Here is a 114,916-nt window from a genome sequence, read left to right on the forward strand (position 1 = left end):
CGGTGTCTTCGCCTATGGCAAGCGCAATCAGACCGATGATGCGGATTTCGCCAATCCGGGCTTTCTCGCCGCCGGCGATCCGCGCATCATCGATCAGGCCACGCCTCACATCGGCGCCGATCTCTGACCACTGAAGCTGAATGACAGAGATTTTTTAATCTCCGGCATTTGTCCGCAATCCTGTTCCTCGCACATCCCCCGCCTTGCGCCTTAAGTCAGGAGAGAAGGGACGGCGCTGAGCCGTCCCGACAAGGTTCCTGTCGGGGCCGGGCGTTGCCGCATGTCGCGGATGGCCCGCACGGCGAAGGCCACACGCGAAAAAGCGCGCGTGGAGAGCGAGGGTCAGATCGTGTCGAACAGACGAAGCCATCTTCAGCGTCTGGAAGCTGAATCCATCCGTATCCTGCGCGAGGTCGTGGCCGAGATGAAAAATCCGGTCATGCTCTATTCGATCGGCAAGGATTCCAGCGTCATGCTGCATCTGGCGCGCAAGGCCTTTTATCCGGCGCCGCCGCCGTTCCCGCTGCTGCATGTGGACACCACCTGGAAGTTCCGGGAGATGATCAGCTTTCGCGACCAGATGGCCGCCGAGGCCGGGATGCGGCTCTTGACCCACACCAATGCGCAAGGTGTGGCGGAAGGGGTCAATCCGTTCGATCACGGTTCGTCCTACTACACCCAGGTCATGAAGACCGATGCGCTGAAACAGGCGCTCGACCGGTTCGGTTTCGACGCGGCCTTTGGCGGTGCCCGGCGCGATGAGGAAAAGTCCCGGTCAAAGGAGCGGGTCTTCTCGTTCCGCTCCGCCGCCCATGGCTGGGATCCGAAGAACCAGCGTCCGGAGCTCTGGTCGATCTTCAACACCCGGGTGAAGCCGGGCGAGTCCATGCGCGTCTTCCCCTTGTCCAACTGGACCGAGCTGGACATCTGGCAATACATCCGCACCGAGAACATCCCGATCGTGCCGCTGTATTTCGCCAAGGAACGGCCGGTGGTCCAGCGTGACGGCGCGCTGGTGATGGTCGACGACGACCGCCTGCCGCTGCACCCCGGCGAGATGCCGCAGATGCGCCGGATCCGGTTCCGTACCCTTGGCTGCTATCCGCTGACGGCTGCGGTGGAATCCGATGCCGATACGCTCGATGACATCGTCACCGAAATGCTGATCGCCCGCACCTCCGAACGCTCGGGCCGGCTGATCGACCACGACGAAGCCGCTTCGATGGAAAAGAAGAAGCGCGAAGGCTATTTCTGAGGACCATGACATGAACCAGCTGCCTTCGATTTCCGCGCCGGTCGTCGATTACCTGGAAAGCCACGAGCAGAAGGGTCTGCTGCGGTTCCTGACCTGCGGCAGCGTCGATGATGGAAAATCCACGCTGATCGGTCGCCTGCTGCATGACAGCAAGCGGGTGTTCGAGGACCAACTCGCTGCCCTTCGTTCCGACTCGCGCAAGCACGGCACGCAAGGGGAGGAGATCGACTTCGCTCTTCTGGTCGATGGGTTGGAGGCGGAGCGCGAGCAGGGCATCACCATCGACGTTGCCTACCGGTTTTTCGCTACCGATCACCGCAAGTTCATCGTTGCCGATACGCCGGGCCATGAGCAATACACCCGCAACATGGCGACCGGCGCTTCGACCTCCGACCTCGCCGTGATCCTTGTGGATGCGCGCAAGGGCATCTTGCAGCAGACCCGGCGCCATTCCTTCATCGTCTCGCTGCTTGGCATTCGCCACGTGGTGGTCGCGGTCAACAAGATGGATCTGATCGACTTCGACGCGGATCGGTTCGCGGAGATCGAGACCGGGTATCGCGCTTTTGCCGAAAGCTTCGGCTTCGACACGCTGCAGGTGATCCCGATTTCGGCGCTTCAGGGCGACAACATCGTTGAGCGTTCGCCGCAGATGCCTTGGTACGCAGGGCCGACGCTGCTCGGCCATCTCAACGAGATCGATGTGTCGAGCGACGATGCGGGCCAGCCGTTCCGCATGCCGGTGCAGTGGATCAACCGGCCGGACCTGGATTTCCGCGGCTATTGCGGCACCATCGTCAGCGGCCGCATCTGCCCCGGTGATCCGGTTGCGGTGGCCGCCTCCGGCCAGCACACCCGTATTGCCCGGATCGTCACCATGGATGGCGACGTGGAGGAAGCCCAGAGCGGTGATGCGGTGACCCTCACGCTGGCCGATGAGGTCGATGCCTCGCGCGGCGATGTGATCTGCGATCCGAAGGCGCGGCCGGAAATCGCCGACCGGTTTTCCGCCCATCTCATCTGGATGGGGGACCAGAAGCTGGTGCCGGGGCGCACCTATGCGGTCAAGGCAGGCAAGCAGTCGGCCACCGGTGTCGTCTCGCGGATCGGCCACCGGATCGACGTCAACACCTTTGCCCAGGACGAGGTCGACAGCCTGTCGCTCAACGAGATCGGATTTTGCAATCTGGCCCTGTCGGCGCCGATTGCCTTCGATCCGTATGAGGTCAACCGGGAGATGGGATCCTTCATCCTGATCGACCGGATGACCAATCAGACCGTGGCGGCCGGGGTGATCTGGCGCAGCCTGCGTTCGGCGGACAACATTCACCGCCAGGCGGTCGATGTGGACAAGCAGTCACGGGCGATCCTGACCGGGCAGAAGCCGGTGGCGCTGTGGTTCACCGGCCTGTCGGGGGCGGGCAAGTCGACCATCGCCAATCTGGTGGAGCGCAAGCTGCACGCCAGGGGGCGGCTGACCTATCTGCTTGATGGGGACAACCTGCGCCACGGCCTTAACCAGGATCTCGGTTTCTCCGACGCCGACCGGGTTGAGAACATTCGCCGGGTTGGCGAGATGGCGAAGCTGTTCGTCGATGCCGGACTGATTTCGCTGGTCTCCTTCATCTCGCCCTTCCGTTCCGACCGCCAGCTTGCGCGCAAGCTGTTCGAGGAGGGGGAGTTCGTAGAGATCCATGTTGCGGCCCCGCTTGAGGTTGCCGAGGCGCGGGATCCGAAGGGGCTTTATCAGAAGGCCCGCGAAGGGAAGATCCGCAACTTTACCGGCATCGACAGCCCGTATGAGCCGCCCGAGGCAGCGGAACTGGTGCTCGATACCGTGGCCCGGGATGCCGAGGCGTTGGCTGATGAGGTGATCCGCTATCTCGGTCTGGACTGATCGGTCTTGCCCCCTTCCTGTGTTCGAACACCGGAAGGGGGCACTGCCGCAGGGATCTGAAAGGAGGCGCGCCGCTCGCACGGAGCGAGATGCGGGGTGGGAAGCGTCCCGCCTGTCTAGGCAAGGCCGGACGAATTGAATAAGGAGAGGGTGCGACTTTTTGAAAATTGTTGGCCATCATCTGACCGCCCGGCCCTGACGGAGTTCTCATGTCAGCTCTTTACGAAATGAAGCGGCGCTTCCAGAGGAAGCTGCCGAAAGCCTGGCAGCACCGGTTTCAGGAGGCAATCTACGTTCTGCTTTATCGGGTCTCTCCGGCCCGGAAACAAAATTTCTTCAACAGCGGCTATGCGCCGGCCCTGGCTGAGCTTGAAGCCATGCCGCCGTTTGACCGCGAGCCGCTTCAGGCAACGCTCTACGATGTGGTGCTGCGGCAGCTCGTCGACGATATTCCCGGCGCGCGCGGCACGATTCTCGACATCGGCTGCGGTCTCGGAGGCGGGATCCGGCTTGCCTCCGTGCGCTATCCAGAAAGCAAGGTGACCGGGGTCGACATCAATGCGACCGCCGTCAAGGTCTGCCGCAAGCGGATGAAGGACTTGTCGAACGTCACGGTCACCCTTGGCAATGGCCGGGCCCTGCCGCTGCCCGATGCGGCCTTCGATTTCATCTTCAGTGTCGGCGCGGCAAGCTACATCTCCCTGCCGGAGTTTTTGCAGGAAGCTTCCCGGGTGCTGAAGCCCGGTGGAACGCTGTCCTTTTCGGTCGGCTATACGGATGCGCAGTTCGAGCAGCATCGGCAGATGGTCGAGAACCAGGCCCGCAAGGCCGGGCTCACCCTGCGCCGGGCTGTTGACATCACCGAAAACGTGTTCGCGGCAATCGCCGAGGATACGCCCCGTCGTCAGGCCCTGATCGACCGGGTGCCCTGGCCGTTCCGTGGCTACGCCCTGAACTGGGCCGATATGCCAGGGACGCCGCGCTACCAGGAATATGCCGATGGGCGCCGGCTCGATTACGCTGTGGTCTGCACCAAGGATGCCTGAGTGGCGCCATACTGATCTCGCATGAGGTCGGCCGCGCGTCGCCCTTGTGGGATAGGCCTTCAAGGAAAAACGCGTTAACGTCCTTGCAGGACCGTGGGGTTATATCCATGGTCAAGCACATCCTGTGGCTGCGGCGCCGCCCGCCGCGCGGATTGTGCAGCGAGACAACTCGGCATGAGGGTGCCCGTGATCATTCCCTGTATTCTGTCCGGCGGCGCCGGATCCCGCCTTTGGCCCCTGTCGCGGTCTTTGCGTCCGAAACAGTTCCTGCCGATTTTCGATGGCGAAAGCCTGTTCCAGAAGACCTTGCGGCGGTTTCCCGCCGGAGAGTTCGCCGCGCCGATCGTCATAGCCAATGCCAATCATCGGTTCCTCGTCGGCGAGCAGATGGGCGAGGTGTCCGCCGCTAACGGGGAAGGAGCCATCGTGCTTGAACCCGTCGGGCGCAACACGGCTGCCCCGGTGGCCATTGCCGCCTTGCGTGCGGCCGAAGCGGATCCGGATGCGCTGGTGCTGATCGCCCCGTCCGATCACCTGGTGCGCGATGGGGACCGGTTCCGCGAGGCGGTCCGCGCGGCCAAGCCTGCGGCGCAGGCTGGAAAGATCGTCACCTTCGGCATTCAGCCGTCGGAACCGCACACCGGCTATGGCTATATCCGGCTGGCTGGGGCAGCGGGCGGAGTGCGGCCGGTCGAGGCCTTTGTCGAGAAGCCGGATCTTGCCCGTGCGGAAGCCTTCCTCAAGGACGGCAACTATGTCTGGAATGCCGGGATCTTCCTGTTCAGTGCCCGCACCATGATCGCCGAATTCGAGCAGCACAGCCCGGAGATCCTTGCCAGCGTGCGCCGTGCCCTTGACGCGGCAACCAACGATCTCGATTTCCTGCGGCTCGATGCCGATCTCTTCCGCGCCGTGCCGGATATTTCCATCGACTACGCCATCATGGAAAAGACCGATCGGGTTGCTTGCGTGCCGATGGATCCGGGCTGGAACGACCTGGGGTCCTGGTCCGCGGTCTGGGAGACTTTTGACAAGAGCGCGGAAGGAAACGGTTCCCTTGGTGAGGCGATCTACATCGAAAGCCGTGACAATCTGGTGGTCAGCGATGCCGCGTTGGTGTCGGTGGTCGGCCTGGATAACGTAATGGTGGTGGCCACCAAGGATGCGGTGCTGGTCGCCGCCAAGGACCGGGCGCAGGACGTCAAGGAAGTGGTGGAGCGCCTGAAGGTGAACGACCGGCGCGAGGTGCGCGAGCACCGGCGGGTCTACCGGCCCTGGGGTTGGCGCGAGGAGATCGCCACCGGCGACCGGTTCCACGTGCAGGAGATCGAGATCCAGCCCGGCGGCGCCATGTCGGAACAAAGTCATGTCAACCGCGCCGAGCATTGGGTCGTGGTGTCCGGCACGCTGGAGATCACCCTTGACGGTGAGGCGCGCCTGATGACGGAAAATCAGTCGGCCTATGCGCCGGTCGGAACCCGGCACCGGCTGGCAAATCCGGGGCGCGTGCCCGCCCGCGTCATTGAAATACAATCCGGCGCCTATATCGGAGACGATGATATCGTTCGCTACAGCGATGCGGACGTGCTTGGCGCCGAGGGCGACTGCGGGTGGGACTGACGCCGCCGCCCGGCTCCGGGTCGACGTACACAAGAGATATCCGTTTCCGCCAGTCGGGAGCGAACCAGAACCATTGCGCAAGCAGCCGTGGCTGCACACAGAACACTTGAGGGGTTTTCATGTTTCCGCTGCCCGTCGCCCAGCTTCTCCCCAACACGCCCGAATTTGAATCGCACCCGATGGTCAAGCCGACCGGCTTCCGCGAATATGACGCCAGATGGTTGTTCGAGAAGGAAATCAACCTGATGGGCATTCAGGCCCTCGGGATGGGTGTCGCCACCTTGATGCACGAGCGCGGAACCCGGCCGGATATCGTCGTCGGTCATGATTTCCGCAGCTATTCCGCCTCGATCAAGATGGCGCTGATCACCGGGCTGATGGCTGGTGGCGTGCGCGTGCATGACATTGGCCTGGCCCTGTCGCCGATGGCCTATTTCGCCCAGTTCGCGCTCGATGTTCCGGCGGTTGCCATGGTCACCGCCTCGCATAACGACAACGGCTGGACCGGCGTCAAGATGGGCATCGATCGGCCGCTGACCTTCGGGCCGGATGAAATGACGCGGCTGAAGGAGTTGGTGCTGACCGCCACCTTCAAGCCTGCCGAAGGAGGGGCCTACCGGTTCGTGGAGAATTTCGCGGATGTCTATATCAGGGACCTGACCGATCGGGCGAAGCTGTCGCGGCCGATCAAAGTGGTCGCGGCCTGCGGCAATGGCACGGCAGGTGCCTTCGCGCCGAAGGTGCTGGAGGCGCTGGGCGCGGAGGTGGTGCCGCTCGACTGTGAGCTGGACCACAGCTTCCCGCGCTACAATCCGAACCCTGAAGACATGAAGATGCTGCACGCCCTGCGTGACAAGGTGCTGGAGGTGGGCGCGGAAGTCGGCCTCGGCTTCGATGGCGATGGTGACCGCTGCGGCGTGGTCGACAACGAGGGCGAGGAGATCTTCGCTGACAAGGTTGGGGTGATGCTGGCGCGCGATCTGTCGGCGCTGCACCCCGAAAGCCGCTTTGTGGTCGATGTGAAATCCACCGGCCTGTTCGCCACCGATCCGGTGTTGCAGGCCAATGGCGCGGTGACCGAGTACTGGAAGACCGGCCATTCCTACATGAAGCGCCGGGTGAATGAGCTGGGCGCGCTGGTCGGGTTCGAGAAGTCCGGCCACTACTTCTTCAACGGGCCGATCGGCCGGGGCTACGACGACGGGCTGGTGTCGGCGATTGCCGTCCTCGACATGCTCGACCGCAACCCGGATCGCAGCATGGCGGACCTCCGCCGTGCCCTGCCGAAGACCTGGGGCTCGCCGACCATGTCGCCCCATTGCGACGACGAGATCAAATACCAGGTGGTGGACCGGGTGATTGCCCGCTTCCAGGAGATGCAGGCCAGGGGCGAGCGGCTTGCCGGTCAGGCGATCAGCGATCTGGTGACCGTCAATGGCGTACGGGTCGTCAGCGAGGATGGTACGTGGGGCCTCGTGCGGGCCTCCTCCAACAAGCCGGAGCTGGTGGTCGTGGTGGAAAGCCCGGCCTCCGAAGCGCGGCTGAAGGAGATGTTTCACGCGGTCGACGCGGTGCTTCGGGAGAACCCGGAAGTCGGTGCCTACAACCAGACCATCTGACGGTTTGGTTCCCGGATTTTTCCGGGAAGAGGGGGAGACAGACCATGAGCGCACAGAATGCGATGGCACTCGCAACATCCCGGGACCGGCTGCTGACCTGGCTGCGGGAGGCGGCCCTGCCGGTCTGGGCGGTGGCGGGGTTCGACCCGCAAACCGGGCGCTTCGCTGAAAAGCTAGACCTGGCCACCGCGACCGATACCGGCGCCGTGTCCCGTCCGCGTGTGCCGCCGCGCCAGATCTTTGCCTTCCTGGTCGGTCGCGATCTGGGGTGGAGCGGCCCGGCGGGCGAGATCGCCTGCAAGGGGCTTATCGGCTTCCTGCGCGATTTCGAAGCGCCGGATGGGACGATCCGCCTTCGAACTGCATCCGGGGGCGACGGAGAGGGGAGCTTCGATCTCTACGACCAGAGCTTCGCCCTTCTGGCCTATGCCCACCTCGCGGCAGCCCTGCCCGAATTGCGGGACGAGATGGAACAGCGCGCCGGCTGGCTGGCGGCTAGGCTCTGCGAGCACTATGCCCATGCGGAGGCCGGTTTCGAGGAGGATGTACCGCGCCGTCTGCCGTTGCGGGCCAACCCGCATATGCATCTGTTCGAGGCGGCCCGCGCCTGGGAAGCGGTCAGCGACAATCCGGCCTGGGAGGAGATGGCCGATGAAATCGCGGAGCTGGCGCTTTCTCGGTTCATCTCCCCGGTGACCGGGGCCTTGCGCGAATTCTTCGATGGCGACTGGCAACCGATGCCCGGCGCCGAGGGACGGGTGGTGGAGCCCGGCCACCAGTTCGAATGGGCGTGGCTCCTGACCGGCTGGGCGCGGGCGCGCGGGCGGACGGACGCGCTCGCGGCGGCGCGGGCGCTTTATGTGATTGGCCGCGATCATGGCATCTGCCCGCAGCGGCAGGTCGCGTTTTTCTCATTGACCAACGATCTTCAGCCGCTGGAAACCCATGCCCGCCTGTGGTCGCAGACCGAGTGGTTGAAGGCGGCGCTGATCCAGGCCGAGGAAGCCGCTTCAGGGCCGGAGCGGTCGGCCTGTCTCACCGACGCGCAGCGCGCCATCGCCGCGTTGGAACGGTTTCTCGCCGTTAAGACGGAGGGGCTCTGGTTCGACCGTATCTCGCCCGACGGCAAGATCGTCGCCGAACCGGCACCGGCGTCCTCGCTCTATCACATCGTCGGTGCCATCGCTGAGCTGGACAGGGTGGTACAGGTACTCGACCAGGCGAACGGCTGACCGACGTGTCGGCAAGCGCTGGCGCGAACCGGTGAAAAATACCGCCAGGAGCGGATCGAACCCGTGCGCTCCCTTGCCCCGGCCGTGCCGGCGTGCCAAACGAGTGGCCTCAGCACGTTGACGGTGCCGCCGGTGATGCGCAGGTCGATCCCCTCCCTGCACCGGGGCCTGGGAATTTTGACGGAACACGACATGAATGCGGACATGACAGGAAACGCCGCGCTTGCCGGTCTGACGGCGCGCATGGCAGACCGGACCGCGCGGATCGGCATCATCGGCCTTGGCTATGTCGGTCTGCCACTGGCGCTGCGCTTCAGCGAGATCGGCTATTCGGTCGTCGGCTTCGACGTCGATCCGGGCAAGGTGACCGATCTCAACGCCCGGCAGGGCTACACCCGCTATGTCGGAAATCGCACCGAGGAGGTGCGCTTCGCCAGCCCCTTCGTCGCCACCGACGATTTCGCGCTTTCCGCCGAGTGCGATGCGCTGGTCCTCTGTGTGCCGACGCCGCTCGGCAAATACCACGACCCGGACATCGGCTATATTCTCGACGCAGCCCGCAGCATTCGGCCGCATCTGCGTTCCGGGCAGGTGGTGGCGCTGGAAAGCACCACTTATCCCGGCACCACCGAGGAAGACATGCTGCCGGAGCTGATGCGCCCGGATCTGGAAGTGGGCCGGGATGTGTTCGTCGTCTACTCGCCGGAGCGCGAGGACCCGGGCAACGCTCAGTTCGACATTCGCCGCATCCCGAAGGTGGTGAGCGGCGTCACGCCCGCCTGTCTGGCGGCGGCTCAGGCGCTCTACGGGCCGGCGGTCGATACGCTGGTGCCGGTGGCCTCCACCCGGGTGGCGGAGATGACCAAGCTCTTGGAGAACATCCACCGGGCGGTCAACATCGGCCTTGTCAACGAGATGAAGACCCTGGCCGACCGCATGGGCATCGACATTTTCGATGTCATCCGCGCGGCGGCGACCAAGCCCTTCGGCTTTACCGCCTTCTACCCCGGGCCAGGGGTTGGCGGGCACTGCATTCCGGTCGATCCGTTCTACCTGACCTGGAAGGCGCGCGAGTACGGGCTGCACACCCGCTTCATCGAACTGGCGGGAGAGATCAACCGCTACATGCCCGATTTCATCGTCGAGAAGCTGATGGATGCGCTGAACGGCGCACGCAAGCCCCTGAACGGGGCGCGGGTGCTGGTGCTCGGTGCCTCCTTCAAGAAGAACATCGACGATGTGCGGGAATCGCCCAGCCTGCTGGTGATCGAGCGCATCCTGGCCAAGGGGGGCGAGGTGATCCTCGCCGACCCTTATGTTTCCGAACTGACGCTGGAGGATGGCCGGGTGCTGACGCCGGTCGCCGCCGATGCGGCCACCGTTGCCGGCTGCGATGCGGTGGTGATCGCCACCGACCACGATGCCTTCGACTACGAGATGATCGGCCGCGAAGCGGCGCTGATCGTCGATACGCGCGGCCGGTTCCCGGCCAGCGATCCGAAGGTGACACGCGCCTGATGCCTGCCGGCTATTCCAGCGGCGGTTTTGACAGGTGACGATTGTTTTTTTGCCGCCGGTCGGCTAACCCACCGGTTCGGCCGTTTGCGGTCGAAATCGGCGCCCCGGCGGGGGGCGAACAACAAGACGGGACGTTCCTGATGTACGAGGCCATCGATCCAACCCCCAATTTTCCGAAGCTGGAGGAAGACATCCTCAAGTTCTGGGAAGAAAACCGGATTTTCGAGGCTTCGGTGGAGCAGCGGCGCAAAGAGGGCGCCGGCGAGTACATCTTCTACGATGGACCTCCCTTCGCCAACGGCCTGCCGCACTACGGGCATCTGGCCACCGGCTTCGTCAAGGATCTGGTCCCGCGCTATCGGACCATGCGCGGCGATTGCGTCGAGCGCCGCTTCGGCTGGGACTGCCACGGCCTGCCGGCGGAGCTGACCTCGGAAAAGGAACTGGGCATCTCGGGCCGCAACGAGATCCTTGAATACGGCATCGGCAAATTCAACGCCCATTGCTCCGTCTCGGTGATGCGCTTCACCAACGAGTGGGAATATTACGTCAACCGGCAGGGGCGCTGGGTCGACTTCGAGAACGATTACAAGACGATGAACCTTTCCTTCATGGAAAGCGTCATCTGGGGCTTCAAGCAGCTCTGGGACAAGGGGCTCGTTTATCGCGGCTATCGCGTGGTGCCCTATTCCTGGGCGGTGCAGACGCCGCTGTCGAATTTCGAGACCCGGCTCGACAATGCCTATCGCGAGCGCCAGGATCCGGCGCTGACTGTCGGTTTCCTCTTGACCGATGAGCGTTTCGCCGAGGTCCCGACCCGGATCCTCGCCTGGACGACGACACCGTGGACCCTGCCGTCGAACCTGGCGCTGGCGGTGTCGCCCGACCTTGCCTATGCGGTGATGGAATCGGATGGCGAGCGGGTGATCCTTGCCGAGGCCGCGCTGGAGCGTTACGAGCGCGAGTTCGCCGAGTGGACCCGCGTTGGCACCTTTACCGGTGCCGAACTGGCCGGTGCGCCCTACGAGCCGCTGTTCCCGTATTTCGCCGGCACGGAAAACGCCTTCCAGGTTTTGGCCGCCGAGTTTGTCGAGGCGGGCGACGGCACGGGCTGCGTGCATATCGCGCCGGGCTTCGGTGAGGATGACTTCGAACTGGCCCGGGACCGGAACATTCCGCTGGTGGTGCCGGTGGACGAGGCCGGCAAGTTCACCGCCGAGGTGAAGGATTACGTCGGTCAGAACGTGATCGAGGCCAACAAGGACATCATTCGCGACCTGAAGGCGCGTAAGGTGGTCTACCGGCACGAGACCTACCTGCACGATTATCCGCATTGCTGGCGGACCGATACGCCGCTGATCTACAAGGCGATCGATGCCTGGTATGTGGCGGTCTCCACCTTCAAAGACCGTATGGTCGAGCTCAACCGCGAGATCGACTGGGTGCCGGAGCATGTGCGCGACGGCCAGTTCGGCAAGTGGCTGGAGAACGCCCGCGACTGGAACATCTCCCGCAATCGCTTCTGGGGCTGCCCGATCCCTGTCTGGGTCAGCGACAATCCCGATTTCCCGCGCATGGATGTCTACGGCTCACTGGATGAGATCGAGGCGGACTTCGGCGTGCGTCCCGACGACCTGCACCGGCCGATGATCGATGAACTGGTGCGGCCGAACCCGGATGACCCGAGCGGCAAGACGATGATGCGCCGGGTGCCGGAAGTGCTCGATGTGTGGTTCGATTCCGGCTCCATGCCCTTCGCCCAGGTGCATTACCCGTTCGAGAACAAGGAGCGGTTCGAGCAGAACTTCCCGGCCGACTTCATCGTCGAATACGTCGCCCAGACCCGTGGCTGGTTCTACACGCTGATGGTGCTGTCCACGGCGATCTTCGATCAGGCGCCGTTCCGCAATGCGGTCTGCCATGGCGTTGTTCTGGACGAGGACAAGCAGAAGCTTTCCAAGCGGCTGCAGAACTATCCGGACCCGGTCGGGGTGTTCAACACCTACGGCGCCGACGCGCTGCGCTGGTACATGCTGTCCTCGCCGCTGCTGGTCGGCGGTGACCTTGCCGTTGCCAAGGACGGGCGCGGCATTGCCCAGTCCCTGCGCCAGGCGATCATCCCGATCTGGAGCGCCTATTACTTCTTCACGCTCTACGCCAATGCCGATGGCTACAAGGCCGAGATTCGCTTCGACCAGAAGGGGCTGCTCGACCGCTACATTCTCGCCAAGACGCGGGAGCTGATCGAGAAGATCGAGGGCGCACTCGACGCCTATGACATTCCGGCCGCCTATGCGGTGGTGCCGGGCTACATCGACGCGCTCAACAACTGGTACATCCGGCGCAGTCGTTCCCGGTTCTGGACCGAGACGACGGATGAGGACAAGCGCGACGCGCTCGACACGCTCTACACGGTCTTGACCCATCTGACGCGCACCCTGGCGCCGATGATGCCCTTCGTCAGCGAGCGGATCTACAAGGGGCTGACCGGCGAGCTTTCCGTGCATCTGGCCGACTGGCCGGAGGCCGAAGCGCTGCCGCATGATCCGGTGCTCGTGCGCCGCATGGACCTGATCCGCGAGATCTGCGCCAGCGTCATGTCTCTGCGCGAGGCCAAGCGTCTGCGCGCCCGGTTGCCGCTGAAGACCCTGACCATCGCCCATGCGGAGATCGAGGAGCTGCGGCCCTACGCCTCGCTGATCGCCGATGAGGTCAACGTCAAGGAAGTGGTGCTGAAAAGCGATCCGCTTTCGGTCGGCGAACATAGCCTTGTGGTCAAGCCGCAGATCGGCAAGCGCCTCGGCAAGAAGATGAAGGAGGTGATGATCGCCTCCAAGTCCGGCAACTGGACCCTGCGGCCCGACGGCATCGTCGAGCTTGCCGGCATCGAGCTGCCGCCGGAGGACTACACCATGCGGGTAATGGCGACCGAAGGGGCGGATACCGGCCTGTTCGACGCCAGCCGCGGTGTGGTGGTGATGGACACACGCCTTTATCCGGAGCTGGAGCGTGAGGGGCTTGCCCGCGATCTGGTGCGCCTGATCCAGCAGACCCGCAAGGATGGCGACTTCAACGTCACCGACCGCATTCGGCTCAATCTCACCGTGCCGGACAGCCTGGTGCAGGCGGTCGAGGAGCATCGGGAGCGGATCGCCGGCGACACGCTGGCGCTGGAGCTGACCGTTGGCGAGCCCTTCGAGGGCGGCTACCGGGCGAACCACGCTCTGTCTGGCGCTGATGTGGTCATCGAAATGGCGCGGATTGACGGCGCGAACTGACGAAAACGCCCCGGTCCGATAGGGTCGGGGCGCTTGACCTTCCTGTAGCTGGATGGTTCACCTTGACCTCGAAGCAACGCGACGAGGCGGACCATGAACATCGGTGCTGCGGCGGAACGGTCGAACCTTCCCGCAAAAACCATTCGCTACTACGAAGAGATCGCGCTGGTCACCCCGACCCGCGCGGCCAATGGCTATCGCGACTACAGCGATAAGGACGTGCACCGGCTGCGGTTCCTGCAGCGGTCCCGCAGCCTTGGCTTCACCATCGACGAATGCCGGGCGCTGTTGTCGCTCTACGACAACGAGCAGCGCGCGAGCGCCGATGTGAAGGCGGTGGCGATGGAAAAGATCGGCGAAGTCGAACGCAAGATCGCCGAATTGCAAGCCATGAAGAAGGTGCTGACGCGGCTCGCCGAAAGCTGCCACGGCGATGCGCGGCCCGATTGCCCGATCCTCGACGATCTGGCCGGCGCGGATCCGCTGGCATGACGGGGGCGAGATGACCGGAAAAGGCAAGGTCCTGGCGCTGCTCGCGGTGCTTGCCGTTGGCATTGCCGGTGTTCTGCTCTTTCGCGGCGGCGAGGCTCCGCCGTCCGCGCCCGGCGCTGGTGGTGCGGCGCTTGCGAGTGTGAAGGTGCCAACCCGTCTGTCCGACGTGGAGCGGGCCGGGGAGGGGCTGTTTGCGGCCAATTGCGCCACCTGCCACGGGGTGAACGCTGCCGGGCGAGACGGGCAGGGGCCGCCGTTGGTGCACAAGATCTACGAGCCGAGCCACCATGCCGATGGCGCGTTCTTCCTCGCCGCCACGCGCGGCGTGCGCCAGCATCACTGGACCTTTGGCGACATGGCCCCGGTGCCGGGCGTAAGCCAGACCGATGTGGCGGCGATTGTCGCCTATGTCCGCGCCTTGCAGCGGGAAAACGGCATCTTCTGAAGGCTTTGAGGATGACCACAAGGCGGGCAAATGAAAACGCCGGCGCGAGGGGCGCCGGCGTTTTCGTGTCGGTATTGGCCCAAAAGGCCGATCCAGGCCGTCAGCCGGTATGCGCCGAATCGAACCGGCGCTGCCGGCCGCGATAGCCGCCTTCGGACCCGGAGGGGCGATCCTCGCGCTTCGGGCGCTTGGGGCCCTGCGGCTTGCCGCGGTAACCGCGCGGCTTGCCATTGGCGCCGGCATCACCCTCGGCCCGGGGCTTGAACGGCCGCCGGGAGGGCTTGCGCCCCTTGGAGGGCATCGGGCCATCGTCTTCGCGCTCGACCAGCGTCTTGCCGATCAGCTTTTCGATGTCGCGCAGGAACGGCCGCTCGCTGCGGTCGCAGAAGGAGACGGCAAAGCCGCTCTTGCCCGCGCGCGCCGTCCGGCCAATGCGGTGGACGTAGGATTCCGGCACATTCGGCAGTTCGAAATTCACCACATGCGACACGCCGTCCACGTCGATGCCGCGCGCGGCGATATCGGTGGCGACGAGCACCGGGGTGCGGCCGGAGCGGAAGGCATCGAGCGCGCGCTGGCGCTGACCCTGGCTCTTGTTGCCGTGGATTGCGGCGGAGGAGAAGCCGGCCCGCTCAAGATGCTGGGCCACCTTGTCGGCGCCATGCTTGGTGCGGGTGAAGACGATCGCCCGTTCCATGTCTTCGGTCTTGAGCACGTCGACCAGCGCCTGGCGCTTGGCGTCACGCTCGATCAGCAGAACCTTCTGCTCGATCCGATCGATCGGCTTGGAGGCCGGGGCGACGGCAATTTCCTGCGGATTGCGCAGGAAGTCGTCGGCCAGCGCGCGGATCGGCCTGGGCATGGTCGCGGACAGCAGCACGGTCTGGCGCTCTGCCGGCAGGGCGGCGAGGATCTTGCGGATCGCCGGCAGGAAGCCGAGATCCAGCATGTGGTCGGCCTCGTCGAGGACGATGGTCGTGGTCTGGTCGAGCCGCACCGCGCCGGTCGACATGTGGTCGAGCAGGCGGCCCGGGGTGGCGACGACGATGTCGATGCCACGGGCAAGATTGCGGATCTGCGGCATCGGCCGGGCGCCGCCAACGACGACGGTCGACGAATGGCGCACCTTCTGGCCATAGGCGCGGATGCTGTCGGCGATCTGCGCTGCCAGTTCGCGGGTCGGCGCGAGAATCAGCGAGCTGCAGGTCTTGGGCTGCGGACGGCCCTTCTGCTGGCACACGCGATGAAGCAGCGGCAGCACGAAAGAAGCGGTCTTGCCGGTGCCGGTCTGGGCAAGGCCCAGAACGTCGCTGCCGGACAGGATCGCGGGAATGCCCTGTGCCTGGATCGGCGTCGGCGAAGTATAGCCTTCGGCCGCAACGGCTTTCAGGATCGGCTCGGCGAGGCCGAGATCAGAAAAAGTGGTCAAGTCGAATCCTTGCTATGTCGCCGCGCGCCAGGCGAATGCCGGCGCAGGGCGAGTGCGAGCGTTGTCGATAAAGGGAGCTTGCGCAGATCAGCTGCCTTGGTCATGCGCTTCCCGGAGGAGGCGGCTTTCTCGGGCAACGATCGGATCAGGAAAGTTGCTGGGCCTGAAGGCGCCGTGAACGGTCGGACCGTCTCTCCACGCAGCGCTGGCACAAGCCGTAGACCACATAAAGGTGTGCGGTGCAACGAAAATCGTGTGCGCCGCATATCAGCCCCGCCCTGGCCGGGGGACTGCCGGAGATTGGCGGATGGCGTAGATACGGGGAGCGTCTACGTTATGAATGGAATGAATATTCCAAAACGTGGCGGCGATGACAGGTCCGGAGCCTGGGCGCTGGCGGGGCGGGCGGTGTGGCGGTTTGCGAGGCTGCCTGTCGCCGACCGGCGCTCTCTGCTATGTCTTCGTTTTGCAAAGAAAAAATCACATATTTGAGCTTTGTTCAGTCTATTCCAGCGGGAGCACGGCCGTGCTCTTACCTGACCTTCGTGGGCAAATGGAAGGGGGTGCCGAGCAGTCTCCGAGGCGGAGACTTGCGGCGGAATCCCATTGGTGGGCCGGAAGAAAGGCGAAAATCCGGTTGCGAGCAGTTGAAATGGAATTTATGTTCCGTTTTGAGCGTGCCTGATGGCCGTGGCGGATTGGCGGGTGCTGTCAGGCGGTGCGGGTCGGTCTCGTGAATGGATGTGACAGGGAGTCGGAATGTCATGGTGGGAAACTCGTGAAGACGCTGGATGTGATCACCATCGGCCGCGCCTCCGTTGATCTTTACGGGGCGCAGGTGGGCGGCCGGCTGGAGGACATGCGCTCCTTCGGCAAGTATATCGGCGGCTCGCCGACCAACATGGCGGCCGGTACCGCGCGGCTCGGCCTGAAATCGGCGCTGATCACCCGGGTTGGTGATGAGCACATGGGCCGGTTCATCCGCGAGCAGTTGCAGCGCGAAGGGGTCGATGTCACCGGCGTCGTCACCGATCCGGAGCGGCTGACCGCGCTGGTGCTGCTCGGCATTCGCGACCAGGAGCAGTTTCCGCTGATCTTCTATCGCGACAATTGCGCCGACATGGCCCTGTGCGAAGATGACATCGACGCGGCCTTCATCGCTTCGGCCCGCGCGGTGGTCGCCACCGGCACCCATCTGTCCCATCCCCGGACGGAAGCGGCGGTGCTGAAGGCGCTGCGTCTGGCCCGCGACAGCGGCGCGCGCACGGCACTAGACATCGATTACCGACCGAATCTCTGGGGGCTTGCCGGCCATGATGCCGGGGAAAGCCGGTTCATCGCTTCGCCCGAGGTCACCGCCAAACTGCAATCGACCCTGCCGCTGTTCGACCTGATCGTCGGCACGGAGGAGGAATTCCACATTGCCGGCGGCAGCACCGACACGCTGGCGGCGCTGCGCGCGGTGCGCGCCGTGACGGCGGCGACACTGGTGTGCAAGCGCGGGCCCATGGGGGCGGTGGCCTTCACCGGTGCGATTCCCGACGATCTCGATGCGGGCACAACCGGTCCGGGCTTTCCCATTGAGGTGTTCAACGTGCTCGGCGCCGGCGATGGCTTCATGTCCGGCCTGCTCAAGGGCTGGCTCGGCGACGAGGATTGGGAGACCGCGCTCACCTATGCCAATGCCTGCGGCGCGCTGGCCGTGTCGCGCCATGGCTGCGCGCCGTCCTATCCGAGCTGGGAGGAGTTGCGGTTCTTCCTGGAGCGCGGGGGGCGCGTGCCCGCGCTGCGTCACGACGCGGCGCTGGAGCAGGTGCACTGGTCGACCAACCGGCGTGGCGATTGGCCCGAGATGCGGGTGTTTGCCTTCGATCACCGCAAGCAGCTTGAGGATCTGGCCGAGGAAGTCGGCGCGGATCCCAAGCGGATTGCTGCCTTCAAGCGGCTGTGTCTGGCCGCAGCGCTGGCGGTGAAGGGCGACCGGGACGGGTACGGCATTCTTTGCGATGGCCGGCTCGGGCCGCAGGCGCTTTATGATGCCGCCGGCACCGGTCTGTGGATCGGCCGGCCGGTGGAGCGGCCCGGCTCGCGCCCGCTGGAGTTGGAAATCGGCCCGGACTATGGCTCGGATCTTGCCGAATGGCCGGCGGAGCATGTGGTCAAGGTGCTGTGCTTCTATCATCCGGACGATACGCTGGAGATGAAGCACCAGCAGGAAGAGCGTGTCGTCCGGCTCGCCCGGGCCGCACGCGCCAATGGGCTGGAGCTGTTGCTTGAGGTGATTCCCTCCAAGGTCGGGCCGGTCGGAGACGACACCACCGCAACCGTCATCCAGCGGTTCTATGATCTCGGCGTTTATCCGGACTGGTGGAAGCTTGAGCCGATGACGAGCGCCGCCGGCTGGGAAAAAACCTGCGCCGCGATCTCGCGCAACGATCCGCATGTGCGCGGCATTGTCGTTCTGGGGCTCGATGCGCCGGCAGATCGCCTGCGGGCCGGCTTCGAGGTTGCAGCCGGGTTCGATCTGGTGAAGGGCTTTGCCGTCGGTCGTACGATCTTCGGGCCGAGCGCGCGCAAGTGGCTCGCTGGCGAGATTGACGACGCAGCCGCGGTGCGGGACATGAGCGAAGCCTTCGCCGGGTTGTGCGCGGCCTGGGATGGCGCACGCGCGGCCGCCACGGAGACAGAGACGATGGGAGCCAAGGCATGACGACGATCCGGCTGACCGCCGCGCAGGCGATGGTGCGCTATCTCATCGCCCAGAAGAACGAGGAGGGCGAGCCGCTGATCCCCGGCTGCTGGGCGATCTTCGGTCATGGTAATGTGGCCGGCCTCGGCGAGGCGTTGCAGGCGGCGGGCGAGGCGTTTCCCACCTGGCGTGGCCACAACGAGCAGGGCATGGCCCATGCGGCGATTGCCTATGCCAAGGCGCGCAACCGGCGTCAGGCCATGGCGGTGACCACCTCCATCGGCCCCGGCGCGGCCAACATGGTGACGGCGGCTGCCCTTGCCCATGTCAACCGCCTGCCGGTGCTGCTGGTGCCGGGGGATGTGTTCGCCAACCGCGCGCCGGACCCGGTGTTGCAGCAGGTGGAGGACTTCGAGGACGGCACCGTTTCGGTCAATGACTGTTTTCGCCCGGTCAGCCGTTATTTCGACCGGATCACCCGGCCCGAACAGCTCCTGACGGCGCTGCCCCGCGCCATGGCGACCCTGACCGATCCGGTTGCCTGCGGGCCGGTGACCCTGGCCTTCTGCCAGGATGTGCAGGCCGAGGCCTTCGACTGGCCGGAGAGCTTCTTCGCCCAAAAAACCTGGCGCCGCCGCCGTCCGCGTGCGGATTGGGCGGAGGTGCAGGCGGCCGCCGAGGCGATCCTGGCGGCGAAAGCCCCGCTGATCATCGCCGGGGGCGGGGTGCATTACTCCGGCGCCTGTGCCAGCCTCGCTGCCTTCGCCGAGACCCACGGCATTCCGGTGGCCGAGACCCAGGCGGGCAAATCGGCGCTGCCGGCGGACCATCCCTTGAACCTTGGCGCCATCGGCGTCACCGGGTCGTCCGCCGCCAATGCGGTCGCAGCGGAAGCAGATCTGGTGATCGGCGTCGGCACCCGCTTTCAGGACTTCACCACCGGCTCCTGGGCGCTGTTCCGCAATCCGGACCGGCGCATCCTGTCGATCAATGTCGCCGCCTATGACGCGATGAAGCACGACGCCCTGTCGTTGGTCGCCGATGCTGATGGCGCGCTGAATGAGCTGTCCGCGCTTCTCGGCGATCATGCGGCAACCCCGCCGGCGCCCGCCTTGCGCGCCGAGTGGCTCGACGCCGTGGCGAAGGTGACCGCGCCGCCCGCCGGCAATGCCCTGCCGAGCGATGCCCAGGTGATCGGCGCGGTGCAGCGCGCCAGTGACGAGAACGCCATCGTTCTGGGGGCTGCCGGCGGCCTGCCGGGCGAGCTGCACAAGCTGTGGCAGGCGGGGCGGCCGAACGGCTACCACATGGAATACGGCTTTTCCTGCATGGGCTACGAGATCGCCGGCGGTGTCGGCGCGAAGATGGCCCATCCGGATCGGGACGTGATCGTCATGGTCGGCGACGGCTCCTACATGATGATGAATTCGGAGCTGGCCACCTCGGTGATGCTCGGGGTCAAGCTGATCGTCGTCCTGCTCGACAATCGCGGGTTTGGCTGCATCGACCGTCTGCAGCGGGCGACCGGCGGGGAGAGCTTCAACAACCTGCTCGACACGGCCCGCCATGTGCAGCCGAGCGCCATCGACTTCGCGGCCCATGCCGCGTCGATGAACGCGATCGCGGAAAAGGTCGATGACATCGCCGGGCTGGAGGCGGCGCTGCAACGGGCGCGCGCCTCCGACCGCAGTCATGTGATCGTCATCGACACCGACCCGCGCATCTCCACCGATGCGGGTGGTCACTGGTGGGACGTGGCCGTGCCGGAAGTCTCCGGCCGGACCGAGGTGCGCGCGGCGCGCCAGTCCTACGAACAGGCTCTCACACATCAACGGCCGGCCAACTGACGGCGGCGAGCGGAAAGCGACTGCGATGATCCTTTATGGCACCAACCCGATTGCCTGGTCGAACGATGACGATCAGACCCTCGGCGCCCATATCCCGCTGGAAACCTGCCTGCGTCAGGCGGGCGAGATCGGCTTCGACGGCATCGAGAACGGCCACAAGTTCCCGGCCGACCCGGACGAGCTGCGCGCCGTGCTGGCACCTCATGGCCTGCGGTTCGTCTCCGCCTGGTATTCGCTCAACCTTCTGACCCGCTCGGTCGCGGAGGAGATCCGTGCGATCGAGCCGCATCTTGACCGGATGAAGGCGATGGGCTCGCCGGTCTGCATCGCCTGCGAAACCTCCAACGCGGTGCATGGCGCCGATGACACGCCGGTCAACGACCGGCCCCGGCTCGATCCGCAGCAATTCGCCGCCTTCTGCAAGGATGTGGAGGCGGTCGCCGCCCATTGCGCGGCCGAGGGCGTGCCGCTGGTCTATCATCACCACATGGGCACGGTGGTGGAGAGCGAGGAGGAGATCGACCGGTTCATGGCCGAGACCGGCCCGGCGACCCGTCTTCTGCTCGACACCGGACATGCTTATTTCGGCGGCGGCGACCCGGAGGCGCTGGCCCGCCGGCACATGGGGCGGGTGAGCCACCTGCATGCCAAGAACGTACGGCCCGACATCATGGCCGAGGTGCGCGAACAGGGCCTGAGCTTCCTGGAAGGGGTGCGGCGCGGCGTCTTCACCGTGCCGGGCGATCCGGAAGGGGGCGTGGCCTTCGAACCGGTGCTGCGCATCGCCGCCGAGCATGGCTATTCCGGCTGGCTGGTGATCGAGGCGGAGCAGGACCCGGATCAGCGCGATCCGGTCCACTATCAGTCGATGGGACTTCAGGCCCTGCGGCGCATGGCGCGGGACTGCGGGCTCGACAAGGCCCCGGCAAAGGAGATGAACTGATGGCGGATCTTCTGGTCAGGCCGAACGGCAAGAGCGGCAAGGTGCATGACATCACACCGGAAAGCGCCGGCTGGGGCTATGTAGGCTTCGGGCTCTACCACTTGGCACCGGGCGAGAGCGCGGCCGAGGCGACCGGCGACCGGGAGGCGATCCTGGTGCTGGTCGAGGGGCGGGCGAAGATCGACGCCGGCGGCCAGTCCTTCGGTGAGCTGGGCACCCGCATGAGCGTGTTCGAGCGCAAGGTGCCCGATTGCGTCTATGTGCCGAACGGCAGCAACTGGAGTGCCCGGGCGACCACCGCCTGCACCCTGGCGGTCTGCACCGCTCCGGGCAAGGGCAACCATCCGGTGCGCCGGATCGAGAATATCGGCTTTGAGGAGCGCGGGCGCGGCGCCAACACCCGCTACATCCATCCCATCGCCATGGAAGACAAGGACATCGCCGACAGCCTGTTGGTGACCGAGGTGTTCACCCCCCAGGGCAACTGGTCGTCCTATCCGCCGCACCGGCATGATGAGGATGCCTTTCCGGACATGACCTATCTGGAGGAAACCTACTACCACCGGCTCAATCCGGCGCAGGGTTTCGGCTTCCAGCGGGTCTTTACCGAAGATGGCGCGCTGGACGAGACCATGGCGGTCTCCGATGGCGATGTGGTGCTGGTGCCCAAAGGGCATCACCCCTGCGGCGCGCCCTATGGTTATGAGATGTATTATCTCAACGTGATGGCCGGTCCCTTGCGCAAGTGGCGCTTCCAGAACCATCCGGATCACGACTGGATCACCCGGGCAGAACTTTAGTCCGGGCAAGGAAAGGCCACCGCGTCGGACAGGACGCGGCGGCGTATTTCTCGCCTCAGATTTCCATCACGATCCGTCCATCGATCGTGCCGGCGCGCATCCGGTCGAAGATGGCGTTGATGTTGTCGAGACGGTCGGTGGTGTAATGGGCGGCGACCTTGCCTTCGGCGGCGAATTGCATCGCCTCGGCCAGGTCGTTGCGCGTGCCGACGATGGAGCCGCGAATGGTCTTGCGGTTCAGCACCGTGTCGAAGATCGGCAGCGGGAAGTCGCCTGGCGGCAGGCCGACAAGGCTCATGGTGCCGCCGCGTGCCAGCATGTGAAAGCCCTGGCTGAATGACTTCGGCGAAACGGCGGTGACAAGCACGCCTTCCGCCCCGCCGCCCTTCTGCACCTCTGCCGCGGGATCGGCTTCGAGCGCATTGATCGTCAGGTCGGCGCCGAGATCGCGCGCCAGCGCCAGCTTGTCCTCGGCGATATCGACGGCGATGACGTGAAAGCCCATCGCCTTGGCGTATTGCACCGCCATATGGCCAAGCCCGCCGATGCCGGTGATGACCACGGTCTGGCCGGGCCGGGCCTCGGTTTCCTTCAGGCCCTTGTAGACGGTGACCCCGGCGCACAACACCGGCGCAGCCGGGTTGAACTCCAGCCCGTCGGGCAGATGCCCCACGTAGTCCGGGTCGGCGAGAACGTAATCGGCAAAGCCGCCATTGACGCTGTAGCCGGTGTTCTGCTGGTCGCCGCACAGGGTTTCCCAGCCACCGACGCAGTGCTTGCAGTGGCCGCAGGCCGTGTGCAGCCACGGCACGCCGACCCGGTCGCCTTCCTTGACGGAAGTAACTCCGGCGCCGACGGCGGCCACATGGCCGACGCCCTCATGCCCGGGAATGAACGGCGGCTGCGGCTTGACCGGCCAGTCGCCCTCGGCGGCATGAAGGTCGGTGTGGCACACGCCGCTGGCGGCGATCTTGACAATGATCTTGCCGGGCGCGACCTCCGGCTTGGCGACTTCGGAAATCTGGAGCGGGGCTCCGAATTCCCGGACAACGGCCGCTTTCATGGTGCTTGACATGCTGCCTCCTTCCCACGGTCAGCGATGGACGAGAGAGACCGGGCAGGCCGCATCGGCCCGTCCGGCTGGAAACAGCATAGTCCAGGATCGGTTACCGCGCGTTGCGGAAGATCAACCGCAGGTGCCGAAAGGCGCGGTTCAGGCCCAGATCAGAGCGGCGCCGGCCAGCGCGGTCAGGCCGCCAAGTACCCGGGTGACGGCAAGGCCGGACAGGCCGGACCGTCCGAACAGCACGCCGGCGCCATAGCCGATGGCAAGGCCAGCGCCATGCAGCAGTGCGGTTGCCAGGGCAAAGCCCGCCCCATAGGCAATCTGCGTTGCCGCGCCGATTTCCCCGCCATGGGCATGGCCATGGAACAGGGCGAAGGCGGCCACGATCACCGCGCAAGGTCCGACCGGCAGACGGACGGCGAGGGCGGCGAGCAGGCCGATGGCGACCACCGAAGCGAGAATCGCCGGCTCAACGAACGGGAGCGGCACGCCGGCGATGGCGAGCACGAAGCCAGCGAGCATTGCGCCGACAAAGGCGGCCGGAACGCCGAGCAGCGCCTTGCCGCCGATCTGCCAGGCCCAGAGGCCGACAGCGACCATGGCCAGGATGTGATCGGCACCGAACATCGGATGGGAGAAGCCGGCGGCGAAGGAGCCGTGCTCGCCGGGGTTGAGATGGGCGAGCGCCGGGGTGGCGCCGGTGGCAAGCGCCGCGCTCGCGGCGGTCAGGGCAAGCGCGGGGCGCAGATATCTGGTCATTCGGTGATCCTTGTCTATCAGTCGATCGAGCGCCCCGGAGTGGGTCGCGCCTTGAATTGCCGGCTCCCTCCGCTGGGGCGAAGGGCACGGGTCCGGCGGCCGCGATGCTATGATTGGCGACCGCGTGCCGACAAGCTCAAATATTGATCTTTACCGATCTTTCGGTGCGCTTTCGCCGTGCTGCACGCCGGGCTTGTGATCTTGCCGGTGATCCCTTGCACTGGGGAGATCGTCATGCGCTTGATATTTTTTGCGTTGCACAATGAAAGGGCGGCGGCAATACTCGGCACACGTGCTGCGGTCATCGCCCGGGGGCGCATACCCTGGGGTCGGCAACGAGAACGAGGGATAAATCATGCTGGTGTCCCATACACGCATTGTCGATATCGTTGGCGACATCATCCGAATTCGCGCTGGCGCCGGCGCTGGAAAGGGCGAGGGGCAACCCTGTCTCGGCGATCTTGCCCGGGTGACCAGCGACAATGGCTTTGCCTCGCTGGCGCAGGTCATCGGCATCGATGGCGAAATGGTTTCCCTTCAGGTCAATTCGGGCACCAAGGGACTGCCCAACAACGCCGAGGTGCGTTTCCTCGGCGAAGCGATGCAGGTTACCTTCTCCGGCAGCATTCTCGGTCGGGTGTTCGACGGCGCGGGCGTGCCGATCGACCGGGGGCCGGATCTGTCGCATGACCCGGCCATTCCCATCGGCGGTCCCTCGGCCAATCCGATGAAGCGGGTGCTGGCCTCGCGCATGATCCGCACCGACGTGCCGATGATCGACGTGTTCAACTGCCTCGTGGAAAGCCAGAAGATCCCGATCTTTTCCGTCTCCGGCGAGCCGTACAACCCGTTTCTGGCGCGCATCGGCATCCAGGCGGATGCGGATGTTGTGGTGTTCGGCGGGCTTGGGCTGATCTTCGACGATTACGCCTTCTTCCGGAAACAGTTCGAGGATGCCGGCGTCTTCCCGCGCACGGTGATGTTCGTCAATCAGGCCTCCGATCCGGTGGTGGAGCGGCTGCTGGTGCCGGACATGGCGCTGGCGGTGGCGGAGAAATTCGCCGTCGAGGAAGGCAAGCGCGTTCTGGTGCTCCTGACCGACATGACCGCCTTCGCCGATGCGCTGAAGGAAGTGTCGATTGCCATGGAGCGGGTGCCGGCAAACCGGGGCTATCCGGGCGATCTTTATTCGCAACTGGCGCGGCGCTACGAAAAAGCCTGTGATTTCCGCGGCTCCGGCTCGGTGACCATCCTGTCGGTGACGACGATGCCCGGCAATGACGTCACCCATCCGGTGCCGGACAACACCGGCTACATCACCGAGGGCCAGTTCTATCTGCACAGCGGTGTGCTCGACCCGTTCGGCTCCCTGTCGCGGCTGAAGCAGCATGTGATCGGCAAGGTCACGCGCGAGGATCACGGCCAGATCATGAACACCATGATCCGGTTCTATTCCGGTGCGCGCGAGGCGGAGCAGAAACAGTCGATGGCCTTTGAGCTCTCCGACTATGACCTGCAGCTCCTGCGCTTCGGCACGCTGTTCCGCGAGCGGTTCATGAACATCGAGGTGTCCATGCCGCTGGAGACCGCACTGGATCTGTGCTGGCAGACCTTGGCGGAATGCTTCCAGCCCGAGCAGCTCTTGATGAAGCAGGATCTTATCGACCGGTACTTCCCGCATCAGAACGGCGAGGCCAATCAGGCGAAGGTCGAGGCGGTGGGATGAGCCGGGTCGCGCTCAACAAGTCCTCGCTGGCCCGCGAAATAGGGCATCTTGCCGAATACCGGCGCTTTTTGCCCTCGCTGGAGTTGAAGCGGCTGCAGATCGTCTCCGAGCGGGCGCGGGCGAAGACCGAGGCGGCCCGTCTCGACGAGGACGTGAAGACGCTGGTGGCGAAGACCGGCGCCGCCTTGCCGATGCTGGCCAATGAAGACGTTCCGCTCGATGGGCTTGTGACCCTGGAGCATGTGGAGGTGAGCGCGCGCAACCTCTCCGGAACCTTGCTGCCTGTGTTGGGCGAAGTCAGGATTTCGGTGCGCGACTATCCGCGTCTCGGGCGACCGCATTGGGTCGACGCGGTTGTCACCGCCTTGCGCGAGCTGATCCGCCTGCAGCTGGAACGGGATATCGCTCATGCGCGGCTGGAAACGCTGATCGAGGCGGAGCGGGTGATTTCCCGCCGGGTCAATCTGTTCGAGAAGGTGCTGATCCCCCGTGCCGAAGACAACATCCGCCGGATCTGCATGGCGCTTGCCGATGCGGATCGGGAAGCGGTGATCCGCGCCAAGCTGGCAAAGCGCAAGACCGCCGCGCGGGCGGCGGGCGCGAGGATGGCCGAGCTATGACCATCGTCCCCCTGCGCAAGGTCAGCCTGCTGGGCATGCTGGAAGACAAGGAGGCGGTGCTTGACGCGGCGCAGGCCTTCGGCGGCTTGCATCTGATCCCCATGCGCAATGCGCAAAAGGAGCTGGAAGCGGTGCCCAGCGGCACCGGGCGCGAGGCGATGAACGCCCTGCGCTGGCTGATGGACTGCCCGGCGCCGCGCCGGGTGATCACCCGCGACGAGGGTTTCGACGTGCAGGCGGTGATCACCGCCGCAGGCGAGAACCGGCGCGCCCTGCGCCAGGCGGAGGACGAGAAGGCGGCGCTGCTCAAGCGCATTGCCGATGTCGGCCGCTGGGGCGAGTTCGCTTTTCCCGATGTGGCGGAGCTCGGCGGCTATCGCCTCTGGTTTTATGAGGTGCCGCTTGGTCAGGAAAAGCGGCTGAAGCCGGCCGGCCTGACCGTCGAGACGGTCTATCGCGACCGTCGGACAGCCTTCATGGTCGTGCTGTCGCCGGACGAACCACCGGCCTCGGCCATGCCGGTGCCGCGTGTGCATATCGGCGCCCATGCGCTGTCGGCGCTGGAGACCCAGCTTGAGGCGGTGGAGGTCCGGCTCGACGATCTGTGGATGCAGCGCCGCGACCTGAGCAAGTGGCGGATGCTGCTTGCCGGCAATCTCGCCCGTGCCCGGGACAGCGCGGCGCGGCGGCGGGCGGCGCTGGAGACAGCCGAGGTCGGACGTATCTTCGTCATGCAGGCCTGGGCGCGGGCCGATCAGGTCGAGGAAATCGAGCGGTTGGCCGCCCGCCTCGGCATCGCCGCCCACGTGGAAAAGCCGGGCGGAGATGACGCGCCGCCGACCCTTCTGGAAAACGCGCCCGGGCTGGCCGCTGGCGAGAATCTGGTCGAGTTCTACCAGACCCCGGGGTATCGCGGCTGGGATCCGTCGGCCATCGTCTACGTGTCCTTCATCGTCTTCTTCGGCATGATCATGACCGATGCGGGCTACGGCCTGTTGCTGCTGGCGCTGCTGTTCGCCTTCCGTGGCCGGTTTTCCGGCTCGGCGACCAGCCGGCGGATGCTGGTGATGGGATACTGGCTGGCGCTGTCCACAACGGTATTTGGCGTGCTGACCGGCAGTTATTTCGGCGTCGAGCCAAAGGCGGGCACCGTCTTCGCCCGCCTCAATCTGGTGGATCTTGCCAATGTGGACGCGATGATGAAGGTCACCGTCGGCATCGGCGTTCTGCATCTCGTCATCGCCAATCTGGTCAGCGCCTGGCACGGGCGGGGGACCGTCGGCCGGCTTCCGCCGCTTGGCTGGTGTCTGGTGGCGCTGGGTGGGCTCACCGCCTATCTCGCCGGTGGAACTGGCGTGATCGCGGATCTCGGCATCGCCGGCATCGCTCTTGGGCTTTGCGTTGTGGCCGTCTTCGCCAGCGACCGTCCGGTTTCCTCCCTGCGCGGCCTTGGCGCGCGGGTGGCCGCCGGGCTCATGGGGCTGGCCCGGGTGGTGAATATCTTCAGCGATGTGCTCAGCTACATGCGCCTGTTCGCCCTCGGTCTCGCGGCCGCGTCGCTGGCGGCAACCATCAACGCCCAGGCCGGGCAACTGGTGCATGCGGTGCCTGGCGTCGGCGTGCTGCTGGCGCTGGTGGTGCTGGTGGCCGGGCATGCCATCAACATGGGGTTGGGGCTGATCGCCGGCACCGTTCACGGGCTGCGGCTCAACGTCATCGAATTCTTCAATTGGGGCATGTCGGAAGAGGGGCGTCCATTCCGCCCGTTCCGCAAAGAGGAGACACGCTTGTGACTGAACTCCTTCTCGTTCTTGGGTGGGTCGGTCTCTTCGCGCCGGTGGCGCTTGGGGCCATCGGCAGCAGCATTGGCTGTGCCCGCGCGGGCAGCGCGGCGATTGGCGCGATGCTCGACACCGAGTCCGGCTATGGCCGGTTCATCGGCGTGTCGCTGATGCCGTCCTCCCAGGTGATCTACGGCATCGTCATCATGTTTTCGCTGCAGCGCGATCCCATGACCGCCGAGGCCGCGACCGCGATCTTCGGCATCGGCCTGCTGGCGGGCATTGCCCTGCTTTACATTGGCCTGCGCCAGGGGGACGTCCTTGCCTCGGCCATCAGTGCCTCCAAGGCCAAGCCGGAAATCTTCGGCATCTCGCTGGCACCGGCGGCGGTGCTGGAAGGCTTCGCGGTGTTCGCGCTGGTGTTCGCGCTGGTGCTGAGCGGTACCATTCCGGGGTAACCACGCCGCAACGAACGGGAACAGGATCATGGCAAAGACGGGCGACAACAATACCGTTCCAAGCGCGGCGGGCGAGGGCGTTCAGGCGCTGATCGACCGGCTGCGCGGCGAGGGGATCGCCGCCGGACAAGAGCAGGCCGAGGCCCTGCTGGCCTCCGCCCGTGCCAAGGCGGAGGCGATCATCGCCGAGGCGGAGGCCCAGGCGGCGCATCTGCGCGAGGCGGCACACAAGGATGCGGAAGCGGAAAAGGCGGCAACGGCGGATGCCCTGAAGATCGCCGCCCGCGATGTGGTGCTCAGCCTGCGCAACGAGATTGCCGCCCGCATTGGCGAGGAAACCTCGCGTCTTTTGCGCGAATCCTTCGCCGACGAAGCTTTCCTGCAAAAGCTGATCCTGGCGATGGCCGGGCGGGCGCGGCAGGATGCGGACATGGATGGCGCCGATCAGGTGGAGATCGAGTTGCCGGAGCGGGTCGTCACCTTCGAGGAATTGCGCCGCTCGCCCGAAGAGGCGCGCGAGGGCACCCTCAGCCATTTCGTCGTGTCGCTGGCCGCCAATGTGCTGCGCGAGGGGGTGACCTTCAGCGCCGGGCCGGGGTTCGAGGGCATTCGCATCCGCATTGTCGACAAGGACCTGACGGTCAACGTCACCGAGGAGGCGATTGCGCCGCTGCTCATGAAGCACCTTCAGCCGCGCTTTCATGCGGTGATGGATGGCGTGGTGCGTTGATCTCATGCCCGGCCGCTACGAGTATGTCACCCTTGCCGCCAGTCTTCCCTATCTGGGCCGGCTTTTCACCGAGGCGCATCTGCCGATCTCCCGGTTTCGGCTGGAAGCCCGGCTGGACCAGCTTAGCGCGGAGCATCGGACACTGCTTGACGAGATCGTCGCGGCGATTGCCTGGGACCGGGTGGCGCAACTGGACAGCGATGCGCAAATCATCGACCGCTGCCGGCAGGTGATGGAGCGGCTTGAGGCCTATCCCGCGTTGCAGGAGATCCTGCGGGCCCGGCTGGAAATGCGCACCATCGTCGCGGCCTTGCGGCGGCGGCACGATGGCGCGGTGGATGCGGGCGAAATTGCCGACTGGGGCTATGGCCGCTGGCTTGGCACCATGCGCGCCAACTGGTCCGATCCGGCCTTCGGTCTCGGTCATTTCATGCCCTGGGTCGGCGAGGCGCAGGCGAAGCTGATGCAGGATGACCGGATCGGCCTGGAGCGGGTGATCCTGTCGGAGGGCTTCCGGCAGATGGACCGGCTGGCCGAGGGCCACGAGTTCGATTTCGAGGCGGTGGTGATCTACGTGCTGCGCTGGCGGCTGGTGGAGCGCTGGCGCCAGTATGACGCGGAGCGGGCTACGGCGCGGCTCGGCGGTTTGCTTGACGCGGCCATGGATGCCGCGCCCTCCGACGGCATTGCCGCCGGTGTGTTCACCCATCGGGAGATCGCTTCATGACCCGGGATGCTGCCCTGCCCGAACCGACCGCCGAGGTCATCGCCGTTCAGGACGACCTGGTGTCCATTGCTCCGTTGGGCGATGCGCCGCTGGTCAAGAACGAGGTGATCTACATCATTCCGCACGGCCCGGAGCGGCTGGGCCGCCCCCGCGAATATCTGAAGGCGGAGGTCCTGCGCGTGCGCGGCACATCCGCCGAGGCGCAGGTGTTCGAAAGCACCCAAGGGGTACGGATCGGCGACAAGGTGATCCAGAGCGGCGAGATGCTGTCGGCGATGCTCGGGCCGGGCCTGCTCAGCGGTGTGTTCGACGGGATGCAGACGCCGCTTGCCGATGTCGCGGCCAGCCATGGCTTCTTCCTGCCGCGCGGCGTGCTGGTGCCGGCCCTCGACACCCGGCGCAAATGGGCCTTCACCCCGACGGTGGCCTCCGGCGATGTGGTCCGCGCCGGCGACACCCTGGGCACGGTGCCCGAGGGGCGTTTCGCCCACCGGATCATGGTGCCCTTCGGCTTTCGCGGCAGCTTCACCGTGGAGCGGGTGCGGGAAGGGGCCTTCACCATCGAAGAGGTGGTGGCGACCTTGCGCGATGCGCGCGGCGAGCGTCACGATCTGACCTTGATGCAGCGCTGGCCGGTGCGCCGTTCGATCCCCGAGGCGCTGACCCGCGCCGGCCAGAGCGAGCGGCTTTATCCGTCCGAACCGCTGATCACCACCATTCGCCTGATCGACACCTTCTTCCCCATCGCCCGTGGCGGGACGGGCTGCATTCCCGGGCCGTTCGGCGCTGGCAAGACGGTGCTGCAATCGCTGATCTCGCGGTTTTCCGCCGTCGATATCGTCATCGTCGTGGCCTGCGGCGAGCGCGCCGGCGAGGTGGTGGAGACGATCACCGAGTTTCCCAGCCAGCCGGACCCGTCCGGCGATGGCACGCTGATGGACCGCACCGTTCTGGTCTGTAACACCTCCTCCATGCCGGTGGCGGCGCGCGAGGCCTCGATCTACACCGGCATCACGCTCGGCGAGTATTACCGGCAGATGGGCTTCGATGTGTTGCTGATCGCCGATTCCACCTCCCGCTGGGCCCAGGCCATGCGTGAGACCTCCGGGCGGCTGGAGGAAATCCCCGGCGAGGAGGCGTTTCCCGCCTATCTGGACTCGGCCATCAAGGGCATCTACGAGCGCGCCGGCGTGTTCCGCACCGCCCATGGCGATACCGGCAGCCTGACGGTGATGGGCACGGTGTCGCCGGCCGGCGGCAATTTCGAGGAGCCGGTGACCCAGTCGACCCTCGGCACGGTCAAGACCTTCCTTGGTCTGTCCTATGACCGCGCCTACAAGCGGTTTTATCCGGCCGTCGATCCGCTGCTGTCCTGGTCGCGCTACCGCCCGCAACTCGCCGATTGGTACACCCGCGAGGCCGGAGCGGATTGGGGCGAGCGGGTCGATGAGATGGTGGAGCTGCTCCGGCGCGGCGACGAGATTGCCCGCATGATGCAGGTGACCGGCGAGGACGGGGTGACCACCGAGGATTTCGTCACGCAGCAGAAGGCGCTGTTCCTCGATATGGTCTATCTGCAGCAGGACGCCTTTGACGATGTGGACGCCTCCGCGCCGTTGCCGCGCCAGAAGGAGACCTTCGATCTGGTCTATCAGGTGGCGGCGCAGGAGTTCGAATTTGCGGACAAAGCTGCCGTGCGGGCGTTCTTCACCCGGCTGACCGGCCAGTTCCGCAATCTCAACTACGCGGCCGATGGCAGCACGGGACGGGCGGAGCAGATCGCCAGTATCCGGCAGACGCTTGCCAGCGCGCCGACGGCCTACAGGGACGCGGCACAATGACCGGGACGAACCAACCGATGAGCGCGGAAGCCCAGCCTCGGGCGATCCTGTTCGATCTCGATGGGACGCTGATTGATTCCGTGCCGGATCTGACCACATCGGTGAATATCTTGCTGGAAATGCGCGGCGAGCCGCCGCTGTCCACCGGAGAGGTGCGGGCGATGGTCGGCAACGGCATCGCCAAGCTGGTGGAGCGGGCGTTTGCCGCGCGGGGACAGGCACTTGCCGGCGAAAGGCTTGAGGTGGAAGTCGCCGCGATGATGGAGATCTACGGTCGCCATCTCGTCGACAAGACGACACTGCTGCCCGGCGCGGCGGACATCCTTGCGTTTTGCGCGGAACACGGCATCGCGGCGGCGGTGGTGACCAACAAGCCCGAGGCCCTGTCCCGCAGGATCGTCAGCCAATTCGGTCTGGATGCGTACGTTACGCTGATCCTTGGCGGCGACAGCGGACCGGCGCGCAAGCCGGCACCGGACATGCTGCTTCATACGGCCTCGGCGCTCGGCCTTCCGGTCTCCGGCTGCGTGATGGTCGGCGACAGCCCCGCCGATATCGACGCGGCGAAGGCGGCAGTCATGGCTTCCGTTGTCGTGCGCGGCGGCTACACCACCATCCCGGTGGAGGAGCTTGGCGCCGATTTGGTGATTGACGCTCTTCCGGACCTGCCCCAGGCACTCACCCGCCTGGGCGTCCCGGCCTGACGTGGGTGTGAGGCGGGCACGGCCCGAGTGATGCGCTCCGGCGCCGGTGGACGATCCGCCGGCGCCGGAGTTTATCGGATCAGGCTGCGTCGAAACCGCTGATCGCGATCTTGCCCTTGGCGGTTCCGCGCTCGATACGCCGGTGCGCCTCGCGCAGGTTCGCCGCGTTGATCGGCGACAACTCCGTATCGAGGGTGGTGCGCAGAAAACCCCGGTCGATCTGATCGGCAATAAAGCACAAGAGCCGGTGCTGCTCGATCATGTCCGGCGTCTGGAACATGGCGCGGGTGAACATCAGTTCCCAATGCAGGCTGGCGGCCTTGGTCTTCATCAGCTCCATGGGCATCGGCAGGTCGGTGTCGTCGATGGAGACGATACCGCCCTGCGGCCGGATCAGTTCGACCGCCTCCGCCCAATGACGCATGTCGTTGAAGATGGCGATGTGATCCACGTGCTCAATGCCAAGCGCCCGGACCTGTTCGACCATCGGTTCGCGGTGGTTGATCACATGATCCGCCCCAAGCTCCTTCACCCAGGCGATGGTTTCCGGCCGTGAGGCGGTGGCAAGCACCGTCAGCCCGGCGCGCTTGGCGAGCTGGATGCCGATGGACCCAACGCCGCCGGCACCGCCAATGATCAGGAGTGTCTGGCCAGCATCGGCGCCATCCCGGTCGATGCCGAGCCGATGGAAGAAGGCTTCATAGGCGGTGATCGAGGTCAGCGGCAGGGCGGCCGCCTCCGCGTGGCTGAGGCTCTTCGGCTTGTGCCCGACAATCCGTTCATCCACGAGCTGGAATTGCTGGTTGCTGCCGGGGCGGGTCAGGTCTCCTGCGTAGAAGACCGCATCGCCTGGCTGGAACAGGGTGACATCCGGGCCGACCGCCTCGACGACGCCGCTGGCGTCCCAGCCCAGAACACGCGGGGCCTCCTCGACCGCATCCTTGGGCGCGCGAATCTTCGTGTCGACCGGATTGACTGCGACCGCCTTGACCGCGACGAGAAGGTCGCGGCCTTGCGGCTGCGGTCGGGGCAGGTCGACGTCCAGGAGCGCTTCCGGATCATCGATCGGCAGATAGCGGGTGAGGGCAATGGCTTTCATGGCAGGCTCCGTGCGAGAGAAAGGCGCGCGCCGGACCGCCCGGAAAGAGCTCCGGTCCGATTGGAGCCTTGTCGGTTTTGGGCCCGCGCCATTTGTGTGACCGGAGCCTAGCCTCGTTGGTGAAGTACGGAGAATTGCCGGAATCACGGAAACCGTATTCGGAACAGCCGAATGCTGGAGCCGCGAAGCGTGATGCCACTGTGTCTGAGCGGCGAGCTGTCCCGTAGACCGTGGAGCAGGCGAAGGGGGCATGTCGGAAGCCGTCCGGCCTCTTTCGGGCCGGACGCTGGATCAACGGTCTCTGCGGAAGAGACTGAACTGGAAAGACTGTGGCTTTCCCCATGGGGTCTGGTGCAGATGATGCCGGTGCGCGACGAGCGCGAAGCGCTCTCCAAGAACCTCGGCAAGGCCTTCCGGGCTGTACCGGGCAACCGGGAGGCCACTGCAGGTCTCGGGTCCGTCTGGTGCGAAGGTCGCGATCATCGCATGCCCACCAACGACCAATCCTTTTGCGAGACTGTTCAGATAGGCCGCGCGGTCCTTGGCATCGACCAGGAAATGGAAGACGGCCCTGTCATGCCAAAAATCGTAGTGGCGGTCGGGGCTCCAGGCTGTGATGTCGGCGGCAATCCAGCTCACGGCGTCGCCGGCTTGTCCCAGTCGCTGCCGCGCCGCATCGAGAGCGACTTGGGAAAGGTCGAGGACCGTGACGTCCCGGAGCCCCAGATCCAGCAGCGTTCCAGCAAATCGGGATGTGCCGCCTCCGATGTCGATGGCGGAGGAGGTTGCTGAAATGCCTGCCAGTTTGGCCAGTTCCAGCGAGAGCTGCGCCTCCTCCTGATGCCAGCTCAGTTGCGTCTCGGACTTCTGGTCATAAACCGTGTCCCAGTGCTCTCTTTTCTTGTCGGTCATGGTGTCTCCGTCACCGCTTGTGCCGCACAGGCGAGGCCCAAGCGGATAGCACCCCGACCAGGGCGACTCCAGAGCTTTGCAATGCGCGGATGTCATCGCGGCGCGCGAGGATCACGATAAGCTGGAAGGAACCGGTGTGCTGCGGAAGGTGCGATCAGGCCGACCTGTCCGGCGCGATCTGACGTGCGGGATAAGGGTCGATCTGGGTTCGCGGCCTCTGGTGGAATGGTGGCTACTTCGAGAATTGCACGTAAAAAGAGTATTAAAAAAATAAAGCAACCAATTATATCGATATGACTATTTTTCTGGTCCAATTCCGAGTCGGAGCCCCCTTGGAGGAAGAGTAACATATTGAAATAAAAGCGACTCCAAAAATCGATAGCAAGTTCGGTTGCGCCTGCGCGTTTTGGTTGTATTATGCATACGTACTACCGGAATTGAGGTTCCAGCTTTTCGAGAGAGGAATATGTTTACCGGCCGAATAGGTCTGGCAGCGACTGACGGGGTGGGGTCGATCCCGTCGGTTTGTCGTTCCGGTCGAAGCCCTGAGGTGTGGCAGGCGCGCGCGGTCGCCTGCTTGCGTTGACGAAGACGTATCTCGACCCGCTCCCCAAAACCGAACATGAGAAGGCATTCGATGAATCTCAGGAGGTTACGGTTTTTCGTCACCGTCGCGGAAGAGTTGCATTTCGGACGCGCTGCCGAGCGGTTGTGCATGACACAGCCCCCTTTGAGCCAGGCCATTCTTGCCCTGGAACAGGAACTGTCGGTCACCTTGTTCGAGCGGACGAAGCGCCATGTGGCGCTGACGCCCGTCGGCAAAAAATTGTTGCCTCATGTCACCAGGCTGCTGGAGGAGGTGGAGGAGTTGCCCGGTCTTGCTCGCGAGTTGGCGCGCGGAGAGGTGGGAGCTCTGAATCTGGGGTTCGTGACCACTGCGGATTACAGCTTGCTGCCCACGCTGATCGGCCGCTATCGGCAGAACTATCCCAAGGTGAAGATTTCCTTACGGGAGATGAGCAGCGATCTTCAGGTCGAGGCTCTGCTGCAGGGAGAGATCGATGCCGGATTGATGACCCCGCTGCATACGACCTTGCACGCCTCGTTGTCCTATCTGCCGCTGTATCATGAGCAGTTGGTGGCAGCCGTGCCGGAAGCATGGGTCGCGAGCGGGCGTCTCACGCCGGTCGAGGGGCGGCTGCCACTGGCTGAGGTGGCGCGCGAGCCTCTGGTGCTCTTCCCCCGGCGCAGCGCTCCGGTCTTTCACGATATCATCACCAACTATTTCGAAGTCAACGGCACCCGACCGGTCATCGGCCAGGAGGCGATCCAGATGCAGACGATCATCAGTCTGGTTTCCGCCGGGATCGGGGTGGCACTGGTGCCTGGCTCGCTATGTCAGCTTGCCCGCCCCGGCGTGCGCTACCTGTCGCTTGCCGAGAAGCCTCCAACCATCGAGACCGGCCTCGCCTGGCGCCGGGACGATCCCTCGCCAACGGTGAACCGGCTCGTTGAGGCCGCCGAGGCGCAAGGGGACGTGGGGGAGATGCCCACGCTGGCGCCCGCCTTGATGGTCGCAACGAGAGAGCGGCACCGTCAGAACGGGGCGATCTAGGTTTTCGGGACTTCAATTGGCTGCGATCTGCGCATGTTCCCCCGGTTCAATGGGGCGGAAACTCGCATCCTGCCTCTTTCCGGGCCGCCCCTTCCGCTGCGTCCTGATCTGGCACAAGGCTCACCCCTTCGCAGGACATAAAAGGGCTGTCAGCTTCTCTTTGTCTGCGTGCGATGGCAAACCAGTCAATAAAAACAAATGCGCGATAGATCTGAAGACGCTACCATCTGGGCGGGATTGGGAGAAAAGGGAAGGCAGAGGGGAGACGACTTCCGGAATTAAAGGGCGTCTGGATAAGGGGGAGACGATGGCGTGCCCTAACACTGTCCTCTTGCTTTCCCGTATCAACAGATCTTTGCATGCCTTCGCGGCAGGTTTCCCATGACGACGGCCAATAGCGAGGATACGGCCCGAGAGGGGCGATGGAGGAAAGGCGGATGGGGCGGGATCTGACGGGGCGTTGTTACGTGGTCACTGGCGGGGCTTCCGGGATCGGCCTTGCCACCGCGCGCCGGTTGCTGGCGGATGGGGCGCGGGTCGCACTCCTCGATCTGGATGAAGACCGGCTCGCCGAGGCGCAACGGTTGTTGTTGCAGGAGGCGCCTGACCCGGCAGATGAAAGGGTCGCCACGGAGCTGGTGGACATTTGCGACGAGGACAGCGTGTTTGCCGCCTTCGCGGCAGTGCGAGGGCACTTCATGGCTTCGCTCTCCGGCCTCGTCAACTCCGCCGGAATCGCCCGGAATGTGCCATTTGTCGACACCTCGGCGGCGATGATGCGTCAGGTGCTCGATGTCAATGTGGTCGGCACGTTTCTGTGTGCCCGCGCGTTTGTCGACAGCGGCCCTGAGGACGGGGCGGCGATCGTCAACATTACCTCGGTCTCTGGCATGACCGGCAACACCGGCCGTTCCGCCTATGGCGCGTCCAAGGGCGCGGTGATTGCCCTGACCCGGGTGATGGCGACCGAACTTGCCGAATTTGGTATTCGCGTCAACGCGGTGGCGCCGGGGCCGGTGCGCACGCCGATGGTCGCCGCGCTCCATGCGGAAGGGGGCGCGGATCAATGGACCGGGCGTATTCCGCTGCGCCGCTATGGAGAACCGGAAGAGCTGGCCGAGGCAATTGGCTTTCTGGTGTCCCCATCCGCCAGTTTCGTCACCGGAGAAGTCATGGTCGTGGATGGTGGATTTCTGGTGGCGGGCGTCTAGGGCATATCCGCAGCGCTGCCGGTCATCGGATCGTTGGATCAGATATGCAGCGCCTTGCCGAGGGCGGCGAGGCAGGCTTCCTGCACGGCTTCGCTCTGGGTCGGATGGGCGTGGATCACCGCGCCGATGTCATCGAGCCGCGCGCCCATCTCGATGGCGGTGGAAAACGCGGCGCTGAGTTCCGAGGCGCCCGCGCCGACCGCTTGCAAGCCGAGGAGGACATTATTGTCCTCGCGGGCGACGGCGCGCACGAAGCCGGTCTCCGCCTGCATGGTCATCGCGCGGCCATTGGCGGCGAAGGGGAACTGGCCGGTGCGGATGGCGATCCCTTGCGCCTTTGCCTCCTCCGGCGATAGCCCGCAGCTGACGATCTCCGGATCGGTGAAACAGACGGCGGGAATGCAGCGCGCATCCCACCGGCGACGGTGACCGGCGACGATCTCGGCCACCATTTCCCCTTGCGCCATTGCCCGGTGGGCCAGCATCGGCTCGCCGGTGACATCGCCAATGGCGAAGACGCCGCGCATGGAGGTGCGGCAGGTCGCGTCGATGCGGATGAAGCCGCCGTCCATCGTAAGGCCGAGCTCGGAAATGCCGGCACCGTCCGACCGGGGCCGCCGACCAACGGTGATGAGGATCCGGTCCGCTGGAAGGTCGCAGGGTTCCGCGTAGTCTTCACCTTGCGCGACCTGAAGGCCAGCATCCGACAGGCCGAGCGCGCGGGTCTCGGTCATCACCGTGACCCCCAGCGCCTTGAGGGACGCGAGCACGGGTTTCGTCAACGCGGTGTCGTATTGCGGCAGGATGCGGTTTGTGGCCTCGACCACGGTGACCTGCGCGCCGAGCTTGGCGAAGGCCGTGCCGATCTCAAGCCCGATGTAGCCGCCGCCGACCACGACCAGCCGTTCCGGCACCGCATCAAGGGCAAGCGCTTCGGTGGAGCCGATCACCTTGCCGTCAAAGGGCAGGAAGGGCAGCTCCACCGGCGCGGAACCGGTGGCGATCACCACCGCTTCGGCGTGGATCTCGCACACCCCTTCCGGCCCTCGTACCCGTACGGTCTTGCCATCGACGAACTCCGCCCGCCCGGCGAGAACGCGGGTTCCGGCTTTTTTCAAGAGCCCGGCAACGCCCTTGGTCAGGCGCTCGACGATGCCATCCTTCCAGGAGACGGTGGCGGCAAGGTCGATGGCCGGGGCCTTCGCCGAGATGCCAAGGGGGGAGGTGCCGCCGGCAAAGCCGCGCAGCTTGTGAAACTCCTCCGCTGCGTGGATCAGCGCCTTGGAGGGAATGCAGCCGACCGTGAGACAGGTGCCGCCCGGGGTGTCTTCCTCCACTAGGATGGTGTCGAGCCCGAGCTGGCCGGCGCGGATGCCGCAGACATAGCCGCCCGGGCCGCCGCCGATGATCAGAAGCTTGCAGGTCTCTTCGCGCATCGGCTCACTCCTCGATGAACATCAGGGCCGGGGTCTCCAGCAGCTTCTTCAGCGCCTGCACGAACACCGCCGCGTCCCAGCCGTCGATCACTCGATGATCGAAGGCGCAGGAGATGTTCATCATCTTGCGCGGCTGGAAGGCCTGTCCGTCCCAGAGCGGCCGAACCGCCATCTTGTTGATGCCGACGATGGCCACCTCCGGGTGGTTGATGATCGGCGTGGTGGCGATGGCCCCGAGCGGGCCGAGCGAGGTGATGGTGATGGTCGAGCCGGACAGCTCCTCGCGGGTCGCCGCGCCGCTGCGCGCCGCTTCCGCAAGCCGGGTCAGCTCTCCGGCGCTATCCCAGAGCCCGTGGGTTTCCACATGCCGGGCGACCGGCACGGTCAAGCCGGCGCCGGTCTGGGTGGCGATGCCGATATGCACCCCGTCGAACTGCCGCACCACCCCGGCCTCGTCGTCGTAGTGGGCGTTTATCTCCGGTTGATCGCGGACGGCGGTCACGATGGCGCGCATGACGAAGGGCAGCAGCGTCAACTTGCCGCGCGCGGCGCCATGCCGGGCGTTGAGGCTGGCCCGCAGGTCTTCCAGCGCGGTGACATCCACCTCCTCGACGATGGTGATATGCGGGATGCGCGCCTTGGCCAGCGCCATCTTCTCGGCGATCTTGCGGCGCATGCCGACCACCTTGATCTCGCGCGTGCCCGTCGCCGGTGGGCGGGCAATACGCCGTGGCGCGGTGCCCGCCGAGCCTGAGGACTGCTCCGCCCAGGCGTCGAGATCCTCATGCAGGATGCGCCCCTCCGGTCCGCTGCCGGTGAGAAGGCGCAAATCAATGCCGCGTTCCTGCGCCCGGCGACGCACCGAAGGCGCGGCCAGCGGCTTCTCGCCAATGGCAAGCGGCCGGCTGCGTGGCGCGGCGGCAGGGGCGCCGGTTTGCGCTGGTGGTGGGGCCGTCTCGGTGGGTTTCGCTTCCACGGGAACTGAGGAGGTCGGTTCCGGTGGCGCTTCGGTTACGGGGGGCGCCTCCGCCTCTGGGGGCTGCGATGCAGGTGCTGGCGCTTCGGCTTTTGCCGCCGGCGCAGCCGCGACCTTGTCGGCATTGCCCGGCCCCTCGACCTCGATCTGGATGAACTTGCCGCCGATGGGAATGAAATCGCCCGGCTCGCCGCACAGCCAGGCCACCGTGCCGGAGACGGTGGAGGGCACCTCCACCGCCGCCTTGTCGGTCATCACCGTGCCGAGAACATCGTCCTCTTCCACATGATCGCCGATGGCCACGTTCCATTCGGTCAGTTCCGCTTCGGCGATGCCCTCGCCGACGTCGGGCAGGGTGATCGTGTAAATGCCCATGCCTCAGCCCTCCAGAACCGCTTTGAAGGCCCGGCGGATCCGGTCCGGGCCGGGGAAATAGGCCCACTCCTGCGCATGCGGATAGGGGGTGTCCCAGCCGGTCACCCGCACCACCGGTGCCTCCAGATGATAGAAGCAGGTCTCCTGCACCAAGGCGCTCAGCTCCGCGCCGAACCCGGAGGTGCGGGTCGCCTCATGCACGATGACGCAGCGACCGGTCTTCTTCACCGAGGCGGCGATGGTCTCAAGGTCGTAGGGAATGAGGGTGCGCAGATCGATCACCTCCGCATCGACGCTCGCGTCCTCCGCCGCCGCCTCGGCCACATGCACCATGGTGCCATAGGCCAGCACTGTGAGGGCCGACCCGGCACGCCGGATCGCCGCCTTGCCGAGCGGAACGGTGTAGGGTCCGTCCTCCACCTCGCCGAGCGGATGGTTTTTCCACGGCACTACCGGTCGGTCGTGATGACCGTCGAACGGGCCGTTGTAGAGCCGTTTAGGCTCCAGGAAGATCACCGGATCCGGATCCTCGATGGCGGCAAGCAGCAGGCCCTTGGCATCTTGCGGGTTCGATGGCACCACCACCTTCAGTCCGGAAACATGGGTGAACAGCGCTTCCGGGCTCTGGCTGTGGGTCTGGCCGCCGAAGATGCCGCCGCCGGTCGGCATGCGGATCACCATCTGGCAGGTGAACTGGCCGGCGGAGCGGTGGCGTATCCGTGCCGCCTCGCTGACGATCTGGTCATAGGCGGGGTACATGTAATCGGCGAACTGGATCTCCACCACCGGCTTCAGCCCGTAGGCGGCCATGCCGATGCCGGCGCCGACGATGCCGCTTTCGTTGATCGGCGCATCGAAACAGCGGCTGCTGCCGTATTTCTCCTGCAAACCGGCGGTGCAGCGGAAGACGCCGCCGAAGTACCCCACATCCTCGCCGAAGACGACGACCCGCTCGTCCCGCTCCATGGCAAGGTCATGGGCGCTGCGGATCGCCTCGATCATGGTCATGCGTGCCATGTCAGTACCCCGCTTCCTGGCGTTGCCGGATGAGATGCGCCGGCATTTCGGCATAGACATCGTCGAACATGGCGCGCGGTGAGGGATGCGGCCCGGTGATCAGGGTGCCATTGGCCTCCGCCGCCTTCTGCGCGCCGCGCACTTCGTCGGCGATCTCCGCCAGCGCCTGGCTGTGGCGCTCCTCGGACCACTCGCCAATGGTGACCAGATGCGCCTTCAGCCGGTCGATCGGATCGCCGAGCGGCCAGGCGTCGCATTCCTCCTTGGAGCGGTAGGCGGACGGATCGTCCGAGGTGGAATGGGCACCGGCCCGGTAGGTGACATGCTCGATCAATGTGGGGCCGAGGCCGGCGCGGGCCCGCTCCGCCGCCCAACGCGCCACCGCATGCACCGCCAGGTAGTCGTTGCCATCGACCCGGATCGCCGGAATGCCGAAGCCGTGGCCTCGGGCGGCGAAGGTGACCGCGCCGCCGCGCGCCATGCCCTGGAAGGTGGAGATCGCCCACTGGTTGTTGACGATGTTGAGAATGACCGGCGCCTGGTAGCTGGAGGCAAAGACCATGGCCGCGTGAAAGTCGTTCTCCGAGGTGGAGCCGTCGCCGATCCAGGCGGCGGCGATGCGGGTGTCGCGGGCAATCGCCGAGGCCATGGCCCAGCCGACGGCCTGAATGAATTGGGTGCCGAGATTGCCCGAGATCGTGAAGAACCCGTGATCGCGCGCCGAATACATCACTGGCAACTGGCGCCCCTTCAGCGGGTCGGCGCCATTGGAGAAGATCTGGTTCATCATGTCGGTGAGCGGATAGCCGCCGGCGATCAGCAGGCCGGCCTGACGATAGGTCGGGAAGTTCATGTCACCGTCTTCCAGAGCCATGCGAAAGGCGCAGGCCACCGCTTCCTCGCCAAGGTTCTGGACGTAGAAACTGGTCTTGCCCTGGCGCTGGGCCCTCAGCATGCGCTCATCGAACTGGCGCAGCGTCAGCATGTGCCTGAGGCCGGCGCGCAACTCGTCAGCGCTCAGCTGTCCGGCCCAGGGGCCGACGGCCTCCCCGGCCTTGTTGAGCACCCGCACCACGGAAAAGGCCATGTCGCGCATGTCCTCCGGTGCCTCGTCGATGCCCGGTCGCCGGACAGCGCCGGCGCGCGGGATCTCGAACTCGGAGAAGTCCGGTGCATCGCCCGGCCGCACGCCCGGTTCGGGTACGTGAAGCTGGAGCGGTTGATGTCGCGGGCCTGAAACGGTCTCGTTCATGACGGTCTCCTGTGCCGGAGGATGCAAAGGACGCGAAAAATGTCAGTGCCGGGAGGCGTGATCCGGACGATGTAGCGTTGCCGCGATTTTACTCTCTCCGCGGCCGAAATATCCTGCCAGAAGCCCTTATTCTTGGGCGGAATGCGAAATAATCTACTTCGTATTTCCGAAGGGAAGAAGGATCTCTTCTTCGAGGTGGTGAGGGGCGGTCCCTCAGGTCGCGGCGGTCTCTGTCGCCGAAAGAGCGGAAAGCTTAGGGTCCAGACCCATAAATGAGGCTGACATGGCATGGGAAATGGCAAAGCCTCGCGAGGAAGGGCGTGCGCAGCGGGCTTGTTGCCCGGTCAAACGCGCTGACGACGCAGGGTGAAGCCATTTCCATGTCCTGAAGGATTTGACCGGATTGTGCCTGCTCATGCGTCGCGAAAGGCTTGAAAATGAGCCGCATTTCCTGCGCTTCCGCTCCTTGATCAGAAGCAATCCGTCTCAAACCATTTCGAGCTCATTTATGAGTCTGGGCCCTAGCGAAACTCTCCGTCAGGGCCGGATAAAGACCAGAATAGGCGGAGTAGAGCTCCCGGTAGCGCGCACCGTCGCACCGCCGGCGAGCCGGATCAGTTCCTCCGCCGACAGGGCCAGGACCTTGCAGGCGGAGGTGCCGATGTCGATCCCGAGAAACGCTTCGCCCATGTCGCATCCTCCCCCATAGAAAAGCCCAAGAGCCGCAACAGGTAACGGCGTCCTGCCGAAGGATGCAAGGCAAGGCCCGCGAGGGCTGTGTCAGGCGTTGTCGGGGGAGGCGGCCGTCAGCCGCTTGATTTCCTGCGCCAACAATTCGCAGATGAAGATCTTGGCAATCGCCGGGCTGGTCTCGCCTCGTTCAGGCAACGGCGAAAGCGGGGTGGCCAGCAGGATGGCGTCGCAAAGGGCGCCGAGCTGCGGCATGCGCCGGCCGGAAACAGCGATGGTGTATGCGCCGCACTTTCGCGCCAGCCGCAGAAGTCCTTCGTTGTGGCGGGTCAGCCCGGTTTCGGAAATCACCATGAAGACCGAACGTCCGCCCGGCTTGTTGGCGACCTCGGCGGCCGCGACCCCGTCCTGAAAGGCGCGGGCGACAAGCCCCAGCCGGGAAAAGCGATAGGCAAACAACTCGGCGACGATGCCGGACACACCGGAGCCGAACAGGTTGATGCAGCGCGCTTCGACCAGCATCCGCGCGACCTGGGTGATCTCGTCATTCGACAGAGCGGCGGAGGTTGCCAGAACGGCGGCATTGACCCGGGCCACCGCCTCCGGCACCGCGCGCGGCTGGGCGCGCTGCTGGTAGGCGATGTCGGAGGCTAGGGCGATCTTGAAATCGCGGAAGCCCTTGTAGCCGAGAAAGCGGCAGAAACGGACGATGCTGGCTTCACCGCTGCCGCACAGCTCCGCCAGCTCCGCCATTGAGGCGCGGGCGGAGCGTTCGGGTTCGCGGGTGATGTAGCTGGCAATGCGCGACAGCGCCTTGGGACAGGTGTCGATGGTGGCTTCGATACGGGCGATGGTGCCTTGTCCGAAGCCGTTTTTCCCATTCCACTCCGCTGCCATCTCCGCGTCGTCCTCCGCGATGCCGTGTGTGACGTTGTTGCCTTGCGCCCATGGGCGCAAGGCGTCGGTCCTCAGGGGGACGATCTGCCGATGGCGGCGCCGGTCAGAACCAGTGCGGGTTCGTCCAGGCGCGTTTGCCCGCCGCATCGGTGACGATCAGGCGCATCCAGGGGCTGCCCTTCAGGCCGTCGAGCGGCAGGACCACCCGGCTGAGGCACTGGCCGAACTGGAAGCTGTACTGGTAGCCCTGACCGATGGCGACGATGCCGGCTGCCGGGCTGCATTCCACCACGATGCCCTCGTCGGTGAGCGCGACCATGTTGATCTGCGGCCCTTGGGTGGAATAGTAGCTGCCGCCCTTCAGCGCTTCGAGGATGGCTTCGGGGGAGCGGTCGGCGGCGCGCAGGTGGATCCAGCCGCCACCGAAGTCCGGCGACTTGAAATGGGCGTCGTCGCAGGCGTAGGTGAGCATGCGGTGGCCCTTGTCGGCCAGCCCGTCGAGCATGTAGGCGCCGTCGCCCTTGTCATGCATCAGGTGGCAGCCGTGATTGTAGATCTCGACCGCATGACAGTGTTCGACCAGCGTTTCCGCATCATCGAGGGACAACTCGTACCAGGCCGGATGCGCCATGCCGACGAAGGCACCGGCCTCATAGGCGCGGCGGGCAAGAGCGGGGCCATCCTCGTCGGACCGGGTCGGCGCGAAATCACGCGGCAGACCGACGGCGACCAGGTGCCACAGATCGCTCATCTCCGTGCGCGGCGCGTGCAGTTCCGCACCGTGAAGCGGGGTGAAGCTGCTATCGGCGAAGGTCGAGATATCCGTCAGCGGAAAGTCGAACTGCGCCAGGAAGTGATCGGTCATGCACAGGAAGTCATAGCCGCCGGCCTTGTAGCGGCGCACCACTTCCTCCGGCGGCAGGGCGCCGTCGGACCGGGTGGAGTGGGTGTGGATGTTGCCCTTGAGAAGCGGGCCGGTGCGGTCGAAGGGAGGAAGCGGGGTCATCTCGTCAGTCTCATCGGTTGGGGGCGGCCGAGTGCAGGTAGTCTTGCAACTCGGCCATGGAATGAAGGCAGATTTCGGCGCCGGCGGCCAGCAGTTGCGCGGGCGTGCCGTCGGTGATGTGGCTTCCGCCGCAAAAGCCGATGGCCCGGGCACCCGCCGCCCGCGCGCCGGCGATGCCGGAGACGCTGTCGTCGATGGTGATGCAGCGTGCGGGGTCGACGCCAAAGGCCGCGGCGGCGTGCCGGAAAAGGTCCGGCGCCGGCTTGGGCGCGGCCACATCCTCGGCGCTGAAGACGTTGCGTCCGAAGTAGCGCAGGAGGCCCGTCGTCTGCAGCGTCAGGGCAAGGCGTGACCGGGTGCTGTTGGAGGTCACGCAGACCGGCGCCGTGCAGGCCTCCAGCACCTGGCGGATGCCGGCGATCTCGCGCAGCTCCTCCGTGAAACGGCGTAGAAGTGCCGCTTCGTGACGGGCGGCATAGTCCTCCGGCAACGTCACGTCGTACCGTTCGGCAACCAGCCTGGCTGCATCGCCAATGGTCTTGCCGGTGAAGATGCGGATGGAGTCCTGAACGCTGAGGGTGATGCCCTGTTCGGCAAGGATCTCGCTGGTGGTCGCGGCGGAGAGCACTTCGCTGTCAACCAGCACTCCGTCGCAATCGAAAAAGAAAAGCTCTTTCAAGTCTTGCTCGTTTCTCTGAAGAAGGGCGCCGCCGGGGGCGGGGCGCTCCGGCTGCGTGCGGGGCGGGGCCGGGAACCGGCCCGCCAGAACCGGCCCGCCAGAAGCGACGTTGAGGCGGGCCGGAAGGTGTCGGATTACTTGCCGATCAGGGCGTTGGTCTCTTCGACCATTTCGGCCAGACCGTCCTCGACGGACAGGTCGCCGGCCATCACCGCGCTGACGATGTCGCGCTGGGTGCGCCAGATCTCGACCGCGTTGGTGCCCGGATAGCCGCCCCACGGAATCGCCCGCTCAAGCTGGTTCAGCGAGGTCTTCCAGTTGGGGTTCTTGGCGTAGAAGTCACCAAGCAGTTCCGGCGCCATCGCCAGCTGGTTGGTGGGCATGTAGCCGGAGCCGAGCACGGCGAGCTTCTGGCCCTCGGGGCTCGCAGCGAACTTGATGTACTCGAAGGCGGCCTTTTGCCGTTCGGCATCCTGGGTGGTGATGATGCCGCCGTTGCCGCCGGTCGGCACCTTGCCGTTCGCCTTGTCGGCAACCGGGTAGATGGTCGAGCCGACGGTGAACTTGCCCTTGGCCAGCTCCTCGAAGGAGCGTGCGGAGTTGACCGACTGGATGGTGAAGCCGGTGAGGCCAGCGGCGAACTGCTGACGGCTCTGCGAGAACTCCATCTGCTTCATGCCGGCGTCCTTGACGAAGCGCACGGCCAGTTCCAGGGCCTTCTTGCCGCTGTCGCCATCCCAGGCAACGGCGGTGCCGTCCTCGTTCATGAACGGGGCGCCCTGCTGCGAGATCAGCGCACGCCACAGCCAGTCGTCCGGCCAGGCGTCGACCGCGTAGGACATGCCGGTGATGTCATCGCCGAGCGCGTCGATCTTGCCGGCCAGCTCGATCCAGCCGTCCCAGTCGTCAGGCATGTTTTCCAGATCGCCGCCGGCCTTCTTGACCAGGTCGGCGTTGTAGAAAACGATCGGCGTGGAGGCGTTGAACGGCAGGCCGTAGATCTCACCCTTCACGGTGGTCAGGTTGATCATTGCCGGGTTGTAGTTCTTCTCCAGCCACTCCGCGCCGCCGGCGGCCTCGATGAACGGAGCAAGCGGCACATCCAGCTCGCGCGCCTGAAGCTGCTCGATCAGCTCGGGAAGCAGGTGGTAGCCGGAGAAGACGATGTCCGGGAGATTGCCGGTCAGCGCATCGCGGATGATCGCCTGGTGAGCCTGGTCATAGCTCTCGGCCGGGGCGAGGAAGTTGATCTTGATGTCCGGGTTCTTCTCCATGAAGGCGTTGGCGACGTCTTCGTGGAAGTGGCGGTGGCCCGGCCATGCGTGCAGCACATTCAACGTGACCTCGGCTTGTGCCGCGACCGTGCTTGCCAGTAGAGTTGCGCCAAGGGCGGCGGTGCAAAGCAACTGTTTCATCGTTTTCCCTGTCGAAGGGGGAGTATCCCCGTTTGATGCGGCCCTTGGGCCGCGGGTTGCGCGGGGGTGGTGGCAGCCACCTTCCGCGTCTCGCGTCTGTCAACGCGATCTCGTCGGGGAGCGGGCCTTGGCCTCATGGCGGCCCGGCTCCCGATTTGTCAGCAAGGCGCCTATTTCACGCCGGTCATGGTGATGCCGCGGATGAACTGGCGCTGGGCGAAGAGGAATGCCAGCATCAGGGGCGCGGTCAGGATGGTGGCGGTTGCCATCAGTGCGCCGTAGTTCTCGCCGCTCTCGGAATCGGCGAAATAGGCGAGGCCCAGCGGCGGCGTCATCAGCTCGTTGGAGCGGATCACGATCATCGGCCAGTAGAGATCGTTCCAGTGGCTGGTCAGCGAGAACACCGAGAAGGCGGCGATGGCGGGAACCGATCCCGGCACGACGATGGTCCACAGGATCGCCCATTCCGACATGCCGTCGAGCCGCGCCGCGTGGATGATCTCATCCGGGTAGGACTTGAAGCTCTGGCGGAACAGGAAGATCGCGAACACCGAGAGGAAGAACGGCATCATCGCGGCGAAGTAGGTGTCGAGCGCGCCAATCGCGTTGAGCCCGAGGAAGAGCGGCAGTGCCGGCACCTGGATCGGCACCGTCAAGGCGAAGATGACGATGGCGAACAGCAACTCGCGGCCGCGAAACTCGAACTTGGCCAGCGCATAGGCGCAAGGGATCGCTGTCAGCAGCTGCACCAGCAGAATGCCGAGGGAGATCACGACGCCGTTCTTCATGAAGGTCAGCACCGGCGTGGCGGTCAGCGACTCGATGTAATAATGCGCGCCGGTAAAGGTTTGCGGCAGCCAGTTGAACTCTGGCGTGAACAGCTCCTGCGGCGCCCGGAACGAGGTCACCAGCATCACGTAGAACGGGAACATGAAGATGAACGCCAGCGCCAGCAGGAATGCATGGGAGGCGAACTGGCCGAGGGTGTAGCGCATGCCGGCGCCGGCCTGTCGGGTCTTTGACATCAGTAGTGCACCTTCCGGTCCAGCACCCGCGCCTGAAGAAAGGCGAAGATCATGATGATGGCAAGGAAGACGACGGTCATCGCCGCCGCCGAACCCATGCGGAAGTAGGTGAAGCCTTCCAGATAGGTGGTGTAGAGCAGCACGTCCGAGGCTCCGCGACGCGGGCCGCCCCGGGTGATCACCGCCACCGTGTCGAACACCTTGAAGGCGGTGATGGTGGAGGTGATGATCACGAACATGGTGGTCGGACCGAGCAGCGGCAGCGTGACGGAAAAGAAGCGGTCGAGGGGGCTTTCCATGCCATCGACCGATGCGGCGTCGTAAAGCTCCTCCGGGATGGCGGTCAGCCCGGCGATGAACAGCACCATGTTGAAGCCAGCAAGGCTCCAGATGTTGATCAGGGCCAGGCCGCCCAGCACCAGGTCCGGATCGCTGAAGAAGTCGATGGCTGGCAGGCCCCAGGATTTCAGCAGCAGATTGAACGGGCCGATGGTGCCGTGCAGCAGATATTTCCAGACCGTGGCCATGGCGACGAGCGTGGCCGTGACCGGCAGGAAGAAGATGAGCTGATAGATCTTGCGGCCCCGGGTGAGGCCGTTGATCAGCACCGCCAGCAAGAGCCCGAGAAAGACGCTGGCCGGCACCACCATCGCCACATAGGTGAAGGTGTTGCCGAGCGCCCGCCAGAAAGCGCGGTCGGTGTTCAGGTCCGCGTAGTTGTCGAAACCGACGAAGGACACCTCCAGCGCGCCGAAGCGGTAATCGGTGAAGCTGAGCAGGATGATCGCCGCGATCGGCAGCAGCATCAACAGAACCAGCAGGACGACGGACGGGCCGGCGAGCGACCAGCTGACCCAGCCGGGGATCTGTGCGCCATGCCGGCGGCGCGGCGACGCGGCGACGGGGGCAGGGCCGGGGAAGGCGGCGATATCAGCTGGCATGGGACAGCATCCTGTCCGCCGGCATCATGCCGTCGGGTGAAAAGGGCAGGGGCGCACGCTTGCCCGACGGGGCGAACGCCAGCAGCGCTTCCGGCCGCAGGGTGAAGGCGATCCGGCCATCGGCGACGGCAAGGCCACTCCACTGCGCGGCGGGAATACGCCCGGTGATCTCGGTGCCCTGATCGGTCTGCAGGAACACCAGCACGTCATGGCCCAGGAGTTCATGGCGCAGAAGCCGGGCGTCGACGCCGATGCCCGCCGATTTGGGCGTGAAGTCGAGAGCCTCGGGACGGAAGGCGATATGAGCGATGCTGTCCGGCAGCGGCTGGCCGGTCCAGCGCGCGGTCTCCTCGGTCGACACCACATTGATTTCCGGCGAGCCGATGAAGCGGGCGACGCGCAGGTCCTGCGGGTTGGTGTAAAGCTCCTGCGGGCTGGCGCATTGCACGATCTCGCCATCCATCATCACCGCCACCCGGTCCGACATGGTCATCGCCTCGGTCTGGTCGTGGGTGACGTAGATGAAGGTGGCGCCGAGCCGCCGATGCAGGCTGGTGATCTCGCCGCGCATGGTGACCCGGAGCCGTGCGTCCAGATTGGACAGCGGCTCGTCCATCAGGAAAACCTTGGGGTTGCGAATGATGGCACGGGCAAGGGCGACGCGCTGGCGCTGACCGCCGGAGAGGGCGGCGGGCTTGCGCGGCAGCAGGTGGCCGATCTCCACTTGGTCGGCGACCTCGCGCACGGCCTCCTGAATCTGGCGGCGGGCGGTGCGCTGGCCGGGCACCAGCCGGCCCAGCACCGGCAGGCGGGCGGCGGTGGGCAGCCGGCGGATCCGCAAGGGGGTGCCGATGTTCTGCTCCACGCTCATATGCGGGTAGAGCGCGTAGGACTGGAACACCATGGCGATGTCCCGCTCCCGGGGACGCAGATGGTCGACGCTTGTCCCGTCGATGCGGATTTCACCGGCGCTTTGCGGCTGCAGGCCGGCCATGATGCGCAGCAAAGTGGACTTGCCGCAGCCGGAGGGGCCGACCAGGGTCATGAATTCCCCGGCCTCGATGGTCAGGGAGGCGGAGCGCAGGGTTTGCGTCGCGCCGTAGGATTTCTCGATATTTTCCAGTTCAACCTTCGCGGACACGGATGGTTCCCCAGTGTGTTTGGTCAGCCGTCCGACCAGGCGGCGTGCAAGGCACACGCCGGCCCATCCCGGCCGCGCTGGACGCTGCCGGGTCTGTCGTTTCGTCTGGATCATTTGAGTGGCTCGCCGGTTGTGCGCGTGCACGGATCTGATCGCGCGGCACCTGCCGGAAGGCCTATGGCGGGAACCCTATTGGAGTTTTGCTTCAGTTTTGTGATGCCCTGAAACTTTCCTCCGTTCCTGTTCAAGGTATTGAATTATATGAAATAAGATCTGTTTTTTGCGGACGTGGTCAGGGGAAAATACAACCCTTGATCTTATGCCGCTTTCCGGAGGGGCAGACGCCCGTCTTCGGCATCCTCCGGTGGAGGCGTTGTTCTCGACCCCGGCCCGCGGAGGGCGGAATCGGCAGACCAAGGCGCGCGTTGCAATGGGCAATTGACACCCCGTGTCGCCGTGCCTATCTGTTTGGGTATGTTGGTCCACGCAGATCATTTTCGATTTCTTCTGCTGACCCGCCCCTTCCCCCGGGCGGCCTAGGCGTATTTGCGCCTGTCTTACCCCCGGGGCTTCCTTCCATTTTCGAGCTGAACGGGTGACTGGCCGGTCACCGGGAACATGTCATCTGCGGGCCGGCGAAGGACGTTCGGCTTTCCCCTGATATCCCTGATTCCGCTCTTCGACCGGTCGTTCCGCCGGAAACTCTGATTGAAGTCCGGCTGCTGTCGCAGATGGCGGCCATGGACCCGCAAATGCACTTCATTGCACGCCGGCTGCGCCGCCGCCGATCTGATCCACTCGTTCCGTTCCTGTCCCTGGCCACTGGCCTTCCAAGGAGACTTCGCATGACCACTGCAGCCAAGCCGCGTCGCCCGTCCGGGCGCCGCCCGAAAATCACCCTCGGCGAGGAGACGCTGGAGCGCCTCGAAGCACTTGCCGAGGCGGCCATGGCGCGCAACCCGTCATTGGCCGAACGCCTTCTTGAAGAGATCGACCGCGCCCGGGTGGTGCCGCAAAAGCGCCTGCCGGCCAAGGTGGTGGCGATCGGCAACAAGGTGACCTACCACGACGAGACGACCGACCAGGAGCGCACTGTCACACTGGTGTTCCCGGATGATGCGGATATCGACCGGCAGCGGATTTCGGTGATGACCCCGATCGGCGTCGCGCTCATGGGCCTGACCGAGGGCGCCTCGTTCCACTGGGATACGCTGGATGATCACCGGCGGCGGCTGACGGTTGTCCGGGTCGAACCGGGCGACACGGATGCGAAGGACTGACCCATGATCCGGACGACAGGAGCCCGTGCGGCTGCACTTTCTTCGCCCGGAGTTGGCTGCCCCTGATGTGACAGGCGTCGGGGTGCCTGCTCCGGGATCGGCGAACCCGTTTGTGTCCAGTCCTCAGGAGCCCCCGATGAGCTCGTTGTTTTCCCGTTCGGTCTGTGTTCAGTGCGATGCGGTGTTGCCGCGCGCCGCGTTGTTACGCTGCCCCTTGTGCAGCCATCCCGTCAACCGGGCCGCCGCGCCCATCCGCACATTTTGCAGCCAGTGCGATCGACCGCTGCCGCGCGCCCATGCGGGGCATTGCCCGGCCTGTAGTGCTGGTTGAGGAAAGCGTCCGACCGAACGAGAAACGGGCCGCCAATCGGCGGCCCGTTTTGTTTTTCCATTTGCCGAAGGGGCAGGGCCCCCTGACCGGCAAGGTCACACGGCGCTGATCCGCACCGGCAGGCCCTGACGGACGGAAGCGCCGGAGACCGGCTCCAGCCAGGTGCCGAGGGTCTTGCGCGTCGGGTCGGCAAAGCCGAGATCGTTGATGTTCACACCAGCGGCGATCCACGGGTTGCCGGGCACCGTCTCGCCGTCGATGACATGATCCCGCGCGCCCAGTTCGGTATGGCCGAAGCTGTGCTCGATGCCGATGGCCCCGGGCATCACGCCCTTGGTGACGATCGCCAGACCGCGCAACCGGCCACCCGGGCTTTCGACCAGGATTTCCGCGCCATGGGCAATGCCAAGCCGTTCCGCGTCGTCGTGATTGACCAGGATCGGGTTGTACGGCTTGATCATCCGCAGCCGCTCAAGCCCGACCGAATAGCTGTTCATCACGTTCGACTTGTAGGAGAACGCCAGCATTGGCCAATCGGCCTCGCCGAAATGGTCGCGCATGGCGGAGCCATCGGCCATGGCCGGACGCAGGAAGCGGGCGGTGCCGAACAGCCGCTTGCCGGTCATGCTGTCGATGCAGGTGCCGACCTTCTCGTTCCAGACGCAAAGCGTCCGCTTCCACGGGTTGCCGAGCGCTTCGCCATCGCGGGCCTTGTCGAAGGTCTGGTAGCGGCCGCCACGGGAGTAAAGATGCGCGACGGGACCGCGTTCCTCCGCCGGAAGCGTTGCCTCGATCTCCGGCAGCAGCCGTTCCAGACCGGAAAAGCGGATGTCATCCTCGCTCGCGTCCGGCAGCGGCTTGCCCATGAAGGCGATGTTGGCCGCCGCACGCAGGTAGAAGTCCTCCGCCCGGTTCAGCGGATGGGTTCCGCCCTCAGCATCGGTGATGGCATTGTCGCCGAAGCCGTCGAGGCCGAGCCGCTTGGCCAGCTTGATGAAGAAGCTCTCCATGCTGACCGGCTGGCCATCGGCGGTCTTCGCCTGGCGCGGCTCGACGATCGGCCAGCAGGCGGTCGTCATCTTGGTCAGGTTGCCGGACCAGGCGCCGGTGAAGCCCCACACCTCATACATCACCGAATCCGGCACGATGTAATCGGCATAGGTGTTGGTCTCGTTGATGAAACCATCCACGGCGACATAGAGCGGCAGGACCTTCGGGTCGCGCAGCTTGTCGGCGATCAGCGTCTTCAGCCCGGCCTGACCGTAGATCGGATTGCACATCACGCCGATCATCGCCTTGATCGGATAGGGATACCCGTCAATGGCCGCCGTGATGTGATCGGTCAGAACCGGCGGGGCCAGCCGGCGCCAGGGCGCGCGGGCGGGGTAGGGGCTCTTGCCTTCCGCCTTCAGCCGCTTGAACTCGCTGGTCTTCTCATAGGGAAACCGCGAGCGGGACAGGAACACGCCCTTGGGCTTGCGGGCGCCCTTGAAGCCGGCCAGGTTGTAGCGCGGCCCCTTGCCGGCGCCATTGAACTTGCCGCCGCCATGGGCGCTGCCGCCGGTGTGGTTGACGTTGCCGACCAGCACGTTGAGCAATTGCAGGGCGTAGGCGGAATAAAAGCCCGCGCCCGACATCATGCCGCCGTGGCAGTCCACCGCCGCCGTGCGGCCATGCTCCTTCAGCTTGCCGGCCATGTGCTGGAGCTGCTCCACCGACACGCCGCATTCGCCCGCCATCTCCTCAAGCGGATGGGACAGCGCTTCGTCGCGCAGGAGGCGCAGCGAGCTGCGCACATCGACGCTGTTGCCATCGGCCAGCGTGACCTTGGCATCAGTGAAAAGCTCCGCGCGCTCCACCGTGTTCGCCGGCACGATCGCGCCGGTGGCATCCATGACCATCGGCGCGTCGTCTTCCGCATCCGCCGGCTTCAGGCCGAGATCGGATTCGCGCAAGAAAGCCCCGGCGCGCGGATGATCGTCGCTGGTAATCACCAGATGCACGGCGTTGCTGTGCGAGGGCTCACCCGCCGCCTTGGCCGCAGCGGCGTTCGGGATCGCCAGATACTCCGCCGCATAGCCTTCGGTTTCGAACAACAGGCGCATCAACGCCATGCCGAGCGCGGTGTCGCTGCCCGGACGGATCGGTACCCAGTTGGCGCGCGGACCGGCGGCACGGGCGACGGAGGCGTTCAGCGCCGGATCGACAACGATATACTCCAGCGTCTCGTCAACACGGGCCTTCGACAACAGCCGACCCTGACGCTTGAACGGGTTGCCCGCCTGGGACGGTGCCGTGCCGATGAACAGGCCGAAGGTGGCCTTCTCGAAGTCCGGCTTCAGATGCGCGTTCTTGGCCAGGTCGTTCATCATCGCGCCGGCGCCCATGCGGAAGGCAAGGCCGCAGTAGGAGCCGTGGTGACCGTAGTTGCGGGTGCCGAATGCCTTGTCGGAGAAGCGGCGCAGCACGGCCGAGCGGCCGTAGTCGGTTGCTTCCATGACCAGCAGCTGGTTGGTCTTCGGCCCGTATTCGGGGTTTTCCGGGTCGAGCGGCGTGTCGTAGTCGTTGATGGCCGCCAGGCCGTCCACATGGCCTTCGCCGAACAGGTCGCCGCCCTCGACGATTTCCTCGATCAACTGTTCGAAGCTGATCGTCTCCCACTTGCCTTCGCCGCGCTTGCCGGCGCGCTTCAGGCACTGGGTGATGCGGTGCGGGCTGGTGATCTGGGCGATCATCGCATTGCCGCGCGCACAGGTGGTCGAGCGCGCCGCCCAGCCCTGATCCTGAAACGCGGTGGTGCGCAGCAACGCGTCCTTGACCGGCAGGGTCTCATCCGCGTGCTCATCCGCCGACAGCGGGTTGAACGGATTGCCGACCGAGCGCAGCACGGTCTCGGAGCGATTGTCGATCCGCACCCGCACGCCGCATTTGGTCGTGCAGCCATAGCAGACGGTGAAGGCGACGCGCTGGTCCGGGTTCGGCGTGACGTCGCCGGTCTCCAGATCCACCCGGTATTCCGGATCGAGCGCATTGCCATAGACCGGATGCTTGGGCTTCTCGCCCGAACTGCCCGTCAGGCCCTTGGCCATGCGGGTCAGGGGTTCGGAATAGCCGGCGGCAAAGGTGGCCGCACCGGCAGCGATAGCGCCGCCCTTCAAGAGATTGCGACGTGTCTTATCCATGGCTCGCGGCTCCTTTCGCCGAGTAGTCTGGGGTCGTGTCCGGTGCGTCCGCGGCGGTGCCGCCGAGGGCCCCGCGCCAGGGCACGAGCATGTCGATGACGAGGATCAGCGCGATCCACAGGCCGAAGGTGCCGACCACGCCGAGCCAGCCGCTGGAGCCCCAGCCGACGGTGTATTCCAGATAGCCGGCGGTCTGCTTCTGCACGGTCTGCACGTCCATCAGCACGACCCAGCGGGCCATCCACGCAAGGTGCAGGGCGACAAGACCGACAATCCAGCTCCAGCCGCGCTGCGGCTTGCGCCACAACAGGAGAAGGCAACCGAGGGTGAGGGCGGTGCCGACGCCCAGGCCCCAGGCGGAGGTGGAGCGCCATTCGGCACTGTGTCGGACCGAGCGCAGCGCGGCGGCGACCGAGCTGTTCTCCATGTAAAGACCTTCCAGCACCCACATCAGGGCAACGCCGGCGGTGGCCACGGCGGCGGCGGAGACCACCCAGAGCATGTTGCGGGCGGTGTCGGGATCGCGCGGGCCGGCGATGCGCGAAAGCAGCAGCACCAGACCGCCGGCGCCGATGAGCCCGGTGGTGGCGAAGAACGGCAGCAGCCACACGGTGTTCCACAGCGGTCGTCCCTTGACGATGGCGACCTCGCTGCCGGTGTAGACGGCGATGCCGAGCGACAGCGCGGTGGTCGCCAGCGCCAGGGTGACGACGAGAAGGCGCGGGGTCTGCCAGCTTCCCAGCGTCACCAGCCGGGCGATCATGCCGAAGAGATCGCCGCGTTGACGCCAGACCAGCATCGGCTCGCGCCAGACCAGCCAGGCCAGGGCGATGATGGCGAAGACGAAGGGCGGCAGCATCAGACTGCCGATCGACATCCAGGACCAGGGGGTGAAATAGGCATAGAAGTGCCAGAATCGCAGCGGCTGGTGCAGGTCGGCCAGCAGTGCGATCGGCGCGACGATTGCCGTCGTCATGGCGCCCAGCATGGCAAAGCGCGCGGTTGCCTTCCAGCGGGCCGCGCCCAGAAGACCGGGCAGGGCAAGCCACAGCGACGCATAGGCCAGCGCGATCATGAAGAAATACTGCACGGCCCAGGGGTACCAGGCGATCTGGTAGCGCGGGGCAAGGATCTCAATGACCGCTGAATTCATAGTGCAGCTCCTCGTTGTCCTTGCCGTGGATGTCCCAGATCGAGGCGAAGGCCTCGGGCCGGTCGATGAACCGTTCGTCCATCCCCAGATAGAAGACGTGCGGGCTGGTGCCCTTTTCCGGTTGCAGCACTTTCAGCTCGCCGTGATGCTCGGCGACCATCTTGGAGATCGTGCTTTCCGGGTCGTTGAGGTCGCCGATGATGCGGGCGCCGCCGACGCAGCTTTCCACGCAGGCCGGCAAAAGCCCCGCCTCCAGCCGGTGGGTGCAGAAGGTGCACTTGTCCGCCGTCTGGGTCTTGTCGTTGATGAAACGCGCGTCATAGGGACAGGCCTGAACGCAATAGGCGCAGCCGACGCAGCGCTCGGCATCGACCACGACGATGCCATCTTCCTGCTGGTAGGTGGCCTGCACCGGACAGACCGGCACGCAAGGCGGATTGTCGCAATGGTTGCACAGGCGCGGCAGGAAGAAGGTCGACATGTCGCCCGTCTCCGGATCATCGACCTCGTATTGCGAGACGATGGTGCGGAACTTGCCGAGCGGCGCGTCGTTTTCCAGATGGCACGACACCGTGCAGGCCTGACAGCCGATGCAGCGGCGCAGGTCGATCAGCATGGCATAGCGTTTGGCGGGGTCGCCGCCGCGGCGCGGTGGCTGTTCGTTGATGGCGGCCTCCGCAACGGTGGCCAGCGGCACAAGGCTCGCTCCGGCGGTAAACCGCGCGAGCTGTCCCATGAACATCCGTCTTGCAAGATCCATGTGACCTCCAGAGTGACTGGCATGCCGGCCCGTGCCGTCCGGAATCGAAACGGTCGTCGCGCCAGCGCAAATTTCGCTGCGCTGAAACTAGGCAGCGGCGCTGTGGTGCGATTTGATCGAGGTCAAAAACCTAAAATAATCAGTTGGTTATGAATTTTGCGCATGGGAGGGTATCTCGAAATGCAGGGCTTGGGCCCTTCTGTCGCAAGGGAAGAATTCACGATGGTCCGCCTCCTGAAGGAATTTCTGTATGAATGCTGTGGAGGCGGTCTTTGCCGATGGAATATCGCTCTTTCCGCTTCGGTGCTTCGACAGGTTTCAAATGGACCAAGCGACGCATATTGGCGGAGGGACTTGCACGAGGGGGAGGGAGTTCGTTTCAGGATCTTTGGCGAGGAGATCTACAACTTCTTTAAGTGCGGGGCGGGAAAACGCGGCGCTCAGCCTCCCGTATCGCGTATTCCCTTTTTTAGGGTTCAACTTCAGGGCGGTGGCGCTGCTGGCCGATCTGGTGTCGCTGGGGCTTGTCCGTCTGTCCTGGCCGGGAAATTTGGGATAAGCCTCGCCGATGCGTCTCCTGACAATCATTCTGGGCGATCTTGTGCTTCGCGAAAACGGGGTTCGGGCCGCGGCGCGGATCAGCGGAGCGCCGGTGTCGACCGTTGCGTCGGCGTTGGCGCGGCTGGAGGCGGAGCTTTCCCTCCAGTTGGTGCGCCGGGGTGGGGGCGATCTGGCGCTCTCGGTCCAGGGCGAACAGCTGCGCGGCAGCCTGGAACGTATCAGCACCCTGTGCCGCCGGGTCTACCGGCTGTCGCCCGACGATTCTCTCGCGGCGGTTCTTACAACGCCCGTCACCCTCGAGGCTCTGTTTCGCCTGGCCGGCGTTCTGCGCGCCGGCAGCATCCGCAAGGCGGCGTTGGAGATGCAGCTCGGTCAGCCGCAACTGACCCGGACGATCACCCAGATCGAACAGCGGCTGGGGCGCGTGCTGATGGAGCGCGGCAGTCACGGTGTCACGCCCACGGCGGAGGGGCTTGCCCTGATCGAGGTCATCGACGAGCTGCAGGACCGCTGGTCGTATCTCAGCCGCACTTCGGACAACCGGTTCGAACGCGGGGTGCGCGGCCGGTCGCTCGGTTCGGTCATCCCTTCCGGCAGCCAGAGCGAGATCGCGGAGGTTTTGGCCCGCATTTCCATCCGCTGGCTCCAGCGCTTCCCCGTGCCGCTGTTCATTGCTTCGGCGACGGCGGAGGAATTGATGACCGGTCTCGATGAAGGGCGCTACGATGCCGTGCTTCTGGACAGCGGAACGGTGGAGAACCGCTACCGCTGCGTGCCGATGCTGGCCGGACGGCTTGCGCTTTATGGACAGGATTTGCCCGACACACTGGCCTGTCCCGAATTGATGGAGGCGCTGTCCCGCGCGCCTCTCGCCCTGCAGAGCCTGCGTAGTGGGTTGCGCCAGAAGACGACGCAATTCCTGGATGATTTTTGCGGCCCCGACTGGCGCTGGAAGATCCGCCTGATGGAGATAGATTCGGTGCCGGTGACCCTGAACGCCGTGCTCTATCAGGGGGCGATCTCGGTTCTGCCGGCCTCGCTGCGCCTGCCGGCGGGGGCGTGCGTCAAGCGTCTTCTGCTACCGCCCGACTATCTCCAGACCCTCTCGCTGATCTCCCGGCATGACGCGCGGAGTCAGCGTTTTGTCGAGCAAATTCAAGAGCTTTTCTAAAGACACGCAGCGCTCTTCAGCGTGAGCGAAACAGCGCATCATCTGTCCATGTTTTGGGATATGCCCCTTTTGCGCATCCCTCGCTAGCGTTTTGTCACACAAGACGTGAGGGGGGACATCATGTCCGATTTTGATCTGGTGCTGCGCGGCCGCGTCGTTCTGACGGACCGTGAGGTCGAGGGTGGTTTCGTTGCTGTACGCGACGGCAAGGTCGCCCTGGTGGGCGAAGGCAGCGCCCCGGCCGCGCGTGAGCGGCACAACCTCGGCGCGGCGCTGATCCTGCCCGGTGCGGTCGACGCCCAGGTGCATTCTCTGTCGCAGAAAGGCGCGGAAGGCTTCGCCGCCTCCACCGCCGCCGCCGCTGCCGGCGGTGTCACCACCATCGTCGACATGCCCTATGACGAGGGCAATCTGGTCTGCTCCGCCGAAGCGGTGCGGCGCAAGGCGGATGAGGCGGAGGCCGAAGCCCGCGTCGATGTCGCGCTTTATGGCACGGTCGATCCGGCCGAGGGCCCGGCCCGCGTTGCCGAGCAGGCAGAGGCCGGCGTCGCCGCCTTCAAGTTTTCAACCTTCGGCACCCACCCGACCCGGTTTCCCCGCATTCCGCCGGCGCTGCTGATGGCCTGTTTCGCGGAAGTGGCCAAGACCGGTCTGGCCGCCGGCGTGCACAATGAAGACGATGCCTTCGTGCGCGAGGCGGTTGCCGCCGTCGAGGCCGCCGGGATCACCGACTGGCGCGCCCATGGCCTGTCTCGCCCGCCGATGACCGAAATCCTCGCCATGTTGCAGATTTACGAGACCGGGGCTGCAACCGGCTGCCCGGCGCATGTGGTGCATTGCTCGCTCGGGCGCGGCTATGAGATCGCCCGCCGCTATCGCGCGGAGGGCCATCACGCCACTGCCGAATGCTGCATCCACTATCTGACGCTCGATGAGGAAAATGACGTTGCGCGGCTTGGCGGCAAGGCCAAGATCAACCCGCCGATCCGTCCGCGTGCCGAAGTCGAGACCCTGTGGCGCCATGTGGCGACCGGCAACATCTCCATGGTTTCCACCGATCACGTGAGCTGGTCGGAAGACCGCAAGACCGATCCGGAGATGCTGAAGAACGCCTCCGGCGTGCCGGGGCTGGAAGTGATGGTTCCGCTTTTCGTCAAGGGCGCGCTGGAGCGGGGCATCTCGCTGACCTGGGCGGCCCGGTTGATGGCGGATAATCCTGCCCGCCATTTCCGCCTCGATCATGCCAAGGGTGGCATTGCCGTCGGGCGCGATGCCGACCTCACGGTTCTGGAGCCGGTCGCCCGTGTCTATGACGCAGGCGCCAGCCGTCATTCGCTCGCCGGCTGGTCGCCCTATGATGGGATCGAACTGCCTTGGACGACCGCCGCAACCTGGCTGCGCGGCCGGCAGGTCTTCGACGGCACCACGGTTTGTGCGGCGCCGGGCACCGGTAATTTCGTGCGGCCCGACTTGCCCCTTGGTCTGCGCAAGGCGGTGCACTGATGCGCAATCTCCGGGTCGACGCCAACCGTATTCAGTCCGATCTTGAGGCGCTTGCCGCGATCACCGATCCCGGCCGCCCCTGGACCCGTCGTGCCTTCTCGCCCCGTTTCGACGAGGGGCGGGGGTGGCTTGCCCGCCGCTTCGCGGAGGCTGGTCTCACCGTCTCGCACGATGCCGGTGGAAATCTGATTGGCCGGCGTGCCGGCAGCGCCGGCGGGCTGGGCACGATCCTGCTCGGCTCCCATTCCGACACCGTGCCCGATGGCGGGCGTTTCGATGGTGTCGCCGGCGTGGTGGTCGCCCTTGAAGTAGCGCGAACCCTGGCGGAACGCGGTCATGAGCTGCGTCACGATCTCGGTATTGTCGACTTTCTTGCGGAGGAAGTGTCCGTCTTTGGCGTGTCCTGCATCGGCTCGCGCGCCATGGCCGGGGTGCTGCCGGCGGACTGGATGGGCCTCACCCATGAGGGGCGGACGCTGGAAACGGCGATGCGCGACGTCGGCGGCGCGCCGGAGGACATCGCCGCGCGTGATGATATCCGCGCCTTTCTGGAACTGCACATCGAGCAGGGGCCCGTTCTGGAAGACAGCGGCTGCGATCTGGGCATCGTCACCGCCATCGCCGGTATCACCCGCGTGGAGATCGTGCTGACGGGCCGCCCGGATCATGCGGGCACCACGCCGATGACTGGACGCGGCGACGCATTGGTCGCCGCCGCCGGTCTGGTCTCCGCCATTGAGGCGGAAGCCCGCGACCGCGCGGCGCAGGGCAGTCATTTCACCGCCACGGTGGGTGAGTTCTCGATGGAGCCCAATGCCGCCAATGTCGTGCCGGGCCGGGTGCGGATGCTGATCGATGCCCGCGCCGCCGACCGGGCGCAAATGCTTGGTTTCCTCGACTGGATCGATGCGCGCTGCGCCGCATTGCCCGAAGCCATTGCGGTGGAGGTGAGGCGCCTGTCCGACAATCAGCCGACGCCGATGGATGGCGCTTTGATCGACCGGCTGGATGCCGCCGCCGACCGCTGCGGTGCGCGCCACCGCCGGATGGTCTCCGGCGCCGGTCACGATGCTGCCTTCATGGCGCGGATCGCGCCGGCGGCCATGGTTTTCGTCCCCTGTCTCGGGGGGCGTTCGCACTGCCCGGAAGAATGGGCCGAAACCGCCGACATCGCGCTAGGCGCGGAAGTTCTGGCCGAAACCGTTATCGCCCTGGACCAGGGCTGAGATCTAACGAGAGGAGAGGAAATGCGTCGTACCTTGACCGAAAAGGACGTCGAACCCGCCGTACGCGGCGGCTCGGTCTATGCTGCCGGTGGCGGCGGCTGGGCGGATCATGGCCGCAAGCTTGGCTATGCCGCTGTCGGCGCCGGAGCGCCGGAGCTGGTGTCCATTGATGAGTTGAACGACGATGATTGGGTCGCCACCGCCGCCGCTATCGGCGCGCCGGCCAGCACCACCCCCTGGGAAATGCGCGGCGTCGACTACGTCAAGGCCGTGCGGATGCTCAACGAAGCACTCGGCACGCCGGTGTCTGGCCTGATCGTTGGCCAGAACGGCAAGTCCTCCACCCTCAATGGCTGGCTGCCGTCCGCGATCCTCGGCTGCAAGGTGATCGACGCGGTTGGTGACATCCGTGCGCATCCGACCGGCGACATGGGCTCGATCGGCATGGCCGGCTCGCAGGAACAGATGATCCAGACCGCCGTCGGCGGCAATCGCGAGCAGAACCGCTACATCGAACTGACCGTGCGCGGCGCCACCGCCAAGGTCTCGCCGATCCTGCGTACCGCCTCGGACATGTCCGGCGGCTTCATCGCCAGCGCCCGCAATCCGTTGCGCGCGTCTTACGTGGCGCGCAATGCCGCGCTTGGCGGCATCTCCATGGCGCTCGATCTGGGCCATGCGATCCTGGCGGCCGAGCCGAAGGGCACGGCGGCGGTGATCGACACCATCGTTGAGCAGACGCGCGGCGCGATCCTGATCGAGGACGTCGTCACGAAGAAGAACGTCGTCTACACGAACGAAGCCTTTGATGTCGGCACCGTCGTTGTCGGCTCGGGCGACAAGGCACTGACCCTCCATGTCATGAACGAATACATGGCCATCGACGATGCCGGCGGCAATCGCATCGCCAGCTTCCCCGATGTCATCACCACCTTGTCGACCGACGCCGAGCCGCTCTCCGTCGGACAGCTTGAGGAAGGCATGCGGGTGCACATCCTGCACGTTCCGAAATCGGTGATCCCGCTCGGCGCGGGCGTGCTCGATCCGGCCGTCTATCCGTCCGTCGAAAAAGCCATGGGTATTGAACTCGCGAAATACGCGCTGGAGCCGTCGAATGCCTAAGCCCAATCCCCGTCACCCCGACTTCCCGATCCCCGGCGGGCCCGAGCGCCGTGCCCGGACCTGGCGTGCGGAAGGCTTGCTGAGGCTGATGGAAAACGTCCTGGCCGTCGGCGAGGCGCCGGAAAAGCTGATCGTCTATGCCGCGCTCGGACGCGCCGCGCGGACCTGGCCGGCCCATGACGCCATCGTCAAGGCGCTGCTTGAGATGGAAGAGGACCAGACGCTGGTGATCCAGTCCGGCAAGCCGGTCGGTCTGCTGCGCACCCACAAGGATGCGCCCATGGTGATCATGGCCAACTGCAACCTGGTCGGCCAGTGGGCGAAGGCGGATGTCTTCTACGATCTGGAGCGCAAGGGCCTGATCTGCTGGGGCGGGCTGACCGCCGGCGCTTGGCAGTATATCGGCTCGCAGGGCGTCATTCAGGGCACCTACGAGATCTTCATGCGCATTGCCGAGCGCCGCTTCAAGGGCAAGCTGGAGGGCCGCTTCATCCTGACCGCCGGTCTCGGTGGCATGGGCGGTGCCCAGCCGCTGGCCGGGCGCATGGCCGGGGCTGCGATCCTGTGCGTCGACGTGGATGCGGAGCGAGCCGAAAAGCGCCGCGAAATCGGCTTCCTCGATGAAATTGCGACGGATCTGGACGACGCGCTGGCGCGCATCGAAGCGGCGCGCGCGGAAGGCCGGGCGCTCTCCGTCGCTCTCGTTGGCAACGCCGCCGAGGTCTTCCCCGAGATCGCCGCGCGCGGCATCACCCCGGACATTGTCACCGACCAGACCAGCGCCCATGATCTGGTCTATGGGTATGTGCCCGCCGGCTATGACCTCGATCGTGTCCGCCGCCTGCGCGAGCAGAACCCGGAAGAGCTGATCGAGGCGGGGCGCGAGAGCATCACCCATCATGTCCGCGCCATGCTGACCTTCCAGGAGCGGGGCGCGGAGGTGTTCGACAACGGCAATCTCATCCGCACCCAGGCCAAGGAGGGTGGCGTGGAGAATGCGTTCTCGATTCCGATCTTTACCGAAGCCTATCTGCGTCCGCTGTTCGCCCGTGCCATTGGCCCGTTCCGCTGGATGGCGCTGTCGGGCGAGGAAAGCGACATTGCCCGGATCGACGATCTCCTTCTGGAGATGTTCCCGGACAACAAGATCGTCACCAACTGGATCAGGCTTGCCCGCGAGAACGTTCCCTTCGAGGGATTGCCGGCGCGCATCGCCTGGCTCGGTCACGGCGAACGCACGGAGCTTGCCAAGGCGGTCAACCGTCTGGTCGCCTCCGGTGAACTGGCTGGCCCGATTGCCTTCTCGCGCGATCATCTCGATGCCGGCGGCATGGCGCACCCCAACATCATGACCGAGGGGATGCGGGACGGATCGGACGCCATCGCCGACTGGCCGTTGCTCGATGCCATGGCGCTGTGCTCCTCCGGTGCGGATCTGGTCGCCATTCACTCCGGCGGCGGTGGATATGCCGGATACATGACCTCCGCCGGCGTGACCGTGGTTGCTGACGGGACGGAAGACGCCGATACCCGTATCGACCTGTCTTTGACCAACGACACGGCGCTCGGCGTCATCCGCTATGCCGATGCCGGCTATGCGGATGCGCTCGACGAAGCGCAAAAGAAGAGCGTCGGACACATCAGAACCTGAGTTCTGTCCGCTCCGGCCGGCTTTCTGGCCGGAGCACCTTCCACCAATAAACAGCACAAGGGGAACACCATGCTGGCACTGCGCAAACTGAAACTGGGAAGCCTCATCGCGGCCGCTGCACTCACTCTGGCCAGCCCGGCCATTGCCGAGGAGCAGGTGACGCTGAAATACTCCTCCTTCCTGCCGGCCACGACGGTCAACAATGCCCTGTCCGCCAAGGCATTGATCGACAAGGCTGCGGAACTGTCCGACGGCACCTTGAAGATCGAGCTTTATCCGGGCGGTTCGCTCGTCTCCGGCGGCGAGGTCCAGCTCAAGCTGGTGCAGGACGGGGTCGCCGATATCGCCGAAATTCCGCTGCCCTATACCCCGGGCCGCGTCACCGGCCTCGACGTGTTCGAACTGCCGGGCCTGACCTCAAGCAATTCCGACGGCGCACTCGCCAGCCTCGCCCTGATCGAGCAGGGGTTGATCGGCGGTATGGACGGGCTGATCCCGCTCGGCATGTTGCAGTCCGGTCCGTACTTCATTCATCTCGCCGAACCGATTGAGAAGCTGTCCGATCTGCGCGGCAAGAAGCTGCGGATCTCCGGTCAGATGCAGGCGCAGATCGTCGCCCGTCTCGGTGCGGTGCCGGTCTCCAATATTCCCGCCACCGCCCTGGCCGAAAACGTCAGCCGCGGCCTGATCGACGGCGCGCTGGTCGACACCGGCAACCTCTACAACTTCGGCGTCGGCGATCTTCTGACCTATCACGTCACCAATCTGCCGCTTGGTGCGTTCGCCGTGCTGTTCGGACTGTCGGAAGACAGCTACGAGGCGCTGCCGCCGAAGGCCAAGGCCGCCATCGATCAGCTCAAGGGCGAGTGGTACACGACCGAGCTGGGCAAGAACATGGACGGCCAGACCGCCGATGTCATGGCGCGGCTGGAAGCCTCGGACGCCCATCACTTCATCGAACTGTCCGAGCGCGACCTGACCAAGGCCAAGACCGTGCTGAAGCAGGTCGAGAAGCAGTGGCTCGCGCGGTCGGACAAGAACCCCGACATTCTTGCGGCGGCGCATGCCGCGCTCGGCAAGTGAGAGGCGAACCACTCCTGGTGAGGCTGGCCAACGCGATCGCGGTGGTCGGCCTGACCGCCTTGCTGGCGGTGACGGCTCTGGTGCTGCTCGATGTGTTGCTGCGCTCGAGCGCCGTCCTCGCCTTGCGGGACAGCTGGCCGCCTCTGGACATGTGGTTGCTGGAACATGGGTTCGACGGGCTGTCCGACCTTTACGCACCGTTGGGGATCGTCGCTGTCGCGGCCTGTTTCCCGGCGATGCTGGTCACCCGCTCGGCGATCACCGTGCGCTTCCTCACCCAGACCTTTCCCTGGCGTTTCCGGGAAGCCTTCGAGGCGGTCGGGGCCGCCATGCTGCTGGCGATGTTTGGCCTGATGGCCTGGTGGACGAGCGAATACGCGCTCGACCTCTGGCACTCCGGCGAGACGACCTGGCTCTTGGAAATCCCCCGCTGGCCGGCCTTTGCCATCACCTGTGTCTGCCTCTGGCTCGGCGTCGTCATTCAGACGGTCGTGGCCCTCCGGCAGGTGGCGGTGGTTTTCGCCAAGGTCGAACCGCCCACCCTTCCGCCAAGCGTTAGCGAGATCGAGTAGCCCATGTCTCCTGTCCTGATCGGCCTTCTGGGTTTGGCCGCGCTGCTTGCGGTCATCCTGCTCAATGTCCCCATCGCCGCCGCCATGGCCGCGGTCGGCGTCCTCGGAACCCTGTTTCTCGATGCTCAGGCCTCCGTCTTTTCCCTGTTCGGCACCGCCACCGTGCAGGCGCTTTCCTCGCAGGAACTGATTGTCATTCCGCTGTTCATCCTGATGGGCGGTTTCGCGATCATCGCCGGCCTGTCAAAGGAGATCTACCGCCTCTCCCATGCCTGGATCGGCCACTTTCGCGGCGGTCTCGCTCTGACCACCGTCGGCACCAGTGCGATCTTCGGCGCGATCTGCGGCTCGTCCGTCGCCACCACGGCAACGATGGTGCAGGTCGCCTTGCCGGAAATGCGCAAGCGTGGCTATTCCAATGCGCTGATTGCCGGCTCCATCGCCGGTGGCGGCACGCTCGGCTCGCTCATTCCGCCGTCCGTGATCATGGTCGTCTACGCCATTCTCACCCAGCAGAGCGTGCTTGACCTGTTCCGGGCGGCGATCATTCCCTCGATCATGGCCGTGCTTCTCTACTTCGTGGCGATCCGGCTGGTCCTCTTGCGCAATCCGCAGGATGGCGAGGCCCTGCCGCGCTCCACCTGGGGCGAGCGGGCGCGTGCCACCGGACAGGCCCGGCTGACGCTGATGGTCGCCGGCGTGATGCTCGGCGGCATCTATTCCGGCATCTTCACCGTCAACGAAGGAGCGGCCATCGGCGTTCTGATGGTGCTGGTGACCTGCCTGGTTCGCCGCCGGCTGACCCGTGAGAACTTCATCCAGACGCTGATCCGCGCGGCCTCCAACATCGGCATGATCTATCTGATCCTGATCGGGGCGGAGATCTACAAGAGCTTCCTCACGCTTTCCGGCCTGCCGGCCGCGACGGTCGATTGGGTCGGCGGTCTTGACCTGCCGCCGCTGCTGATCGTGTCGGTGGTGATCCTGCTCTACATCCTGCTCGGCTGCCTGTTCGACGCCATGGCGGCAATGATCCTGACCATGCCCTTCGTCTTCCCGCTGGTGGTCGGCCAGCTCGGCTACGATCCGGTCTGGTGGGGCATCATGAACGTCATGATCATCGAGATCGGCATGATCACACCGCCGGTGGGCATCAACATCTTCGTGCTGCATGGCATGCGGCCCGACCTGAAACTGAGGCAGATCTATGCCGGTCTGACGCCCTTCGTGCTCATCGACGTGCTGCGCATCGTGATCTTCCTGCTGTTCCCCGGCCTGATGCTGGCCCTCGTCTAAGGAGACAGACATGTCGACCGCTTCCGGCCGTCCGCTGGACGGGGTGAGGATTCTCGACTTCACCCGCGTTCTGGCCGGCCCCTTCTGTACCGCGTTGCTTGCCGATATCGGTGCCGACGTCATCAAGATCGAAAGCGCCACGGGCGACGATCAGCGGCATATGGGTGCCGTTCGCAATGGCCACTCGATCAATTTCGAGTTGATCAACCGCAACAAGAAAAGCCTGTGTCTCGACCTCAAGTCCGAGGCCGATCAGGAGACCGTGCGCCGGCTGCTGCCCTCCTGCGATGTGGTGGTGGAGAACTTCCGCCCCGGTGTCGCCGCGCGGTTGGGGCTCGATCACGAGACCCTGTCGGCGCAAAGGCCGGACCTGATCTACTGCTCGATTTCCGGCTTCGGCCAGGAGGGGCCGCTGGCGCGGGCGCCGAGCTACGACGTTGTCGCGCAGGCCATGAGCGGCTTCATGAGCGTGACTGGCGAGCCGGACGGGTCGCCCGTCTTTGCCGGGGATTCCATCGGCGACACGGTGCCGGGCATCTACGCCGCCTGGGCGATCTGTGCCGCGCTGTTCAAGCGTGAGCGGACAGGGCAGGGCGAGCGCATCGACGTGGCGATGTTCGACAGCCTGTTCTCGCTCCTGCCGACCGCGCTTTCGCAGCTTCAGTCGACGGGGGAGGCGCCGCAACGCTCCGGCGCGATCCATCCGCTGTCCGCCCCCTTCGGCGCCTATCGCGCCGGCGACGGCTATTTCATCCTGGCCGTGGCCAATCGTCCTTTGTTCCAGCGCCTGGCGGAGTTGATCGGGCGCCCGGACCTTCCCGACGATCCGCGCTTCGACAGCGATCAGAACCGGCGTGCCAACGAACCGGCGCTGCGCGAGATCCTCGAAGGATGGGCAGGCGCCTTCTCCGCCACCGAGGTCATTGCCCGGCTGGAAGAGCACGGCATCCCCGCCGCGCCGATCTGGGATGTCGCGGAAGCGGCGGCCAGCCCGCAAGTTGCGGCGCGCAACCTTCTGACCCGTCAGGTCGCGACCGCCGCCGGTCCGCTCGACCTGCCCGAACAACCTGTCGTCTTTTCCGGCTCCCCGCGTGGGCAGCAGGCACCGGCGCCCGCCCTCGGCGGCGACCGTGCGCATGTGGATGCGATCCTCGCCAAGAGCCGAGAACAGGAGAATACCTGATGGATTTGGCCTTTTCGCCCGAGGACCGGGCGTTTTTCGATCACGTGAAAGCGACCCTCTCCGCTGAACTCGATCCGGAGATCGCTGCCAAGGTGCGGCGCAACGAGATCCTGGAGCGGGCCGAGCACCTGCGCTGGCAGGATGTGCTGGCTCGGCACAACTGGCTGGCCGCCGGCTGGCCGGCGGAGTTCGGTGGGCCGGGTTTCACGCCCACCCAGCGCTATCTGTTCGAACAGGCCTATGGCGCAACCTATGCGCCGCCGCCGGTTCAATTCGGCATCACCATGGTCGGACCGATCATCTATACCTATGGCAATGAGGCGCAGAAGGAGCGGTTCCTGCCCGATATCCGCCAGAACAAGGCGTGGTGGTGCCAGGGCTATTCCGAGCCGGGGGCGGGGTCTGATCTTGCCAGCCTGCGGACCACCGCCGTGCGCGATGGCGATGCCTATGTGGTCAACGGCCAGAAGACCTGGACGACCTGGGCGCAATGGGCCGACTGGATGTTCTGTCTGGTCAAGACCGACCTGACGGTGAAGCCGCAGGCGGGCATCAGCTTCCTGCTGATCGACATGAAGACACCGGGCATCACCATTCGCCCGATCCGCACCATCGACGGCGACACCGAGATCAACGAAGTGTTCCTCGACAATGTGCGGGTGCCGGCCGAGAACCTGATCGGCGCGGAAGGTCAGGGCTGGACCTATGCGAAGGTCCTCTTGGAGCATGAGCGCTTCATCATGTCCGGCTCGTCCCGCTCGCGCCGCGATCTGGATGCCCTGCGCGCGCTCGATGATGGCCAGTTCGCCGAGCGGTTCCGGCAGCTCGATGTGGAGCTTCTGGCGCTGGAATATCTGGAGCTGCGCCTGCTCTCCACCATGAATGCGGGCCAGAACCCGGGTCCGCGCACCTCGGCCCTGAAGATCCGGGGAACCGAGATCGCGCAAGCCATCTCGCTGTTGCGGCTCGATATGGCACGGGCTTGGGCCGCGCCGCTTCCCGACATTTTGTACAACGCCGAGGAAACCTGGCTGAACCTGCGCAAGCTGACCATCTGGGGTGGCTCGAACGAGATTCAGCGCAACGTCATGGCCAAGGTCGTGCTCGGCATCTGAGGAGGCGAAGATGGATTTCGAACTGAACGACACCGAGCGGATGCTGGCTGACAGTCTGGCCCGTTTCGAGGAGCAGGCAATCGGTTGGGACGCGGACCGGCAATGGGCGCACAGCCGGGAAATGGGCTGGCATTGCGCCTCCGTGCCCGAGGATCAGGGCGGTTTCGGCCTTGGCCTCAACGGGCCGTTCCTGATCGCCGAAAGCTTCGGCGCGGCACTCTCGCCGATCCTCTGGCAGTCTTTCGCGGTGCTGCCGGCCATTGCGCTCGGCGCGCTTGCCGAAACCGGCGACAGCGCACCGCTCGATGCCTTTCTTGGCGGCGAGCGCAGCTTCTGCATGCTCGCCGGGACCGGCACGACCACGGCGGAGGGCGCTTGCGTGCTGCGCAAGCCGCAGGACCTTGAGGCCGATGTTTATCTCGCTCTGTTGCCGGCGGGCGAAGGGCAGGCACTTGCACTGATCGAGGCTGGCGACCTGCCGGCGCCTTTGTCGGAGGAAAGCTGGATCGATGGCCGCCGGATGGCTGAGGTTGCCGTTCTGCCGACCGCGCATGCCGGGGTGCCGGTCTCCTCGGATCTGGCGGCGCGCCTGCGCATCGCCGCCGAGGTGACGGCTGCCGCCGACCATCTGGGCGCCATGCGGCAGTTGTTCGATCAGACGCTGGAGTACACCAAGACGCGCAACCAGTTCGGCCGGGCGCTATCCGCCTTCCAGGCGCTTCAGCACCGCTTGGTGGATATGTCGATCGCTCTGGAGGAAACCCGCGCGCTGGTGATGGCGGCGGCCATGGCTGCCAGCCAGAACCATGAGGACAGCGGCCGTCTGGCATCCGCCGCGTGGAGCAAGGCTTGTGCCGCAGGTCAGAAGGTGGGCGAGGAAGCGATCCAGCTTCATGGTGGCATCGGCATGACCGAGGAATGCCAGGTCGGCACCTATGTCAAACGGATGATGCGCAACGCTCCGGTGATCGCCGCCGCGTGAAGCGGGGCGGGGCTTTGCTCTGATCAAGGTCGGCGGACCGTCACTCCTGGGCGGTCTCGTCCTCTTGCAGCGCACGCTGCAGGCGCCGGATCAGGATATCGCGCGAGCGTTCGTCGGCGGCGCCGGCCAGGGCATCGTTGATATCCAGAATGAGCCGCGACACGTCGTTGTGCCAGTCCAGCCGGGCGATCTTTTCCGGACCAAGGCGCGGCGGCGTCGGGATGGAGAGGCGCTCGACGCCCGTTCGCGTCAAGGCAAAGCTCTCGTCGAGCACTGGCCGCAGCACATGGCGGAGATCGACGATCCCCGCCAGCCGCTCCGCCAGCCCGTCAATCGCGGCTTCTTCGCCATGCACCAGAAACAGGTCGTGGCGTAGCGGCAGCCGGGCCTTGATCCAGTCGACCAGTTCGGTGCCATCGGCATGGCCGGAGTAAAGGTCGAGCGAGCGTATCCGTGCCCGCACCTTGAACTCCTCGCCCTGAATACGCACCGAGCGCGCCCCGTTCTGCAGAATGCGTCCCAGCGTGCCTTCGGCCTGGAAACCGGTGAACAGCACGGTCGCTTCGTCGCGCCACAGCCAGTTCTTCAGCCGGTGGCGGATGCGCCCTGCATCGCACATGCCGGAGGCGGCAATGACGATGTGAAACCCGCGCACGTGGTCGAGGGCAATGCTCTGTTCCCGGGTCTCGGTGACGTGCAGGTGCCGGGACGCAAGGCCGCGCATCAATACGGCCCCTTCTTCCAGCTCCTTGTTGTGCTTGGCAAAGACTTCCGTCGCCCGGGTGGCGAGCGGGCTGTCCACATAAATCGGGATCGGCGGCAGCCTGCTTTCGGCGATCAGGCGGCTGAGGTCGCTGATCAACTCCTGTGCGCGTTCCACCGCGAAGGACGGGATCAGCAGTGCGCCATTCGGGTTGGTTGCCGCGCGCACTTCCTCGCACAAGAGTTCGCGGCGGCGTTCGGCGGTGGCGTCGATGCGGTCGCGGTCGCCATAGGTGGATTCGCAGATCAGGTAATCGATCCCGCTTGGGCCTTCCGGATCGGGGTGCATCAGCTTGTAGTCCGGCCCGATATCGGCGGAGAACAGAAGCCGCAAGGGCTCCGGATTGTCCTGCTGTGCCACTTCGATCTCGATCGAGGCCGAGCCGAGCAGATGCCCCGCATTCCAGAACCGGGCGCGCACGCCGGGCAGAACAGCGAACCACCTGTCATAGTCATGCGCACGGAACTGCATGAGGCAGGCCGCCGCATCGGCGCCGGTATAAATCGGCGAGACCTGGCCGCGATTGCGGCGGGCGGCGCGGCGGTTGAACTGTTTGACCTCGTATTCCTGAATATGGGCACTGTCGGGCAGCATCACCCCGGCCAGATCGGCGGTTGCCTGGGTGGCGTGGATCGGCCCCTTGAACCCGTGCCGCACCAGCTTGGGCAAAAGGCCGGAATGGTCGATATGCGCGTGGCTGAGGATCACCGCCGTGATCTTGTTCGGCTCAAACGGGAAGGGGCGGTAGTTCAGCTCCTTCTCTGTCTTGGCCCCCTGGAACAACCCGCAATCGATCAGGATCTGGCCGTGATCGGTCTCCAGCCGAAAGCAGGAGCCGGTGACGCCCCGCGCGGCGCCATGGAAGGTCAAGCGTGGATCGGGCATCAGGTTTCCTTCCGGTTCGTGCCGCGCCAGCGGGGAGGGCGCTTGAGTACCTTCCCCCAAAATAGGTGCGATTTTCGAACCGGAACATGCTCCAGATCAAAGGCAGGTGCATTCTGAGGCCTGGCACCCGCCGAAAGGGTGCTATGTCTGGTGAATATAGGCGCCCGGCGCTGCCGCGATCGGTGCGTAGCCCTTCTCCGGAGCTCCCATGGCGGGCACATCCGCCTTGCCGCGGCTGTTGTCCGTCAGCCATTGCGACCATTCCCCCCACCATGAGCCTTGCCTGGGCGCATGTCGGGCGAGCCATGCGTCGGGGCCGACATAAAGCGCGCCGGCCGGGCGCGGCGAGATGCGATAGTGGCGCCCCGGATGGCCCGGCTCGCTGAGGATGCCGCCGTTGTGGCCCCTGTTGGTCAGCACGAATGTCAGATCGTTGTCGGTGAACAGCTTGGTCTTGTAGACCGATTTCCATGGGGCGATATGATCGGCTTCCGTGCCGACCACGAACATCGGTGCGCGAATGTCCTTGAGGGCAATCACCTGGCCTTCGACCGCGAAACGCCCCGCCGAGAGCCGGTTTTCCAGGAACAGGCCGCGAAGATACTCCGAATGCATGCGCGCGGGCATGCGCGTGGTGTCGGCATACCACACGCCCATATCGGTCGGCGCGTCTTCCTGCCCGAGAAAGTAGCGTCGCACGGCGCGGGAATAGATCAGGTCCTCGGCGCGGATGGTGGCAAAGGCACGGGCCATCTGCGGCCGGTCGAGATAGCCCTGATCCCACATCATGTCTTCAAGGAAGGCCACCTGGCTTTCATCGAGGAACAGCAACAACTCGCCGGCCTCGGCGAAGTCGACCTGCGCCGCCATCAGAGTGATCGAGGCCAGCCGGTCGTCGCCGTCTCGCGCCATGGTGGCTGCCGCGATGGCGAGGATCGTCCCGCCAAGGCAATAGCCGACCGCCTGCACCTTTTCTCCCGGCACGATGGCGTCGATGGCATTGAGCGCCTCCATGACCCCGTGCTTGCGGTAGTCCTCCAGAGAGAGCTCGGCTTGCTCGGCGGTGGGATTGCACCACGAGATCACGAACACGGTGAAGCCCTGTTCGACGAGGTATTTCACCATCGAGTTTCGCGGCGACAGATCGAGAATGTAGTACTTCATGATCCAGGCCGGGACGATCAGGATCGGTTCGGCCTGCACCGTTCCGCCCTTTGGCGCATACTGGATCAGCTCGAACAGGTCGTTGCGGAACACCACCTCGCCCGGGGTGCAGGCCAGGTCCTTGCCGACCTGATACCCCGGAGGGGCGGGGATATGCGCCTGCGTCATCGTATGTAGGAAATCGCGGGCGAAGTGAACGGCCCCTTCGCTCAGGTTCCGGCCCCGGGTCTGAACCGTTGCTTCGATGATCTCCGGGTTCAGCGCCGGGAAGTTCGATGGCGACATCAGATCCAGCATCTGACGCATCATGAAGCGGGTCCGATCCGCATCGTCGGGCTGGAGGCCTCGCAAGTGATCCGTCGCGTAATTCCACCAATCTTGCGCGGCGAGAAAGCCTTGAGCCCAGATTTCAAAGGGCGCCCTGTTCCAACCGGCGTGTGCGAAGCGATGGTCATGAGCCTTGGGCGCAAAGGGCGGTTCGGCAGCGTCATCAATGTTCAGAAGATAGTTTGTCAGCTTGAATACGTTCTCCTGAGCGTGCTCGATCAGCTCAAGCTGCCGTCCGGGAGAGCGGGCCATATGCAGTGCCCAATCGCTCCAGGCCTCGATGAAGGCATGAGGGGACACGCCGCCGGTCAGGCGGGCGGCGGTCGCCCGCACCGTGCGATCAAGATTTTCGTGCGGATGCGCTGGCGCTGTTTCGGTATCCGGTTTGGGCGGGGGATCGCTCTGAGGGCAGATCAGGGCGCGCAACTGGGCGCCAGCCTGGTCTTTCCCGGCCGGCCGCGCCGTTTTCCTCGCTTTGTGTGCGGTCATGTCTGCCTCCCGGTATCCGACCGATCCTGTCTGCCCCCAGGTTCCTGCGGCCCTTCCCAAGCCGCCGCGCCGCCGCAGTCATCGCGCGAACCCGGCGCGCGGATCGGTCATCGGCAACCGCGATGTTCGATCCCGATTGCGGTCGGTCCTCCCGCACCGAACGCATCGTTTCGCCACTATCGGCGATACGCGAGGTGCAAGCCTACGCCGCCAGTGTGTCGCATTCGCGGCCATGCCTTCCGCGAAGAGGCAAGACGTCCTGGAACCGATCGGCACAGATGCGCGCCCGGCGACCGGAGAGACCCGCCATGCCAGGGAGATCGCCTTGCCTTGGTCGGATGAGGTGAGAACAGGGCGCGCGAAAAGCTCTCTCCTCTCGGGCCATCCATGTTCCGGGATAAATAACCTTGAGGCAGAGGGTGCGCATTGATGAATGTCAATGGTTGTGCTTTGTCTGAAGTGCACCCTCTTGGGAGCGAAGCTGTATCGATCTGGGCCACGTGCATTGATGGCTGTCAATCAGGCGGCGATATCTCGCCTGTTGTGGCGCCGCGCGGCCATGGCGGCCTGCGGTGGGGCGCAGTCCGCTCTTGGGTCCATGCCGGCAAGGCGGGCCAGAAAGGCCGGGTCGGCGATCCAGTAGCGGTCGGGAGCCAGGGTCTTCACCAGCCCCTTCTCCGAAAGCTGGCTCATCACGCGGCTGATCGATTCAACCGTGGTGTTCGAGAAGGCGGCCCAGTCTTTTCGGGCAAGCTCAATGGTGACGATGATGCTGCCGTCCGGCCGTGGGGTGGTTGGCATGGCCCTGGCGGACAAGACGAGAAACGCCAGGATCCGTTCGCGGCAGGTCAGGGCGCCGCGTTGCCAGATTGTCTCTTGCAGACGTGCAAGCTGGTCGGCCGTCGCTTGCAGCAGGCCAAGGCGGAACTGTCCGTCTGTCGCCATCATGCGCCGTACGGTTCGATCATCGAATACACAGATTTCGGCATCCGTTGCAGCTTCCAGTGAGTAGCTGAGGCTGTGTCCGGGAAGCTCGCCAATGATGTCCCCCGGAAAGGCCAGATCGAACACCGTGCGCCGCCCGACCCGGTTCAGTCTTTCCTTGCGCAGGTAGCCCCGACGGAGCATGCCGATGGTGCCGTGCTGCTTGCCTTGTTCGAACACCAGGCCGTTGCGTGGAATACGGCGCAACCGAACCGGCCTGGCTCGCGGCAGGTCGGCAGCCTCGACGAGACGACATAGCGAGGCACCGCGCAGGGCGCAGTGAAGGCACCTGTCGGGTATAGACCGGGCAACGGTTTGGGGCATATCCGCTCTCCTACCGTGAAGGTCGCTGATAGGGTGCGTCTGAACTGTTCCGCCTGCGCCGCCCTTGCAGTCTGGCAAAAGAGGCTCCGCGCTTTCAGCTCAGGACCAATAACGAGGCTGAAGGGGACCGTCGGGCGACCTTGCCGCTGCATCCCGTCGTTCGGCTCTTCGCAATCCGTGGCGGTCGCCTCGATCCGACTGCCCAACCGCCTGCCCGATCGCCTGCCCGATCGCCGAACGGCTTCCGGAATCGCGCGTGTGTGCAGGATGCGCGGCTACTCCTAAAAATGCATATGCCGTCAGCTTCGCCACAGTCTTGATAATACGCACTTCAGGCTGTCCGCTGCAAACGGGAAATGAATCTCCTTTCATCGCCAGAGGATTGCGAATGTTTCCGGAGAAGGGGGCAGTTTAGGTGTGAGGAGGTGCCGCCGAACGATCCTTGTGGCTGTGGTATTATGCCGGCAATGAAACGCGAAGACATGTCAACATGTTGTGTCGATGGTGATTTTGTTGCAGCGCTGCTCGAGGGTGCGATGGGTCGGGAACGTGCGAATTGGCTTCCATCTTGTGGTGGTTGCGGGCTGGCGCAGGTGCCATGGCTGGCGAGCTTGCCTTCGGAGACCAGGCAGGAGTTGGCGGCGCTCTGCCGGCTCAGGAGCTTCCGCGCCGGAGAAATCGTCGCGCATGAGGGGGAGGAGCCCGATTTCGTCTGCTGTGTCTTCACGGGGATCCTGCGGATGCAAAAGACCCTGGGCGATGGCCGCCAGCACATTGTCGGGCTCTTGTTCGAGGGAGATTTCTTCGGGGGCATGGGAGAGGAGCCTCTGGCGGTCTCCATCGAAGCGGCCAGCGATGCCGAAGTCTGTGCCTTTCCGCGCGGGCCTTTCAAGGCGCTTTTCCAGCGGTCTCCGGATCTTGGCCAGGGCGTTCTCCTGAACGTGCGCAGTGAATTGGACCGGGCCCGCGACTGGATGGCCATTCTGGCAATTCCGAAGGTGCGGGGCCGCGTGGCCGGCTTTCTTTTGGCGCTCTGCTCCCGGTTCGGCGGCATGTCCGCCATCAAAGGTTCCGGACACGGGACGTTTGAGGTGAAGATTCCGATCAGCCGGGCCGATCAGGCCAATCTCCTGGGCGCGCGCCCGGAATCCATCAGTCGCGCCTATCACGCGCTGGCCGATGATGGAAAAATCGTGATCGCCCGCCCGGACCTGATCGAGATCCGGAACATCGACGCCCTCGCCGCCGAGGCGGACGAAGGGGAGATGGACGCTCGCGATCGCTGAACGGCGTGAGGCCGCCGTCATCATCGCGCAGCAAAGGGAAGCCGCTTGGCGATTGCCCGCCAAACGGCTTTGCCGACCTCCGGTGGCGTCAGATTGGGCGCCACACTGGGCGTCAGATTGGGCGCCACACTGGGCGCTAAGCTGGGCGTCAGGGGCGGGGCGTCAGGCGTGGTGCTCGGCCACCGCGTGCAGAAGCTCGCCCGAAAGCTCGTGATTGACCGCGTGTGCGATGTCGCCGAGACCGAGCATGCCCACCAGGCGCTTGTCTTCGTCGATGACCGGGAGACGGCGGATCTTCTTCTGGTCCATCAGGTGGATGGCATCCTCGACCGTCTCGTTGGTCCGGCAATAGACGATGCCCTTGGTCATCACTTCCTCGACCGTGGTCTTGTCGGGATCGCGTCCCGCAGCCACGATCCGCAGCGCGATGTCCCGGTCGGTGATCATGCCGATCAGCTTGTCGTCCTTGCCCACAGGGATCGCACCGATGTCGTCCTTCTGCATCATCCGTGCGGCCTCGCAGACCGGAGTATCGGCACTGACCCAATCGGCGTGCTCATGCATTGCCTTGCGAATGTCCATCAGCGCGTCCTCCATTCTGAGATGAAGCGACAGTATGGACGTTTGTGGCGGCGGTCTCATTGATAGCCGTCAACGATGCGACCAGAACGAAAGGCGCGCTTGCAGGTGCGTCAGGGGATGAGGACGGCGGCGCCCGACAGAGTGCCCTCGCGCAGTGCGGACAAGGACGGTTGGCACAAGCTCTCCCGCGGCGGGTAAGATGATCGCAGCATCCAGCGGGGCGGGAGGGGCCTCGTCCGAGCCGCCGACCCAGCGAGCATTGGGAGGTCCTCCCGGGCGGTTCCGGACATACTTCCAGGGAGCACCTTCCTTGTGACAGAGAGGCCCGGCTCTTTCATTGCGCGCGATCAATGCACCACGCCATCCCCTCCGGTAGTCCTGTATGATGGATGATCAGGAAAGGGTGTTTACCAACCGGGCCGAGGCGGGACGGCAGTTGGCGGCTCGGCTCGCGTCCATGACCCTGGATCGCCCGGCGGTCTATGCGCTTCCGCGTGGCGGTGTGCCTGTCGCGGTGGAGATCTCGCGCGCGCTTGAAGCGCCGCTCGATCTGGTAATGGTCCGCAAGATCGGTGCGCCGTCGAATCCCGAGGTGGCGCTGGGCGCTGTTGTCGAAGGCGCGGTGCCCCAGACGGTCCTGAATGAGGATGTCCGGCGGATCTCAGGTGCCGATGAGGCCTATATCGAGCGCGCCCGGACCCGGGAACTGGCCGAGATGGAGCGTCGCCGCGCCCTTTACCTCGGCGACCGTGAGCGGCTTGACCCTACGGGACGGACGGCGGTCCTCGTCGACGACGGTCTGGCGACCGGGGCCACGATGAAAGCCGCGATTGCCGCGATCCGGCGGCAGGGGGCCGCGCGCATCGTGGCGGCCATTCCCGTCGCGCCGGAGGACACGCTTGTCGAGATCGCGGCGCTGGCCGACGATGTCGTCTGCCTGATCCCGTCGCGCGCGTTTCGCGGGGTTGGCGGGTTCTTCGCGGATTTCCACCAACTCACCGATGAGGAGACGATCGGTCTGTTGCGCCAGGCCTAGAGTGCGCAGGTTCGGACGAGCGGGAGCGAGGTGCGTTCGGTCTCGATCTTTACAACATGACCGCCTCCATCGCCGCCGTGCTGATCTATCGAGGCCGCTGCGGTGGCGCACGAGCGCTATGGCTGTCTGGAGCCCTGGTCGCGTAAATCGCGCCGAAGGCCGATGTCGCAGCGTGGCCTTTCCGGAGAGAGGCCGGTTGCCGCCGTTGACCTGCGTCAACGACCTTGAGCGAGCGATTTGCGAGGGTTTAGGCTACAATAGCTGAGGCGCGAGCGTGGCGACATGGGCAACAGCGGACAAAAACAACCCGGCGACGGCTCCAACGGCTTGCAATGGCTGATATGGGGACTGTTCAGTGCGGTCCTGATGATGGCCGTGCTCAGCAACGCCCTGTTCGACACCCGTACGGGGCCGAGCACCGTTCCCTACAGTGTGGTCAAGAAGCTGATCCGTGACGGCCAGGTGGTCTCCGCCGATCTGCAGGAACATGCCATCGTTGTCACCACCAGTGAGGCCAATGCGGCCAAGGTCGAGGCGTTCCGGGCGGTGACCCCGGCCCAGGGCGATCCGGAATTGTTGCCGCTTCTGGAGCAGCACAACGTGGAGATCCGCGCCGAGGCGCCGGCCGGGGTTTCGCTGCTGACCTACATCTTGCCCTGGATCGTCATTCTCGCGGTTTACCTGTGGCTGCAGCGGCGGATGATGGGCAACATCGCCGGCGGAAACGGGGGGCTTGCCGGCGGCCTGTTGGGGGGGCGTTTTTCCAAGCCGAGCGCTACCCGCGAGAAGGTCATCTTCAGCGACGTTGCCGGTCAGGATCAGGCCAAGAAGGAGGTGGCGGAACTGGTCGATTTCCTGCGCGATCCGCAACGGTTCGAGCGGGTCGGTGCCAAGGTTCCCCATGGCGTCCTGCTGGTCGGTCCGCCCGGAACCGGCAAGACGCTGCTGGCCAAGGCGCTGGCCGGGGAGGCGGATGTTCCGTTCTTTTCCACCTCCGGCTCGGAATTCATCGAGATCTTCGTCGGGGTCGGCGCGGGGCGGGTGCGCAAGATGTTCGAGGCCGCGCGTCAGGCGGCGCCCTCGATCATCTTCATCGATGAGCTCGACAGCATCGGGCGCACGCGCGGCACCGGGCTTGGCGGCGGGCATGACGAGCGCGAGCAGACGCTGAATCAGATCCTGGCCGAACTCGATGGTTTCGCCGCGCGCGAGGCTGTCGTCGTGCTGGCGGCCACCAATCGGCCCGACGTGCTGGATCCGGCGCTGTTGCGCCCCGGTCGCTTCGACCGTCATGTGACCTTGAACCTGCCCGACAAGGCCGCGCGCCGGGCGATCCTTGGCATCCACGCCCGGGACTTGCCGCTGGAGGATCCGGCTGATCTGGATGTCATGGCGGCGGGCACGCCCGGGTTTTCCGGCGCCGATCTGAAGAACCTGCTTAATGAGGCGGCGATCACCGCCGCCCGCCGCAACGGGCAGCGCATCAGCCGCGACGATCTGGGCGAGGCGCGCGACAAGGTGATGATGGGCACGGTGCGCTCCCTCGCCATCCGGCCGGAGGAAAAGCACCGCCTTGCCGTGCATGAGGCGGGTCATACCGCCGCCGCCTATTTCACGCCCGGGGCCGATCCCTTGTACAAGGTCACGATCATTCCGCGCGGACATGCGCTGGGCGGCACCCATATGCTGATGGAAAGCGAGCGGCATACGCTGGATGAAGCCTATCTGCGCGGGCAGCTTGTCACGCTATTGGCCGGGCGGTCCGCGGAAAAACTGCTACTCGGCACCGTCAGCTCCGGCGCCGATGACGATATTCGCCGGGCGACGGAGCTGGCCCGGTCGATGGTGGCGCGCTGGGGCATGACCGAGGGGCTGGGGCCGGTCGATCTGCGCCAGAGCGAGGACCATCCCTTCCTCGGCCAATCCATCGCCCAGCCGCGCAACCACGCCGATGCCACCGCAGCCCAGGTCGACGCGGCAATCATCGACTTGTTGAAGGACGCCGAAGCCCAGGCGGTGAGCGTTCTCACCGAGCATCGCCCCCGGGTCGAGCGTCTTGTCGCATCGCTGGAGGCCAAGGAAACGCTGACTTTCGATGAGATCCGGCAGTGCCTGGAACCCGACAACAAGGTGACGCCGCTCAAGCGTCCAAAGGGCGGAAGGGAGGACGCCCCGCCGGACCTTTGAATGACGCACTCCAGACCTTGAACGTAAACCGGAAAGGGACGGGCGTGCGGGTGGTCATGATGACCGGCGACCATCTGGCCACGGCGGCCGAGATTGTGCGGCAGGCCGGATTGGGGGAGGAGGGGGTATCCTCGCCTTGTCCGGACGCGAGTTGGCCGAACCGGGGAGCGATACCGCCGACCGGCTCTCGGGGCCGGACTTGATGGCGGCCGGTGTCAGCTCTGGACGATCATCTTGGCGACCAGTTCGGCTGCGTTGTGAACATCGAGTTTTTTCATGACGGAGCTGCGATGGACCTCGACCGTGCGGGGGGAAATGCCCATGGCCTGTCCCGTCTCCTTGCTGGTGTAGCCATTCACGATATATCGCGCGACTTCGCGTTCGCGCGGGGTCAATGTGGCCGATGTCGCCGGTCTGTTTTCCAGATGTTCAAAGGTCCAGACCATCAGCCGAAAGGGATCGTCCGGGGTCAACGTCCGGCCTGCGGCGCGGGTCCATATGATCTCCCCGCTGCGGCATTGCATGAACCGCTCATCCACATAGCGCGGACGGCCCTTGAGCCACCGTTGCCACTTCGCGCCGGTCTTCTCGTAATCGACACTCGATGGGTAAAGGATCCGGATGGACTGCCCCTCAAGCTCGTCCCGGGTCCAGCCGAAGATCCGTTCGATCTCCGTATTGACCCGTCGAATGACGCGATTGGACAGCACCATGAGGCCGATCGGAGCATCCATGAAGCCGGTTAGATCGAGGTCTGCCTCGGAAATCTGATCGTAGCTCATCGGGGCTCCCTTTTTCGCTGCATAGGCATCTACGTAATTTCTACGTAGATTTCTACGTAAATACACGTGTTGCTGCCATGCGTTTTTTTCCTGAGCCTAGTGCCAGGAGGAAATTTCATGAACACAGACATCTACATCACCGGTTCCGGTCACACCCGTTTTGGCCGTTTGGAACAAAGCCTTGAGGAGCTGGTTGTCGAAGCGACCCGCGAGGCTTTGGAGGAGGCTCAGATCCCTCCTGCCGAGATTGATGCAGTGTTTCTGGGACACTTCAATTCGGGACTGGTGCCAGATGGTTTTGCGTCGTCCCTGATCCTGCAAGCCCATCCCGATCTGCGCTTCACGCCTGCCTCGCGCTGCGAAAATGCCTGCGCCTCGGGTGCAGCGGCGTTCCATGCCGGACTGAATGCCATTCGCGGCGGGCGCGCCCGGAATGTGCTGGTCGTGGGCGCGGAAAAGATGACCCACCGCTCGACACCGGATGTCACCGCCGCCCTGGCGGGGGCCGGATATCAGGGGGATGAGGCCGAGGCGGGGTTGAGTTTCCCGCAGGTGTTCGCCATCGCGGCGCAGCGGTATGCCGAACGGTATGGCGATCCAGCCGACACGTTTGCGCGGATTGCCGCCAAGAACCACGAAAACGCAATGAAGAATCCCTTGGCGCAGATGCACAAGGCATTGCCCTACGAATTCTGTCGCGAGGTGAGCGAGAAAAACCCCCTGATCGCGCCGCCGCTGCGGTTGAGCGACTGCTCTTTGGTCACCGACGGCGCCGCCGCAATCGTGTTGAGCTCCGATCAGGCCCATGCCGCAGATGCGTCGACGCGGGTTCTGGTGGCCGCCGCCGAGCACGTCTCCGATTTCCTGCCGATGAGCCGCCGCGAATTCGTGGACTTTGAAGGCCCGGAGCGGGCCATTCACATGGCCTACAAGGCGGCGGGGATCGACGTTTCCGATCTTGATTTCGCCGAGGTTCACGATTGTTTCACGCCCGCCGAATTGCTGATCTACGAAGCAATGGGCCTTGCTCAAAAAGGGCAGGGCGCCCGCGCTCTGGCTGAGGGAACGGTTTATGCGGACGGCCGTACGCCGGTGAACCTGTCCGGCGGCCTCAAGGCCAAGGGCCATCCGGTCGGCGCCACGGGCATTTCCATGCTTGCACTGGGGTTCCGGCAATTGACCGGGCGTGCCGGCGCGATCCAGCGCGATGGCGCGGAATGGGGGCTTGCCTTCAACATGGGTGGGGCAGCCGTCGCCAATTACGCGACGGTTTTGAAGGCCGACCGCGCCTGAAACAGACATTCCAAAGACCGACAAGATCATGAACATCGCAAACTGGCTGTATCAGACGGCCTTGTCATGGCCGAGCCGTCCAGCCCTGTATGAGGGCGACGTGTTGCGTCAATCCTATGCCGAGCTCCTGCAGTCGACCTGCAACCGAGCGGCTTGGTTGCGCGCCGAACACGACGTTCAGGCGGGCGACAGGCTGGCGATTTTTGCCAAGAATGCCCCTGAGTACATCGAACTGCTTCATGCCTGTTGGTGGCTTGGCGCCGTGGTGGTGCCGATCAATTGCAAGCTTCACCCGAGAGAAGCCGAATGGATCATTCGGGATTCGGAAGCCAAGGCGGTTTTCACGCAAAGCGGTACGGTCTTTGCCGATCAGCCGGATATCAACGAGACACCCCTGAGTGCCTCCGGCGCGCGGGATGAGAAGATCACGGCGCCTGCGCCCGTTGAGGGGCAGGATCTCGCATGGCTGTTCTACACCTCCGGGACGACAGGAACCCCGAAAGGCGTGATGCTGAGCCATGACAACTTGCGCCAGATGACCCTTTGCTACGCCCTGGACGTGGATTGTGCGCAGTCTGAAGATCATATGCTCTACGCCGCGCCGATGTCGCATGGGGCGGGGCTTTATATGTTCGCGCAAATTCGCGCCGGTGGCGCCCATCTCGTCCCCGCATCCCATGGGTTCGACAGCGAGGAGATCATCGACCTTGCCAGGACACGGGGGCAGCTCGTTTTCTTTGCGGCCCCGACAATGGTCAAGCGGCTGATCGCTGCCTCCAAAGCGCAAGGATATGCGGGCGAGGGCATTCGTACGATCATCTATGGCGGGGGGCCGATGTATGCCAATGACATCAATGAAGCCCTCGCGTGTTACGGCCCCCGCTTCGTCCAGATTTACGGTCAGGGCGAAACGCCGATGACGATTTCCGCTCTTGGCCGGGACCTGGTCGCGGACCAGTCGCATCCGCGCTGGCAGGCGCGCCGCGCCTCGGTGGGGATCGCACAGGGGGCCGTGGCTCTTGCGGTGCTCGGGGCGGACGGAACGCCTCTGCCAACGGGGGCCACGGGCGAGATTTGCGTCAAGGGGCCGACCGTCATGAAGGGCTACTGGAAGAACCCGCAGGCCAGCGCGGAAGCCCTGAAGGACGGGTGGCTGCATACGGGCGATCTCGGGCATCTGGACGAGGACGGGTTTCTCTATCTCACCGACCGCTCGAAGGATGTGATCATCTCCGGGGGGACGAATATCTATCCCCGGGAAGTCGAGGAGACGCTGCTGCGTCACCCGGCCGTGTTCGAGGTTGCCGTGATCGGCGTGCCGGAGCCGGACTGGGGTGAACAGGTGGTCGCCTATGTGGTGTTCGAACAAGGGCGAAGTGCCAGCGTATCGGAACTCGACAGTTGGTGCCGTCAGCATATAGCGGCGTTCAAGCGGCCCAAACACTACGAGTTCGTCAAGGACCTGCCCAAGAACAGCTATGGGAAGATTCTGAAAACGGAACTCAGAACCCAGGCCGGATCTGGGACGACGCCGGTGTGAACCGGAAAACAAGAGAACCGGGCCGGAGGAGCTCGGTCTCACTGGAGGAGAAAACGCCATGAGAAGACGTGATTTTCTGAAAGCGACGGGTGCTCTGGCTGGCGCCGGATTGTTCTCGAGCCTGCCCGGTTTGGCGCATGCGGCGACATCGCTGAAATTCGACAGCTATGTGAGCGAAACCGCCGGACCGTCCTGGATCGATCGCTGGTTCTTTGAAGAACTGGAAAAGCGCACCAACGGCGAAATCGGTATGAAATATTACTGGGCCGGAAGCCTCAACAAGGTGGGCGAGCATCTTGGCGCGGTGCGCGATGGGACGAGCGACGCAACCCTGATTTCGCCGGGCTATTACCAGGCCGAACTGCCGGTCACGCGCGGGCTTGAATGGTATTTCCGCATGGAGCGCGCCGATGAATTGCAGCTGGTGTGCCGCGATGTGTATGAAAACTTCGCGCCGCTGCGCCAGGAGTGGGAAGACCGGCATCGCTCCAAGGTGCTTTACTGGACCAACTGGAACTACGCGCCCCTGATCCTGCGTGAGCCGATCACCTCGCTCGCCGATCTCAAGGGCAAGAAGATCCGCGCCTATGGTGTAGCCACCGATGTGATCGAAAGCTTTGGCGGCATCGCCGTGCCGATGGCGGCGGGCGAAGTCTATCAGGCGCTTGAGCGCGGCGTGCTCGATGGGGTCTACGGCTTCGATTTCGTGACCGCCGTGGCCTACAAGCTCCACGAGATTGCCCCGAATTTCCATGACATCGGTGACGGTCCGCATGCGCCGGCGTTAACGGTCATGAGCCGGCGCGTCTGGGACGGCCTGCCTGCCGCCCATCAACAGGTCTGCACCGATCTGGCCGATGAGCTCTACGCGGGCAAATTCGCGGAAATCTACAACAAGGCATTGGCCGACTACGTGCAAAAGGCTCTCGCCGAAGGCGTCACGCTGTCCTCACTGTCCGATGAGGAGAAGGCCAAGGCCAAGGCCACGGTTCAGCCGGCTCAGGTCGACAAATGGATCGAGACGGTTGCCGGGCCGAATGGCATCAATGGCGAGGCCATGCAGAAGGTCGTGGAAGAGGCGATCTCGCGCCACGCGGGCACCGGGACGATGAAGCGTCCGGTCGAAATCGCGGCAGACCTTTAAGCCATGTTGGCGCGCCTGAACCGCCTGCTCGACGGGGTTTCGCGGCTCACATCATGGGTGGCATTGAGCTTTCTTGCCTTCATGATGGTGGCCATCACATTGGATGTGGTGGCCCGCGCCACCTTCGGACGTGCGGTGCCCGGCCTTTTCGAGATGACGGAAATGTCCATGGTGATGGTGGTCTTCATGGGCCTTGGGGCCACCTTGCTCGATGACGGGCATATCCGGGTCACGATGATGACCGATGCGTTGCCCGGCCCCTGGTCTCGTGGCTGTACCTCTCTGGCGTGGCTGTTCGCGGGGCTGACCTTCGTCATGCTGGCATGGCCCGCGACACAGGAAGCGATCTATTCCTTCTCGATCCGCGAATTCCGCTGGGGCTATTTCCAGGTGCCGATCTGGTGGGCCAAGATCGCGGTTGCCGTGGGGCTTTGGTTCGCCGCTCTGCAAGCCGTGGTCCATGCCTTGCGCATCGCGTTGAAACAGGTCGCCGCACCGACACCGACCCGCGTTCCGTCCGAGTTGCACTAGGGTCCAGACAGGTTCACGTGCCTCGCCCGGCGCGGTCGCAAGTGCATGGCGACGGGTAAGGTCCCTCACAATGACAGGACATCTGAAATGGATGTGATCCCCATCACGGTGCTCGCCGTCGGGCTGATCTTTCTCCTCATGGCGCTTGGCACGCCGGTCTTTGCCGCCTTGGCGCTGTCCGGGGCTTTCGGCATCATCATGGTCGAGGATGCGGGCTTTTTGCTCGCCCGATTGAAATCCTTTTCCTTCATTCACACGGCGAATTACGCGCTCACCGTGATCCCGCTCTTCATCCTGATGGGCGCCTTTGCCCATCACGCGCAGGTCGGCAAACGGCTTTTTCATGTGGCCAACAAATGGGTCGGCCATTTGCCCGGCGGTCTTGCCATGGCGAGCATCCTGACCTCGGCGGGCTTTGCGGCGACCTCTGGTTCCTCCGTTGCCACCGCGGCCACCGTGGGGTCTGTTGCCATCCCTGAAATGAAGCAAAAGGGCTATGATCGCCGTCTTGCGGCGGGGGCCGTTGCTGCGGGCGGCGTTTTGGGTGTCCTGATCCCGCCCTCGGTCCTGTTGATCTTCTATGCGGCCCTGACTGAAGTCTCGGCGGGCAAGATGCTGATCGCCGGTTTCGTGCCCGGGCTGATTACAACGGTTGCCTTCATGCTTGGCGTGGCGTTGATCGGTCACAAGGTGCAGGACAGGACCACCCGCGCGCCCCGGGCCCCCTGGGCAGAGCGGCTCTCGGCCACGACACAGGCGTGGCAGGTTGTGGTGCTCTTCCTGATTGTTCTCGGCGGGATCTACCTCGGGCTGGTGACGCCCACGGAGGCTGGGGCAATCGGGGCGCTCGCGGCATTTGTGATGCTTCTTCTGGCGAGGTCGGCGCGTGGAAACCTCGGGGGCGCGCTTTCTGAAAGCTTCCGTTCGACGGCGACGACCACGGTGATGATCCTGTTCATCATGATCGGGGCTGGCATCTTCAGCTATTTTCTGACCCTCGTTCAGGTTCCGCAAATGATTGCCGGCGCGATCACGCAAAGTGGCGTCTCGCCCTATGTCATCGTGGCGGTTCTGCTGCTCGCCTACATTCCTTTGGGGATGTTTCTGGATGCGTTTTCGATGATGGTGATTACGCTCCCCATTGTTTTCCCGACGATTTCGGGCCTCGGCTTCGATCCGATCTGGTTCGGCATTCTCTGTGTCAAGATGTGCGAGATCGGGCTGATCACGCCGCCGGTGGGGCTGAACTGTTTCGTGATCGCGGGGATCGACCGGGACACGCCGTTGCCGGACGTGTTCCGGGGGGCGCTCTGGTTCGTCGCCATCGAGATGGTCACCATCGTTCTGCTCTTCGCGTTCCCGCAAATCGTGACGTGGCTGCCGGACACGATGATGGCCCGCTGACGCGCCCAGTGCGATCTGCCGGGCTCGTGGTACACACCCGGCGAGTCTGTTGCGCTGGAATGGGGGATTGATTCAAGAGCCGTCACCTGCGAAACGCTGTCGGGAATACCCCGCCAGCGGACGCTGGTTGCGACGTGGCTCTGGAAACCGGGAGCATTGTCGCGTAACGAACGAAAATCCGCCGTCGGAAAACGCGGCGCGGTTCACGTCCTCATTTGGTACATTGTGCCAGCTCCGGTATTGGAACAGGGGGGAGGGGAACGCGCGCGAACGAGACGGATTGAAGAGGCGTTCAGGTGACTGAGAGCAAGAAAAACAAATACCTATCAATGGCCTCCCGCCTGGCTGTTGCACCCATGATGGAGTGGACCGACCGGGAATGCCGGGTGTTTCACCGTCACCTGACCCGCAAGGCGCTGCTCTATACGGAGATGGTGGCGGCCGCGGCGGTGGTGCATGGCGACCGGGAGCGGCTCCTCGGCTTCAGCGACATCGAGCATCCGCTTGCCTGCCAGCTTGGCGGCTCCGATCCGGATGAACTGGCGCGGGCCGCACGGATTGTCGCCGACTTCGGCTATGACGAGGTCAACCTCAACGTCGGCTGTCCTTCCGATCGGGTGCAATCGGGCCGCTTCGGCGCTTGCCTGATGCGTGAGCCGGAACTGGTCGCGGAGTGCGTTGCCGCCATGAAGGCGGTGGTCGATATCCCCGTGACGGTAAAATGCCGCATCGGCGTTGATGATCAGGACCCGGAACCGGCCCTCGATGCCATGGCGGACGGGCTTGTCGCTGTCGGCGTCGACGCGCTCTGGGTCCATGCCCGCAAGGCCTGGCTGAAGGGTCTGTCGCCCAAGGAAAACCGGGATATCCCGCCGCTCGACTATGACCGGGTCTACCGGCTGAAGCAGCGTCTGCCGGATCTTTACATCGGCATCAATGGCGGCATCGCCACCTTGGCGGCGGCGGAAGCGCATCTTGCCCATGTCGATGGGGTAATGCTCGGCCGCGCGGCCTATCACGATCCCTGGCAGCTGGCGCGGGTCGACAGCCGGTTGCACGGGCTGCCCGATCCGGCGGAAGACAGACACGCGGCCATCGAGGCGTTTCGTCCGTATATGCGCGAGCGGTTGGCGGCGGGCCTGCGGGTCAATCAGATCGCCCGGCACATGCTCGGCCTGTTCCACGGGGTGCCGGGCGCGCGTGCCTGGCGCCGGCGGATGACCGTGGACGCGGTCGCGCCGGGAGCGGGGATCGAGGTGCTGGATGGCGCGCTGGCGGAAATCGCTCGCGCCGGCGCCGCCATGGAGCGTGGGCCGGAGCCGGTCTCCGCCTGAGGCAGGCGTTGTCCTCGCCCATGGGCGTCGGCTCTTCCTTCACACCCCGGAGGCGTCTGAAGGCATTCGCTGGCCCGGTCGCCCGCTGGACAAAACCGGCGCACTGGGCCAGTTAGGGGGGCGCGTGGTCTCCACCGGGGTGGAGCGGCACGACTCTTTGCGGGCGCGGCATTTCCGCCGGCGGCCTGCCTTCATGGCATTGGGGGGACCTATGGATTTGTCGTCGATCAATGGCGAGGTGATCGGCCTCGTGCTTGCGCTGCTGGCGTCCGGCGCGGTCGCCGGTCTGCTCGCCGGGCTGTTCGGCATTGGCGGCGGCGCGGTGCTGGTGCCGGTCCTCTACCAGTTCCTCACCTGGCTCGGCGTCGATGAATCGGTGCGGATGCATGTCTCCGTCGCCACCTCGCTTGGCATCATCGTACCCACCTCGCTCCGTTCGTTCCTGGCGCACAAGATGCGCGGTGCGGTCGATCTGGCCCTGCTGAAGAGCTGGCTGATTCCGGTACCGGCAGGCGTCGTGGCCGCGAGTCTCGTCGCCGCCTATGTCTCCGGCGACGGGCTCAAGGCGATCTTCGCCGGCATTGCCGTGGTCGTCGGCCTGCGGATGCTGTTCAATCGCGAGAGCTGGCGGCTCGGCACCGATATTCCCGGCAATCCGATCCGGCCAATCTGCGGCGCGCTCATCGGCTTCTTCTCAACGCTCATGGGCATTGGCGGCGGCGTCATGAACAACACCTTCATGACCCTTTATGGCCGTCCGATCCATCAGGCGGTAGCGACCTCCTCCGGTACCGGCGTGCTGATCTCCATTCCCGGTGTCGTCGGCATGGTCTGGGCCGGCTGGGGACATGCGGACCTGCCGGCGTTCTCGCTCGGCTATGTCAATCTTCTCGGTGTCGCGCTGATCATCCCGGTCACCACTTTCGCCGCGCCGTTTGGCGTGAAGATCGCCCATGCGCTGCCCCGGCGCCAGCTTGAGGTGTTCTTCGGCCTGTTCCTGCTGACCGTGGCCGCCCGCTTCGCCTGGAGCCTGTGGGGCTGAACCGAAATCCGTTACGGTTCCAGCAGCAACCGGTCTCCTTCCACCCGCCAGCTTTTCAGCCGGTCGAGGGCCGACATGCCGAACAGGCTGGTCTCCAGCGCGCCGTCGCGGGCCACATAGGCCCTGAGGTCGGTGAGCGTCAGGGTGCCGATGGACAGGCTGTCGATCCGCACCACCGCCACCTGCGCCATGCCATTGGCGGTGGAAACGGGCACGGTATAGGACAGGCGTGCGGTATCGAAGCCGGCGGCCTGCGCGTCCGCATGGGTCAGGGTGAGCGCGGAGGCTCCGGTATCGAACATGAAGGTGACCGGTGCGCCGTTGACCTGCGCCTGGATGCGGTAATGGCGCGATCGGTCGCGCACCACGGTGATGGTTCCGCCGGCATCGCTCACCGCCAGGCCCGGCATCAGGGTCGCCAGCATGCGCCGGCCGACGGTCTCCAGCTCGGAGCGGTAGCTGTAGCCGGCAACCAGCAGGAGTGCGAGGCTGCACCAGATAACGACCGAACGTAGCAGCGTGGGGATCGACGGCGGCGCCGCCAGCAACGAGCCGAGAAACACCACCAGCAGCGCGATCAGCGCCACCATGCGCGGTCCCTTGTCGGAAAGATCGATGGTGCCGCCCGGCGCGGGGGCGCTGGAGAAAAAGGCGATCAGCGCGCCCAGCATCACCACGATCAGGAGGGCGACGACCAGCGTTCCGGCCAGCTTGCCACGAAACATCAGCCCGCCGCCCGAAGCCGTTCGGCACGCGCGGGAAGCTCGGCCATGATGCGTGCGCGCTCGCTATCGCTCAGCCCGCCCCAGGCGGCGATTTCGTCGAGCGTGCGCCGGCAGCCGATGCACAGCCCGCTTGCGGCGTCGATCTGGCAGATGTCGACGCAAGGGCTCTGGATTTCAGTCATCAACGCTCCACACTCTCGATCATTGGCGGACATCCCCATTATGTGGGGAGTTATTGCGCACCGGAAAAGATGGTGATCGGTGCCGTCAGGATCTTCAGCGGCAATGTGACCGCCGCCTTGGCGGTCGAGCCGACCACATCGCCGACGCTGTCGACGCCGAACTCCGACCCGCCGCCGCTTTCCCTGCGGCCCTGTCCGGCCAGCATCTTGCGGAACTCGGGCGCGAGTTGGGCAAGCTGGGCAAACTTGCCGTGGTGGGCCGCGTCGAGGGATTCGATCTGCGTCAGGTCGACGACCGTCACCCCCAGTTCGGCCAGCTCTTTTTCATTGTCGTAGGCGCCGACCCGCTGCTTGCCGCCGGCAATCAGGCTGGAGGCCTTCAGCGCCCGGTCGTCCTTCGACACCAGCAGGATGAAGGGGCGGTCGGGCTTGCCGGTGCGGCGAAGCTGGGCCTTGAACACATCGACATCGAGATCGGGGGCGGCCATGGCGAACAGGCCGATCTTGCGCTCCGGCAGCGGCTTGCCGGAAATCCGGATCTGCCGGGCGGTCTCCATCAGGGCCCAGTTGCCCATGGAATGGGCCAGGATGTTGATCTTTTCCGCTTTCGAGGCGGCAATCGTGCGCAAGGTCTCCTCCAGCGCGTCGCGGGCGATGGTGGCGCTGTTGTTGTCGTAGATATAGTCGGTGACGTCGCCGCCGGAGGCCCAGGTGAACAGCACCGGTACATGCGGCAGGCGGGAATCGGCGGTCAACTGCGCCATCCGGAAAAGCGCTTCGGGAAAGCGGGTGTTGTAGCCGTGAATGAAGACGAACACCTCCCGCTTGCCTTTCGGCCGTTTGGCCAGCTCCCGGTCAAGCGCGGCGCGAAAGGCCGATTTCCCGTCGATATAGTTGGCGGACCGTACGGTGAAATCCGTTTCCGGATTGCCCGGCGCCTTGGCCGGCCACTCGATCTGGCCGGGCTTGTGGGTCGGGGGAATGGAGACGGTGGCGCGGGCGAAGTCGATCCGTTCGGCGCGTTCCCGGTTGAAATACGTGCCGGGCCGGTCGTCGCGCTCGCGGGTGGTGGCGATCAGGATGGTGTGTTCCTGCGCTCCCGGCGCCGGCGCGGTGGAAAGGGCGAGGCTGCCCGCGCCCGGACGTCCCGAACACGCCGCCAGCGTCAGTGCGAGGACCAGCAGTGCCGCCGAAAGACAGGCGCGCGGACGCGGGCTGAAGGAAATGCGGGGCAAGGACATGTGCGAAAGGCCCTGGGTCGTCGTGTCGTCGGAAGGCGCCAGTGTTTCGCCCTACCTAGCACGGGATGCCCGCTGGGGACAGGGCGGGGCAACCTCAGGCTACGGCGCAAAGCCCCGTCAGCGTCCCGAGCAGGGCCAGTTGCTGGCTCGCCCCCAGCACATCTCCGGTCTGGCCGCCGATCCGCCCAAGGGCCAGGCGGGCGACCAGCAGCCCGCTGGCTCCCGCCAGTGCGGCAGCGAGGAGGAGGGCGAGCGGGGAAAAGACATAGGTGGCCGGCAGCAGCGGCAGAAGGCCAAGGCCAAGGGCGATGAGGGTGGCCGTCCGGTCCGGCTGACCGCAGAGCGCCGCCAGGCCGCCCGGGCGGGCCGCGGGAAGGCGGTTCCAGACCGTCACCATGACCGCACGGGACCCGGCCTCGGCGATCCACCAGCCAAGTGCGGCGGCAAGCGGCCCGGATCGGGCCGCCAGTGCGGCCAGAAGCACGGCCTTCAGGCCGATGGTGACGATCAGCGCCAGCGTGCCGAAGGCGCCGATGCGGCTGTCCTTCATGATTTCCAGACGCCGCTCGGGTGTCGCCCCGCCGAAGAAACCGTCACAGAGATCGGCCAGGCCATCTTCATGCAGGGCGCCGGTGACGGCGATCCCGAGGCCGAGGGCGATCAGCGCCACCGCCGGCAGGGGCAGGGCGGTGGCGGAAAGCGCGGCAAAAAGAAGCACGCCCGGCAGGGCGATCAAGCCGCCGGCAAGCGGTGCGAGCGCGGCGGCGCGCCGGAAGTCGGGCAGGGCGGACGGATCGTCCCGGCGCGAAAGACGGGGAATCGGCAGGCGCGAGAAGAACCGGGCGGTGCCGGCAAGGTCGGCGAGGAGAAGAGCGGGCGACCAGCGAGGGAGGTCAGAGGAACAAGACTGATCGGTTGGCATTGGCGGCTTGGTCCCTGCTTTTTCGCCGGCTCGTCTTTGCGGTGCCGGTCTGCCGGTTTATAGATCGGCGCGCCGCATGCCGCAAAGTCGGTTTGCGGGCGCAAGTTTCCAGATACTGCCCGGAGAGCATGAATGTCCCTGTCCGCGTCCGCCCTGCCGTTCGATGATATCCGCAACCTGGTACGGCAGATGCCCGGACCCGACGAAGAGGCGAGGCAGGAGGCGCGCGCCCGCGATGCCCAGCTCACCAAGCCTGCCGGCTCGCTCGGGCGGCTGGAGGAGCTGGCCGAATGGGTCGCCGGCTGGAGTGGTCAGGGCCGCCCGAAGATCACCCGCCCGCTGGTGGCGATCTTCGCGGCCAATCATGGGGTCGCCGCCAAGGGCGTTTCCGCCTTTCCCGCCTCGGTCACCCGGCAGATGGTGGAGAACTTCGCTGCGGGCGGCGCGGCGATCAATCAGCTTTGCATTGCCCATGATCTCGGTCTGAAGGTGTTCGATCTGGCGCTTGACATGCCCACGCCCGACATCACCGAAGACGATGCCTTCGACGAGGCGAACTGTGCCGCGACCATGGCCTTCGGCATGGAGGCTGTGGCCGGTGGCACCGACCTTCTGTGCCTTGGCGAAATGGGGATCGCCAACACCACCGTTGCGGCTGCGGTCTTTGCCGCGCTGTTCGGCGGGGCGCCGGGCGATTGGGTCGGCCCGGGCACCGGCGTCGATGCCGACGGGATGGCGCGCAAGCGTGCGGCGGTGGAAGCGGCGGTCGCCCGGATCGGGGGCGAGCGCGATCCGCTGGAGATCCTGCGCCGTGTTGGCGGCCGGGAAATCGCCGCCATGGCCGGTGCGGTGCTGGCCGCCCGCCTGCAGCGCATTCCGGTGATCGTCGATGGCTTCGTGACGACGGCGGCCGCGGCCGTGCTTTACGCCATGGACCCGGAAGCGCTCGATCATTGCCTGTTCGCTCATGTCTCCGCCGAGCCGGCACATCGCCGCGCGCTGGAGACCATGGGCAAGACGCCGCTTCTGGACATGGGCATGCGCCTTGGCGAGGGCACCGGCGCGGCGCTGGCGGCGGGCATCGTCAAGGCGGCGACGCAGGTGCATGACGGCATGGCGACCTTCGCCGATGCCGGTGTTGCCGACAAGGACGGCTGAGGAGAGGGCTTCGGCCCTCATCTACCGACCGGAGCGGCCGCCTTGCGCGTCTTGGGTTCAGTGATCAGGAGGCGGCGCGGCGGCGCGACACGGGGCGGGCCTTGCGGCGCTCGGCCGCTGCCGGCGGCTCATTAAAGGCGGGCATTGCTTCCAGCACGCGCGAGGCGGGGAAGGTTACCACCGCTTCCGTACCTTCGCGCAGCTTCGACTTCAGCTCGAACTTGCCGTCGTGCATGGCGACCAGCGCATGGACGATTGGCAGGCCAAGGCCGGTGCCTTCCTCCGCGCTCTTGATGGCGATGGCGCCCTGGCCGAACGCCTGCATGACGATCGGGATTTCCTCTTCCGGAATGCCGGGGCCATTGTCGCGGATCGACACATACTGGCCGCCACCGGCGGTCCAGCCGGCCTTGATCGTCACTTCGCCGCCGCTCGGGGTGAACTTCACCGCATTGGAAATGAGGTTGAGGATCACCTGGCGGATAGCGCGTTCATCGACCCAGAGCTTCGGCAGATCGGGCTCGACGCTCTCGGTCATGACGATGTTCTTCTTGCGCGCCCGGATCGCCATCATGTGCTTGCATTCTTCAAGCACGGAGAGAAGCGGAACCGCTTCCTCGCTCAACTCGTACCGTCCGGCCTCGATGCGCGACAGGTCGAGGATCTCGTTGATCAGATTGAGCAGGTGCTGGCCGGAATTGTGGATGTCGGCCGCATAATCGCGATAGGTCTCGTTCTCGATCGGGCCGAGGATCTGCTGGTGCATCACCTCGGAGAAGCCGAGAATGGCATTGAGCGGGGTGCGCAGCTCATGGCTCATGGTCGCCAGGAAGCGGGACTTGGCGAGATTGGCCTCCTCGGCACGCCGGCGGGCCTCGTCGGAGATGGCATTGGCCTGTTCCAGCTCGGCGATCAGGTGATCCTTCTCCGCCCGATAGGCGAGCATGGTCACCGTCGAGGTGTGGAGCTGGTTGCCCAGCATCAGGAAAAAGCCCTGGGCGCCAATGGCCATGGCCATCATCGCATAGTGAATGGCGCTCTGCTGGCTGAAGAACGACACGACGATCGCGGCCGTGATCGGCAAGGTGCCAGCCAGAAGCGCCCGGGGAATGCTGGCCGACAGCATGGTCAGCATGGCGATGACGATCAGCATGGTCGCGAACTGGAAGATTTCCGAGCCGTCCTGCACATCGGTGGTCGATTGCAGCAGAAAGAAGCTGGCCCAGGCCAGACCGTAGAGCAGGTCGCCGATCACCATCTGCCGGCGCCAGCGGCCCAGCTCGCGCGCTGCCTCCTCCTCGCGCTCGAAGCGCCGGCAGGTCATCAACAGAAGGACGTGGGCGATCAGCGTGAAAACGAGCCAGGCCACCACGACCGGCGGGTTCATCCACAACAGCGAGATGCCGCCGACGATCAAGGTGAACAGGGGCAGGGCGAGGGCCGCGCTGAGCCGGTTGCGGGCAAAGGTCAGCAGCAGTTCGAAGTCGAAGTCCGGCTGCACTCCGTCGGCGGAGGACAGGCGGTCGCGGGCATTGCGCACCGCCCGCGCCACGTCGCGGCGATGCTGCGCCCGCTCGCTGTTCAGCGCGGTCTTCTTCTGGCTGCTCTGTGCTGTCTGCGCCGCCATGTGCTGCCTGCACGAAAGGTTGACGGGCTCTTGCCCGGGACTGCGAATTCTGTCCCATGATGGTCATCAACCCTTAATATCCGGCTCAAGGACATGGTTAATGCAGCGTTGCGCTATTCGCGGGCGAACCGGAGGAGAAGCATGAAACGGGCAGGGATGGACGAAGGACCCGATCGCGGGTTGAGCGAGTTGCAGAGCGCCATCGGGCACTGCCGCATCTGCGTCGAGGCGCCCTTGCGCCAGCCGTTGCCGCATGCGCCGCGCCCGGTCTGCGTGCTGTCCTCTTCCGCCCGGATCGCCATTTGCGGCCAGGCGCCGGGCACCCGGGTGCATGCCAGCGGGCGCCCCTTCACCGATCCGAGCGGCGACCGGCTGCGGGACTGGATGGGCATCGGCGAGACGGTGTTCTACGACGCGGCGCAGGTGGCTATCGTGCCCATGGGCTTCTGCTTCCCCGGGCTCGATGCCAAGGGCGGCGACCTGCCGCCTCGGCGCGAATGCCGGCTTGCCTGGCATGACCGGGTGTTCGCGGCGATGCCGCAGATCCGGCTCAAGCTGGTGATCGGACAATATGCCCAGGCCTATCATCTGGGAAAACTGCGCAAGGGCTCGGTGCGCGAGACCGTTGGCGCCTGGCGCGAGATCCTTGAGGCGAGCCGAGCGCAGGGCGTTGCCGCGCTGTGCCTGCCGCATCCGTCCTGGCGCAACAATGCCTGGCTGAAGAAGAACCCGTGGTTTGAAGAAGAGTATCTGCCGGTGCTGCGGGCAGAGGTTGCCGCGGCGCTTGCGGAGTAGGGCGGCGCCCAGGAGCGCAAAAAGACGCCCGGCGGAAGGCCGGGCGTCAGGTACTTCAGGGCGGAAACAGGCCGGAGGAGGTCTGTCCGGCCTGCCGACCGGCGGGTCGGCCCGGCCCGGAAGTCAGTTGAACCAGGCCTTGATGTCGTCCAGCATCGACCGTTCGGAGGCCATGGGCAGGGCCTCGTCCTGGCTCCAGCCGACCATGCTGTCGTCGTACAGGGTGACGTTCTTGTGCCCGAGCACCTCGCGCAGCACGAACCAGTTGGTCGCCGCCCAGTGCCCGGTGTTGCAGTAGGAGACGATCTCCACATTCGCGTCGGCCAGCGTCGGCGGCACCAGGCTGGCCAGCGTCGTCTTGTCCTTCAGCCGGCCGTGGGCCGCGTCGAAGAACTGGGCCTGGTCGAGGCTCTGCGCGCCGGGAATGCGGCCGAAACGGGTCGCATTCGGATGCTTGGCCTTGCCCGAGAACTGGGCCTCAGGCCGCCCGTCGACCAGAATGGCGGAGGACTGCATGCGCTCGGCCACATCGCTGGTCGAGACCAGCAACTCCGGCTGGATGTCGGCAACGAACATGTCGCCGTGCGGCGTGACCGCGCCGGTTTCAAGTGGGCGCTTTTCCGCGACCCAGGCCGCATGGCCGCCATCGAGAATGGCGACCGCTTCATGCCCGAGATACTTCAGCGTCCAGTAGATCCGGGCGGCGGAGCCGAACTCGGTGCTGTCCGTGCCCGCGGGAACGATCACGACTGCCTTGCGCTCGGAAACGCCAAGCTCCGAAAGAGCCGCTTCCAGCTTGTCCACCGAGGGAAGAACGCCGGTGACGCTGCCCCGATTGGTGCGCCAGTAGCCCGGATACGCGCTCCGCAGTGCGCCCGGGATATGCCCCTTGAGATAGTCTTCTTCGCCGGATTTCGCACCCTTGGAACGGATGTCGAGCACCAGCACGTCGTCGCGGTCAAGGTTCGCGGCAAGCCAGTCGGTCGAAACCAGCGGGGTGACGGCCGGTGCGGCCATTGCCGCCGGCGCCTGCGCCATGACGACGGCAATCGCCAGGGCGCCAATGATGTGTCTGAGGAGTGCCATGACACGGGTCTCCAGCCTTGCGCGCATCGACAATGCGCGGAAAAAAATTCTCTGTGAGGCCGTGAGTTGACATTGGTGACAAAAAGCGGCAAGCGGAAAAGAGGGGTTCTTTGGAAGAAAAATCTAATTTTCTCTGAAATAACCCTCTCTGGAGAAAGTAATAGCCGCGTTCTCGCGGGATGTTGAAAAATGAATCCCGCTCGAAAAACGGCAACGGAGGCTTGCCATCATGATCGACCGCATCGACCGACGCATTCTCTCGATCCTGCAGGAAGACTGCACCATTCCCGTTGCCGAGGTCGGTCGCCGGGTCGGGTTGTCCACGACCCCGTGCTGGAGACGAATCCAGAAGCTGGAGGAGGACGGCGTCATTCAGCGCCGGGTGGCGATCCTCGATCCCAGGAAGGTCAATGTGAAGGTAACGGCCTTCATCTCGATCACCACGTCGCGCCACAACGACGACTGGCTGCGCAAATTCGCGGACGTGATTTCCGAGTTTCCCGAGGTGGTCGAGTTCTACCGCATGGCCGGTCAGGTCGATTATCTGCTGCGGGTCGCCGTGCCGGATATCGAGGCCTATGATGCCTTCTACAAGCGGTTGATTTCAAAGATCGATATTTCCGACGTCTCCACATCCTTCGCCATGGAGCAGATCAAGTCGACCAGCGCCTTGCCGCTCGCCTATGTGCCGACCGAAAAGCCCAAGGCCGACCGCGATGGTTGATCGGGGAGCGGGGAGATCATTCATATTCGAAAAATGAGATATATCATTGCATCCTGCCCCATCCCTCGCATGATAAGCGGATTGGAAACGCTGGACAGGTGCCCGGAAGCCTGACGCGGGCAAGCCGGACACGAGGGAGGAGACGGGATGACAAGCGTATTGGGAAAGAGGATTGCGGCGCGGGGTCGGGTCCTGGCGCGTGCCGCCACGGGGCTGGCTCTGGCAGCAATGCTGACCGTGCCGGGGGCGGTGGCCGTCTCCGCGTCGGACCTGCCGGAAAGCGCGAGCGGAAAGACGGTGACGCGGGCCTATGACGATGTGCGGTTCGATCTGGAAAGCGCCATCGTCAACCGGGGGCTGGTCATCGATTACGTGTCGCATATCGGCGAGATGCTGGCGCGCACCGGCGGCGATGTCGGGTCCGACAAGCAGATCTTCACCAAGGCGGAAGCGATGCTGTTCTGCTCCGCGCGCTTGTCCCGGGCGGCGATGGAGGCGCGGGCCGGAAATCTCGCCTTCTGCCCCTATGCGGTGTTTCTGTTCGAGACGCCGGACGCACCGGGCCAGGTGACCGTTGGCTACCGCAAGCTGCCGGAAACCGGATCGGATGCCTCCAAGGCAGCGCTTGCCAATGTCAACGCGCTGCTTGAGGAGATCGTCCAGGAGGCGACCGGCGAATAACGTTCCGGTGCGGTGTGCCAGCACAAACAAAAAACGCCCGCCTCCGGCGCGTCCGGGGCGGGCGTTTATGCTGAGGTCCGAGGGCTCAGCTCTTGTCGGCGTTTTCCAGCCGGGCGATCAGGCTGGAGGTGTCCCAGCGCCGTCCGCCCATGGCCTGCACTTCGGCGTAGAACTGGTCGACCAGCGCGGTGACCGGCAGGCGCGCGCCGGTCTCGTTCGCGGTCTTCAGGACGATGCCAAGATCCTTGCGCATCCAGTCCACCGCGAAACCGTGCTCAAACTCGCCGTCGCGCATGGTCTCCCAGCGGTTTTCCATCTGCCAGGACTGGGCCGCCCCCTTGGAAATCACCTCGATGACCTTGGCGACATCGAGATCGGCGCTCTTGGCGAAGTGGATCGCTTCCGACAGCCCCTGCACCAGCCCGGCGATGCAGATCTGGTTGACCATCTTGGCCAGTTGCCCAGCGCCGGACGGCCCCATCAGTCCGACCATCTTGGCGTAGCACTCGATCACCGGGCGGGCCTTGGCGAACACGTCCTCGTCGCCGCCGACCATCACGGTCAGGGCGCCGTTTTCCGCGCCGGCCTGGCCGCCGGAAACAGGTGCGTCGAGAAAGCCGCAATCTCGCGCGGCGGCGGCGGTGTGAAGTTCGCGCGCCACCTCGGCCGAGGCAGTGGTGTTGTCGATGAAGATCGCGCCGGGCTTCAACCCGTGAAAAGCCCCGTCCGGACCGATGGTGACCGAACGAAGATCATCGTCATTGCCGACACAGCAGAAGACGAAGTCGCACCCTTGCGCGGCTTCGGCCGGCGTGGTCGCGACCGTGCCGCCATATTCTGCCGCCCATTTGTCCGCTTTTGCGGCGGTCCGGTTGTAGACGGTCACGTCGTGGCCGCCCTTCGTCTTCAGGAAACCGGCCATGGGATAGCCCATGACACCCAGACCAATGAATGCAACCTTTGCCATACAGCGCCGCTCCCGGAGTTTCTGACGGATCTGGCCCGGCCGACAGCGCGGACGAGCAACCGTATTCAGGAGCGGTTGTAGCGCAAACCGGCCGGTGTGTCAGGAGCCGGTGTCAGTCGCTGGAAGGCTTGGCGGTTGTTTGGTCGGTGGCCTGTGCGGGACAGGGCGCCGGCTCGGCCTGACGGGGAAGCCGGCACGGCCCCTCCGGAACATCGCTGCGGGTTGCGGTTAGCATCGACCGGGCGAGAATGGAAAACATGGCGTAACCTCCGCTCAACTTGTAACGGGTTTATGGTACGCTTCCCCCGTGTACAGCTCGACGCAGGAATTCTCTCGATTTGTAAGGTGAGATTACAGATGGACTGGCGCAATCTGCCCTCGCTCGGAAGCCTCAGGGCGTTTGCGGCCCTTGCTGAAACCCGCAGTTTCACCAAGGCTGGGCAGTTGCTCAATGTCAGCCATGCGGCGGTGAGCCAACAGGTGCGGGCGCTGGAAGCCTATGTGGGAATGCCGCTTGTCCAGCGAGAGGGAAGGGGCATGGCGCTCACCCCGGAAGGCGAGGACCTGGCGCGCAGCCTGGAGCAGGGGTTTTCCATCATCGGTGGTGCCATCGACCTTCTGGCCGGCGGCGCGCGGTCCCGCCCGCTTCAGGTGACCATGACCCCGTCCTTCGCGGTGAGCTGGCTGATGCCGCGCATCGCCGATTTTCGTCAGCGTCATCCGGAGGTGGAACTGGTGCTCACGCCGACTTCCGATATCGTCGAGCTGGCGCCGGGCGGTGTCGATGTGGCGCTTCGCTTCGGCGATGGCCAGTGGCCGGGGCTCGATGCGCAGTTGCTGCTGCCCACCAATTTCGTGGTGGTGGCCGCTCGCGTGCTGGTCGGCGACCGCGAATCCCTGAGCGGCGAGGATCTGGCGGCGTTTCCCTGGTTGCAGGAACTGGGCACCGACGAGTTGACCAAGTGGCAGCAGAGCCAGGGGCTGGTGGCGACCCAGCGGCTGAACATCACCCATCTGCCCGGCTACATGATGCTGGAGGGGGTGCGGCGCGGTGAGGGGATTTCCGCCACCGCCCGCGCCTTTGTGGAGGAGGATATCGCAGCCGGAACCCTGCGGGTGCTCTATGAAGATCCCCGGCCGAACTCCGGCTATTACATCGTCACCCGCCCAGGTGTGATGCGCCCGCCGCTGAAGGCGTTTGTCCGTTGGCTCAAGACGCAGGCGGAGGGAGCGCGCGCCGCGCCGCCGGTCCTGTCAGGCCGGCAGGCCTGACAGCGCGGCGTCCAGATCGGCCAGCAGATCCTCGGGCGCCTCGATCCCGACCGACAGGCGGATCAGGTTGCGCGGCACGCCGCTGCTGTCGCCCTCCAGGCTGTGACGATGCTCGGCAAGGCTTTCCACGCCGCCGAGCGAGGTGGCCCGCAGGATCAGGTTCAGCCGTCCGATCACCGCCAGCGCTTCCGGCGCATCCCCCTTGACGAGGAACGACATCAGATAGCCGAAGCCGCCGTTCATCTGCGCCTTGGCAAGCCCGTGGCCCGGATGGGAGGCAAGCCCGGGATAGAGCACCTTTTCAACCGCCGGATGGGCGTCGAGATGTTCGGCGATCTTCTGCGCGCTCGTGCACATGCGCTCCATTCTGAGGGCCAGCGTGCGCATGCCCCGTTGCAGCAGATAGCCGTCGAAGGGCGAGAGCACCGCGCCGGCGTCATGGCGTTCGGCGCGGATGAACCGCCACATGTCGCTGTCCGCATCCGCCGTCGACACCAGCCCGGCCAGAACGTCAGAATGGCCGTTCAGCGCCTTGGTGCCGGAATGGCAGACAAGGTCGGCCCCCAGCGCCAGCGGCTTCATCAACAGCGGCGTTGCCGTGGTCGCATCGACGGCGAGCACCGCCCCGGCGGCATGGGTGGCCTCGGCAATGGCCCGGATATCGGCGATGGCCAGGAACGGATTTGACGGCACTTCGAGAAACACCAGCGCCGGGCCGCTCTCGCGGATGGTCTCGGTGAAACGCTCCGTCTCCGTGGCATCGGCCTCGACCAGCGCAATGCCGACATGGGCGCAATGGGCGCGCATCCAGGCGGTCGTGCCCCAGTAGATGCCCGATTGCACGACGATGCTGTCACCGGGCTTCACCGCGCGGACAATCGCCGCGATCGCCGCCATGCCGCTTCCGAACACCCGGGTGTCGCGGGCGTCCTCCAGCCGCATCACCAGGTTTTCGATCTGCCGGGAGAGGTCGTTGTCGTCGCGGGCGTAAAGGTGACTGGCGCTGATCAGCCGATACTCCGCATCGCGGGCGAAGGTGGTGGCGGGCTGAATGGCCGGCACCACTCCGCCGGTAGACGGGTCGAGCCCGCCGCCCGCATGGGCAAGCAGGGTGTCGGGCTGGGGGGCGGTGATGGGAGTGTCGGTCATGACAGCAGGTCCGTGCAGCAAGAGGGCAACAACGCACACCCGGCGCGGGCGGAAACAGGTAGCGAGGGCGCCGGCCGGGCAGAGGGCCGGCGCCGCGATCAGGCCGATCGTTTCAGATGGCGGGTCAACCGGGCTTCCAGCCGGTCCCAGATCCGCCGCAGGCCCTCGACCATCATCAGGTAGAGGACGGCGGCCCAGATATAGGCCTGGAAGTCGTAGGAACGGGAGAAGGACCGGCGGGTATGGCCCATCAGGTCGAAGATGGTGATGATTGAGACGATGGCCGAGCCCTTGATCATCAGCACCAACTCGTTGCCATAGGGGCGCAGCGCGACGATCAGCGCCTGCGGCAGGATGATCCTGAAGAAGGTGACGCCCTTGCCGAGGCCGAGCGAGGAGGCCGCTTCCCACTGTCCCTTGTCGATGTTTTGAACCGCGCCGCGCAGGATCTCGGCCTGATAGGCCGCCGTGTTCAGGGTGAAGGAGAAGATCGCGCAATACCAGGCATCGCGGAAGAACCACCAGAGACCGATGTCGCTGAAGAAGCCCCGGAAGCTGCCAAGGCCGTAGTAGATCAGGAAGAGCTGCGCCAACAGCGGCGTACCCCGGAAAAGATAGACATAGCCATAGGCCAGCCCGGACAGGATGGGATTGCGCGAGCTGCGCGCCAGGGCGATCGGCAAGGACAGCAGCGCGCCAAGCACCATGGACAGCGCCACCAGCTCGATGGTGACGACGGCGCCCTCAAGATACTGGCTCCAGTATCGCTGGACGAACGGCGACATCACGTTGTTGGCCAGATACAGAAGCAGGACGGCGCCGGACACAATCCACAGCGCCATCAGCACATGGCCGGCGATCCGGGTGCCGGTCCAGCCGCGCTCCGGGGCGGGGGGCGGCTTGCGCGCGGCAATGGGGGCAAGGGTGTTCACGCTCATCTGGGCACCTCGCCGCGCCGGCTCCAGGCATCGATACGGCTGAGTCCGGCGGAGGAGATGATCGACAGCGCCAGATAGATCAGGCAGGCGGTGCCGAAGAACAGGAAGGGCTCCTTGGTCACCCGGGCGGCGACGCCGGACCAGCGCAGCAGATCCTCAAGCCCGATCACCGACACCAGCGCGGTTTCCTTCAGGAGGATCAGCCACAGATTGCCGAGCGCGGGAAGGGCAAGGCGAATGAGCTGCGGCGCGATCACCAGCCACATGGTCTGCCCCTTGCTTAGGCCGAGCGCATAGCCGCCCTCGTATTGCCCCTGCTTGATGCCGCGAAATGCGGAGAGGAAGGCCTCCGACGCATAGGAGGAGAACACCAGCGACAGGGCCACCATGCCGGCGACGAAGGCATTGACGTCCACATTGGCGCTTGGGTCGAACTGCCGGACCAGCTCGTTGAGCAGGAGCTGCACACCGTAATAGACGAGGAACAGGGTCAACAGCTCAGGCAGGCCACGAAAGAGGGTGGTGTAGATATTCGCCGCCGCGCGCATCGACGCCTCCGAGGAGGTCTTGGCGAGGGCAACGAGAAAGCCGACCACGAGGCCGAGCGGCAGCGAGGCAAGCGCCAGGGAAACGGTGACCAGGGTACCGCGCGCAATCTGGTCGCCCCAGCCGTTGTCGCCGAAGGAAAGCAACATCAGGGCATCGGTCATGAAGGCCGCCTTGCGAGGCGCGATGCGGCGGCGGGCCGCCGCATCGCGTTTGGCATCATCTGTCGCGGTCGATCAGTCGCCGTAGACGTCGAAGTCGAAATAGGACGACTGGATCTTCTCGTAGGTGCCATCGTCGCGAATCGCCTGAATGGCGGTGTTCAGCATGGCCTTCAGGTCATCTTCGCCTTTGCGGATGGCGATGCCGATGCCTTCCCCGTAGATCTCCGGGTCCGGCGTCAGGGTGCCGAGCAGTTTGCAGCAGGCGCCATCCTTGGAGGCAAGCCAGTCCGAGAGCACGACCACATCGTCGATCGCCGCGTCGAGCCGGCCCGAATCGAGGTCGAGCTTGTACTCATCCGGCGTCGGATAAAGCTTCAACTCGGCCGATCCGAGTTTGGCCTCGGCATAGTTGGAGTGGGTGGTCGAGGACTGGGCGCCGAGCAGCTTGCCGGCAAGCGCCGCGTCGGTGGCTTCGGTGATGTCGCTGTCCTTGGGCACGGCAATGGCCGGCGGCGTGCTGTAATACTTGTTGGTGAAATCGACCTTTTCCCGCCGTTCGTCGGTGATCGACATGGACGCGATCACCGCGTCGAACTTGCCGGCCTGAAGCGCGGGAATCATGCCGTCCCAGTCCTGCACGACGAATTCGCACTCGACCTTCATCGACGCGCAGAGCGCATTGGCGATGTCGATATCGAAGCCGACCAGCTTGCCGTCGGAGGTGAGGTTGTTGAACGGAGGATAGGCGCCCTCGGTGCCGATCCGCACCTTTGTCCAGTCCTTGGCCTGCGCCCCGCCGAGCGTGGCCAGGACCAGTGCGGTTGCGGCCGCGAGCTTCAACAATTTCATGGTGCTTGTCCCCTGTGGTTCTGGTTGTTCGTCCGGATGCGGCTTGTTTGTGCGCCGCTTCGTAGATCAGCGGTCATACTCCCACCAATTTCATCCGGATTTCAACAACCTTGCGCAGCGGCAGGGGCAAATTTCCCATCTCTTCGGAAGCTGGAAGACAGGCGGCGGAGGGGCGGTGCACTCAGCGGGCGCGCAGGCCCAGCTCCGGAAACGGGAGAAACGCGACCGCTTCGCCGGCCACCACCGACACCGTGTCCTCGGGAATCTCGATCAGCCCGTCAGCCTCGCGCAGGCTGGTGATCAGGCCGGAGCCGTCCCGCTCGAACTTGCGCACGACCGTGCGCCCTTGCGTATCGGTGGCAAGGCTGCCGCGATAAAACTCGCGCCGACCCGGCTTTTTCTGCGGCACGGAGAAGTCGGCGGGCACCTGAAACCGGCGCGGCTCGGCAAAGCTGCCGCCGCCCATCACCGACAGCACGGGCCGCACATAGAGCAGGAAACAGACCATCGCGGCCACCGGGTTGCCAGGGAGGCCGAAGGTTAGGCAGTCGCCGATCTGGCCGAAATTCATCGGCCGGCCGGGCTTGATCGCCAGCTGCCACATGTGCCGCTTGCCGATGGCATCGAGTGCCTCGACCAGGTGGTCCTCATCGCCGCGCGAAGCACCGCCCGTGGTCAGAATCGCATCATGATCGGCCGCCGTGCGGGCGAGCGCCGCGCGCACTGTCTCCGGATCGTCGGGCAGAATGCCGACATCGGTGATCCGGGCGCCGAGGCCATCGAGCAACGCGCGCAAGAGGTAGTGGTTGCTGTCGTAGACCCCGCCCTTCGGCAGCGGCGCTCCCGGCCGGCGCAATTCGTCGCCGGTCGAGACAAGCGCCACGCGCAGCCGAGAAAACACCTCGACCGTTGACGTGCCGGTGGAGGCGATCGCTGCAAGCTCTTGCGGGCGCAGGCGGGTTCCCGCTTCCAGAAGCGGGCTTCCGGCGGCGACATCCTCGCCGGCACGGCGGCGATTCGCGCCTGCCTTCAGTCCAGCGGGGATGATGATGAAGGGGCGTCCGTCCTGCTCGTGGGTTTCGCAGTCCTCCTGCATGGCCACCGTATCGCCCCCCTCCGGCATCGTCGCGCCGGTGAAGATGCGCGCCGCGCTGCCCGGGAGAAGCGGCGCCGTGGCCGGATGGCCGGCGGCGATCCGGGCGGAGATCGGAAAGAACCCGCCGGTTGCCGCATGATCGGCGGCGCAAAAGGCATAGCCGTCGACCGCCGAGTTGTCGGTGCCGGGAATGTTGCGGTCCGAGATGATTCCTTTCGCCAGCACCCGGTCGCTCGCCTCCTCAAGAGGAACGGTTTCCGTGCCGGCCACCGGGCGGACCCGATCTCTCAGGATCGCCAGCGCCTCGTCATGGCGCAGCCGGTCGCCATCATGAAGGAAGCAGTCGTCGAGCAAGCGTTTAGCGCCGGTCATGGCGAAGGTCTCCCGGGTCAGCAAGACCGCAGTGATGAAGGATGAAGTCGGCGATGGCCGGAATGTCGTCGAGGTTGAAAAGCGGTAAGCCGCCGCCGTCCTCGGTGCAATCGCTGGCAATCGCCCGGATTTGCGGATCGCGCGGCGCCAGCGGTTCGCCGCGCACCGCGTCCTGGCGGCGCACCTCCAGCTTGGGGTGCCCCTCGCGCTTGTAGCCTTCGATTAGCACCAGATCGCAGGGCGACAGCCGGGCAAGGATCTCGCCAAGCGGCGGTTCGCTCTCCTCCCGCAGTTCGTGCATCAAGGCCCAGCGCCGGCCGGAGACCAGGGCCACCTCGTTGGCACCGGCCTCGCGGTGGCGCAGGCTGTCCGTGCCCGGATGATCGACATCGCAGCCATGATGGGCGTGCTTGACGGTGGAGACCTTGTGGCCGCGCGCGGTGAGCTCCCGCACCAGCCGTTCCACCATGGTGGTCTTGCCGGAGTTCTTCCAGCCGGTCACGCCGAACACCGGGGGCAGGGCGCCGGTCATGGGGCGCTGCCCGCCAGCGCGGCCGCGGCCTCTTGCAGGTCCTCGGGCGTGTTGATGTTGAAGAACGGGTCGCGCCCGCCGGGGGGCGGGGTGAAATCGGCGCGGGCATTGGTATGGCGCTCGACAAAGGCCAGTACCTTGCGGGTGGTGCCCTCGATCAGGAAGCGCTCAAGCTCGTCGGTCAGTGCCACCGGCCAGTAGCCGAAGACCGGGTGGTATTTTCCGGACGCCTCGGCAAGGACGATGGTTGGTGCCGCCGGGTCCCGTTCGGCCAGCAGCCGGGAGACCAGATCGGCGGGGAAGAAGGGGGTGTCGCCGGCCACGGTGACGATGCCTTCGACCTGAGGAAAATGGGCGCGCACATGGGCCAGCCCGGCCAGCACTCCGGCGAGCGGTCCGGCAAAGCCCTCGACCGGGTCGGCGATGACCGGCAGGTCAAACCGGGCAAAGCGCGCCGGATCGCCATTGGCATTGAGAAGAATGTGCTCCACCTGCGGGCGCAGTCGGTCGATGACATGGGCCAGCATCGGCCGCCCGCCAAGCTCCATCAGCGGCTTGTCGCCGCCGCCCATGCGCCGCGCCAGTCCGCCGGCGAGAACACAGCCGACCACCGGCCCGTGGGAAAGATGCGCCGCGCTCGGGGGCAAGCCGCTCATGTGTCCGTCTCCTCGGCGCGCGCGCCCTTGCGCCGGTGGCGGGGAGACTCATCCTCCGCCTCGCCGGGCGCCATGTCATAGACGATCCGCTCGCTGCCGGACAGGACGACGAAACGCTTGCCGCGTGCCCGGCCGACGAGGGTCAGGCCGACCCGTCGGGCCAGCTCCACGCCCCAGGCGGTGAACCCGGAGCGCGACACGAGAACGGGAATGCCCATCAGCGCGGTCTTGATCACCATTTCGGAGGTCAGGCGCCCGGTGGTGTAGAAGATCTTGTCGGCGGCCGGCACATTGTTGAGCCACATCCAGCCGGCGATCTTGTCGACCGCGTTGTGCCGGCCGACGTCTTCCATATAGGCCAGCGGGCGGTCCTGCTGACACAAGACGCAGCCATGGATCGCCCCGGCGGCGAGATAGAGCGACGGCTGGGTGTTGATCTTCTTCGTCAGCGCGTAGAGCCAGGAGGTGTGAAGCCGGGCATCCGGGTCGAGGGCGATTTCATCAAACCGCTCCATCACGTCGCCGAACACGGTTCCTTGCGCGCAGCCGGAGGTGCGCACCTTCTTCTTCATCTTCTCTTCGTAGTCGGTGGCCCGCTCCGTGCGCACCACGACCACCTCAAGATCCTCGTCGTAGTCGATGCCGGTGAGCACATCGTCCGGCCGCAACATGTTCTGATTGAGCAGGTAGCCGACAGCGAGCAGGTCGGGCCGGTCGCCGATGGTCATCATCGTGACCACTTCCTGCGCATTGAGGAAAAGGGTCAGCGCCCGCTCGGAGACGACCCTGAGGTCGACCGGTTTGCCGTCCTGGTCCAGGCCGGTGACGGGCTGCGACAGCCGGGGATCGTCCGGATCGGGGCGAATGTGAAAATCAGGCAGCGGGGCGTTAAGAACGCGGCGGTCGCGCAAGGGCTTCTCCCTGGGGGCGTCATCTCGATCCGGGCAGGATCAGGCCCCAAACTATGGGCAGGGATGCAAGCGTGACAAGGGGGCGGACGCCGCTGCGACGGTTCGCCCGCCGGCCGGCCGCATATTGGGCCGGACCGGGCGGCGAGAGGTCAGGCCCTGAGCGGCGTCAGGCGGTCATCACATCGCGGTCGACCGACGAACGGCCGATTCGCGCGGCGCTGAAGATCAGCACCGAGATGAGATCGTCGTAGCGCACCTGTTCCGGGGCGGTGGCAATGGGCAGAAACAGGCTGGCCAGCACGCCGTCGTAGGCGTCCATGGTGTCGGTGAAGAACAGCCGGCTGTCGGGGAACAGGCGCTTGGTATCCTGCCGCCGGTCGATCACCACCGGGCCGCTGTGCCGGGGATCCTGGCTGAGGCGCGCATAGGTCTCCTCGACCGTTTCTTCGGGGCCTTCCAGAACCTGAAAGAAGTTGTTGCCGGCCAGAAGGAGCGCGCCGGTGATCCCGGTGCGCGCGTTGTTGCGCCGTGCACTCGAAATGATGAGGTCGACCTCTTCATCGAGTGGCAGCGTCATGTGTGCGTAGTTCAGCTTGCTCCGATAGCAAAGCCGTGTGACAGCCATTCCCGGCACTCCCGCCTTGAGCGTTTCTCAATGACGGCACCTTAGCTGCGACACCTTTGGGCTGCGTAAAGCGGTCGGGGTGAATGTTGAACAGTGTCATTAACTTACCGGAAAGGACAGCGTCCTTTCCGGTCGGGATGTCACCACCGGATGGTGCGCTACACGAGCATTGCGGTATGGGTGAATTCCGCCGATTTCAGCACGCCGGAGACCGGGGCCAGTGCCGCGCCGACGCCCTCCAGCGACCGGCGACCGCTCAGGGCGGCAAGCCTTGCGAACTCGTGTTCCTGCTGCCCGCTGTCGTGGCGATGGTCGCCGAAATAGAGCCAGCAATGGGGGAAGAGACGGGAGGCGACCTGACCGCTGGCCAGCACTTCAAGGGAGGTTAGCCGCCGGTCGCGGCTTGCGCAGTCGAGGGTGTCGGCGATGCTGTCCGCCTCGCCCTCGATCCATTGCAGCACGTGATCGGAAAACAGCAGCAAGGCGCCGGTCACGCCGTTTAGCCGGTTGAGCTGCCGGGCCCGGTGAAGCGTCCGTTCGATCTCCTGGTCCGCAGGCTGAGGAATCCTGCGCCAGTCGATGTCGGCGCGGTAGCAGATCGCATTGAGGGTCATGATCTCGCCCTCCCGTTTTCTGTTGCGTTCCTTGTCCGTCAACAAGCCTGGGCGGCGCTGATTGACGTTAAGTTAAGGTTGCACCCGAGGCGTCGTATTTGTAGGTAATTTTCATCACATTTTAGCGATTTCACGTGGCATGCTTGCCAAAACCTTAACCGGGGAGGGGGCTGCCGTTTTTTGTCGCACCCTTGTGGGTTTTGGCTTGCGGAGCCGCTGGACGGTTCCCTTCGCCCCCATGCCGGACTAGGTTCCTGGGCAGAACTGGCAAGACGGCGCTTGGAGAGACACGGAATGTTCTGGAAGAAAAAGGACGGCGAGATGCCGACCCGCGAAGAGGTGCTGGCGGAGCTTGCCAAGGTCAAGGGACCGGACCTTGAAGGGGATATCGTCTCGCTCGGGCTGGTGTCGGATGTGTTCCTGTCAGAAGGGCGGGTGATCTTCTCGATCACCGTGCCGGCGGAGCGGGCGCAGGAGCTGGAGCCGCTCCGCCAGGCGGCGGAGAAGGTGGTGTCGAAGCTGCCGGGCGTGAAGAAGGTGCTCGCCGCGCTGACCTCCGAGCGCAAGCCGGGCAGCGCACCGGTGCGGCCCGCGCCGGCCGCGGGCGATGCGGCCAGTGTTCCGCCGCCGATGCAGGGGCGCGGCGGTGCCGCAGCCAAGGGCAAGGAGCCGGCCGCCGCCAAGCCCGGGGTGCCGGGCGTTGGCGCCATCATTGCCGTTGCTTCGGGCAAGGGCGGCGTGGGCAAATCGACCACCACCTGCAATCTGGCGCTGGCGCTTCAGGCCAACGGCCTGCGTGTCGGCGTGCTCGATGCGGATATCTACGGCCCGTCGATCCCGCGCCTGTTCCGGGTGTCGGGCCGGCCGGAACCGGTCTCCGGCCGGATCCTCAAGCCGCTGGAGGGTTATGGCATCAAGGTGATGTCCATGGGCTTCCTCGTTGAGGAAGAGACGCCGATGATCTGGCGCGGGCCGATGGTGATTTCGGCGATCACCCAGATGCTGCGCGAGGTCGCCTGGGGTGAACTCGATGTGCTGGTGGTCGACATGCCGCCGGGAACGGGCGATGCCCAGCTCACCATGGCGCAGAACGTGCCGCTCGCCGGCGCGGTGATCGTCTCCACGCCGCAGGATCTGGCGCTGATCGATGCGCGCAAGGGGCTCAACATGTTCCGCCGGGTCGATGTGCCGCTGCTCGGCATCGTTGAGAACATGAGCTACTTCCTTTGCCCCGATTGCGGTGGCCGGCATGACATCTTCGGTCATGGCGGCGCCCGGGAAGAGGCGGAAAAGCTGGGCGTGCCCTTCCTCGGCGAAGTGCCGCTCGACATGGCCATTCGCGAAACCTCCGACGCCGGCACGCCGGTGACCGTGACCGATCCCGACGGCGCTCATGCCGCCGTCTACAAGGAGATCGCCCGGCGGGTCTGGGCGGAGGTGGAGCGCAACCGCGCCGAGGGCCAGCGCGACGCTCCGAAGATCGTGCTGGAAAGCTGAGCCGCGCCACGCGACGGGGCGTGGCGCCAAGTCGAACAGGACGCCGGGCAGGGGCATCGCGCACCTGCCCGGCATCGCGCATCGCTCGTGAGTCGCGGCTCTTGCGGGCTGGAAGCGGGCACCTCCTCAGGGCCGACGGACAGCTTTTTCGGGGGAAAGAATCCGAAGCTTCCGAAGCGCAGGGACAGGCGAGATGCTGCGTCGCAGCATATGCGCGACCCTTCGCTTATGCATTCTGTGTTGTTGTCTGTCTTTATTTCCCAAAATGGCCGGAAAACGGCTTGAAAATGAAGGGATTAGCGCCCGCAGCGCAAAAATGAATTCAATTGCCGGTCCTTTTCCGCATGGCTATTCTACGGAGGAGGGAGACTGTCTGAATGACGGCTGCAGCAATGAATCCCGAGGGGTCCAACCTATCGACACCTGAGCGCGTCCTCGCGCCCGATCCCGCACGCATCGCGCCGGAAGATCGGGACCGGGCAGCGCTTTATGGCATTCTCGCCAGCGCGCTGGAAGCGCCGGTGACGCGCGACTGGCTGACGGTCGTCTCCGCCTTGCCCGGAAGCGGCGGTGGGCCGATTGGCGAGGCGCTTTCCGATCTGGCCTCGGCGGCTGCCGGCACCACGCCGGAGCGGGCCGCGCGGGACTATCACGACCTGTTCATCGGCGTCGGGCGCGGGGAACTGGTGCCCTACGCCTCCTACTACCTGACCGGTTTTCTCAATGAAAAGCCGCTGGCGTTGCTGCGCCAGGAGATGCGCCGTCTTGGCGTGGAACGGGACCCGTCCGTGCGCGAGCCGGAAGATCACATCGCCGCCCTGTGCCAGATCATGGCCGGCCTGATCGAGGGCAGCTTCGGCGATCCGGGAGACCCGGCCGCGCAGGGGCGTTTCTTCCGGGCGCATCTGGGCAACTGGGCTCCCTATTTCTTCAAGGATCTGGCGGCCTCGACCACAGGCCGGCTGTACCCGGCGCTCGGCCGGCTGGGGCAGGTGTTTCTGGATCTGGAAGAGCAGGCCGACACGCTGTTCGCAGCGGAGCGGGCCACGGGCGGCGACCCCCCGGAGACTGATGGCGCGCCGGGCGCGTGAGCCGGGATGAGACGTGAAATGTGACGAGCGTGGCGTCTTGAGACGCCGACGGATGAAGATCGAGACGATCGAGGAGACGGGCATGACGCGGAAGGACAAGGGCAAAGAAGCCGGTATCGAGGCGGATCGGCGCGGCTTTCTCAAGCTTGCCGGGCTTGGCGCGGTGGCTGGATCGGCGACGCTGGTTGGCGGCGCCGCGCAGGCGGCCGAAACACCGTCCGAGACGGCGGCCGGTTATCGCGAGACCGAGCATGTGAAGGCGTTTTACGCCAGCGCCCGCTTCTGAAACGACACCATGTGGCGCGCCCGTTCTTGTGCGGGGCGCCGGGGCGCGTCGGCTGGATCGCTTGAGCGCGCGACTGAGGGAGAAACGAGATGCTGAGGAAGAAGACGAGCGCGTCGGCCCGTCGGACCCGGTTGTCATCGGCAATCGAGGCCATCGGCACGAGTGCGATGGACCGCCGTGCCTTTCTGCGCCGCTCCGGTCTCGCGGCGGGCGGTCTTGCCGCCGCCGGCGCCCTGACGGGCGGCATGGTGCGCAAGGCGGAGGCCGCCGGGCCGACATCGGCGAAGGTCGAGATCAAGAAATCGGTCTGCACCCATTGTTCGGTTGGCTGCACGGTGCTGGCCGAGGTGCAGGACGGGGTCTGGACCGGACAGGAACCCGGCTTCGACAGCCCGTTCAACCTCGGGTCCCATTGCGCCAAGGGCGCCTCGGTGCGCGAACACGCCCATGGCGAGCGGCGGCTGAAATACCCGACCAAGCTGGTCAACGGCAAATGGGAGCGGATTTCCTGGGATCAGGCGATCGACGAGATCGGCGACCAGATGATGAAGATCCGCGAGGAAAGCGGTCCGGACAGCGTCTACTGGCTCGGATCGGCCAAGCACAGCAACGAGCAGGCCTATCTGGTACGCAAGTTCGCCGCCTTCTGGGGCACGAACAACGTCGACCATCAGGCCCGGATCTGTCACTCCACCACGGTCGCAGGTGTTGCCAACACCTGGGGCTATGGGGCGATGACCAATTCCTACAATGACATTCACAACAGCCGGGCGATCTTCCTGATCGGCGGAAATCCGGCCGAGGCCCATCCGGTCTCGCTGCTGCATCTCTTGAAGGCCAAGGAAGAGAACAACGCGCCGTTGATCGTCTGCGATCCGCGCTTCACCCGCACCGCGGCCCATGCCTCGGAGTATGTGCGGCTGCGGCCGGGAACGGACGTGGCGCTGGTCTGGGGTATTCTCTGGCACATTTTCGAAAACAGCTGGGAGGACCGGGAGTTCATCCGCCAGCGCGTGTGGGGCATGGACCAGATCCGCGCGGAAGTGGCGAAATGGACGCCGGAGGAAACCGAGCGCGTGACCGGCGTTCCCGGATCGCAGCTCCGGCGCGTGGCGCGCACCCTGGTGAACAACCGGCCCGGCACGGTGATCTGGTGCATGGGCGGCACCCAGCACTCGAACGGCAACAACAACACCCGGGCCTATTGCGTGCTGCAGCTGGCGCTCGGCAACATGGGCAAGGCGGGCGGCGGCACCAACATCTTCCGCGGCCATGACAACGTGCAAGGGGCGACCGATCTTGGCGTCCTGGCCGATACCCTGCCGGGCTATTACGGCCTGTCGGAAGGCTCCTGGAAGCACTGGTCGCGGGTCTGGGATGTCGACTACGACTTCCTGCTCAGCCGGTTCGGCTCCAAGGAGCTGATGGAACGCTCCGGCATTCCGGTGTCGCGCTGGATCGACGGCGTGCTTGAGGACAAGGAGAACATCCAGCAGCCGGACAATGTGCGGGCGATGGTGCTGTGGGGCCATGCGCCGAATTCGCAGACCCGGCTCCCGGATATGAAGGTGGCGATGGAGAAGCTCGACCTGATGGTCGTGATCGATCCCTATCCGACCATGTCGGCGGTGCTGTCGGACCGCACCGACAATGTCTACCTGCTGCCGGCGGCCACCCAGTTCGAGACGTCCGGATCGGTCACCGCCTCCAACCGCTCGCTGCAGTGGCGCGAGGCGATCTTCGATCCGCTGTTCGAATCCCTGCCCGATCACACCATCGCCCACAAGTTCGCGGTGAAGTTCGGCTTTGCCGACGAGATGTTCAAGAACATCGAGGTGAATGGCGAGGAGCCGCTGATCGAGGACCTGACCCGCGAGTTCAATCGCGGCATGTGGACCATCGGCTACACCGGCCAGTCGCCGGAGCGGCTGAAGCTGCACATGGCCAATCAGCATACCTTCGACCGCACCACGCTGGAGGCGCGCGGCGGTCCGTGTGACGGCGACTATTACGGTCTGCCGTGGCCGTGCTGGGGCACGGCGGAGATGAAGCATCCGGGTACGCCGATCCTCTACGATCCGTCGAAACCGGTGGCCGAGGGGGGGCTGACCTTCCGCGCCCGCTTCGGCACCGAACGCGATGGCGACAACCTGCTGGCCGAAGGAAGCTGGTCCGCCGGCTCGGAAATCGAGGATGGCTATCCGGAGTTCACCATGGCCATGCTGCAGAAGCTTGGCTGGGACGGTGACCTGACCGACGAGGAGCGGGCCGCCATCGACGCGGTGGCCGGGGAGAAGACCAACTGGAAGACCGACCTGTCCGGCGGCATCCAGCGGGTGGCGATCAAGCACGGCTGCGCGCCCTTCGGCAATGCCAAGGCGCGTGTGGTGGTCTGGACCTTCCCCGACCCGGTGCCGCTGCACCGCGAGCCGCTCTACACCAACCGGCGCGACCTGCTCGACAAATACGCCACCTATGACGACAAGGTGTTCTGGCGTCTGCCGACCGCCTACAAGTCGATCCAGGAGAAGGATTTCTCGGGAGAGTTCCCGATGATCCTGACCTCGGGGCGGCTGGTCGAATACGAGGGCGGCGGCGACGAAACCCGGTCCAACCCGTGGCTGGCCGAGCTGCAGCAGGACATGTTCGTCGAGGTCAATCCGCGCGATGCCAACAACCTGGGCATTCGCGATGGCGAGATGGTCTGGGTGCACGGGCCGGAGGGCGGCAAGG

At 65.2% G+C, this 114,916-nt stretch carries 98 protein-coding genes (2 of these 98 only partly in view); 56 read left to right on the top strand and 42 right to left on the bottom strand.

Translation table 11 applies throughout. From position 1 onward, the window contains the following. The 11 genes from cysQ to IEV83_RS00260 form a co-directional block, all read left to right on the top strand. On the top strand, window positions 1-127 hold the end of the coding sequence (gene cysQ, locus IEV83_RS00210) for a 3'(2'),5'-bisphosphate nucleotidase CysQ (protein WP_181758259.1). 692 nt of this gene lie to the left of the window's left edge; the window shows 127 of its 819 coding nt (coding positions 693-819); the start codon falls outside the window, past its left edge; it ends in the stop codon at window positions 125-127. A gap of 153 nt (window positions 128-280) precedes the next feature. Next, entirely contained in the window at window positions 281-1,255 is a 975-nt protein-coding gene (gene cysD / locus IEV83_RS00215) for a sulfate adenylyltransferase subunit CysD (protein ID WP_371873378.1), read from the top strand. A gap of 10 nt (window positions 1,256-1,265) precedes the next feature. After that, entirely contained in the window at window positions 1,266-3,152 is a 1,887-nt protein-coding gene (cysN, locus tag IEV83_RS00220) for a sulfate adenylyltransferase subunit CysN (RefSeq protein WP_181758260.1), read from the top strand. Between the two features lie 209 nt (window positions 3,153-3,361). After that, the gene (locus IEV83_RS00225; protein ID WP_181758261.1) at window positions 3,362-4,198 is read left to right on the top strand and encodes a class I SAM-dependent methyltransferase; all 837 of its coding nucleotides are present in this window, start codon (window positions 3,362-3,364) and stop codon (window positions 4,196-4,198) included. Between the two features lie 174 nt (window positions 4,199-4,372). Continuing rightward, window positions 4,373-5,818, top strand: a complete 1,446-nt coding sequence (locus tag IEV83_RS00230) for a mannose-1-phosphate guanylyltransferase/mannose-6-phosphate isomerase (RefSeq protein WP_181758262.1) — start codon at window positions 4,373-4,375, stop codon at window positions 5,816-5,818. A gap of 119 nt (window positions 5,819-5,937) precedes the next feature. Further along, window positions 5,938-7,437 (top strand): phosphomannomutase/phosphoglucomutase, encoded by a 1,500-nt coding sequence (locus tag IEV83_RS00235; RefSeq protein WP_181758263.1) that lies wholly within the window; start codon window positions 5,938-5,940, stop codon window positions 7,435-7,437. A gap of 44 nt (window positions 7,438-7,481) precedes the next feature. Next, window positions 7,482-8,669 carry an AGE family epimerase/isomerase gene (locus tag IEV83_RS00240; RefSeq protein ID WP_244628010.1) on the top strand — a complete coding sequence of 396 codons (1,188 nt, stop codon included), beginning with the start codon at window positions 7,482-7,484 and terminating at the stop codon, window positions 8,667-8,669. A gap of 204 nt (window positions 8,670-8,873) precedes the next feature. Beyond that, window positions 8,874-10,187: a nucleotide sugar dehydrogenase gene (locus IEV83_RS00245; protein ID WP_181758264.1), complete on the top strand. Its 1,314-nt coding sequence runs from the start codon at window positions 8,874-8,876 to the stop codon at window positions 10,185-10,187. Window positions 10,188-10,327: 140 nt separating this feature from the next. Then, window positions 10,328-13,465: an isoleucine--tRNA ligase gene (gene ileS, locus IEV83_RS00250; RefSeq protein WP_181758265.1), complete on the top strand. Its 3,138-nt coding sequence runs from the start codon at window positions 10,328-10,330 to the stop codon at window positions 13,463-13,465. 93 nt (window positions 13,466-13,558) lie between these two features. Then, window positions 13,559-13,957: a Cu(I)-responsive transcriptional regulator gene (gene cueR / locus IEV83_RS00255; protein WP_181758266.1), complete on the top strand. Its 399-nt coding sequence runs from the start codon at window positions 13,559-13,561 to the stop codon at window positions 13,955-13,957. 10 nt (window positions 13,958-13,967) lie between these two features. Next, entirely contained in the window at window positions 13,968-14,402 is a 435-nt protein-coding gene (locus tag IEV83_RS00260) for a c-type cytochrome (RefSeq protein WP_181758545.1), read from the top strand. A gap of 100 nt (window positions 14,403-14,502) precedes the next feature. Here IEV83_RS00260 and IEV83_RS00265 read toward each other — a convergent pair whose 3' ends face one another. Continuing rightward, window positions 14,503-15,831: a DEAD/DEAH box helicase gene (locus IEV83_RS00265; RefSeq protein WP_181758267.1), complete on the bottom strand. Its 1,329-nt coding sequence runs from the start codon at window positions 15,829-15,831 to the stop codon at window positions 14,503-14,505. A gap of 778 nt (window positions 15,832-16,609) precedes the next feature. Between IEV83_RS00265 and IEV83_RS00270 the strand changes: the two genes are divergently transcribed. The 4 genes from IEV83_RS00270 to iolB are packed head-to-tail and all read left to right on the top strand — an operon-like array spanning window position 16,610 to window position 22,110. Continuing rightward, on the top strand, window positions 16,610-18,541 hold the full coding sequence (locus tag IEV83_RS00270; protein ID WP_181758268.1) for a bifunctional 5-dehydro-2-deoxygluconokinase/5-dehydro-2-deoxyphosphogluconate aldolase: 1,932 nt from the start codon (window positions 16,610-16,612) through the stop codon (window positions 18,539-18,541). Next, window positions 18,538-20,367, top strand: coding sequence for a 3D-(3,5/4)-trihydroxycyclohexane-1,2-dione acylhydrolase (decyclizing) (gene iolD, locus IEV83_RS00275; protein ID WP_181758269.1), 1,830 nt, complete (start codon window positions 18,538-18,540; stop codon window positions 20,365-20,367). Before IEV83_RS00270 ends, iolD begins: the two co-directional genes overlap by 4 nt. 25 nt (window positions 20,368-20,392) lie before the next feature. Next, a complete protein-coding gene (gene iolE, locus IEV83_RS00280; RefSeq protein WP_181758270.1) occupies window positions 20,393-21,310 on the top strand; it encodes a myo-inosose-2 dehydratase in 918 nt (305 codons plus the stop codon). Continuing rightward, window positions 21,310-22,110, top strand: a complete 801-nt coding sequence (gene iolB / locus IEV83_RS00285; RefSeq protein WP_181758271.1) for a 5-deoxy-glucuronate isomerase — start codon at window positions 21,310-21,312, stop codon at window positions 22,108-22,110. The genes iolE and iolB overlap by 1 nt, the downstream gene beginning before the upstream one ends. A gap of 55 nt (window positions 22,111-22,165) precedes the next feature. On the opposite strand, the gene adhP is transcribed toward iolB, so the two are convergent. Together adhP and IEV83_RS00295 are read right to left on the bottom strand one after the other, a co-directional pair. Next, a complete protein-coding gene (adhP, locus tag IEV83_RS00290) occupies window positions 22,166-23,185 on the bottom strand; it encodes an alcohol dehydrogenase AdhP (RefSeq protein ID WP_181758272.1) in 1,020 nt (339 codons plus the stop codon). 138 nt (window positions 23,186-23,323) lie between these two features. Further along, window positions 23,324-23,935 (bottom strand): HupE/UreJ family protein, encoded by a 612-nt coding sequence (locus IEV83_RS00295; RefSeq protein ID WP_181758273.1) that lies wholly within the window; start codon window positions 23,933-23,935, stop codon window positions 23,324-23,326. A 355-nt stretch (window positions 23,936-24,290) separates the two neighbouring features. Between IEV83_RS00295 and IEV83_RS00300 the strand changes: the two genes are divergently transcribed. The 8 genes from IEV83_RS00300 to gph are packed head-to-tail and all read left to right on the top strand — an operon-like array spanning window position 24,291 to window position 32,522. Continuing rightward, window positions 24,291-25,661: a V-type ATP synthase subunit B gene (locus IEV83_RS00300; RefSeq protein ID WP_181758274.1), complete on the top strand. Its 1,371-nt coding sequence runs from the start codon at window positions 24,291-24,293 to the stop codon at window positions 25,659-25,661. Further along, entirely contained in the window at window positions 25,658-26,281 is a 624-nt protein-coding gene (locus tag IEV83_RS00305; RefSeq protein ID WP_181758275.1) for a V-type ATP synthase subunit D, read from the top strand. The genes IEV83_RS00300 and IEV83_RS00305 overlap by 4 nt, the downstream gene beginning before the upstream one ends. Beyond that, the gene (locus IEV83_RS00310) at window positions 26,278-28,074 is read left to right on the top strand and encodes a V-type ATP synthase subunit I (protein ID WP_181758276.1); all 1,797 of its coding nucleotides are present in this window, start codon (window positions 26,278-26,280) and stop codon (window positions 28,072-28,074) included. Before IEV83_RS00305 ends, IEV83_RS00310 begins: the two co-directional genes overlap by 4 nt. Further along, window positions 28,071-28,520 carry an ATP synthase subunit C gene (locus tag IEV83_RS00315; protein WP_181758277.1) on the top strand — a complete coding sequence of 150 codons (450 nt, stop codon included), beginning with the start codon at window positions 28,071-28,073 and terminating at the stop codon, window positions 28,518-28,520. Before IEV83_RS00310 ends, IEV83_RS00315 begins: the two co-directional genes overlap by 4 nt. Before the next feature lie 28 nt (window positions 28,521-28,548). Then, entirely contained in the window at window positions 28,549-29,250 is a 702-nt protein-coding gene (locus tag IEV83_RS00320) for a hypothetical protein (protein WP_181758278.1), read from the top strand. A 4-nt stretch (window positions 29,251-29,254) separates the two neighbouring features. Then, window positions 29,255-29,977: a hypothetical protein gene (locus tag IEV83_RS00325; protein ID WP_181758279.1), complete on the top strand. Its 723-nt coding sequence runs from the start codon at window positions 29,255-29,257 to the stop codon at window positions 29,975-29,977. Continuing rightward, a complete protein-coding gene (locus IEV83_RS00330) occupies window positions 29,974-31,818 on the top strand; it encodes a V-type ATP synthase subunit A (RefSeq protein WP_181758280.1) in 1,845 nt (614 codons plus the stop codon). The genes IEV83_RS00325 and IEV83_RS00330 overlap by 4 nt, the downstream gene beginning before the upstream one ends. Further along, the gene (gene gph / locus IEV83_RS00335) at window positions 31,815-32,522 is read left to right on the top strand and encodes a phosphoglycolate phosphatase (protein ID WP_181758281.1); all 708 of its coding nucleotides are present in this window, start codon (window positions 31,815-31,817) and stop codon (window positions 32,520-32,522) included. The genes IEV83_RS00330 and gph overlap by 4 nt, the downstream gene beginning before the upstream one ends. 79 nt (window positions 32,523-32,601) lie before the next feature. Here gph and IEV83_RS00340 read toward each other — a convergent pair whose 3' ends face one another. Together IEV83_RS00340 and IEV83_RS00345 are read right to left on the bottom strand one after the other, a co-directional pair. Continuing rightward, window positions 32,602-33,621 (bottom strand): zinc-binding alcohol dehydrogenase family protein, encoded by a 1,020-nt coding sequence (locus IEV83_RS00340; RefSeq protein ID WP_181758282.1) that lies wholly within the window; start codon window positions 33,619-33,621, stop codon window positions 32,602-32,604. A 291-nt stretch (window positions 33,622-33,912) separates the two neighbouring features. Beyond that, a complete protein-coding gene (locus tag IEV83_RS00345; RefSeq protein WP_181758283.1) occupies window positions 33,913-34,533 on the bottom strand; it encodes a class I SAM-dependent methyltransferase in 621 nt (206 codons plus the stop codon). 637 nt (window positions 34,534-35,170) lie between these two features. Between IEV83_RS00345 and IEV83_RS00350 the strand changes: the two genes are divergently transcribed. After that, window positions 35,171-36,148 (top strand): LysR substrate-binding domain-containing protein, encoded by a 978-nt coding sequence (locus tag IEV83_RS00350; protein ID WP_181758284.1) that lies wholly within the window; start codon window positions 35,171-35,173, stop codon window positions 36,146-36,148. A 437-nt stretch (window positions 36,149-36,585) separates the two neighbouring features. Beyond that, entirely contained in the window at window positions 36,586-37,359 is a 774-nt protein-coding gene (locus tag IEV83_RS00355) for an SDR family NAD(P)-dependent oxidoreductase (protein ID WP_181758285.1), read from the top strand. A gap of 38 nt (window positions 37,360-37,397) precedes the next feature. Here the strand turns inward: IEV83_RS00355 and lpdA are convergent, their stop codons facing one another. The 12 genes from lpdA to IEV83_RS20325 form a co-directional block, all read right to left on the bottom strand. Beyond that, a complete protein-coding gene (gene lpdA, locus IEV83_RS00360) occupies window positions 37,398-38,795 on the bottom strand; it encodes a dihydrolipoyl dehydrogenase (RefSeq protein ID WP_181758286.1) in 1,398 nt (465 codons plus the stop codon). Between the two features lie 4 nt (window positions 38,796-38,799). Then, window positions 38,800-40,146 (bottom strand): dihydrolipoamide acetyltransferase family protein, encoded by a 1,347-nt coding sequence (locus tag IEV83_RS00365; protein WP_181758287.1) that lies wholly within the window; start codon window positions 40,144-40,146, stop codon window positions 38,800-38,802. A 3-nt stretch (window positions 40,147-40,149) separates the two neighbouring features. Continuing rightward, a complete protein-coding gene (locus IEV83_RS00370) occupies window positions 40,150-41,163 on the bottom strand; it encodes an alpha-ketoacid dehydrogenase subunit beta (protein WP_181758288.1) in 1,014 nt (337 codons plus the stop codon). 1 nt (window position 41,164) lies between these two features. Then, entirely contained in the window at window positions 41,165-42,415 is a 1,251-nt protein-coding gene (locus IEV83_RS00375) for a 3-methyl-2-oxobutanoate dehydrogenase (2-methylpropanoyl-transferring) subunit alpha (protein ID WP_181758289.1), read from the bottom strand. Between the two features lie 537 nt (window positions 42,416-42,952). Then, window positions 42,953-43,105, bottom strand: a complete 153-nt coding sequence (locus tag IEV83_RS00380; protein ID WP_181758290.1) for a hypothetical protein — start codon at window positions 43,103-43,105, stop codon at window positions 42,953-42,955. Window positions 43,106-43,195: 90 nt separating this feature from the next. Beyond that, on the bottom strand, window positions 43,196-44,002 hold the full coding sequence (locus tag IEV83_RS00385; protein WP_181758291.1) for a MurR/RpiR family transcriptional regulator: 807 nt from the start codon (window positions 44,000-44,002) through the stop codon (window positions 43,196-43,198). 103 nt (window positions 44,003-44,105) lie between these two features. Next, a complete protein-coding gene (locus tag IEV83_RS00390) occupies window positions 44,106-45,008 on the bottom strand; it encodes a PHP domain-containing protein (RefSeq protein WP_181758292.1) in 903 nt (300 codons plus the stop codon). Window positions 45,009-45,018: 10 nt separating this feature from the next. Next, a complete protein-coding gene (locus tag IEV83_RS00395; protein WP_181758293.1) occupies window positions 45,019-45,687 on the bottom strand; it encodes an HAD family hydrolase in 669 nt (222 codons plus the stop codon). A 134-nt stretch (window positions 45,688-45,821) separates the two neighbouring features. After that, window positions 45,822-47,102 (bottom strand): ABC transporter substrate-binding protein, encoded by a 1,281-nt coding sequence (locus IEV83_RS00400; protein ID WP_181758294.1) that lies wholly within the window; start codon window positions 47,100-47,102, stop codon window positions 45,822-45,824. 170 nt (window positions 47,103-47,272) lie between these two features. Continuing rightward, window positions 47,273-48,127, bottom strand: coding sequence for a carbohydrate ABC transporter permease (locus IEV83_RS00405; RefSeq protein ID WP_371873379.1), 855 nt, complete (start codon window positions 48,125-48,127; stop codon window positions 47,273-47,275). Continuing rightward, a complete protein-coding gene (locus tag IEV83_RS00410) occupies window positions 48,127-49,068 on the bottom strand; it encodes a carbohydrate ABC transporter permease (protein ID WP_181758295.1) in 942 nt (313 codons plus the stop codon). The genes IEV83_RS00405 and IEV83_RS00410 overlap by 1 nt, the downstream gene beginning before the upstream one ends. Beyond that, entirely contained in the window at window positions 49,058-50,209 is a 1,152-nt protein-coding gene (locus IEV83_RS20325; RefSeq protein ID WP_280513980.1) for an ABC transporter ATP-binding protein, read from the bottom strand. Before IEV83_RS20325 ends, IEV83_RS00410 begins: the two co-directional genes overlap by 11 nt. Before the next feature lie 845 nt (window positions 50,210-51,054). Between IEV83_RS20325 and rnk the strand changes: the two genes are divergently transcribed. Next, window positions 51,055-51,489 (top strand): nucleoside diphosphate kinase regulator, encoded by a 435-nt coding sequence (rnk, locus tag IEV83_RS00420; RefSeq protein ID WP_181758297.1) that lies wholly within the window; start codon window positions 51,055-51,057, stop codon window positions 51,487-51,489. 426 nt (window positions 51,490-51,915) lie between these two features. Here rnk and IEV83_RS00425 read toward each other — a convergent pair whose 3' ends face one another. Genes IEV83_RS00425 through dsrO form a run of 3 tightly spaced genes read right to left on the bottom strand, consistent with a single transcriptional unit; the run spans window position 51,916 to window position 56,915 of the window. Further along, a complete protein-coding gene (locus tag IEV83_RS00425; RefSeq protein WP_181758298.1) occupies window positions 51,916-55,002 on the bottom strand; it encodes a molybdopterin dinucleotide binding domain-containing protein in 3,087 nt (1,028 codons plus the stop codon). Continuing rightward, window positions 54,995-56,155, bottom strand: coding sequence for an NrfD/PsrC family molybdoenzyme membrane anchor subunit (nrfD, locus tag IEV83_RS00430; protein ID WP_181758299.1), 1,161 nt, complete (start codon window positions 56,153-56,155; stop codon window positions 54,995-54,997). Before nrfD ends, IEV83_RS00425 begins: the two co-directional genes overlap by 8 nt. Then, window positions 56,136-56,915 carry a sulfate reduction electron transfer complex DsrMKJOP subunit DsrO gene (gene dsrO / locus IEV83_RS00435; RefSeq protein ID WP_181758300.1) on the bottom strand — a complete coding sequence of 260 codons (780 nt, stop codon included), beginning with the start codon at window positions 56,913-56,915 and terminating at the stop codon, window positions 56,136-56,138. Before dsrO ends, nrfD begins: the two co-directional genes overlap by 20 nt. A gap of 568 nt (window positions 56,916-57,483) precedes the next feature. Between dsrO and IEV83_RS00440 the strand changes: the two genes are divergently transcribed. The 11 genes from IEV83_RS00440 (at window position 57,484) to IEV83_RS00490 (ending at window position 70,380) form a co-directional block, all read left to right on the top strand. Beyond that, window positions 57,484-58,647 (top strand): LysR family transcriptional regulator, encoded by a 1,164-nt coding sequence (locus IEV83_RS00440; RefSeq protein WP_181758301.1) that lies wholly within the window; start codon window positions 57,484-57,486, stop codon window positions 58,645-58,647. Between the two features lie 120 nt (window positions 58,648-58,767). Next, window positions 58,768-60,150: a hydantoin-5-propionate amidohydrolase gene (ertD, locus tag IEV83_RS00445; protein WP_181758302.1), complete on the top strand. Its 1,383-nt coding sequence runs from the start codon at window positions 58,768-58,770 to the stop codon at window positions 60,148-60,150. Next, the gene (locus IEV83_RS00450; RefSeq protein WP_181758547.1) at window positions 60,147-61,376 is read left to right on the top strand and encodes a Zn-dependent hydrolase; all 1,230 of its coding nucleotides are present in this window, start codon (window positions 60,147-60,149) and stop codon (window positions 61,374-61,376) included. The genes ertD and IEV83_RS00450 overlap by 4 nt, the downstream gene beginning before the upstream one ends. Window positions 61,377-61,397: 21 nt before the next feature. Then, window positions 61,398-62,498 carry a thiohydantoin desulfurase gene (gene ertC / locus IEV83_RS00455; protein WP_181758303.1) on the top strand — a complete coding sequence of 367 codons (1,101 nt, stop codon included), beginning with the start codon at window positions 61,398-61,400 and terminating at the stop codon, window positions 62,496-62,498. Continuing rightward, window positions 62,491-64,149, top strand: a complete 1,659-nt coding sequence (gene ertB / locus IEV83_RS00460; protein ID WP_181758304.1) for a thiourocanate hydratase — start codon at window positions 62,491-62,493, stop codon at window positions 64,147-64,149. The genes ertC and ertB overlap by 8 nt, the downstream gene beginning before the upstream one ends. A 69-nt stretch (window positions 64,150-64,218) precedes the next feature. Next, entirely contained in the window at window positions 64,219-65,232 is a 1,014-nt protein-coding gene (locus tag IEV83_RS00465) for a type 2 periplasmic-binding domain-containing protein (protein ID WP_181758305.1), read from the top strand. A 17-nt stretch (window positions 65,233-65,249) separates the two neighbouring features. Beyond that, window positions 65,250-65,804, top strand: a complete 555-nt coding sequence (locus tag IEV83_RS00470) for a TRAP transporter small permease (protein ID WP_181758306.1) — start codon at window positions 65,250-65,252, stop codon at window positions 65,802-65,804. A gap of 3 nt (window positions 65,805-65,807) precedes the next feature. Continuing rightward, a complete protein-coding gene (locus IEV83_RS00475; protein WP_181758307.1) occupies window positions 65,808-67,100 on the top strand; it encodes a TRAP transporter large permease in 1,293 nt (430 codons plus the stop codon). Window positions 67,101-67,110: 10 nt separating this feature from the next. Next, a complete protein-coding gene (locus IEV83_RS00480; RefSeq protein WP_181758308.1) occupies window positions 67,111-68,283 on the top strand; it encodes a CaiB/BaiF CoA transferase family protein in 1,173 nt (390 codons plus the stop codon). Beyond that, a complete protein-coding gene (locus IEV83_RS00485) occupies window positions 68,283-69,398 on the top strand; it encodes an acyl-CoA dehydrogenase family protein (protein ID WP_181758309.1) in 1,116 nt (371 codons plus the stop codon). The genes IEV83_RS00480 and IEV83_RS00485 overlap by 1 nt, the downstream gene beginning before the upstream one ends. A gap of 10 nt (window positions 69,399-69,408) precedes the next feature. Further along, window positions 69,409-70,380: an acyl-CoA dehydrogenase family protein gene (locus IEV83_RS00490; RefSeq protein ID WP_181758310.1), complete on the top strand. Its 972-nt coding sequence runs from the start codon at window positions 69,409-69,411 to the stop codon at window positions 70,378-70,380. Window positions 70,381-70,420: 40 nt separating this feature from the next. Here IEV83_RS00490 and IEV83_RS00495 read toward each other — a convergent pair whose 3' ends face one another. The 3 genes from IEV83_RS00495 to IEV83_RS00505 all read right to left on the bottom strand — a co-directional run bounded on the left by IEV83_RS00495 (window position 70,421) and on the right by IEV83_RS00505 (window position 75,316). Then, the gene (locus tag IEV83_RS00495; protein WP_244628011.1) at window positions 70,421-72,028 is read right to left on the bottom strand and encodes an MBL fold metallo-hydrolase RNA specificity domain-containing protein; all 1,608 of its coding nucleotides are present in this window, start codon (window positions 72,026-72,028) and stop codon (window positions 70,421-70,423) included. A gap of 141 nt (window positions 72,029-72,169) precedes the next feature. Next, the gene (locus IEV83_RS00500; RefSeq protein ID WP_181758311.1) at window positions 72,170-74,008 is read right to left on the bottom strand and encodes a PHA/PHB synthase family protein; all 1,839 of its coding nucleotides are present in this window, start codon (window positions 74,006-74,008) and stop codon (window positions 72,170-72,172) included. Window positions 74,009-74,527: 519 nt separating this feature from the next. Continuing rightward, window positions 74,528-75,316, bottom strand: a complete 789-nt coding sequence (locus tag IEV83_RS00505; RefSeq protein ID WP_181758312.1) for a Crp/Fnr family transcriptional regulator — start codon at window positions 75,314-75,316, stop codon at window positions 74,528-74,530. A gap of 467 nt (window positions 75,317-75,783) precedes the next feature. On the opposite strand from IEV83_RS00505, the gene IEV83_RS00510 reads away from it, so the two are divergent. After that, on the top strand, window positions 75,784-76,602 hold the full coding sequence (locus tag IEV83_RS00510) for a Crp/Fnr family transcriptional regulator (RefSeq protein WP_181758313.1): 819 nt from the start codon (window positions 75,784-75,786) through the stop codon (window positions 76,600-76,602). Between the two features lie 162 nt (window positions 76,603-76,764). Here the strand turns inward: IEV83_RS00510 and IEV83_RS00515 are convergent, their stop codons facing one another. Beyond that, window positions 76,765-77,184: a CBS domain-containing protein gene (locus IEV83_RS00515; protein ID WP_181758314.1), complete on the bottom strand. Its 420-nt coding sequence runs from the start codon at window positions 77,182-77,184 to the stop codon at window positions 76,765-76,767. A gap of 385 nt (window positions 77,185-77,569) precedes the next feature. Here IEV83_RS00515 and IEV83_RS00520 point away from each other — a divergent pair, with 385 nt between their 5' ends. Further along, on the top strand, window positions 77,570-78,220 hold the full coding sequence (locus tag IEV83_RS00520; RefSeq protein WP_181758549.1) for a phosphoribosyltransferase: 651 nt from the start codon (window positions 77,570-77,572) through the stop codon (window positions 78,218-78,220). A 282-nt stretch (window positions 78,221-78,502) separates the two neighbouring features. Further along, complete coding sequence (gene ftsH / locus IEV83_RS00525; RefSeq protein ID WP_181758315.1) at window positions 78,503-80,407, top strand: ATP-dependent zinc metalloprotease FtsH; 1,905 nt, start codon at window positions 78,503-78,505, stop codon at window positions 80,405-80,407. A 215-nt stretch (window positions 80,408-80,622) separates the two neighbouring features. Here ftsH and IEV83_RS00530 read toward each other — a convergent pair whose 3' ends face one another. Next, window positions 80,623-81,189, bottom strand: coding sequence for a LuxR C-terminal-related transcriptional regulator (locus tag IEV83_RS00530; RefSeq protein WP_181758316.1), 567 nt, complete (start codon window positions 81,187-81,189; stop codon window positions 80,623-80,625). Window positions 81,190-81,306: 117 nt separating this feature from the next. On the opposite strand from IEV83_RS00530, the gene IEV83_RS00535 reads away from it, so the two are divergent. The 7 genes from IEV83_RS00535 (at window position 81,307) to IEV83_RS00565 (ending at window position 89,477) form a co-directional block, all read left to right on the top strand. Next, the gene (locus IEV83_RS00535) at window positions 81,307-82,482 is read left to right on the top strand and encodes a thiolase domain-containing protein (RefSeq protein ID WP_181758317.1); all 1,176 of its coding nucleotides are present in this window, start codon (window positions 81,307-81,309) and stop codon (window positions 82,480-82,482) included. A gap of 28 nt (window positions 82,483-82,510) precedes the next feature. Further along, window positions 82,511-84,022 (top strand): class I adenylate-forming enzyme family protein, encoded by a 1,512-nt coding sequence (locus IEV83_RS00540; RefSeq protein WP_181758318.1) that lies wholly within the window; start codon window positions 82,511-82,513, stop codon window positions 84,020-84,022. Window positions 84,023-84,080: 58 nt separating this feature from the next. After that, a complete protein-coding gene (locus tag IEV83_RS00545; protein WP_181758319.1) occupies window positions 84,081-85,166 on the top strand; it encodes a C4-dicarboxylate TRAP transporter substrate-binding protein in 1,086 nt (361 codons plus the stop codon). Window positions 85,167-85,169: 3 nt separating this feature from the next. Next, window positions 85,170-85,697, top strand: coding sequence for a TRAP transporter small permease (locus IEV83_RS00550; protein WP_181758320.1), 528 nt, complete (start codon window positions 85,170-85,172; stop codon window positions 85,695-85,697). 45 nt (window positions 85,698-85,742) lie between these two features. Continuing rightward, window positions 85,743-87,101: a TRAP transporter large permease gene (locus IEV83_RS00555; protein ID WP_209002920.1), complete on the top strand. Its 1,359-nt coding sequence runs from the start codon at window positions 85,743-85,745 to the stop codon at window positions 87,099-87,101. Window positions 87,102-87,430: 329 nt separating this feature from the next. Then, entirely contained in the window at window positions 87,431-88,435 is a 1,005-nt protein-coding gene (gene dusA / locus IEV83_RS00560) for a tRNA dihydrouridine(20/20a) synthase DusA (protein WP_181758321.1), read from the top strand. A 211-nt stretch (window positions 88,436-88,646) separates the two neighbouring features. Next, window positions 88,647-89,477, top strand: coding sequence for a sulfite exporter TauE/SafE family protein (locus IEV83_RS00565; RefSeq protein WP_181758322.1), 831 nt, complete (start codon window positions 88,647-88,649; stop codon window positions 89,475-89,477). An 11-nt stretch (window positions 89,478-89,488) separates the two neighbouring features. On the opposite strand, the gene IEV83_RS00570 is transcribed toward IEV83_RS00565, so the two are convergent. The 4 genes from IEV83_RS00570 to cobS all read right to left on the bottom strand — a co-directional run bounded on the left by IEV83_RS00570 (window position 89,489) and on the right by cobS (window position 92,547). Continuing rightward, window positions 89,489-90,202, bottom strand: a complete 714-nt coding sequence (locus IEV83_RS00570) for a retropepsin-like aspartic protease family protein (protein ID WP_181758323.1) — start codon at window positions 90,200-90,202, stop codon at window positions 89,489-89,491. Beyond that, a complete protein-coding gene (locus IEV83_RS00575; RefSeq protein ID WP_181758324.1) occupies window positions 90,202-90,384 on the bottom strand; it encodes a DUF1289 domain-containing protein in 183 nt (60 codons plus the stop codon). Before IEV83_RS00575 ends, IEV83_RS00570 begins: the two co-directional genes overlap by 1 nt. 50 nt (window positions 90,385-90,434) lie before the next feature. Further along, window positions 90,435-91,625, bottom strand: coding sequence for an alpha/beta hydrolase (locus IEV83_RS00580; protein WP_181758325.1), 1,191 nt, complete (start codon window positions 91,623-91,625; stop codon window positions 90,435-90,437). A 94-nt stretch (window positions 91,626-91,719) separates the two neighbouring features. Next, window positions 91,720-92,547, bottom strand: coding sequence for an adenosylcobinamide-GDP ribazoletransferase (gene cobS / locus IEV83_RS00585; RefSeq protein ID WP_181758326.1), 828 nt, complete (start codon window positions 92,545-92,547; stop codon window positions 91,720-91,722). A gap of 132 nt (window positions 92,548-92,679) precedes the next feature. On the opposite strand from cobS, the gene cobT reads away from it, so the two are divergent. Then, the gene (gene cobT, locus IEV83_RS00590; protein WP_181758327.1) at window positions 92,680-93,705 is read left to right on the top strand and encodes a nicotinate-nucleotide--dimethylbenzimidazole phosphoribosyltransferase; all 1,026 of its coding nucleotides are present in this window, start codon (window positions 92,680-92,682) and stop codon (window positions 93,703-93,705) included. 64 nt (window positions 93,706-93,769) lie between these two features. Here cobT and IEV83_RS00595 read toward each other — a convergent pair whose 3' ends face one another. Continuing rightward, window positions 93,770-95,332: a sensor histidine kinase gene (locus IEV83_RS00595; protein ID WP_181758328.1), complete on the bottom strand. Its 1,563-nt coding sequence runs from the start codon at window positions 95,330-95,332 to the stop codon at window positions 93,770-93,772. Window positions 95,333-95,473: 141 nt separating this feature from the next. Between IEV83_RS00595 and IEV83_RS00600 the strand changes: the two genes are divergently transcribed. Then, the gene (locus tag IEV83_RS00600; protein ID WP_244628013.1) at window positions 95,474-96,127 is read left to right on the top strand and encodes a uracil-DNA glycosylase family protein; all 654 of its coding nucleotides are present in this window, start codon (window positions 95,474-95,476) and stop codon (window positions 96,125-96,127) included. A 123-nt stretch (window positions 96,128-96,250) separates the two neighbouring features. Here the strand turns inward: IEV83_RS00600 and IEV83_RS00605 are convergent, their stop codons facing one another. Beyond that, entirely contained in the window at window positions 96,251-97,213 is a 963-nt protein-coding gene (locus tag IEV83_RS00605; protein ID WP_181758329.1) for a sulfurtransferase, read from the bottom strand. A 232-nt stretch (window positions 97,214-97,445) separates the two neighbouring features. On the opposite strand from IEV83_RS00605, the gene IEV83_RS00610 reads away from it, so the two are divergent. Together IEV83_RS00610 and IEV83_RS00615 are read left to right on the top strand one after the other, a co-directional pair. Then, window positions 97,446-97,937 carry an Lrp/AsnC family transcriptional regulator gene (locus IEV83_RS00610; RefSeq protein ID WP_209002950.1) on the top strand — a complete coding sequence of 164 codons (492 nt, stop codon included), beginning with the start codon at window positions 97,446-97,448 and terminating at the stop codon, window positions 97,935-97,937. Window positions 97,938-98,084: 147 nt separating this feature from the next. After that, window positions 98,085-98,618: a DUF302 domain-containing protein gene (locus tag IEV83_RS00615; RefSeq protein WP_209002921.1), complete on the top strand. Its 534-nt coding sequence runs from the start codon at window positions 98,085-98,087 to the stop codon at window positions 98,616-98,618. Between the two features lie 85 nt (window positions 98,619-98,703). Here the strand turns inward: IEV83_RS00615 and IEV83_RS00620 are convergent, their stop codons facing one another. Further along, window positions 98,704-99,585, bottom strand: coding sequence for an NAD(P)-dependent oxidoreductase (locus IEV83_RS00620; RefSeq protein WP_181758331.1), 882 nt, complete (start codon window positions 99,583-99,585; stop codon window positions 98,704-98,706). A 357-nt stretch (window positions 99,586-99,942) separates the two neighbouring features. Here IEV83_RS00620 and IEV83_RS00625 point away from each other — a divergent pair, with 357 nt between their 5' ends. Then, window positions 99,943-100,857 carry a LysR family transcriptional regulator gene (locus IEV83_RS00625; RefSeq protein WP_181758332.1) on the top strand — a complete coding sequence of 305 codons (915 nt, stop codon included), beginning with the start codon at window positions 99,943-99,945 and terminating at the stop codon, window positions 100,855-100,857. Here the strand turns inward: IEV83_RS00625 and IEV83_RS00630 are convergent. The 10 genes from IEV83_RS00630 to IEV83_RS00675 form a co-directional block, all read right to left on the bottom strand. Beyond that, complete coding sequence (locus IEV83_RS00630; protein ID WP_181758333.1) at window positions 100,840-102,006, bottom strand: trans-sulfuration enzyme family protein; 1,167 nt, start codon at window positions 102,004-102,006, stop codon at window positions 100,840-100,842. The genes IEV83_RS00625 and IEV83_RS00630 overlap by 18 nt on opposite strands. A 98-nt stretch (window positions 102,007-102,104) precedes the next feature. Continuing rightward, a complete protein-coding gene (locus IEV83_RS00635; RefSeq protein ID WP_371873389.1) occupies window positions 102,105-102,938 on the bottom strand; it encodes an ABC transporter permease in 834 nt (277 codons plus the stop codon). 2 nt (window positions 102,939-102,940) lie between these two features. After that, window positions 102,941-103,654 (bottom strand): ABC transporter permease, encoded by a 714-nt coding sequence (locus tag IEV83_RS00640; protein WP_181758335.1) that lies wholly within the window; start codon window positions 103,652-103,654, stop codon window positions 102,941-102,943. Window positions 103,655-103,726: 72 nt separating this feature from the next. After that, window positions 103,727-104,503 carry an ABC transporter substrate-binding protein gene (locus IEV83_RS00645; RefSeq protein ID WP_181758336.1) on the bottom strand — a complete coding sequence of 259 codons (777 nt, stop codon included), beginning with the start codon at window positions 104,501-104,503 and terminating at the stop codon, window positions 103,727-103,729. Window positions 104,504-104,684: 181 nt separating this feature from the next. Beyond that, complete coding sequence (locus IEV83_RS00650; RefSeq protein ID WP_181758337.1) at window positions 104,685-105,971, bottom strand: molybdopterin molybdotransferase MoeA; 1,287 nt, start codon at window positions 105,969-105,971, stop codon at window positions 104,685-104,687. Then, the gene (mobB, locus tag IEV83_RS00655; protein ID WP_181758338.1) at window positions 105,958-106,503 is read right to left on the bottom strand and encodes a molybdopterin-guanine dinucleotide biosynthesis protein B; all 546 of its coding nucleotides are present in this window, start codon (window positions 106,501-106,503) and stop codon (window positions 105,958-105,960) included. The genes IEV83_RS00650 and mobB overlap by 14 nt, the downstream gene beginning before the upstream one ends. Then, window positions 106,500-107,159 (bottom strand): molybdenum cofactor guanylyltransferase MobA, encoded by a 660-nt coding sequence (mobA, locus tag IEV83_RS00660; protein WP_181758339.1) that lies wholly within the window; start codon window positions 107,157-107,159, stop codon window positions 106,500-106,502. Before mobA ends, mobB begins: the two co-directional genes overlap by 4 nt. Continuing rightward, window positions 107,156-108,070, bottom strand: a complete 915-nt coding sequence (fdhD, locus tag IEV83_RS00665) for a formate dehydrogenase accessory sulfurtransferase FdhD (RefSeq protein ID WP_181758340.1) — start codon at window positions 108,068-108,070, stop codon at window positions 107,156-107,158. Before fdhD ends, mobA begins: the two co-directional genes overlap by 4 nt. A gap of 166 nt (window positions 108,071-108,236) precedes the next feature. Continuing rightward, window positions 108,237-108,695 carry a BLUF domain-containing protein gene (locus IEV83_RS00670; protein ID WP_181758341.1) on the bottom strand — a complete coding sequence of 153 codons (459 nt, stop codon included), beginning with the start codon at window positions 108,693-108,695 and terminating at the stop codon, window positions 108,237-108,239. 158 nt (window positions 108,696-108,853) lie between these two features. Next, window positions 108,854-109,309 (bottom strand): BLUF domain-containing protein, encoded by a 456-nt coding sequence (locus tag IEV83_RS00675; RefSeq protein WP_181758342.1) that lies wholly within the window; start codon window positions 109,307-109,309, stop codon window positions 108,854-108,856. A gap of 321 nt (window positions 109,310-109,630) precedes the next feature. Between IEV83_RS00675 and IEV83_RS00680 the strand changes: the two genes are divergently transcribed. The 4 genes from IEV83_RS00680 to IEV83_RS00695 all read left to right on the top strand — a co-directional run. Then, on the top strand, window positions 109,631-110,806 hold the full coding sequence (locus IEV83_RS00680; protein WP_181758553.1) for an Mrp/NBP35 family ATP-binding protein: 1,176 nt from the start codon (window positions 109,631-109,633) through the stop codon (window positions 110,804-110,806). A 377-nt stretch (window positions 110,807-111,183) separates the two neighbouring features. Beyond that, window positions 111,184-111,897, top strand: coding sequence for a TorD/DmsD family molecular chaperone (locus IEV83_RS00685; RefSeq protein WP_209002922.1), 714 nt, complete (start codon window positions 111,184-111,186; stop codon window positions 111,895-111,897). 52 nt (window positions 111,898-111,949) lie between these two features. Continuing rightward, window positions 111,950-112,183, top strand: coding sequence for a twin-arginine translocation signal domain-containing protein (locus IEV83_RS00690; RefSeq protein WP_209002923.1), 234 nt, complete (start codon window positions 111,950-111,952; stop codon window positions 112,181-112,183). Between the two features lie 89 nt (window positions 112,184-112,272). After that, window positions 112,273-114,916, top strand: the 5' portion of a protein-coding gene (locus IEV83_RS00695; RefSeq protein ID WP_181758343.1) for a formate dehydrogenase subunit alpha. It continues 230 nt past the right edge of the window; the window shows 2,644 of its 2,874 coding nt (coding positions 1-2,644); its start codon is at window positions 112,273-112,275; the stop codon falls past the right edge of the window.

It is taken from the genome of Stappia taiwanensis (assembly GCF_014635285.1).
In the GTDB taxonomy this organism is placed as follows: Bacteria; Pseudomonadota; Alphaproteobacteria; order Rhizobiales; family Stappiaceae; genus Stappia; species Stappia taiwanensis.

Coding starts and splice junctions, on each gene's coding strand:
- IEV83_RS00230 (WP_181758262.1), top strand. CDS start 4,373: ATGAGGGTGCCCGTGATCATTCCCTGTATTCTGTCCGGCGGCGCCGGA.
- mobB (WP_181758338.1), bottom strand. CDS start 106,503: ATGACCGGCGCCCTGCCCCCGGTGTTCGGCGTGACCGGCTGGAAGAAC.
- IEV83_RS00350 (WP_181758284.1), top strand. CDS start 35,171: ATGAATCTCAGGAGGTTACGGTTTTTCGTCACCGTCGCGGAAGAGTTG.
- IEV83_RS00565 (WP_181758322.1), top strand. CDS start 88,647: ATGGATTTGTCGTCGATCAATGGCGAGGTGATCGGCCTCGTGCTTGCG.
- cueR (WP_181758266.1), top strand. CDS start 13,559: ATGAACATCGGTGCTGCGGCGGAACGGTCGAACCTTCCCGCAAAAACC.
- IEV83_RS00440 (WP_181758301.1), top strand. CDS start 57,484: ATGCGTCTCCTGACAATCATTCTGGGCGATCTTGTGCTTCGCGAAAAC.
- IEV83_RS00305 (WP_181758275.1), top strand. CDS start 25,658: ATGAGCCGGGTCGCGCTCAACAAGTCCTCGCTGGCCCGCGAAATAGGG.
- ertD (WP_181758302.1), top strand. CDS start 58,768: ATGTCCGATTTTGATCTGGTGCTGCGCGGCCGCGTCGTTCTGACGGAC.
- IEV83_RS00380 (WP_181758290.1), bottom strand. CDS start 43,105: ATGGGCGAAGCGTTTCTCGGGATCGACATCGGCACCTCCGCCTGCAAG.
- cobT (WP_181758327.1), top strand. CDS start 92,680: ATGTCCCTGTCCGCGTCCGCCCTGCCGTTCGATGATATCCGCAACCTG.
- IEV83_RS00425 (WP_181758298.1), bottom strand. CDS start 55,002: ATGGATAAGACACGTCGCAATCTCTTGAAGGGCGGCGCTATCGCTGCC.
- IEV83_RS00670 (WP_181758341.1), bottom strand. CDS start 108,695: ATGGCTGTCACACGGCTTTGCTATCGGAGCAAGCTGAACTACGCACAC.
- cysD (WP_371873378.1), top strand. CDS start 281: ATGTCGCGGATGGCCCGCACGGCGAAGGCCACACGCGAAAAAGCGCGC.
- rnk (WP_181758297.1), top strand. CDS start 51,055: ATGACCACTGCAGCCAAGCCGCGTCGCCCGTCCGGGCGCCGCCCGAAA.
- IEV83_RS00485 (WP_181758309.1), top strand. CDS start 68,283: ATGGATTTGGCCTTTTCGCCCGAGGACCGGGCGTTTTTCGATCACGTG.
- IEV83_RS00330 (WP_181758280.1), top strand. CDS start 29,974: ATGACCCGGGATGCTGCCCTGCCCGAACCGACCGCCGAGGTCATCGCC.
- nrfD (WP_181758299.1), bottom strand. CDS start 56,155: ATGAATTCAGCGGTCATTGAGATCCTTGCCCCGCGCTACCAGATCGCC.
- IEV83_RS00295 (WP_181758273.1), bottom strand. CDS start 23,935: ATGACCAGATATCTGCGCCCCGCGCTTGCCCTGACCGCCGCGAGCGCG.
- IEV83_RS00225 (WP_181758261.1), top strand. CDS start 3,362: ATGTCAGCTCTTTACGAAATGAAGCGGCGCTTCCAGAGGAAGCTGCCG.
- IEV83_RS00385 (WP_181758291.1), bottom strand. CDS start 44,002: ATGGCAGCGGAGTGGAATGGGAAAAACGGCTTCGGACAAGGCACCATC.
- IEV83_RS00490 (WP_181758310.1), top strand. CDS start 69,409: ATGGATTTCGAACTGAACGACACCGAGCGGATGCTGGCTGACAGTCTG.
- IEV83_RS00650 (WP_181758337.1), bottom strand. CDS start 105,971: ATGACCGGCGCTAAACGCTTGCTCGACGACTGCTTCCTTCATGATGGC.
- IEV83_RS00375 (WP_181758289.1), bottom strand. CDS start 42,415: ATGAACGAGACCGTTTCAGGCCCGCGACATCAACCGCTCCAGCTTCAC.
- IEV83_RS00320 (WP_181758278.1), top strand. CDS start 28,549: ATGGCAAAGACGGGCGACAACAATACCGTTCCAAGCGCGGCGGGCGAG.
- IEV83_RS00240 (WP_244628010.1), top strand. CDS start 7,482: ATGAGCGCACAGAATGCGATGGCACTCGCAACATCCCGGGACCGGCTG.
- IEV83_RS00675 (WP_181758342.1), bottom strand. CDS start 109,309: ATGACCCTCAATGCGATCTGCTACCGCGCCGACATCGACTGGCGCAGG.
- ertB (WP_181758304.1), top strand. CDS start 62,491: ATGCCTAAGCCCAATCCCCGTCACCCCGACTTCCCGATCCCCGGCGGG.
- IEV83_RS00340 (WP_181758282.1), bottom strand. CDS start 33,621: ATGAAAGCCATTGCCCTCACCCGCTATCTGCCGATCGATGATCCGGAA.
- IEV83_RS00365 (WP_181758287.1), bottom strand. CDS start 40,146: ATGGGCATTTACACGATCACCCTGCCCGACGTCGGCGAGGGCATCGCC.
- gph (WP_181758281.1), top strand. CDS start 31,815: ATGACCGGGACGAACCAACCGATGAGCGCGGAAGCCCAGCCTCGGGCG.
- IEV83_RS00355 (WP_181758285.1), top strand. CDS start 36,586: ATGGGGCGGGATCTGACGGGGCGTTGTTACGTGGTCACTGGCGGGGCT.
- IEV83_RS00310 (WP_181758276.1), top strand. CDS start 26,278: ATGACCATCGTCCCCCTGCGCAAGGTCAGCCTGCTGGGCATGCTGGAA.
- mobA (WP_181758339.1), bottom strand. CDS start 107,159: ATGAGCGGCTTGCCCCCGAGCGCGGCGCATCTTTCCCACGGGCCGGTG.
- IEV83_RS00620 (WP_181758331.1), bottom strand. CDS start 99,585: ATGGCAAAGGTTGCATTCATTGGTCTGGGTGTCATGGGCTATCCCATG.
- IEV83_RS00580 (WP_181758325.1), bottom strand. CDS start 91,625: ATGTCCTTGCCCCGCATTTCCTTCAGCCCGCGTCCGCGCGCCTGTCTT.
- iolD (WP_181758269.1), top strand. CDS start 18,538: ATGACGACGATCCGGCTGACCGCCGCGCAGGCGATGGTGCGCTATCTC.
- IEV83_RS00475 (WP_181758307.1), top strand. CDS start 65,808: ATGTCTCCTGTCCTGATCGGCCTTCTGGGTTTGGCCGCGCTGCTTGCG.
- IEV83_RS00370 (WP_181758288.1), bottom strand. CDS start 41,163: ATGGCACGCATGACCATGATCGAGGCGATCCGCAGCGCCCATGACCTT.
- ertC (WP_181758303.1), top strand. CDS start 61,398: ATGCGTCGTACCTTGACCGAAAAGGACGTCGAACCCGCCGTACGCGGC.
- IEV83_RS00495 (WP_244628011.1), bottom strand. CDS start 72,028: ATGCCCGATCCACGCTTGACCTTCCATGGCGCCGCGCGGGGCGTCACC.
- lpdA (WP_181758286.1), bottom strand. CDS start 38,795: ATGCGCGAAGAGACCTGCAAGCTTCTGATCATCGGCGGCGGCCCGGGC.
- IEV83_RS00680 (WP_181758553.1), top strand. CDS start 109,631: ATGCCGACCCGCGAAGAGGTGCTGGCGGAGCTTGCCAAGGTCAAGGGA.
- IEV83_RS00685 (WP_209002922.1), top strand. CDS start 111,184: ATGACGGCTGCAGCAATGAATCCCGAGGGGTCCAACCTATCGACACCT.
- IEV83_RS00405 (WP_371873379.1), bottom strand. CDS start 48,127: ATGTCAAAGACCCGACAGGCCGGCGCCGGCATGCGCTACACCCTCGGC.
- IEV83_RS00515 (WP_181758314.1), bottom strand. CDS start 77,184: ATGGACATTCGCAAGGCAATGCATGAGCACGCCGATTGGGTCAGTGCC.
- IEV83_RS00605 (WP_181758329.1), bottom strand. CDS start 97,213: ATGGCACTCCTCAGACACATCATTGGCGCCCTGGCGATTGCCGTCGTC.
- ftsH (WP_181758315.1), top strand. CDS start 78,503: ATGGGCAACAGCGGACAAAAACAACCCGGCGACGGCTCCAACGGCTTG.
- IEV83_RS00545 (WP_181758319.1), top strand. CDS start 84,081: ATGAGAAGACGTGATTTTCTGAAAGCGACGGGTGCTCTGGCTGGCGCC.
- IEV83_RS00400 (WP_181758294.1), bottom strand. CDS start 47,102: ATGAAACAGTTGCTTTGCACCGCCGCCCTTGGCGCAACTCTACTGGCA.
- IEV83_RS00570 (WP_181758323.1), bottom strand. CDS start 90,202: ATGTTTCGTGGCAAGCTGGCCGGAACGCTGGTCGTCGCCCTCCTGATC.
- iolB (WP_181758271.1), top strand. CDS start 21,310: ATGGCGGATCTTCTGGTCAGGCCGAACGGCAAGAGCGGCAAGGTGCAT.
- IEV83_RS00510 (WP_181758313.1), top strand. CDS start 75,784: ATGAAACGCGAAGACATGTCAACATGTTGTGTCGATGGTGATTTTGTT.
- iolE (WP_181758270.1), top strand. CDS start 20,393: ATGATCCTTTATGGCACCAACCCGATTGCCTGGTCGAACGATGACGAT.
- dusA (WP_181758321.1), top strand. CDS start 87,431: ATGGCCTCCCGCCTGGCTGTTGCACCCATGATGGAGTGGACCGACCGG.
- IEV83_RS00500 (WP_181758311.1), bottom strand. CDS start 74,008: ATGACCGCACACAAAGCGAGGAAAACGGCGCGGCCGGCCGGGAAAGAC.
- IEV83_RS00410 (WP_181758295.1), bottom strand. CDS start 49,068: ATGCCAGCTGATATCGCCGCCTTCCCCGGCCCTGCCCCCGTCGCCGCG.
- IEV83_RS00640 (WP_181758335.1), bottom strand. CDS start 103,654: ATGACCGATGCCCTGATGTTGCTTTCCTTCGGCGACAACGGCTGGGGC.
- IEV83_RS00300 (WP_181758274.1), top strand. CDS start 24,291: ATGCTGGTGTCCCATACACGCATTGTCGATATCGTTGGCGACATCATC.
- IEV83_RS00540 (WP_181758318.1), top strand. CDS start 82,511: ATGAACATCGCAAACTGGCTGTATCAGACGGCCTTGTCATGGCCGAGC.
- IEV83_RS00325 (WP_181758279.1), top strand. CDS start 29,255: ATGCCCGGCCGCTACGAGTATGTCACCCTTGCCGCCAGTCTTCCCTAT.
- IEV83_RS00595 (WP_181758328.1), bottom strand. CDS start 95,332: ATGGCGGCGCAGACAGCACAGAGCAGCCAGAAGAAGACCGCGCTGAAC.
- IEV83_RS00260 (WP_181758545.1), top strand. CDS start 13,968: ATGACCGGAAAAGGCAAGGTCCTGGCGCTGCTCGCGGTGCTTGCCGTT.
- cysN (WP_181758260.1), top strand. CDS start 1,266: ATGAACCAGCTGCCTTCGATTTCCGCGCCGGTCGTCGATTACCTGGAA.
- IEV83_RS00600 (WP_244628013.1), top strand. CDS start 95,474: ATGAAACGGGCAGGGATGGACGAAGGACCCGATCGCGGGTTGAGCGAG.
- IEV83_RS00390 (WP_181758292.1), bottom strand. CDS start 45,008: ATGACCCCGCTTCCTCCCTTCGACCGCACCGGCCCGCTTCTCAAGGGC.
- IEV83_RS00480 (WP_181758308.1), top strand. CDS start 67,111: ATGTCGACCGCTTCCGGCCGTCCGCTGGACGGGGTGAGGATTCTCGAC.
- IEV83_RS00615 (WP_209002921.1), top strand. CDS start 98,085: ATGACAAGCGTATTGGGAAAGAGGATTGCGGCGCGGGGTCGGGTCCTG.
- IEV83_RS00465 (WP_181758305.1), top strand. CDS start 64,219: ATGCTGGCACTGCGCAAACTGAAACTGGGAAGCCTCATCGCGGCCGCT.
- cobS (WP_181758326.1), bottom strand. CDS start 92,547: ATGCCAACCGATCAGTCTTGTTCCTCTGACCTCCCTCGCTGGTCGCCC.
- IEV83_RS00630 (WP_181758333.1), bottom strand. CDS start 102,006: ATGACCGACACTCCCATCACCGCCCCCCAGCCCGACACCCTGCTTGCC.
- IEV83_RS00535 (WP_181758317.1), top strand. CDS start 81,307: ATGAACACAGACATCTACATCACCGGTTCCGGTCACACCCGTTTTGGC.
- dsrO (WP_181758300.1), bottom strand. CDS start 56,915: ATGGATCTTGCAAGACGGATGTTCATGGGACAGCTCGCGCGGTTTACC.
- IEV83_RS00245 (WP_181758264.1), top strand. CDS start 8,874: ATGACAGGAAACGCCGCGCTTGCCGGTCTGACGGCGCGCATGGCAGAC.
- IEV83_RS00555 (WP_209002920.1), top strand. CDS start 85,743: ATGGCGACGGGTAAGGTCCCTCACAATGACAGGACATCTGAAATGGAT.
- IEV83_RS00235 (WP_181758263.1), top strand. CDS start 5,938: ATGTTTCCGCTGCCCGTCGCCCAGCTTCTCCCCAACACGCCCGAATTT.
- IEV83_RS00520 (WP_181758549.1), top strand. CDS start 77,570: ATGGATGATCAGGAAAGGGTGTTTACCAACCGGGCCGAGGCGGGACGG.
- IEV83_RS00625 (WP_181758332.1), top strand. CDS start 99,943: ATGGACTGGCGCAATCTGCCCTCGCTCGGAAGCCTCAGGGCGTTTGCG.
- IEV83_RS00645 (WP_181758336.1), bottom strand. CDS start 104,503: ATGAAATTGTTGAAGCTCGCGGCCGCAACCGCACTGGTCCTGGCCACG.
- IEV83_RS00690 (WP_209002923.1), top strand. CDS start 111,950: ATGAAGATCGAGACGATCGAGGAGACGGGCATGACGCGGAAGGACAAG.
- IEV83_RS00575 (WP_181758324.1), bottom strand. CDS start 90,384: ATGACTGAAATCCAGAGCCCTTGCGTCGACATCTGCCAGATCGACGCC.
- IEV83_RS00530 (WP_181758316.1), bottom strand. CDS start 81,189: ATGAGCTACGATCAGATTTCCGAGGCAGACCTCGATCTAACCGGCTTC.
- adhP (WP_181758272.1), bottom strand. CDS start 23,185: ATGTCAAGCACCATGAAAGCGGCCGTTGTCCGGGAATTCGGAGCCCCG.
- ileS (WP_181758265.1), top strand. CDS start 10,328: ATGTACGAGGCCATCGATCCAACCCCCAATTTTCCGAAGCTGGAGGAA.
- IEV83_RS00550 (WP_181758320.1), top strand. CDS start 85,170: ATGTTGGCGCGCCTGAACCGCCTGCTCGACGGGGTTTCGCGGCTCACA.
- IEV83_RS00345 (WP_181758283.1), bottom strand. CDS start 34,533: ATGACCGACAAGAAAAGAGAGCACTGGGACACGGTTTATGACCAGAAG.
- IEV83_RS00505 (WP_181758312.1), bottom strand. CDS start 75,316: ATGCCCCAAACCGTTGCCCGGTCTATACCCGACAGGTGCCTTCACTGC.